This window comes from Terriglobales bacterium, from assembly GCA_035651995.1.
Taxonomy (GTDB): Bacteria; Acidobacteriota; Terriglobia; order Terriglobales; family Acidobacteriaceae; genus DASRER01.
The window spans coordinates 1-115343 of the sequence record DASRER010000022.1 but is presented as its reverse complement, the minus strand read 5'-3'; the positions used below and the strand labels follow the sequence as shown (position 1 = coordinate 115343).

The window sequence follows — 115343 nt, the reverse complement described above, 5'->3', positions numbered from 1 at the left end:
GCACCCAGAGCACGGTCAGCAGCAGGCTGATCCAGCCGGGCAGCGCCTGTCCTTCGTTCAATAAGCCGATGCTGGAGACGCGGAGCCCGTTGAAGAACAGCATTGCGGCGGCAAGCGTCTGCACCGCCAGCTTCAGGTATGGGCCAGCGTCGCGGAAGTCGTCGTACAAGCCAACCGCGAAGACGAGCACGGAGGGAACGGCGATCTTGGCGATGAGGCTGAGCGGCAGTCCGACCTGGTGGTCAACGATTCGCCAGACAATGCCCGAGGTCGCCAGCACGCCCCACATCGCCAGGTAAATGCCGACGCCGCCGAGGCGAGGAATAGGTGTGTTGTGCAGGTGGCGCGCCGAGGGCGCCGAGACTGCCCAGCCGCGGGCAACCGCAACGTGGCGGACAAACCAAGTCAGGATCAGCGACGAAAGCAGCGACGCGACGAATGCGCCCAGGTAGACGAGGGCCAATTACTCTCTCCCGCATCCAGCCAACGTCGCTGGAAAGTGAGCCGGGGCCGCGTTTGCCAAAGCCCCAGCCGGGTACGCCGGCTGGAAAACCTGTGCTCCGCTACAGGAAATCTACGGTTGCGACAGTATGGCATGGTTCTCTGGTTTGTGAAGACACGGTTGTAACCCAAAAGTAACCTAGCCCTTCGCGGGCGGCGCGGCGGCCTGTTCGATGATGTGCACCAGGTCTGGTGCAAGCGTGGAGCGGGAGAAGCGCTGCAATCCATTGGCGGAGCGCGGCGAAGGTGCGCTGCCGGCGGCGCGAAGCACGTGCCGGATTACGCCTTCCACGTCACCATGGCGGTGGGAAGACCAGGCGGCTGCGGGAAGATCCTGCGCGAGATCGGTGAGGTGGCTCTGCGCCGGCCCGACGTAGAGAAACGGCGCGCCCACCGCAATCACGTTGTAGATCTTGCAGGGGTGGACGATGCCGCGGAAGGCGTCGCCCATGACGACAACATGAAGATCGGCGGCCGAGAGCGAGCCGGCCAGTTGCTCGAGCGGCTGATAGGGGAGACAGAGGACGTTCTCCAGTCCCAGCTCCTGCGCGCGGCGGCGCAGCCGGGCGTGCTCGCTGCCGCCACCCACGAAGCAAAAGACGATCTCCGGATGCGAGCGCAGGCGCTCGGCGGCTTCCAGCACGGTGTCGAGCGGATGGCAGGGGCTGTGGTTGCCCGAATACATGACGACGAACCTGCCGCCGAGCCCGTGCTGCTCACGGAAGCGTTGCCGGCCGGCGTCGTCGAAGCGGACTACGTCGTCGTGCGCCCAGGGCGGCACGGTGTGAACGTTCGCCGGCGACACGCCCTTGGCGAGGATGCGCTCGCGCATGAAGCGATCGAGCACAACCACGGCTGCGGCGCGCCGCAGGCTGTAGCGCAGCATGGCAGCCAGTGAGCGCGCCGTGAGCGAGCGCTCGCGCAGCCAGCCGGCGGCGATGGCTTCGTCGGGATTCACGTCCATGGCCCACACGACGAGCCGCTTTGCCTTCATTGGAACGGCGAGCGCGGCGAGGAACGAGATGAGCGGCGGCGAGGTCATGGCGACGATGACGTCCACGCGCGGCAGCATGAGCAACCGCAGCGCGCACGCCGACATGAACCAGGCGAAGCCAACGGCGCGTCGCCAGCGCGACGCTTTCCCGAGTCCCAACGCGCCGAGGCGCACGATGTGTACGCCGCGCCACTGCTCACGCGCCGGGAACCGCAGCTGCGGGTCGTCATAACCGCGGTTGCCGGCGATCACGGTGACCGAGTGCCCGGCCTGGACCAGCGCGACGGCCAGATCGGCGGCGTGCTGCGCGGTGGAAACCACGTCTGGGTAGAACGCCTGATTGAGGATCAGGACCTTCATCGCAAGCGCTTCATCTCCGCGGGGTCACCATGAGAGCGAGAACGGGCCGCCGGTGGTGATGCCCCGCGCCTGGAGCCTGAGCAGTTGCTCGCATCCGGCCAGTTTGGCGGCGAAATCTGCCTTGGGAATGCGGTCGGCATGGACAACGCGCAGCGCCGGGCCGCTGCCGTTGGGCGAGGAAAGCACGGCGTAAGGCCGATTGGCGCGCGCGGCGGCTTCGCGCTCGCCGCGCTCGTCGCTCAATACGAACACCGCGCCGTCGAGGGCTTTGTTCACTTCTGTCTTGTCGCCGGTCAGATAGGTCACGCCGCAGCTTTCCAGCGTCAGGCCGCGCAGGATTTCGTCGAACGCAGCGTCGAGCACTGCGACGGAATCGGCATGCACCGGGCAGCAGAACGGCAGCTCGGCTGAGAGCAAGTAGGCGACGGTCAGCGGCATGAGCAAGTGCTCGCGCGGCGGGCGGCCGCGATACAGCTCGGGCATCCACACCGCCGCCCAAGGGGCTTCGAGAGTCAGTCGGGTTGTATCAGGACTCGCCACGCGTCAGCCGGCTTCCACCATGTAGTTGCCGAGAAAGAGCACATCCATTTTCGTTTTGCGGAAGCAATCGATGGCGTCGGCAGGCGTGCACACGATGGGTTCATCTTCGTTAAATGAGGTGTTCAGCACGACCGGGACGCCGGTGATGCGCTCGAAGTCGCGGATGAGCTGGTGATAACGCGGATTCGTGTCGGCGCTGACGGTTTGCAGGCGCCCGGAGCCATCCACGTGCGTGACCGCGGGAATCTGCGCGCGCTTCTCTTCCCTGACCTGGAAGACCATGAGCATGGTGGGCGCGGGGTGTGTCTGCTCGAAGTATTCGCCGAGTTTTTCTTCCAGGATTGAGGGCGCGAACGGCCGGAACGGCTCGCGCTTCTTGATGCGCGCGTTGAGGATGTCTTTCATTTCGGCGCGGCGCGGGTCGGCGACGATGCTGCGGTTGCCAAGCGCGCGCGGCCCGAACTCCATGCGGCCCTGGAACCAGCCTACGATCTTGCCGTCGGCCACTGCCTGCGCGGCGCGGCGAGTGAGCGCGGCGTCGTCGAGGTGCTGCGCGCGCAGTCCGGAGGCGCGGATGGCGCTCTCGATATCGCCGTTCACGAACTGCGGGCCGGTGTAGGCGTGCTCCATCACGTAGCCGCGCGGGCGCCCGAGCTCGACGTTGTGCAGCCAATAGCAGACGCCAATGGCGGTGCCGGCGTCGCCGGCGGCGGGCTGGATGAAAACTTCCTTGAACGGCGTGGCCAGCGGGATTTTTCCATTCATCACCGAGTTGAAGGCCACGCCGCCGGCCACGCAGAGCCGCGTTCCGCCGCTGATGGTGTGCAGGTGCTTGAGGATGTGGAAGCCGACTTCTTCGAGGCGCTGCTGGAGCGAGGCGGCGATGTCTTCTTCGCGCGACGTGAGCGTGCCGCCTTTTTCGCGCGGCGGGCCGAAGGTCTGGGCAAACTTGTCAGAGAAGATTCGCCCGATGGTGGGCGTGCCCTCGTCCCAGGTCATCTCGACGCCTTCGGAGTGGTGCAGGAAGTAGTCGAGGTTGAGCGCGAAGCGGCCGCCGTCTTCGGTGCGAACGATGTCGCGGAATTCATCCATGAAGCGCGGCTTGCCGTAGGGCGCCAGGCCCATCACCTTGCCTTCGTCACCGTACTTGGGGAAGCCGATGAACTGCGAAGCGGCCGTGTACACGATCCCGACCGAGTGCGGATACTCGATTTGTCCGCTGACCTCGATCCGATTGCCGCAGCCGGTGCCCCACATGGTGCTGATGAAGTCGCCAAAGCCGTCGATGGACAGAATGGCGGCACGCTCCCAGGGCGAAACCAGAAAGCAGCTCGCCATGTGCGCCTTGTGGTGCTCCACGTTGTGGAATTGAGCCTTCACGGCGTCGGGCGCGACGCCGAGCGCGGCGATGAGTTCGTCTTTGAGGTTGCGGACGCGCGCGGCGTTCGCCAGGCGGCTCGAGACCAGCCCGCCGAGCTTGGAGAGGCGCGTCATGGAAAACAGGATTTTCTTGTGCAGGTGGGCGGAAGGATCGCGCGAGATGCCGACGTGGTCGATGTCGGCGGCCGAGATTCCGGCGGTGCGCAGGCAGTACTGGATGGCACGCGCCGGAAATCCAGCGCAGTGCTTCCGCCGGTTGAAACGCTCTTCTTCAGCGGCGGCGATGAGTTCGCCGTCTTTGATGAGCGCGGCGGCGGCATCGCCGTGATAGGCGTTGATTCCCAGAATGTACAAACAGGCTCCTTGATTTCAAGGCCGGGGCCAAAGCCCCTTTCGAAAACCCGGCTATTCACCGGCCCAAGGGCCGGCGCTTCCACCTTACCGGTGCTCCCACTTCAATCGGCCAGGCTCGGCAGCCCGCGGCCGCTCAAACCACACTCATCATTTCCGGCTCACCCGGGACGGAGACGTGACTGGCGTCGCCGGCAGCGCCGGCCGACGGCCCGTTGCGCTCCAGCCAGTGTCCGAGAACGGCGAGCTGCCACACGCGCGAGTGCATCCATGGTTCCTGATTGAATCGCCGCAGCACATCGGCGGGGCGCAGGCGCGGGAGGAAACCGCTGGCTTCCAGCCTGGCCAAGCCATCGTTCACGAAGGCGGCGAGCGGGCCGCGCATCCAGCGCTGCATGGGCAGCACGAAGCCCTGCTTGGGGCGGCCGGTGGTCATGGGCGGCAGCAAACCGCGAACCGCTTCCACCAGCGCCGCTTTGCCGGCGGCTTCGGCGGCATTGCTGGCCACGCAGAATTCGACGAGTTTGTGATCGAGGAACGGGACGCGAAGCTCGAGCGAGTGCGCCATGCTCATCACGTCGCTGTCGCGCAGCAGGGTGGAGCGCATGTAACCCTGGAGTTCGAAGACGCTGGCTCGCGCCGGAATCGGGAAGGCGGGGCCGGCATCATCGGACTCGTAGCTGGCGCGAACGTCGGCGCCCATGGCGCGCAGGTCTCTCTCGCTCCAGTAGGAGCGCAGGGCCTCGTAGCGGGAGTCCAGTCCGGCGCGCGACTGCGCCACCTGTACGGCGCGGTCGCCGCGCATGCGGCGCACCACGTACGCGGGCAGCGCACGCAGCAGCCAGCGCCACTCCTCAACCAGTTGCAGGCGGCGGAAGGTGTCGTACCCGCCAAACAGTTCGTCGCCGCCCAGGCCGCTGAGCACCACCTTGATGCCGGCGCTGGCCACGGCGCGCGAGATCACATAAGTGTTCACGCCGTCGGCGCTGGGCAAGTCGAGCGCGGCAACCGCGGATGGGACCTGCGAGAGAATGTCGTCTTCGCTGAGGAGCACGCGCCAGTGCAGCGTCTGGTATTTTTCGGCGACCACCTTGGCGTAGTTGGACTCGTCGAAGCCGGTCTCGCGGAAGGCAAGGGTGAAGGTGCGCAGCGGAAGGCGCGAGTTGCGCGCCGCCACCGCCGTAACAACGGAGGAATCCACGCCGCCGCTGAGAAATGACGCGACGGGAACGTCGGAGAGCAGGTGCTCGGTAATGGCGCGTTCCAGCTGCTCGCGCAAGTGCCGGATGTTGAGGCGGCGGCGCGCTTTCGGCGAAGGCACCGGACTCCAGTAGCAACCGACGTTGCTTACGCGGCCGCGCTCGATGCGCATCCAGTGCCCGGCGGCGAGCGAACTGACGCCACGGAAGAGCGTGAGCGGTTCGGGCACGGAGCCAAACTTTAGATATCCGGAGAGGCCCATGCGGTCCAGCTGCGGCTTGAGCAATCCGCCGGCGGTGAAGGCGCGCACCTCGGAGGCGAAGGCCACGCCTTCGGCAACCTCGGTGAAGTACACCGGCTTGATCCCGAGCCGATCGCGCGCCAGCAGCAGCGCGCCCTGCGAGGCGTCCCAGATGGCAAGCGCGAACATGCCGCGCAGACGCGGCAAAACATCCATACCCCACACGGCGTAACTGCGCAGGATGGTTTCCGTGTCACTGCCCGAACGCCAGGGCTCGCCGCGCTGTCCCAGTTCGGCGCGCAGGTCGAGGTGGTTGTAGATTTCGCCGTTGAGGACGATCCAGTTTCCCGTCGCGGGATCGCGCATCGGCTGATGGCCGGCGAAGGAAACGTCGAGGATGGCGAGCCGCGTGGCGCCCAGCAAGGCTTCGGCCTCTGAGCGATCGGCGCGCGTGGCGGCGGTCCAGCCGGAATCATCGGGTCCGCGATGGTAGAGCGCGCGCAGCATCGCCTCGATGCGCGGCACCATGGACTCGACATCGCCGGACCGTGCGAGTGACAGCCCGACTATGCCGCACATCGTGCGTTCCCCGGGCGGCGCGCCCGCCGCCAAGCGACGCGCGCCTGCCATTTCGCTGACTGCATGCCGCCATCTTCGCACAGGTTGCGCGCGATGCATCCAGCGGCCTGAACGCGGCCAACGGTAGTAACCGGCCGGGGCCGGCGGCTGTGGGAGAATGGGCGCGTCGTTGTCGTTGTTATCGTCGTCTGCATGCCTGAGACCACGTCATCGCGCAGCCGATCCCGGCCGGAAAACGGACCGGCGCCGGCCGCGACGCCTGGAACGCTGCGCATCCTGCATGTGATCCCTTCGGTAGCGCCGATCAGCGGCGGGCCCGCGCACGCCGTGGTGGGGATGGCGCGCGCGCTCATGCGCCGCGGCGCCGTGGTGAACATCGCCACAACCGACTTGTGGATGCCGGCAGAAGAGCCGGTTCCTCTCGATTCGTTCACCGACTGGCGCGGCGTGCCGACAATTTTCTTCCGGCATCAGACGCCGCCACACCTGACGTTCTCCTGGGGACTCACGCGCTGGCTGGGGCGGCATGTTCGCGACTACGACGCGGTGCACATCCACACCGTGTTCTCCTGGGCGACGACGCCGGCGAGCCACTATGCCTGGCGCGCCGGGGTGCCATACATCATTCGCCCGCTGGGCACGCTCGATCGCTACTCGCTCAGCCGGAGTTGGCTGCGCAAACGAATCTATCTGTGGCTGCTCGATCGGCGCAACCTGCAACACGCCTCGGCGCTGCACTTCACTTCGGAGCTCGAGCAGCGCGAGGTGGCCGAACTCGGCCTGCGAACGCCGGGCACGGTGATCCCGCTCGGCGTTGAGGAGCCGCAGGCGCCGTCGGCGGCTGAGATTGAGGCCTTCCGTCAGCAGCACAACCTGCAAGGGCAGGTGGCGGTGCTCTCGCTGGGACGCATCGATCCGAAGAAAGGAATCGATACGGCGCTTGAAGCGGTGGCGGCGCTCACCAGCCAGGGACTCGGCGTGCGCTACCTGATTGCCGGCTCAGGCCAACCGCAATACGAAGCGCAACTTCGCGAGCTGGCGTCGCGGCCCAGCCTGGCGGGCAGGGTGGAATTCTTGGGCAACGTGGCCGGGAGAGAGAAGGCGCTCGCCCTGGCCGCGGCGGACGTCTTCCTGTTGCCCTCGCTCGATGAAAACTTCGGCGTGGCGGCGGCCGAGGCGCTCGCGGCAGGTGTCCCGCTGGTGATCAGCGGACGCGTGGGCATCGCTTCACTGGTGTCGCGGGCCGACGCCGGCGTGGTGACGGGGTGCGACGTGGTGAGCGTAACCGCCGGCCTGCTGCAGCTGCTGCAGCATCCCGAGCGGCGGCGCCTGATGGGCGAGAACGGCCGCCGCCTGGCGCGCGAGTACTTCGACTGGGACGTGATTGCCGAGCTGCTGGAGAGCCTGTACCGGCGCGTCATGGCGGAAACCGCAGCCAGACGCGGCTTGCGCTAGACTGCGCTGCAATGGCGAGGGACTCCAGGTCGATGGCAAGCGGCAACGGCAGCGGGCGAAGCCGGCGCATTCAGCTCGTGACCTCTGGGCTGGGAACCGGTTACGGCGGCATTGGCGTGGTGAGCGCCTCGGTGATGGCGGGCCTTGCCTGGGACAACGACGTTGCGCTCTGGACGAACCGTACCAGCTGGGTCAGGGCCGTGAGGCGCGCCCTCCTGCTCTCGGAAGCGCTGCTGGGCTGCTGGCGCAACCCGCCGGACTTTGTTTTCTATGAGCACGTACACCTGGCCGCGATGCACGCCGTGCTGCCGCGCCTGCGAAGCATCCCCTATGGCGTCTTCCTCCACGGCACGGAGGTGTGGGAGCCGCTGAGCGGCCGCCGACGCGAGGCGCTGGAGCGCGCCACGATTCTGATCTCGAATTCAGCGAGCACCGTGCGGCGGTCGCGCGAGTTCAATCCGTGGCTCGGGCCGGTGCGGATCACCTGGCTGGGAGTGCGAGTGCCGGCGGCGGCGCCGGACGTGCGCAGCAAAGCGCCGGTGGCGATCATCGTGGGCCGACTGGTCCCCGGTGAGCGCGGCAAGGGACACGACAGCGTGCTCGGCGCCTGGCCGCTCGTGCGCCGCGGCGTGCCCGATGCGCGGCTCGTCATCATCGGCAACGGCGCTGACCTTCCCCGCCTGGAGCGGCGCGTGCGTCGCGAGGAGATTCCCGGCGTGGAGTTCCGTCCCCGGCTGACCGACCTGGAGCGCAATCACGCGTACGAATCGGCGCGGGTTTTCCTCTTTCCTTCGCGACAGGAAGGATTTGGCCTCGCGCCGGTGGAGGCCGCCGGCTGGGGAATTCCCCTGCTGGGCCTGGCCGGCACGGTGATGGAAGAGCTGTTTCCGGCCGGCGAAGGCGCGGTGTTGGTGGACAATCTGGAACCGGCGGCACTGGCCGCTCCGATCATCAAGCTGCTGCGTGATGGTGAGGCGGCAGCCGCGCTGGGACAGGCGGCGCGGCAGCGCGTGCGCAGCGTCTTTCAGGAAGACCAGTTCATCGAACGCCTGCGGGCGGCGCTGCTGCCCGTTCTTCCGTGAACAGAACAAGAAACGAGAAAGTACCGGCCGTCTTTCTGGGACTCCAAGGCCTTCCTGTGCAGGGGCTGCTAGAATCCGGCCCATGGGCCTGGGGAAACTCGTCAGGAGAGTGTTTCCGCGGTTATGGTGGGCTCATCGCGTTCGACACCTCCGGCGCACCCGCGCTGAATACCGCAAGCTCACAGTTGAAGAAGCGTTCTCGAGAATCTACGCGAGCGGGGCCTGGGGCAATGGCTCGGGAGCGGGCTCCGATTCGCAATTCAGTGACGTGTACATCGGGTACATAAGGGAGTTCATTTCCCGGCACGACATTGCACGCATCGTGGACATCGGTTGCGGCGACTTTCGTGTGGGCAGTCGTCTTGCGCAGCTGGCTCCTTACACTGGGATCGACATTGTGCCGGCGCTGATCGAAGGCAACCGCAGCAGGTTTCCGGAAGTAGACTTCAGGACAGGAAATGTCGTCTCAGGCAGCCTTCCCGAGCTGCCGGACTCGTCACGCTCTCTGGCCACGGTCCGTCAGGTATTGCAGCACCTCTCCAACGAGGAGATCGGCGCCGCTCTCGAGAACCTGAAGCGCTACCGATATGTGCTGATTACCGAACACGTCCCCTCGTTCCCGTTTGTTCCCAACCTCGACAAGCCACACGGCCCGGACACGCGAAATGACGATTCCAGCGGCGTTGACATCACCGCACCGCCGTTCCGTGTTCAAGCCGACGTAGTCCTTACAATGCCTCTCGGCGAGCGAGATCAGCTCATGACGTGGCTGGTTCAGATTTAGCTGTTCCGGGGCTATCTGGGCGTGACGATGTTGCCGGCCCTCGATGGGGACGCGACCTGGTTGGTGTTCGGAACAAGTCCGCGACGTATCAAGCCGCTGCGAGCCGGCCCGCGGGAACGACCGACCGCGACCTGGTCTCGCTTTACGAACGACAGCACCGGGAAAAACATCACCATCGTGAGCACGATGGTTTGGATGGTCCCCCCAAAGTAGCCGGCCAACTGAGACTCCACGATGACGAGTGTTGGCACCATCGCCAGGCCCAGGCAGTTGAGGAACTCGCCGGCGTTGGGCGCCAGCAGGACGCGGCGGAACAGATCGAGCGCCGCGCCGATCAGGAACATCACGCCGAAGACACCGAACCATCCGAAATTGATGTAGGACTCGGCGAGCACACCCACAGCGATCGACACGCCTTCCAAGTCACGCTCGGCAGTGAGTCCATACTCCACCTGGTAGAACCGGTTCGCCTCGCTCATGCTGGGCTTGTTCGGCCAGAGCAGGCGCGGCACCAGCGTTACCCACAGGTAGGAATAGAGCTTGCCGTACTGGTAGGGCACGGTGTCGGGCGTCAAGTCGAGAACGTTGGCGGTTTGGCCGAGCAGGTCGAACCGGCGCAAGCTCCGGTAGGCCAGTTCACGTGCCCTGTTCCCACTGGAGTCGGTGAGCGCGTCGTGCCAGGTCACCGCCGATTGCTCTGTCCAGTAGGAGACGCGCTCCAAAGTGGAACTTTCATAACTGCTGTACCAGTACTGGCGGCGGAATTCGTCTTTCGACGCCTGAAAGAACAGCACGAAGAGGCCGAGCGAAAGCAGAGGCAGGGCGCGGAAGCGCCGACCCGCCTGCCAGAGCATGATGAGAATGATCAGCACCAGCGAGGCCGCGGTGGCCAGCCATCCCGAGGAAATTCCAGCAATGCCTCGCGAGAGGCAGTAGATGGCGATAACGATCTTGTCGAGCGGGTGGTGCTCGCCGCGCATGTAGCTGCGAAACAGCATGCAGAAGGCGACGACCGGCACCGTGTTCGAGCCGATGAGGATCGCCTGGCGCATGCCCTCACCGAACACGTATGCCGAGCCGGAGAAGAAGTTCAGTACCGTTCCGAGCGCGACCAGGATGTACAGGTACCAGCGACTGCCTCCCAGTCGCTGTGCCACGAGAGTGGATTTGGGAACATACAGGCTGGCGGTCCCGATGCTCAGGCCCAAGCCGAGCGCGCTGACGCCAAGCACCGCGACCAGCATGGCCAGCGTGCGCGTCTCCTGCGACGGATAGCGCGGTCCGCTGGCTGTCATCAGCATGGGGTCGCCCCAAAAAAGCGGCACGCCGTAGGCGATCCAGTAAGCAGTGCAGATCAGCGGGAAGAGCGGCACCTCGTGGCGCGAGGAGCGGGCCCAGCGGCGGTAGCTCATCCAGGTGATCAGGGCGATCAGAAATGAGAGAACACCCTGTCCCGCGGTTACCGGGTTGGCGCTGGTGCCCCAGAGGATGCCCGTTACCGCCAGCGGCAGCGGCAGGGCCGTGACCAGTTCGCTCAGCGACTCGCGCGAGGTCCTCATCGGCGGGCAGCCTCACCGACGATGCTGGAAACCGCCCGGACCACGCCTTCGACGGCCGGCGCCTGCGAAAACGCGGCCGCCCGGGCTTTGGCCTGGCGTCCCATTTTCTGCAACATGGATTCATCGCCAGCATACCTCTGAATCAGCGCGGCGAGCGCGGAAACGTCGCCAAGCGGGAAAATTTCGCCGGTACGGCCCGGAACGACAAGATCAGGGCCGCACCCTACGCGGTCACTTACCAGCGCCGGGCGCGAGCAGGACATGGCCTCGTTCACTACCAGTCCCCAAGTCTCGCCGCCGTCGGAGGGCAACACCAGAACGTCCGACGCGACGTAGGCCGAGGCCATCTGCGACTGGTTCAGGAAGCCAGTGAAGCGAACGGGAAGGCGATGCTCGGCGACAACGCGCTCGCACTCTGGGCGTAAGGGGCCATCGCCGGCCATCAGAAGTTCAAAGCTGGCCGATGCGGCAGCTTTCTGCACAGCGCGAAGCAAGTCCAGAGGGCGCTTCTTGGGTATGAGTTTTCCGGCGTACAGCAAAACGGTGCCCTGCCCGGCCAGCGACCACTGGCGGCGGAGCTCTCCGCGCCGCCGCTCCAGTTCCGGCACGCGCGCGGCGAACCAGGACTCGGCCACCATGTGCGGCACGATGAAAACACGCTCCGCCGGGACGCCGTAGTGCAGAAAATAGTCGCGCGACCACGTCCCCGCGGCGAGGCAAGCGTTCATACGACCCAAGGCCCAGCGGTACGGCAACTCTTTGGCCGCCTTCTTCCACCATGGCCGGGGCTCGCGCAGGTGCGAATCGCCACGCACCATCACGGGCACGCCGCGACGCCAGCAGGCGCGGATCGCGTCACGGAGCCGCTGCTCCTGCCAGCCGTTCACGAGCACGACATCGAAGGTGGCAAGACGCTGATCGACCGCGCCGTCGTCGAGAAAGGAATGCGCGTAGCCCTCCAGCAGCGGAACGTCCCACTCGAAGTCAACGCCGAAGCCGGCATCGGCCTGCTGCTGCGGCGTGGCGCGCCGGCAGAAAAAAACGTGCAAATCGAGTTCAGGATGTCGCGCGAGCTGCTGATACCAGGGCGCGTGGTACTGGATGGGATGGCTGCTGACGACGGCAAGCCGGTGGCGGGTGCCGCCAGCCGCGGCGGCGCCGTGGGCGCCGGCCGACGCCGTCAATTGCTCAAGCCGAGTAATACGCGACCACCTTCTGGATGATGCCCCGCACGTCGAGCGTGGGGTGATACCCGATCGCCTTGCGGATCTTGCTGATATCGGGCACGCGGCGGCAGGTGTCTTCGAACCCTGCGCCGTAGGCCTGATCATAGGGCACGTGCACGATCGGGGAGCGGCTGCCGGTGATCTGTCTCACCATTTCGGCCAGTTCGTTGATGGTGAGCTCCTGGCTGCTGCCGATATTGAATACCTGTCCAACCGCATCGTCGTGGTCCATCAGGCCGATCACCGCCCCGACCACGTCGCCCACGTAGGTGAAACTGCGCGACTGCGTGCCGTCGCCAAAGACCGTGATCGGTTTCCCTTCCAATGCCTGCCTGACGAAGCTGGGCAGCACCATGCCGTAGCGCCCGGTCTGGCGCGGGCCGACCGTATTGAAAAAGCGCGCCACGATGACCGGCAGCCGCTTCTCGCGCCAGTAGGCCAGAGCGAGAAATTCGTCGATGGCCTTGGAGCAGGCGTAGCTCCAGCGGCCTTTGTCGGGGGGGCCCAGCAGCAGGTCCTGGTCTTCGCGGAAGGGCATGTCTTCGCTCTTGCCGTAAACCTCCGAAGTGGAGGCGATCATGACCTTCTTCCCTTTCTTGCTGGCGTGCTTCAAGACGACCTCGGTGCCGTGCACGTTGGTTTCAATGGTGTTCACCGGGCTCTCGATGATCAGCCGGACGCCAACCGCGGCAGCGAGATGAAACACCATGTCGCAGCGGTCCACCATCTCGGCCACCAGCGAATCGTTGCGGATGGAGCCGATCACGTAGTGGAAGTCGGCGTTGGACTTTAGGTGGTCGATGTTGTCCATGCTGCCGGTGGAGAGGTCGTCGAGTATGTGCACTTCCTCGCCGCGGCGCAGAAGTTCTTCGGCGAGATGCGAACCGATGAATCCGGCGCCTCCGGTGATCAGTGAGCGGCGCTTGGGCAAGCGGGACCCCCTTCCTGTTGGGACTTGGTGGCTTGGACGCCGATTGTATCCGCGGCTTCAATGCCGATGGCGCGATCGAGAACCGCCGCAAGCCGCCCCGTCATGGCGCGGGTCGTGTACGGCTCAAAATCTTCCCAGCGGGTGGGCGGCGCGAAGTCGTGCGGCAGGACCATGAGCTTTTCCAGCGCAGCGAGGATCTCCGCCGCTTTGCCCTCCAACTCCGGCGAGGAGCGAAAGACGATGGGATCGCACGCGCGAGTCTGCCGCAAAATGGCGGTGGCGCTGCTCTCGGCGTGCAGAATGGCGAGCACCGGACGGCGAGCCAGGATGTACGGAAACACCTTCGACGCGGTGTAGTGCGCCTCTTCCGAGCCAACGATGACCAGCGCGTGACAGCGCGTGAGCAGTTGCAGGGCTTCCAGATAGGCGACGCGCTGCGGCCGCTCCTCCACCATGTCTTCTATGCCGGCTTGGCGCGCCCAGGGCAGCACCAGCGGCTTGCTTCCGCCGTAGTTGGTGCCGACGAAGTGAAGGCGCAACTTCCCGAAGAAATCCGGCCGGCGGTCGCGGCCAAGCTTCACAGCAGCAAACAGTGCACGCAGTACCGGCGCCATCGCGACGGTATACGCGCCGATGTATCCGAAGTGCAGCAAGCCGTCGGTGCCCCAGCTGTTCTCGCTTCTCGGATGAGCGCGGGCGTAATCAAAATCGGCGGGCTCGCCGCCGTAGGGAATTTCGGTGGCTTGCTCGCGGCCAAGCCAGCGGTAGCGGCTGACCACAGAATCAGTCGTCCCGAGCGAAACGCCGGTGATCTGCGCCGCGCGACGCAGCGCGATCGGCTCGAGTCGCCGCGCGAGCCAAGCCGACGCCCCCACCTTCGGCAGGCGCCGCTCTCTGGGCACAGTGCGGTAGTAGTCGCTGACCCACGGATCGATATAGTCCACCACATAGGGCAGCCCCAGCCGCGCATGCGCCAGCCGTCCGAGCAGCATGGGATAGTTCGGCGGGACCGGTATGAAGAGCGCGTCCACCCGCTCGCGGCGGCACAACTGCTTCAGCGCGCGCCAGTGTTGGCCCATGGTGCGCAAGCCGAGGTCGCCGATTCCGAAGATACGCGTGAACTTCGGACTGAACGCCTCGGTGCGGATCACTTCCAGCGACGGCGGGAGAAGTTGCAGGTTCTCCTGGTCAATCGTCCACTCGTAGGAGGCCGGCTTGGTGGTGATGATGATGGGACGCCATCCGAACTCGGCCAGGTGCGAAGCGAAGAAACGAACGCGCAACGCCGGCGGATGATTGCTCGGCGCAAAATCGGGTGCGATGATGGCCACCGTTTTCATGAGGCCAGGGCGAGCAGCTCGCTGGCGCCGTCGAACTCGCGCATGGAATACCCTAGGTCACCTAAAAGGCTGCGCACGTCGCGCTGCGCCTGGTCTGAGTGCAATGAGACGATGAGAGCGGGACGGTGCTGTCGCAGGCAGCGCGCCGCTCCGCGCAGTGCCGCACCTTCAGCGCCTTCGATGTCCATCTTGATGACGCCGGGCGGAGGAATTCGGCCCTCGTCGAGGAGCGAATCGAGCGTGTTCACGGCAACGGTGCGGTCGCCGTTTGGCGACAGCGAGCCGGAGCTGCGGCCGGCGTTGCTGCCGAACGTCGCGGTGCCGCAGTAGTCCGCCAAACCGAGCGCGAAGACCTCCACGTTGGCAGCGTTGTTCAGCGCCAGATGACGTCGCAGATACTCGAGGTTGGCAGCGTCCGGCTCGAAGGCGATGACGCGTCCGGCGGCGCCCACGAGCTTCGAGGCGAGCAGCGTGTAGAAGCCGACGTTGGCGCCGGCGTCGTACACGACCATGCCGGTGCGAACCGTGTCGGCAAAAACCTGTTGATGCCGCTTCTCGTAGCTTCCAAGCCAGCAGCCGTGGTTGGCCGAGCCCACCACCCAGCGCTTGCCGCGCAGTCTGCCTTGCAGGATGGGAACGGTGGCCGAAGGCGGCACCAGGCGCAGCAGTCCGCGGAGCGCCTTGCCATGCCAGGTTCGCGCCGAGATGCCGGAAAAGTCGATCACGCCCGCCCTGATGTAAAAGGAGTCGCCCCATCTTAAGCTGGTTTGGGTTTGCCGCTGGAGTGGCAATTCAGCCACAGGCGGTGAGGCAGGTCCTCCGGCCGGCGGTCACGACGAGGCGGCGTCCGAAGCTGGCCCGCCGAGCGTCTTCGCCACCAGATCCAAAAGCGCGCCGCGTTCCAAAGGATGGTCCCAGCGCCAGCGCCGCTGCGCCGCCGCCCACGAAGCTTCCTTCGCCCGGCGCAAGGCCGCGGGATCGCCGGCCCAGCGCTTCAAGTGCGCGGCCAATGCGGCGATATCGCCCGGGGTATACGACACCGCGCCTTCCCCGAGGCTGTCGGCCAAGTCGGCCTGGCCTTCCGTTCGCGTGAAGACCACGGCAAGTCCGGCCAGCATGTAGGTGAATGACTTGTTGGTGCGACAGATGCTGCGGTTGAAGACGTGTCCGTCTTCCACCGCCAGGCCAACGTCGTGCCCGCGCGCCAGGTCAATGGGATCGTCAGGAGCGGGGAGATCGTGCCGCAGCGTTGCGTTGGGCGCCTTCTCGGCGACAAACTCGCGAAACTGCTCCATATACCCGCGTCTCGGCACCCCGCGCACGTGCAACTCGCACCGGATGCCGGCCTGGCCAATGGCAAGGACGGCGTCTTCCAGTCCGCGCCCGGCGCCGAGCGTCTGGCTGAACCAGTAAAGACGCAGGCGGTCACCGTTGCTGGAGAAGTCTGGCGCGCGCGTGGGCAGCGGGAACGTGTTGTTGAGTACCCGCGGCTGTAAACCGTACTTACGCGCATACGCCTCCGCCATGGCCGGGCTTGCGGCGGTGAGGAAGGCTGCGCCGGGAAGGATTTCGAACTCGATGCGCTCGATCAGCCGGTGCGAGAGCCGTGATTGCGGCGAATCGTCCTGTTCGGCGCTGTGGAAGTCCTCCAGGTCGAGCGCGTAGGGAACGCCTTGCCGCCGCGCCGCTTCCGCTCCGGTTGCGAGCGCGAGCCCGGTCCCGGCGTAGATCAGGTCCTGGCGCTCACTCAGGACGGCGCGCAGCAACTCGGAGTGGTGCCGGCCGAAAGCGCGCGCGAGGAGGAACAGCGGAGCGCGTTGTACGCCGCCCAGTTCAACCAGGACGCGGGCAGCGCGATAACGTCCGCCGCTCGCGAAGTGCAAGAGCGGCGCGGTGGAGCGGCCTACGTCCACGCGCTGCCAACGGAAGCCGCCTCTGCGTGTCAGGTCGCCATCAATCTCGTCGGGCCAGTCGTGGTACCGGGCGCTGACGACCCGAACGTCGTATCCCTCCTCGGCCAGCGTCCTCGCCGCCTTCACCATGCGCGGACACATGGCCAGGTGGGCGGCGGTGAGAACGCAAATCCGGAATTGTTGTTTGCCCGCCATTCAGGCCGCCGGTTTCCCGTTTTTTTTTAGCGCATTCACTCCGATTCTAACCCGGATGGCGGCAGGTGCCGTTGCGAATGCGCGGCCGCGATGGCCCGCGGGGAGCCGGAAAACGTGCGCTATAGTGCTGCTCGATGCCGGCGCGGGTCTCGATCTGCATGCCCACCTACAATGCGCGGCCGGACTACCTGCGCCGCGCGCTCGCCAGCGCCCTGGCGCAGAATTACGATTCGTTCGAGATCATCGTCTCGGAGAACCACACCAGCAACGGCGCCGACGCGGTGCTGAATGAATTTTGCGACCCGCGGATGCGCGTGGTGCGCCCGCCGCGGTACCTGGGCATCGCCGACAATTTCAATTTCTGCGTCTCGCACGCGCAGGGCGAGTACATGTGCGTGCTTCCCTCCGACGACATGCTGCATCCCGATTTCTGCGCCAAGCTTTCCGCGGTGCTCGATCGCCATCCCGATGCGGTGTGGGCTTCCTGCGCCTTCGTGGAGATTGACGAGCAGGGGCGCGAGCTGAAAATCGTGAACGAAGTCGCGGAAACTTCAGTATTCAGGCCCGGCAAGGAAGAACTGCGGCGCTACGTCTTCGGCCCGGTGCACAACTTCGTAGCGAGCATGATGCGCACCGCGGCGTATCGTGCGGCGGGCGGCCTCGATCCGAAACTGTGGCGCGCCGGCGACTGGGACATTGACTTGACGATGCTGCGGCAGGGGAGCGTGGCGCATCTGCCCGAACCGCTGTGCTTCTACCGGAACTGGAAGTCGCAAGTTGAGCCCGAGCGCCTCCTGGCCATGCCCGGGCTGACGGCCGACGTGTACGAGAAACACGAGCGCGCCGGCACCTTTTCGTCGCTGCCGCCTGCGATGGTGCGCAAAGCGCGAAAGCGATGGGCAATCGCGATGATGTACCGCTTGAGCGCGCACGAACTCGACTCGGAAGCCCGCCGCGCCGCTGTGCAGGACGCTTTGCGGCTTGACCGCAGCTTCACCGTCCGGCTGCGCGCCTGGCTCATTTCGGCTGGCCTGAAGAAGGTCGTGGTCGGTTGGCGCGACGCCCGGATGACGGCGGGAAGATGGCGCCGGCTGATTTTTTAAACCAGGCTGGTCGAGACCTCCGCCACCATCAAGACGCTGCACGCAAGGTCTCTACGAAGTTTTTCTGAGGAACGCGTTCGGCCAATACGTGACCCGCTGCGTGATGGTCCCTTCGTTAAAAGGAAACGCGGGGTCTTCCAGGCAAAAATCGGCGCGCTCCTTCAGAAAATCCTGCACCGCGCTCTGCGGATTGTTGGTGCCCCAATCGGGCTGGCTGCGGGGCGCGCCGGCCAGGTCGCGCATGATGCCGTCGCACGCCACGATATAGCAGCCGGGCGAGACCATCGGCGCATACGCGCGCAATTCGCCGAGGACGTGCTCACGCGTGTGGTTGGAATCGAGCACCACCATGACCGATTCACCCGGCCCGATCTGTGAGCGCACGCGCTCGATGGTGGCCGCCTCGATCGAGTTTCCCTCTACCAGCGTGATCATTGGCGCCAGGGCGTGTGCCTCGATGGCCTGGCGGTTGTGCGGGCGAATCTCTACGTCCACGCCGATCACGCGGCCCTTGCCCAAGCCCTGGAAAACGTTGGCATAAAAGACCAGCGACCCGCCGTGTGCCACGCCCGTCTCCACCAGCACATCAGGCTTCACCCGGCAGACCACTTCCTGGATGCGGAACATGTCCTCGGGAAGCTGGATGATAGGGCGGCCGAGCCAGGTGAAGCTGTAGACGTACTTGGTGTCCCAGCCCGAGCGCAGCCAGGCGCGCGAGATGAGCGCGAAGGCCTCCGGCGTGCCGATGCCGTACACCTGCCGCCTCCCGTGCTCTTCCCAGACGACCTCGCCCTTCTCCAGGTCAACGCTGAGCATGCGAGCCCTCGGGCCGCCGCAGCGAGGCGATGAGTTCGTCGAGCGCCGGGCCAAGATCCCCGGGCACATACGCGAATTCTTCCGCAATACGCCGCACGGAGACGGGCGGGAACCGGACGGCGGGCGCGCCTTCTTCGGCGGCGAAAGTGCACGGAACGCGCGCGGCGATCATTTCCAGGATCTGGCGGTGCGTCGCGTTTTTTCCCGACGCCAGGTTGTAGATCCGCCGCTTGCCGCCCATCACGATGCGAGGCAGGAGCTGCAGCACGTCGCCGATGGCGATGTAGTCCTTCTCCGAGTCGAGCGCGGTGTGCAGCAGCACGTGGTGGTGCGTCAGCGCCTCGCGCACGATGGCGGGAACAAAGTCGCGCGGGCTGCCGCCGCCGCCGACCACGTTGGAGAGCCGCACCACTCGCACGCGCGGGTTGGGATGATTCAGGCACAGTGCCTCGCCGGCGAGCTTGGAAAGGTTGTAGAGGTCGTCGGGCAACTCAGGATGCACCAGGATAGCGGCTTCCTCCGAGGTGGAGGCCGCGCCCGAGTAAATCCGCGCCGATGAGAGATAGCAGAACGATTCGAACTGCGCCTTCTCGAGCACGTCGGCGGGAAGGGTGACGTGGGCGCGCAGCGTATCGAAGGGCCGCTCGCGGAAGTCGGCGGTGATGCCGGCGGCGAAGATCACGTGACCCAGGCCGCCGCCCGGCAGCGCGTCATTGCGGCGCAGCGCGGTCACGTCGTGCCCCGCGGCCTTGAGACTGCGCACCAGGTGCGATCCGATGAACCCTCCGGCGCCGACGACGGTGAACTTCATCGGTCACGCTCCCGGCTGATCGCGTTGCCAACAGTTGCGAGGGTCATAGTTTCTGCGCGGCGGGCCGCTCCGAATCATACGATTCGCGGCTGCGGGATGGGAACTATAAAGCGGCCTCCCCGGCGGCGATACTCTTCCTGCTGCTGGAGGATTTCGTCGGCAAAGTTCCAGGCGAGCAGCAGCACGTCGTCGGGCCGCGCCTGGAGCAGCTTTTCCGGCGGAAAGATTTCCAGATGCGAGCCCGGCATGAAGCGTCCCTGCTTGTAGGTGCTGCGGTCGACCACGTAATCCACCAGACTGGCGCCTATTTCGAAATAAGTGAGCAGGATGGTGCCCTTGGCGGCGGCGCCGTAGGCGGCAACCCTCCTGCCCTGTGCCTTGGCGTCGAGCAGCAGCTTGCGCAGGTCGCGCTTGAGCTGCTCCACGCGCCGGCCGAAGTCGCGATAGAAGTCGAGCGTCACCGCGCCCCAGCTTTGTTCCTCGGAGCGCAATTCGGCGACGCGCGCGTTCGGCGACGCGGTGCCGGCGCGGCCCACCGTCACGCGCAGCGAACCGCCGTGAATGGGCAGGCGTTCGACGTCGAGGACCGCCATCTTGTGCCGGGCAAAGAGGTTTTCCAGCGCGGTCAGCGAGAAGTAGCACAGGTGCTCGTGGTAAATGGTGTCAAACTCCACCGCGTCGATCAGGTCCTTGATATAGGGCACCTCGATGATGACCACGCCATCGGGCTTGAGCAGCGCGGCCATGCCCTGCACCGCGCCGTTCAGGTCGTTGAGGTGGGCGAAGACGTTGTGGGCGTGGATAACGTCAGCCGCGCCGCGCTCGGCGCGAAGTTGGGCGGCCAGGTCGCGGCCGAAAAACTCGGCCACGGTCGGGATGCCGCGCTCGCGCTCCGCCACGGCGGCGATGTTGCGCGCCGGCTCGATGCCCAGCACCGGGACGCCGCGTTGCTTGTAGTACTGCAGCAGGTAGCCGTCGTTGCTGGCGATCTCGACGACCAGGCTCTTGGCGTTCAGCTTTCGCTCGTCGGTGAGCCGGCTGGCGAGCTGCTCGGCGTGCTTCAGGAGCGTGTCGGAGAACGACGAGAAATAGGAGTACTCGCGAAAGATTTCCTCCGGAGGCACGGTTTCGGTGATCTGCGCCAGTGAGCACGCAGGACAGAAAACGAGATCGAGCGGATAGCGCGGCTCAGGCTCGTCGAGCTGCTCGCGCGTAAGCAGCCGGTTGGCCAGCGGCGTGAGGCCGAGCGAGAGCACCGGCTCGAGGCGGCGTCCACCGCAGGCGCGGCAGGCCTCTTCACGCATCGTGCCGGTCTCCCGAAAGTTGCAGGTGATGCTCAAGACCCCCACTGAAGCAGACAGAAGGCTTCACTGGGGCGCCCAACGCGCTCATCCCCACACCTTCCACGGCGCTTTGCCGCTGGCCCACAGCGACTCCAGGGTGCGCTTGTCGCGCAGCGTGTCCATGCACTGCCAGAAGTCTTCGTGACGATAGGCGGCCAGCTGGCCGGCGCGCGCCAGCGGCTCCAGCGCGTCGCGCTCCAGGCTGGTCGCGTCGCTTTTCAGATAAGGGAAGATTCCCGGTTCCAGCACCAGGAAGCCGCCATTGATCCAGCCCTCGCCGACCTGGGGCTTCTCGGTGAACTCGGCCACCAGGTCGCCGTCGAAGACGATACCGCCGAAGCGTGCCGGCGGACGCACGGCGGTTATGGTGGCCAGCTTTCCCTGCTTGCGATGGAACTCGACCAGCTTCTTCAGATTCACGTTGGAGACGCCGTCGCCGTAGGTGACGAGGAACGTTTCCTTCTCGAGCCATGGCTGGCAGCGCTTGACGCGGCCGCCGGTGTTGGTTTCGCTGCCGGTGTCCATCAGGTGCACGGTCCAGTTCTCCGAGGGCGCGTGGTGGCGCTCCATCTTTCCCGTGCCGAGCGCCACGGTCATGCTGCCGTTCAGGGTGGAGTAGTCGAGGAAAAAGCGCTTCACCACCTCCGATTTGTATCCCAGCGCGACGAAGAACTCGCTGAAGCCGTAGTGGGCATAGTGCTTCATGATGTGCCACAACAGCGGCAGCCCGCCGACTTCGACCATCGGTTTGGGACGGACTTCGGTTTCTTCGGCGAGACGCGTGCCGAGCCCGCCAGCAAGGATGACGACCTTCATTGTGTGCTCCCTTGTGGCTGCATCTGACCGGCGCCGGCGGGTCGGTAGCTGTTGGTCCAGCGCAAGATAGGGCGCACCGCTCCCTCCATCGGCCCGGCAAAGTCGCCCCGGGCTGAGTCGCCGTCGAGCGTATCGACAACATGGAAGGCGACCGCGTCCTGCTCCCAGAAGTGCACTTGCAGCGGATCAAAGGTGCTGAGCGCCACGCTGACCACCAGGGTTCCCTCGGCCAGCAGGTTCCCCGGGATCCACGCCGTACTGCTGTGGCGCCCCGAAGGACGCGGCGTCCGCCGCCACTCTGGACTCAGATCGGTGGCGACGAACACACAAACGCCTTCATCGTTGTAAACGTGAATGTTGGGCACCAGCACAAACTCTTCCAGCACATCGAACTCGATTTCGATTCCCACGGGGCGGCGGATGTCCATGGTGTCGCTGACGCGGCCGTCTTCGCCGCGAACACGGGCGGCAACGAGGCGCGCGATGTTGTTCCCCGGCGCGGTGCGTGGATCATTCCATTCACGCATGGCCGTCGAGCCGAGGCCCGACTCCAGGTAGGCGCCAACCACCTGGTGGGCCGGCCCATCGGCAGCCACTCGGCCGCCATCCAGCAGCAGCGCGCGCGGGCACAGCCGCGTGATCGAGGGCATGTTGTGCGAGACGAAGAACACCGTCCTGCCCTGCTCGCCGACGCTCTGCATCTTGCTCAGGCACTTTTTCTGGAAGCGGGCGTCGCCCACCGCCAGGACTTCGTCCACCAGCAGGATTTCCGGCTCCAGGTGCGCCGCCACCGCGAACGCCAGCCGCATGTACATGCCGCTGGAAAAGCGCTTCACCGGCGTGTCGATGAACTTTTCGACTTCGGCGAAGGCCACGATTTCGTCGAATTTGCGGGCGATTTCAGCGCGCTTCATGCCCAGCACCGCGCCGCTCAGAAAAATGTTTTCACGCCCGGTGAGCTCGGGATGGAAGCCGGTCCCGACCTCGAGCAGCGAGCCGACACGACCATGAATCTCGGCCCGGCCTTCGGTGGGCTCGGTGATGCGCGAAAGGATCTTGAGCAGTGTGCTCTTCCCTGCGCCGTTGCGGCCGATGACGCCGAGCACCTCGCCGTGGTTGACCTTGAAGCCGACGTCCTTGAGCGCCCAGAACCAGTCTTGATCCTGGCGGCGGCGGAACGGGGACCTGGCGGCAGCAATGATGGCGTCGCGCAGCGTGCTGTAGCGCTCGCGCTGCCCGATCTGGTAGCGCTTGCCGATGCCTTCGCACTGGATGGCCAGGTCACTCACAGCTGGCTACACCATGTCCGCAAAACTTGCTTCCATGCGGCGGAAATAGAACAGCCCGCCGGTCAGCAGCAGCAAAACAATCGCCACGGAGACCGCCAGCAGCGGCCCCGGTCCGTGCGACACGCCGAGCAGCGACCAGCGGAAGCCCTCGACCACGCCGGCCATCGGATTCAGGCCAAGCAACGGACGCCATGGCTCAGGCAGCAGCGAACTCGGATACGCGACCGGCGTGGCGAAGAGCCAGAACTGTGTCAGGAACGGCAGCGTGTAGCGCACGTCGCGATATTTCACGTTGAGCGCCGAGAGCCAGATGCCCACCGCCAGCGCCGCCAGCACGGCGAGGAGCGTGAACAGCGGAAAGGTCACGATCGCAGCCGTCGGGCCGATGCCGTACCACCACATCATGGCAACGAGCACCACCAGCGAGACACAGAAGTCCATCAAACCGGCCAGCAGCGCCGAGATCGGTATGACCAGGCGCGGAAAGTACACGCGCGTAATCAGGCGCTCGTTGCCCACCAGGCTATTGCTCGATTCGGTCAGCGCGAAGGCAAACAACTGCCACGGCAGCAGGCCGGCATACGCGAAAACGGGATATGGCAGGCCGTCGCTGGGCACGCGCGCCAGGCGTCCGAAGAAGATGCTGAACACCAGCATGCTGCACACCGGCTGGAGCACCGCCCAGGCAATGCCGAGCGCCGTCTGCTTGTAGCGCACTTTGATGTCGCGCCAGGTGAGGAAGTAGACCAGCTCGCGATAGCGCCAAAGGTCCTGGAGATTCAGCGAGACGCGCTGGGTGGGGCAGATCACCACCGCCGGCACGGCGTGCGCCGGGCTCATCACCGATTGGCCTGAGGACATGGTTCGCAACAATGTACAACGGAACGCGCCGGCAGCGAATGCCGCGCCCGGCACCTGGCTCGGTCGTCTTAGGGGATGACCCGCGGGTGACCAAGGTAATTCTTAAGGCTCCCTGCCCACCGGAATCTCGACAAAACGATGCTAGAATCGCGAAAAAATTTCCGTTGTGGATTCCTATTCCCGCCCCGAGGGGAGAGATGGAACCAGGCAAACTCATTCCCAACCCGAATGCGACGGCCATCCAGGCTGTGACTGACGCCGAACCGATTCGTCCCGGGTACGGCAATTACGGTAATTACACGGAACTCAACGAAGATCAGGGCTGGATTGAGTACTGGTACATCGTCCTCAAGCACAAATGGCTGATCGGCGCCTGCGTGGTGCTGGGCACGGTGATTGCCGCCATCGCGGCGTTCAAGGCAACGCCGATCTACGAAGCCGTGGGCCGGGTGGCGATCAACCGCGAAAACAACGACGCGCTCGGCATCAAGAACCCGAACGATTCGAGTTCCGTTGACGACTGGGACCTCTCGGTGCTGCTCGATACGCATGCCAAGATCCTGGCCAGCGATCCGATCGCGCTGGAAGTCATCCACAAGCTCGGGCTCGGACAAGCGGCGCCGGAAGCCGGTTCCGGCATTCAGGTGAAGAGCCGGCAGGACCAGGACCGCGAGAGCGCGCAACTGGCTTCGTTCAAGAACGGGCTTCAGGTAAAGCCGCTGCCACGCACGCGCATCCTCGAGATCCACTACTTCAGTCCCGATCCACAGCTGGCGGCGCGGGTGGTGAACTCGATCAGCGAGGTCTACGTCGAGCACAACTTCAAGTCCAAGTACGAGTCCACGATGCAGACTTCGGACTGGATCTCGAAGCAGCTCTCTGACCTGCTGGTGAAGGTCGAGGCTTCGCAGGAAGCGCTGGTCAGATACCAGAAAGAGCACGGCATCGTCGGCCTCGACGAGAAGCAGAACATCGTGACCGAGAAGCTCCAGGGCCTGAACAAAGAGCTGACCGAGGCCGAAGCTGATCGCGCCGCGAAGGAGGCGCTGTACCGCATCGCGCAGCAGGGCCGGCCCGACCTGGTGACGACCGGGCCCACCGAAAACAGCACCATCGCGCAGCTGCGCCTGAAGGAAGCCGACCTCAAGCAGAGGGTGGCCGAGCTGAACACGCAGTTCGGCCCGTCGTATCCCAAAGTGATCGAGGCCAACGAGCAGCTGCGACAGGTGCAGGCCAGCATCCGGCAGGAGTCGCAGGACACGGGCAGCCGCGCGCGTAACGCTTATCTGGCCGCGGTGCAGCGTGAAAAGCTGCTGCGGGCTGCGCTGGAGCAGCAGAAGCTGGAAGCGAACAAGCTGAACGAAAGCGCCATCCAGTACAACATCCTCAAGCGCGACGCCGAGAGCAACCGCCAGCTTTACGAAGGCCTGCTGCAGAAGCTGAAAGAAGCGGGCGTGATCGCCGGGCTGAAGTCGAGCAATATCCAGATCGTCGATCCGGCGCGCGTGCCGACCAGTCCGGCGCGTCCGAATATTCCGCGCAATATCACGCTGGCGTTCCTGTTCTCGCTGGCCTTCGGCATCATGCTGTCGTTCGCCGTCGAGGTGCTCGACAACACGCTGCGCACGCCCGACCAGGTGCAGATGGTGGCATCGCTGCCGCCGCTGGCCATCATTCCCGCCGGGCAGCTGGGCGCGGCCAGGAACCGCATGTTGCCGGGTGCGACCACGCGCCGCCTGACGCCGGCCGATCAGGTCGGCCTGGTTTCCTTCGCGCATCCGCGATCGGCGCTGGCGGAGTCCTATCGCGCGCTGCGGACCTCGCTGCTCCTTTCATCCACCGGCGCGCCGCCCAAGGTCATCCTGGTCACCAGCGCCCTGGCGCAGGAGGGTAAGACGACCACGGCGGTCAACAGCGCCATCGTGCTGGCTCAAAAGAACGCCAAGGTGCTGCTGATCGACGCCGACATGCGGCGTCCCAGCATCCATCGCGTCCTGGGCATCAAGCAGGGACCGGGCCTCAGCAACTTCCTCGGCGGCAAAGAGAGCGCGGAAAATGTTGTCCAGAGCTATCCCCAGGTGCCCAACCTCTCGGTGATTCCCGCCGGGCCGGTGGCGGCGCACCCGGCCGAGATGCTGGGATCGGTGACGATGAGCCGCGCGCTGGCGCGCTGGCGCGAGCAGTACGACCACATCATCATTGACACGCCGCCAAGCCTGAACGTGACCGATGCGGTCCTGCTCAGCGTGGAGGCCGACACCGTGATCCTGGTGATCCGCTCGGGCCGCACGACCAAACAGGCGCTGCGGCGCGCGCGCGACCTGCTGCTCCGCGTCAATGCTAAGCTGGCGGGCGTGGTGGTGAACGCCGTGGACCTGAGCGGCGCCGATCACTACTACTATTACGGCTACACCCAACGGAAGCGGTACGGCTACGGGTACGGGTACGGCGACGAAGATTCTGCCGTGTAGCCACACCCGCTTGGCGGCTGAAGTGCCATGACCCTCCCCTGGAAATCGGCGGGACTCCGCTTTGCCGTCCTGTTACCGGCCTGCGCCGCCGTCCTCGCGTACGCCCTCACCTGCGTCCAGGTCTACCGCGCCTCCGACTACGCCGACAACGGCGACGTGGCCGGGCTGCAGCGCGCCACGGAAATTCAGCCCGGCAACGCTGCCTATCATTGTCGCCTGGGCCGCCGGCTCTGGCAGGAGAAACAGGACTTCCACGCTGCGATCGCCGAATTGCAGGCCGGCGTGGCGCTCAATCGCGACGATCCCTACTGCTGGCTGCAGCTCGCCGGGACCGCGCAGAACGCGGGTGACGAGAAGCTGCGCGATACCGCCCTCGCCGAGGCCGTGGCCGCCGATCCCAAAACACCGGCGGTGCTGTGGGAAGCGGCCAACTTCAACTTTGTGCGCGGCGAAACCACCGAAGCGCTGCACCAGCTGCGGCTGGCGATGCAGTACCAGGACACTCTGCTCGAACCCGGCGTTCAGTTGGAATGGCGGGCCACGCGCGATCCCGGCCTCATGCTCCGCGAGGGCATACCGCCGCTGCCAACCGCACACCTCTCACTGCTTGAGCTGCTGATCCGCCAGAACGACGCCGCCGGCGCGGCGCTGGTCTGGCCCGCGCTGTTGAAGCTCGGAAAGCCGTTTGACCCTGTGCGCGGCTACAAGTACATCACGTACCTGCTCGACCACGACTACGATGAGCAGGTGCGTCCCGCGTGGAACCAGTTGGTGGCGACGCTGCCTGCACTGCGCGGCTACGAGGCGCAGCCGGACAATCTGATCGTCAACGCCGGCTTCGAACGCGACGTGCTGAACGGCGGCCTCGACTGGCACTACGACGCGCGCGCCGGCGTTTCCGCCAGTATTGATCCGGACGAGTCGCACAGCGGTGCGCGCTCCCTGGCGCTGGCGTTCGATGGCGCGTTCGATGATGTGGGCGTGACGCAGCGCGTGGCCGTCCGCCCGAACACGGAGTATGTGTTCAGCGCATGGTTCAAGCCGGACCTGGAGAGCGTCTCGGCGCCGCACTTTGTGATATGGAATGGCGCTGGGACCATTCAGCTGCTCAACACTTCGCCCATGATGGGAACGCCGAACTGGCGCGAGCTGCGCGGCCAGTTCACCACCGGCGATACGCACACTGTGTGGCTGCGCATCCGGCGAAACGAGCCGTTGAGCCAGATTCGCGGACATTTGTGGATCGATGACCTAGTGCTGAGACCCAGGTGAGCGATCTGAACGCAGAAGCCGAATTCGTGGTGCTGGAATCGGAGCCGGCGCGTGTCGACCTGGTGGACAGCCGGCCCGCGCAGTGGCTGAACACGGCGCTGTTCTGCGCCTTCTGCGGCCTGCTGTTCTTCCTTCCGCTGGCGCTCGGAGCGGTGGATGACTGGTCCATCCTGGTGCTGGAGGCCGGCGCCGCACTGCTCTTCCTGCTGTGGGCGGCGCGGGAGTTGCTCACCCCCCGTCCGGCGTTTGCCGCTAACCCCGTGCTCGCGCCCGCGCTCGCGTTCGGCGGCGTCGTGCTGCTGCAAGTGCTTTTGCGAATAAGTACTTACGGCTGGATCACCCGCCGCGAGGCCCTGCTGCACGCGGCCTATTTCCTGCTCATGTTCGTGGCTTCGCAGCTGCTCACCGATGACACGATGGTGCGGCGGTTCGCCATCGCTGCGGCCATCTTCGGTTTTGCCGTGGCGGTGTTCGCGCTGGTGCAGGACTTCACTTCCCAAGGCGTGGTGTACTGGGTCATCCAGCCGCAGTTCAAGTCCAATGTCTTCGGCCCGTACGTCAATCGCAATCACTACGCCGGGCTGATGGAAATGCTGGCGCCGCTGGCCCTGTCTGTAGCCGTGCTGGTAAAGCTGACGCCCGGGAAGCGCCTGCTGCTCCTGTTTGGCGCGGTGGTGATGGGCGGCAGCGTGCTGCTCTCGCTCTCGCGCGGCGGCATGCTGGCCTTCGCGGCGCAGATGCTGTTGTTCGTCTTCTGGGTGGTGAGGCGCGCCGACACACGCCGCGCCGCGCTGCCGCTGATCGTCACCGGCGGGCTCATCCTGGCGTTCGCCAGCTGGGTCGGCGCCCGGCAGATGATGCAGCGCGCCACCAGCATCAGCGAGAGCGTGGGCACCAGCAGCGACGTTCGCGCCGCCGTCTCGCGCGACGGATTGCGCATGGCGGCCAGGCGACCGCTGCTGGGCTGGGGACTGGGCAGCTTCCCCAGCTCCTACCCGCGCTTCCGCAGTTTCTATTCGGAGAAGTTCATCAACCAGGCGCACAATGACTGGGTGCAGCTGCTGGCGGAAACCGGCATTCTTGGTTTTGCGGCAGCGATGTGGTTCCTGTTCCGGCTGTACCGCGCTGCCTGGCAAAACTTGCAACAGTTCCCCCGGCACCTGAACGAAGCTATTCGGCTCGGAGGGCTGCTCGGCGTTACGGCTCTCCTGGTGCACGGCTTTGTGGACTTCAACCTGCACATCCCGGCTAATGCGGCCATTTTCTATGTATTATGCGCGGTAGCGGCGGGAAAGCCGACGCCTCCGGCGCCGGCCCGCCGCCGCTCGCCGGCCCAGGCCGACCACCAGCCGGAACAGATTGATTCCGTCGCCGAACCGGAGCCGCTGCCGGACACGTTGTGAAGCCTCCAGCCGAGAAGCCCGCTGTCGCCCCCGATGTCCTCGCGTTTTTGCTGGCATGCGCACGCCTCCAACCTTCAGCCAGTGACATCGCCTGCATGCGAGCAGCTTTTGGCAATGAACAAAACTGGGCTGCCTTGTTGTCTGCCCTGGAATGGCACGGCCTGGTGCCGCTGGCGGCACGTCGTGTTTCCGCCGCGGCCTTCGATGTTCCAGCGTCGGTACGCAGGGCGCTGCGTGCCCGGCGACATGCCATTGCCGGAATAAATCTCTTTCTGGCGCGCGAACTCGAGCGCGTGACGGACGCGCTCGGGGCGGAGCGTGTGAACGCGCTCCCGTTCAAAGGACCGTCGCTGGCCATGGCAGCATTTGGCGATGTATCGCTCCGCCAGTTTTCTGACCTTGACATCATCGTGGCCGAGCGTCAGCTGCCGGCTGCGATCGGCGTCCTCGAAGCCGCAGGCTACGAGCTGAAACCCGGTTTTCGCCTCACCGCGGCTGAAACCCGGCTCTACCTGCGCCAGGGATACCACCTGCCGCTGCGGCATCGCGACCACGGGACGGAGCTGGAGCTGCACTGGCAGGTCGCGGGCGGCGCGTACCGCGTGTTTGTGTCGTTTGAAGAGCTTTGGGAGCGGCGGACGGAGGTAGTGCTCGGCTCGCGCCCCATGCCGGCACTGTGCGCCGAAGACCATCTGCTCCTGCTGGTGATCAACGCCGCCAAGGAGATGTGGGACCGCGTCTCACGGGTCGCCGACTGTGCCGGCCTGCTCAGCCGGTGTTCGGATTTCGACTGGGAGCGCACTACGAAGCGAGCGCGGACGATGGGCGCCGAGCGCATGCTGCTGCTGGGAACGCATCTGGCGGCAACCCACCTTGCAGCGCCGCTTCCGGCCCAGATCAGGAGGCGATGCGAAAACGATCCCGGCGTTGCGAATGTGTCGGCGAGGCTGCCGCGGGTGTGGCACGAGCAGATTTCCTGCGACGATGCCCGCGCCACCAGCCACGCGTTCTATGGCCGGTGTCTGGACTTCTCGTCCCAGCGCTTTTCCTACGCGCTTTTGCTCTTATTGCAGCCGTCGCTAAACGACGTGCGCGCTTTTCGGCTGCCCGCGGCGTGGTATTTTCTGGCCTGGTTTCTGCGCCCGTTCCGGCTTCTGGCACAACCGCTGGGGCCATCCCGGAAAACCGCCCAATCCGGCAAAGTTGCAAAATTCTCGGGTACGTATGCAAACCCCTGCACAGGTACCAACGCAGCTGCTGTGGATACCGGGCCACCGCCCACGAAAGTGGTGTCAGCCGATCCGTAACACCTTCATAGGAAATGTACCTAGCAGTAGAACCTGTATCTGCTGTAACCATCTGTGGAGAGCAACTCTGGAACGCGAATTGCTTATGTCAGGGTGGGTTAAGTTCTGCGGAGGAAGACGAATTATGGCTGTGCTCAAAAAGATCGGGCCGGCGCTCATCGCAGTAGCACTCATGCTTTCAGCGGTTTCGGCCCGCGCCGACCTGCAAGTATTCAACGACGCGGCGTCGTGGAGTGCGCGCTCTATCGTGAACGGTACTGTGAATTTTAACGGTATTGCGCCTACCGGCAGCTACGTGAACCTCGGCAAGGACTTCACCATCGGCGGCATCGTGTTCCACGCCGACACGTACGGAACGTACGTGGTTGATTCGGCGTTCAATCCGAGCCTCTACACCAACTGGGGCACGGGCGGCGGCATCTTGCAGGTGGGGGCGAACTCGACGCTGACCATGACGATTCCGTCCTCCAGCGCCTTCAGCCTTCAGCTGATGACGTTCGAGCCGTTCGGCGCCACCTTCACGATCTCGGTCTACAACGGCAACACGCTTCTGGCCACCTATCAGGTGTTCTCGGCGAATTACCCGGCGCCGACCTTCTTCGGCATCGGCTCGCCGGATGAACAGATGTTCAACAAGATCGTGATCACGAGCACCGGCGCGTACCAGCTGTTCGACAACATCGCGTACGGCATTGACCCGCCGCCCACGAACGAGACACTGGTTCCTGAGCCGGCGTCGTTCCTGCTGCTGGGTACCGGCCTAACCGGGCTGGGCTACCTGGCGCGCAAGCGGGTTCGCCAGTAAAGCCTGACACTCCGCCTAAGGGCAGCCTTCGGGCTGCCCTTTTTGCTTTGCTGCGCGTTTGCCTTGCCGCTTGACGCCCGCTTCAACGTAGAATCAAGCCGAGATGCTGCTGCGATTCCTTCGCCGACCCTGGATTGAGCAACGCCTGCTCCTCCGGGCGCTTGCCTGGACGCTGCTTTACGCCATCTGGATCCGGATTGCCTCGGGGCGTCGTGTGGCCATGGCGCTCCGCGAAAGCAGCCCTGGGCGCGCTTCTGCTTCTCGAATACGCCCGGCGATCGCCCAGATCACCTGGGCAGTTACCGGCGTCGCTGCGCACGTTCCCGCAGCCAACTGCTTCGTCCAGTCACTGGTAGGCCGCCGCATGTTGCTCAAGGCGGGCTACCCGGCCGAGTTGCGCCTGGGTGTGCGCAACCACCGCGACTTTGAGGCGCACGCCTGGATCGAATCAAACGGGAAGACGCTGTTGCCCATCCCTCATCCAGAGTCGGACTATGCTGAGCTTCCGCTGCGCCGGACTGTCCGGGAGCGCGTCTAGGCTGGTTGCGCAACAAGGTCTGGCGCAACGGAGGCTGCCTGAGGCCGTTCGCCCCGAAAGTAGACCCGGAGCCAGATCTCCAGTGCAAGCAGGTTCATGACTTCCCGCGGAGCGCAAATGTCGTTGCGATCGTTGATGAGGCGGAGCATGCGCGGCAGATCGCGCCGGAGGGCCCCCAGCTCTACCATGCCCATTTCGACCACAGCCATATTCCTTCCGAACTCGAACGTCTGCAGCTCTTTCCTCGCCGCATTCCGGACCGCCGGCAGGAAGTCCGCCTTGGAGCGGCGCAGCCGTATTGGTTCGGGAAGGATGCCGCGCATCGCCTCACGGAACAAACCGCGGAACACGCCTCCCACGCTCACCTGGTCACCGGGGAGCGCCATCAGGAGCTGCAGCAGGTCGGGATCAGTGAACGGATGCCCAAGTTCGATTCCAAATTCAGCAGCGCGCTTGAGCGCCGTCTCCCAGAGGTGCAAATAGTAACGCTGGTGCGACATTCGGTAGAGGTCCACCGCGTGATGCGAGTTGGCTGCGATCCGCGGTGATGGCTGCGAGCAGGCGCGCTCCTGCGCGAGGCGGCGGAGCCGGCTGGAATACCACTTCGGAGAGTCGTCGGCATCGGCCATGTGCCGTATCCGCCTTGCCACGGGCAGCAGGAATTCAGGTATCAAGAGCCGCTGCAGACTCGGTTGGAGAGGATCGATCCAGTCTTTGAGCGTTGTATCGTCCTGCCAGAGCGGCTGCTCCCTCATATCGCGCAACAGGCGCTTCCACCTGAAGCTGAAGAGGAGATCGAGCCAGTACGCGTGATTTCCTACCGCCTGGTCCCCAAAACCACCGTCGAGCAGCGCATCGCAACCGTCTTCGGCGGCGGCGCGTAGCAGCCGGTATTCCGAGTTCAGTTGAGCGAATAAAACGGGCGCCTCCGACGACCACGTTGCCAGGCTCGCCGATTCTAGCCAGCCGGGATGCGCGGTGATTCGGCGAATCGTGTTGCCGCCCTCCTCCAAGAGACGCAGGTAGGCCATCTCGTCGGCGAGGTGGTCGCCGGGAAAATGGAAGGTGTAGCCGCGAAGTTGTGCGCCGGCCAGCCCCCGTTGCCGCAGGTCCCTTACTCCACAGTAGATGGCGGAAGAATCCAGGCCACCGCTGACAGAGACCGCCACGGCGGAAGCCCGCGCAATCGTTCTTCGGACGGCCTCAAGAACCGCGTCACGCAACAGCTCAGCCGCCTCGTAATCGTCGTTGCAACGAATCGTTCGGAACCGATCCACATCTTGCGCGGCGTGAACACTAACGCCTGCGGCGGTGAATTCGACCATCCTCCCAGGAGGCACGGCCAGAATCCCGTCGAAAAAAGTCTGCTCCGGTGAACTTGTGCTTCCCCAGAGGAGGAGGTCGGCAATCGCTTCCTCGTTCGGACGCAGGAACGGAACTACGGTCAGCAACGGGCGAATGTAGGAGGAAAAGTAAACGGCTCCGCCGACGATCGCGTAGTAGATCGGGCGGTGTCCGAACCAATCGCGCGCCAGCAGGAGCGTGTGTCTGGATCGGTCATGTACTGCCGCTGTGAAGCTGCCTCGAACGCCCCTTAGAAACTCGTCGGCAAACGAGCGGTATCGGTCCAGAATTATTTGCGCGTCACTTTCGTCCTTGCGTAAAAGCGCTCCGCGGCCCTCACCGGCCGCATAGACAGCACCACAGACTGCTGCGACGCAATCGTCGTCGTTCGCTCTCGAGCTCGCGCCGACGCCGGCTACGGCAAATGGGCCGTCGTCCCAGCTCCATGTCGAACCCCTGGTGTTGCGTGGGCAGGCGGCCAGCATCCGCTCCAAGTCGGCGCTGGGTGCGGGGCCGCCGTCGCGTCGCCAGACGCCAACAATGGCGCTCACGCGCGAGCCTCAGCCGACGCAGACTTGGAAACCGGCGCCGCCGGCACTGAAAGGCTGCGCATATGCGCGACAAGATTTGCCGCGATCTCCGGAAGCGCATCCAGCGACCTGGGGTAGGCAAGCGAGAAGACCGGCACGCTTGCCGCAACGCGCTCGCAGAATTCAAATTGCGGCCGGAGGCGTTCGCTGCGTGTCACTTCGTCGTTGAACAGGTTGCGCAGAAGCCCGACGAAGGCTTTGGCCGGTGGCAGCGGTTTGATCTCAAGCCCACCCGATGCTGTCTCATCCAGCTCGTACAGGACACGCAGCGGCACCAGCTCTTCGCCGGGCGCTTCACCGGCAATCAGCGAGTAGACCTTCTTTTGCGTGTGCCGGTTCAGCTGTACTCCGTTCAGGGCCGGCAGAAATCGCTCTGCCACCTGAGGAAACAGCTTGATATGGGCTCCCGACCGGTAAGAACAGCAGGTTTGGCCCTGCCACTCCAGGACCAGCAGATCGTCGGTCAGCAAGGGAAAGCCGGCACTGAGCAGGGCCGCCGCCAGCGTTGACTTCCCGTATCCGTTGTTCCCAAGGATGCCGATAGCGGTTCCATCCACTACCACCCCAGTGGCGTGCAACGATTCGACGCCGCGATCGAGCAGCACAAACGAAAGAGGACCGGCCAGCAGGTAGCTGCGCAGCGCTTCCGGCGGACAGTCCGCCGCATGTGAATAGCGGATCGCCTTGCGGTCAGGGCCAACGCGGAACCTGCAGGTTTCCGAGAGTTGGATCACATCCCAGCCGTCACGCTGGCAGTGATTCCAGAAGTCGCCGTCTGCGTTGTGCAGTTTCGCCTCCGTCACGACGCAGGGCTCGTCGGGCCACACCAGGACAGTGGGCGGCCCGGAGGAACGACATTCAGGATAGGGCAGGAGAAGCGGCGTGGTTATGTCGAGGCCGTACAGATGATAGTTGCGCAATGCTCCCCACTCAGCCAGGACAGCCATAGGTCCTGAAACACCAAACGAACAGACCGGGGGCGACAGTCCAATGCGACAATCCGCAGCGACAATCGTCGGACTCGGTGTTAGTTGCCGAGGTAGTGACGTTGCGCGCGCCGCACACCACCGTCCAAGACGGGGCGCAAAACTCCCTTTACCCATGCCGACCTGCGAGCGATAGCAGCAACCGGCCGGCCAAAGGTGCGATACGCCGCCACTACAACCGCCCCGAGGCGAGTCTGCAAGTACGGGCCAACCAGCCAGGCGCGCAGAAGATGCGTGCGCAGATCATCCCGGCCGTAAACCGCCTCCGCTACCCAGCACATCATCGTGTTGGGACCGGCGACGTCGGCGCCCCTCCTGCCGCCGCCGCGCGTCAGGTCCTGGAGCTTGCCGTACGCCACGAGCCGCGGGGGAGCGTATTTCTCCTTTTTTTTCTGGCCGGAATCCGCATTGCTGCGAGCAGGCGCCACAGTAATCCTCTCCAAAATGCTGCTCCGCCGTGCCGGGGAAAACAGGCTTTTTGATAGTTGCGTCTGCGCTAGTATAGCTCACGGATCCACGCGAAGGAATCAGCGAATTCAGCGTTTCTATGGCCCTTTCCAGCCTTTATCGCCGGTCTCTTGAGGACCAGACGGCGCAGCCGGCCTTTGCCCGTGCCATTACCAGCTTGGTTCGCCCGGGGGACATTGTCCTCGACGTCGGCACCGGAACCGGTATCCACGCCCTGCTGGCTTGTCGTGCCGGGGCGGCGCGCGTCTATGCGGTGGAGCGCGAAAACGTGATCGAGTTGGCCCGCCAGACCTGCGCCCGCAACGGCTGCGGAGACCGCGTGTGCTTCGTGCGCGGATCGATCTTCGAAGTCGAATTGCCGGAGAGGGTGGATGTGGCCGTCTGCAACATGGGCCTGAAGGAGCTGGCGCAGGTGATGCCTTCCGTGGCGGCGTCTTTCCTGAAACCGGGCGGAAAACTCATCCCCTTCCGCGCCGATGTGCTGTGCGCGCCGGTGGAAAGCGCAGAGCGGGCCGCCGAGATTGCGTCGTGGGGCAGCCGGCCCTTGGACTTCGACTTTTCCATATTCCTGGCTGCCACGGCAAATAGCGTTCTGGAGCAAGCGCTGCAAGACACGGAGCTGCTCTCTCCGGGGCAGAATTTCGCTGCGCTGGACTTTGCGCGCGACCCGGGCGAAATGGCCGCGGCGTTGTCATTCCGGGTGGCGCGCCACGGCACGATGAACGGAATTGGCGTTTGGCACGTGCAGCATTTCGCCGACGGAATCAGCACCACGATCGGTCCGCCAACCAGGCTTTCCCAGGTGTGGGGAAACCAGCTTTTGCCACTGGAGCAGTCTTTCCCGGTCGAAGCCGGCGACGAGGTTTCCATCTGGCTGCAAACTGGCACGGGCGGTTGGGGCGCAACGTGGAACTGGAAGGTCACGGTGCGTGATGGCGGCGGGAACGTCAGGGCCCGCACCGCCCAATCCACGCTCTTCGGCGACCTGCATTCCAAGCGCGCCCTGGCGCGGACCGCGCCTGATTTTGTGCCGCAGCTTTCCAGTTCCGGAGAGGCGGCACGGCTCGTGCTCGAAGGCTGCGCGGCCGGCCTGGCCATCGCTGCGATCCAGCGCCGGCTCTGCGCGCGTTTCCCTCGCCTGTTTCCGGGCGGCGAGACCGCGGCCGCGTTCGTGGCGGAAATCCTGGAAAAGTACGCGCCCTAGAATTCATCGCCGGGAACCGAGTCCGGCATCGCCAATCCGGAATCCTATGGTGTAGGTTTTCTACAATGCCTGCCGCCACGGATCGGAAGCTGTTGACCGCGCGCCTGCTGCGCTCGGTTGACCTGCACCAGGAAACCAAGCACCTGGAATTCGAGGTCGCCGAGACGCGCAACTTCGAATTCACTGCCGGCCAGTTCATCTCCATGCGCGCGGAAAAGGACGGCCGCGAAGTCACGCGCGCCTACTCCATCGCGTCGGCTCCGCGTGGGAACAACCGCTTCGATCTCTGCCTGAACCGCGTCGAGATGGGTTTCTTCTCCAACTATCTGTGCGACATGAGCGAGGGCGCCGAGGTGAAGTTTCACGGGCCTCATGGCTACTTCGTGCTGAGGAACCCGTTGCGCGATTCCCTCTTTATCGCCACCGGTACCGGTATCGCGCCCATGCGCGGCTTCCTGCAGTGGCTCTTCGCTGATTCCGCGCGCCACGCTGGACGGCAACTGTGGCTGATGTTTGGCGCGCGCTACCGCAACGCGCTCTACTATGACGAGGAATTCCGCGCCTGGGAGCTGCAGTTCCCCAACTTCCACTACACTCCCACCCTCAGCCGCGAAGGTCCCGACTGGCAGGGCGCCCGCGGCTACGTGCAGGAGCACGTGCGCCAGCTGGCCCAGGGCCGCACCGATATGGACGCCTACATCTGCGGCCTCAAAGACATGGTGATCACCAATCGCAAGTTGCTCATCGACGAACTGGCCTGGGAGAAGAAGTCGGTGATGTTCGAACGCTTCGACTAGGCTGGCGCCCAGCATCAGCTCATCGCATTCAGCCCCTGAATGACGCCGCCCGGGAAACGATCGTTTGCCGGGCGGAAGTGTTTTCGGGGGCTGAATGCTATATGCGAGGCGGTCTAATTCGCGTTGGCGGCCTGTGCTCCGTTCGGCGCTTGCCGCGTCGCCGGTGCATACTCGGCATGGAATTCAGCCAGCTCGCGCAGGTGAACGATCACGCGCTCGCTGATCAGCGAAATCAATCCTGCCAGGAAGATGAACCCTCCTGCCAGCAGCAGCGCCTTCTGGTTGTTGGTGGTGGGCATGCTCATGGTGCGTCCCCATCCGTACTCGAACAGGATGGCGCCCAGCGGCGTGCCGATGCGCGCCAGCAAGTGAAACACGACGCCGAAGTGGTCGGCGGGCGGATGCTCCATGTTGCGGAAAATGCGCCACGCGCACAGCGCCGCCAATCCGGCCAGCACGGCGAACGAGCAGAAGATCCCGATCTTCAGTCCCTCGGAATCGAGAACGCGCGTGCGAAGGAAGTTCTGCACATCGATCGCCAGCAGAACCGATCCGCCGCTGACGAACGCGAATCCCAGCACTTGCCACAAACGCGCTTCCCGCGGTTCAGTCATTTCGCCTCCCAACAACCGACGCGGAGTTTAGCGCCGAAGCAGGAGCGAAGCAACGTTACGGCCGTCACCGGCACAAAACCCCCAAGAACCGCGCGGGTGAGGGCTTTTGCCTGGCTCTCGCTACGCCAGCAATCGGTCCCGAGGTGAGGCAATCGGCCAGGCGCTCCTGTCGCCAGCACATAGCGATGTCGCCGGTCCGGTAACGTTCTGCAACGGACCAATATCGAAGCACATCTATAACCTTGACAGTAACGTACTCAAGTCATATCATCGCTATGCTGTAAGCCTGAGCATATGGCGTAAACATTGCAATAATAAAGGTTTAGGAGGAACGGCCCATGCCCAAGATCATAGGAATCGACCTCGGGACGACAAATTCCGTGGTCGCAGTCATGGAGGGTGGCGAGCCCAAGGTGATTGCCAACGAGGAAGGAGGGCGAACCACGCCTTCCGTAGTCGCATTCACCAAGACGGGAGAACGCCTGGTCGGCCAGGTGGCCAAGCGCCAAGCCATCACCAACCCGGAGAACACCATTTACTCCATCAAGCGCTTCATGGGGCGCCGCTACGACGAAGTCAGCGAAGAAATGAAGATGGTGCCCTACAAGGTGGAGCGCGAGGGCGACCACGTGGTGGTCATGGCGCAGGGCAAGAAGTACACCCCGCCGGAGATCTCCGCCATGATCCTTCAGAAGCTGAAGAAGGCGGCGGAAGACTACCTGGGCGAGAAAGTGACCGACGCGGTCATCACCGTCCCGGCGTACTTCAACGATGCGCAGCGCCAGGCAACCAAGGATGCCGGCCGCATCGCCGGGCTCGACGTGAAGCGCATCGTGAACGAGCCCACCGCCGCCGCGCTGGCCTACGGACTGGACAAGAAGAAGGACGAAACCATCGCCGTGTACGACTTCGGCGGCGGCACCTTCGATATCTCCATTCTTGAAGTCGGCGAAGGCGTGATCGAGGTCAAGGCGACCAACGGTGACACCCACCTGGGCGGCGACAACATTGACCAGCGCATTGTGGACTGGCTGATTGACGAGTTCCGCAAGAAGGAAGGGCTGAACCTGCGTGACCGCGGCAACGAGATGGCTCTCCAGCGCCTGCGCGACGCCGCCGAGCGCGCCAAGATCGAGCTCTCCACCACCATGGAGACCGAGATCAACCTGCCGTTCATCACCGCCGACGCCTCCGGGCCTAAGCACCTGGTGGAGAAGCTCACCCGGGGCAAGCTGGAGAGCATGGTGGAAGACATCATCAACCGCTCGGTCGGCCCATGCCGCCAGGCGCTGAAAGACGCCGGCGTGGACGCCAGTAAGATTGACGAAGTCGTGCTCGTCGGCGGCCAGACGCGCATGCCGCGCATCCAGGTCCTGGTGAAGGAGCTGTTCGGCAAGGAACCGCACAAGGGCGTCAATCCAGACGAAGTCGTTGCGGTCGGCGCGGCCATCCAGGGCGGCGTGCTCCGGGGCGATGTCAAAGACCTGCTGCTGCTCGACGTGACGCCGCTGACTCTGGCCATCGAGACGCTGGGCGGCGTGGCGACGCCGATGATTCCGCGCAACACCACCATCCCCACGCGGAAGACGGAGACGTTTTCCACCGCGGCCGACAGTCAAACGTCGGTCGAGGTGCACGTCCTGCAGGGCGAGCGGCCCATGGCGCGCGACAATCGCACGCTGGGCAAGTTCCACCTGACCGGCATCCCCCCGGCTCCGCGCGGCGTGCCGCAGATCGAGGTGACGTTCGACATCGATGCCAACGGCATCCTGAACGTCACCGCCAAGGACAACGCCACCGGCAAGGACCAGAAGATCACGATTACGTCTTCTTCGGGCCTGTCGAAGGAGGAAGTGGAGCGCATGGCAAGAGACGCCGACGCTCACGCCGCGGAAGACAAGCAACGGCGCGAGGAGATCGAGGTCCGCAACCAGCTCGACACGCTGGTCTACAGCGTGGAAAAGATGCTGCGCGAGCAGGGCGACAAGATCTCGCAGAGCGAACGCGGCGACGTGGAAGCGGCCCTGGCCGACGCCAAGAAGGCGCTCGAGACTGGCGGCAAGGACGCCATGAACTCAGCCCGCGAGAAGCTGACGGCGGCCTCGCACAAGCTGGCCGAAGCCATGTACCGCGCGACCGGCGCACAAGCCGGCAGCGCACAGCCCGGCCAGCAGGCCGCCGGTCCGCCTCCGCGTGGCGACGGCGAGGCCAAGAAAGATGAAGGCGTGATCGACGCCGAGTACGTTGACGTGGAGGACAAGAAATAACTGCTGATGGCGCCCCACGTTCGCGCCATGATTTCGGCGCCAATGTGGGGAGGCCATCCGCGGTAGGAAGTTGGGCCTGATTGAACAAACAATATCTCGTAGTCAAAGTCGCCAAAGATCTGAAGTCGGCAGCGCTCGAATTCATGCCCTTCGCCGGGCTGTTCACGCGCGAAGCCGCCGAGCAGGCGCTGCGCGCCCTGAACGAGACGGACCCGGAGGGAATGTTTCTGATTCAGGAAGTGGGCGTGGCGTAACAACTGGTCTCACCACGGATGAACACGGATTTCACCGATCACAAACCTATTCAGCTCCGTGTCATCCGTGTTCAGCCGTGGTGAGTAGGAGAAACTGGGGGCGCGCGCTGCGCCCCGTCTTTTCCAATAGCGAGGAGAAGAATGTCGCGAGTCTCGTCCCGGCTGTTGCCCTTCCTGCTCGTGCTGGCGCTCTCCGGATCGCCGGCAGCAGCGCTTGCCGATGCCGCGCAAGCGCCCGCCGCGCCCGAACTGACCAGGCTGCTGCGCCAGTTTCTGCACGCCGCGTCGGTGAACGACCGCGCGGTTTTCCAGCGCTTCTTCGCCGACGACGTGCTCTACACGCGCTCGGCCGGCGTGACCATCACCAAGGCCGACATAATGCGTAGTTTCGATGAGCCGCGTGCCGCCGAACGCGCCGCGACTGCGTACGATGCCGACGACATCACCGTGCGCCAGTGGGGCGATACCGCCGTGGTCAACTTCCGTCTGATCGCCAAGACGAACATCGCCGGGCGCGAGGAAACCGCGTATTACCGCAACACCGGCACGTTCCTCCGCCGCAACGAACAGTGGCAGGCGGTGGCGTGGCAGGCGACGAAGGCGCCGGAAAAAGAGCAGAAGTAGAGACCGGAGTCGAAACGTTCAGATCAGCGCCACCTTTGTTGAGTCATCCTGAGCGGGGGATCCCACGCCAGTGCGCACGACGACGCCGATCAAGAGAATTCGCACCGGGTACTGCACCGGGTGGGTTTACATCATGGCAAGCTTGCCCGAGCAGCATCGTTGGAAACTTTGCGCCGCGTCGCCGTGCAGAACTCGCCGGGTCCTTCGGCCGCACAAAACGCGCCCTGAGGATGACTCGACCGTGGGGATTTGGAGCACGTGAAGTTGTTGACGTAACCAACAATGGCCACCACCGCCCAAAAAGACTATTACGGCGCGCTCGGCGTCAAAAAGTCCGCCAGCACGGAGGACATCCGCAAGGCGTTTCGCAAGCTGGCGCGCAAGTATCACCCCGACGTCAATCCCGGCGACAAGACCGCGGAAGAAAAGTTCAAGCAGATCTCGGAAGCGCACGACGTCCTCAGCGATCCCAAGAAGCGCAGGATTTACGATCAGCTCGGCTTCTACAGCGACAACATTGATCCGGCAACGGCCGAAGCGTACGCGCGCGGTGGCGGACAGCCCGGCGGCCCCGGTCCGGGCGGGTTTGGCGGCGGCTACACCGGAGGCGCGCGCGCTGGCGGCGCTCAGGGCGGCGGTTTCGACTTCAGCGGTTTCGACTTCTCCGACCTGTTCGAGGGTGGAGGCGGACGCGCTCGCACGCGCACTACGGGCGGCGGGGCGGGCGGGTTCCGCGACATCTTCTCCAGCATCTTCAATCGTGGCGGCGTGCAGCCCGAAGGCCCGGAGCCGGGCAGCGACCTCGAATACCAGGTCACTGTGGACTTCTGGCAGGCGATCCGCGGCGCCGTGCTGCGCCTCAGCATCACGCGCCAGGACACATGTTCGAACTGCCACGGCGTCGGATTTCTCGAACAACCGGGGCCGTGTCCGCAGTGCAACGGCGCCGGCCAGGTCACGCAGCAGGGCGGACGCATGAAGTTCAACGTGACGTGCCCGCGCTGCGGCGGCACGGGTAAGAACCGGACCGTTTGTCCGGTGTGCCGCGGCGAAGGCGTGGTGAACCGCACCGAACCGCTGGAAGTCCGAATCAAGGCGGGCACGCGCGACGGGCAGCGCATCCGGCTCGCCGGCAAGGGCAATGCAGGACGTCACGGCGGCCCGCCCGGCGACCTCTACATCATTGTGCGCGCCGGCGAGCATCCCGTTTTCCGCCGCGAGGGCGACGACATTCGCATCACCGTGCCGGTGAGCGCTACGGAAGCCGGCCTCGGCGCGAAGATTGAAGTGCCGACCATCGACGGCCGCGCGCTGCTCAAGATTCCGCCCGGCACGCAGTCCGGACAGAAGCTGCGCCTGCGCGAAAAGGGCGTACCCTCGGCGACGCGTGATGGCGTACGCGGCGACGAGATCGTGGAAGTTAAGATCATCGTCCCCGCCCCGCGCGACGAGAAGACAAAAGAGCTGCTGCGCGAGCTGGCAAAGCTGAACCCGGACGATCCAAGGGCCGAACTGTGGAAGCAGGTGTAACAACGGTCGAACCGCGGAGACACCGAGTCCGTAGGCGAGATTCGGTTGCATTGCGCCGAATGAACCGACTTGCGGCCGCGACCGCAGCCCGCAGCGGGTTGGGAAAAGAAATGAAGTCTTTGCGTCCTCCGCGTACTCTGCGGTTTGAAGTTGAACTATGACGAAGCGCAAATCCAAAGGCGCGTACATGATCTCGGCGGTAGCCGAAATGTACGGCATCCATCCGCAGACGCTGCGCCTGTACGAGCGCGAGGGTCTGCTGAAGCCGTCGCGCTCGGAGGGCAACACGCGCTACTACACCGAAGAAGACCTGGCGCGGCTGGAATTCATTCTGTCGCTGGCGCGCGACCTGGGCGTGAACATTTCGGGGATTGCGATCATCCTCCAAATGCGCGAGCGCATGGAAGAGATGCAGCGCCAGATTCAGGATTTTGTGGGATACATCCAGCAGGAAGTCATCGCGCGCGCCGGGCAGCATCCCGACGCAGCCCGTGGCGCACTGGTTCCCGTCCGGCGGACCACGGCCATTGCACCCCCGCCGGCCTCGTCCAAGGAAAAGCGCAACCGGTAGCGATTTCCAACCGCACCCGCTAGATTCATCCGATCGCAAGGTCGTCCGATTGGGCCTCACGCGATGTTCCGCTGGCGCAGCTCCGCTTCGCTCAGATCGCGACCGTGCACGGAAACGATCGGCTTGCGCTCGGTCGTGGACCGCACCGATGTGTTGCGCTGCGCTTCGCCAGCGTTTTCCGGCGCCGATTTTTTCGGACGAATGCGCATCTTGCGGCGCAGCACGCGTTCGGTTTCGTCCCAGGTGGCGCGCACCCGCTCTCTGCCACGGCGCGCCGCCTGCCTGCTCTTTTCCTCGGCCTCCCGCAGCGCGTTCATGATCCCCATGAAGTCTCCCGAACCGGTGAGATGCGAAGGACGAGAAGTCGGAAACTGCTGCTCGTGCCGTTGTTCGTTTCCCGTTGCCTGTTTCCCAAAGCTCCCATCGTCGCCCTTCGACCGCTCACAGCCGCAAGGGCGCGGAGCTTGAAACGGGAAACTGGAAACGCGAAACTGTTCTCGTGCTTCCCTTCAAGCTCGTCTACGGCGACGGATACTTCCTGCCCATCGGCGCGCATGTCTTCCCTGCCGCCAAGTACCGGCTGATTCAGCGGCGGCTCCTGGCAGCCAAAGTCGCAGCCGCCGGAGACTTCATCGAGCCGCAGCCCGCGAGCGACGAAGACATCCTTCGCGTGCACACGCCGGAGTACGTCCACAAGCTGAGGACGGGAACTCTCTCCCCGATGGAGGAGATGCAACTGGAGGTCCCCTACTCGCCCGAGCTGGTGCAGGCGTTCTGGCTGGCAGCGGGCGGCTCCATTCGCGCCGCCGAGCTGGCGCTCCAAAACGGAGTGGCGGTGAACGTCGGCGGCGGATTCCATCACGCCTTTCCCAACCACGGCGAGGGCTTTTGCATGATTCACGATGTTGCGGTCGCCATCCGCCGCATGCAGCACGACGGCAAGATCAAACGCGCCATGACGGTGGACTGCGATGTCCATCACGGCAACGGCACGGCCGCAATTTTTTCGGCGCGCGCCGGCAGCGCCGCGCCGTTGCTTTCGTGGTCAGCGGGTGCGCTGGGCACGCTGGCGCGCGGCGAGATGAAGGCCGCCACGCCGGACCAGATCGGCGACGTCTTCACCATCTCACTGCACCAGCAGAACAACTATCCGGAGTGGAAACCCGCCTCTTCGATCGACGTGAACCTGCCCGACGGCATTGGCGACTCCGATTATCTCGCCTGGCTCGACAACGCGCTCGGCTCCGCCTTCCGCCAGTTCACGCCGGATTTGATCTGCTACATCGCCGGCGCTGATCCCTATCGCGAAGACCAGCTCGGCGGACTTGGCCTGACCATCGAAGGATTAAAGCGCCGTGACGAGCTGGTGTTCCGCGCCGCGAAAGCGCGCGGCGTGCCCGTGATGGTCACCTACGCGGGCGGCTACGCGCGGCGGGTGGAGGACACTGTGACTATCCACTGCAACACGGTTGTGGCCGCGCGCGAGGTATTCGCGGCAGCGTAGCCGCCTTCTCGCCCTTATACTTGTCCGCCGAAAGCCGCGCGGAGCGCAGGTTGTGCGCCGCCCGCGCGGACGCGAGACGTTGCAAGCAACCTCTCTGCACGAGGAACACGGATGAGTTCACGCCTGCTCTTGCTCGGATTTGTTCTGCTGTTCGCGGTCGTTGCCGAAGCGCAGCGCACGAACGGCGTTTCGTTCGTGGTCACGCTCGACGCGCCGCGCGCAACGGCGCCGCTCGATGGCCGCCTGCTGCTGCTGCTCTCCACCGATCCGGCCGACGAACCTCGCTTCCAGATCAACGACAGCCCGAAAACGCAGATCGTGTTCGGACTCGACGTGGAGAACTGGAAGCCGGGCGAGGCGCGCACAGTCACGGCCGACAGCACCGGCGTATTCGGCTATCCGATTCGCTCATTCCGCGACATCAAGCCCGGCGAGTACACCGTGCAGGCGCTGCTCGATAAATACGAGACGTTCCATCGCGCCGACGGGCACGTCCTAAAGCTGCCGACCGATCGCGGCGAGGGACGCCAATGGAACCGCGCGCCCGGGAACCTGTTCAGCAAGCCGCAGAAGGCGCGCGTGGAGGCCAACGGGCGCATTGCGCTCCAGCTCTCTGAAGAGATTCCTCCGATCCCGCAGCCGGCCGACACCAAGTACGTGAAGCACATCCGCATCCAGAGCGAGCGGCTGACCAAGTTCTGGGGCAAGCCGGTTTATCTTGGGGCGCACGTGCTGCTGCCGGAAGGTTTCGACGACCATCCTGACGCGCGCTATCCGCTCATGGTGTTTCACGGCCACTTCCCCGCCGACATCAGCAACTTCCGCACCGAGCCGCCCGATCCGAACCTCAAGCCGGACTACAGCGAGCGCTTCCGCATCTCCGGCTACAACCGCATCCAGCAGGAGGAGGCGTACCGCTTCTACCAGACGTGGACGAGCAAGGACTTTCCGCGCTTTCTCGTCGTTGAGATCCAGCACGCAAACCAGTTCTATGACGACTCGTACGCGGTGAACTCGGCGAACCTGGGTCCGTATGGCGACGCGATCAATTACGAGCTGGTTCCCGAGATCGAACGGCGCTTCCGCGGCATCGGGCAGGGCTGGGCGCGGTTTCTGTACGGCGGCTCGACCGGCGGATGGGAGGCGCTGGCGTCGAAGGTGTTCTATCCCGACATGTACAACGCCGCGTTTGCGGCGTGTCCCGACCCGATTGATTTCCGCGCGTTCACGGTGGTGAACATCTACGAAGACAAGAACGCGTACTACCTGGAGGGCACGCACAAGCGTGTTCCGCTGCCCGGACACCGCGACTATCGCGACATCCCGAACGCGACCATGCAGGACATGAACTATTACGAGCTGGCGCTGGGGACCAAATCACGCAGCGGGCAGCAGTGGGACATCTGGGAAGCGGTGTTCTCGCCCGTCGGTACGGACGGTTATCCCAAGCGCATCTTCGACAAAGTGACGGGTGACATTGATCCCAGCGTTGCCGAGTACTGGCGAGACAACTTCGACCTGCGCTCCATCATGCAGCGCGACTGGGCCAGGCTCGGGCCCAGGCTGAGCGGGAAGATCCACCTGTATTGCGGCACGCTCGACAACTACTACCTCGATCACGCGGTGAAGCTGACCGAGGACTTCCTGAAGAGCACGGCGAATCCGCCGGCGAACGCCGAGGTGAAGTACGGCATCGGCGCCGAGCACTGCTGGAACGGCGATCCGACGCAGCCGAACCACATCTCGCGGCTGCGCTACAACACCATGTATGTGCCGATGATCCTGAAGCACATCGAGGAGTCGGCGCCGCCCGGAGCGGACCTGACGAGCTGGCGATATTAGAGGCTGTACCGAGGACCGCGCGGCCCAGTACCGAGCGCGACTGCGGCCTTCGGCCGCAAATAGCGTGGCCCGCGAGACAAACTCATCGCGGGCCACCGGTAGCCTGTTGGGATTGGCCTGAGGCGCTCACTCGGCCGCGATCGCGGCATTCCGCGCGTAGTGCGGAAGCGCGTTCTCAGCGGTGGGCCCCAGCGAACGATTCCAACACGGTTCGCTACGACAAAGAGCGAGCGGCTCTAAGCCTCAGACACCTCACTCCTGCATCTACTGTCTGAAATCATCTGCTGGATCCCCTCCTTTCCGAGTGTAGGGCCACAATAATTGCTGATAACCATCAAGTCAATGGCCGGGAACCCGCTGCTACAATTGTCTCTTCCGGTCGGGTTCGCGCTGCATCTGAGGACTGGGAACCGGCAACTGGCAACCCATGTTTGAGAATCTCTCAGAAAAACTTCAGAAGGCGTTCAGGAACCTTCGCGGACAGGGCACGCTCACCGAGGAGAACATCGGCGAGTCGCTGAAGGAAATCCGCCTCGCGTTGCTGGAGGCCGACGTCAATTTCAAAGTTGTCAAAGAGCTGATCGAGCGCATCCGCGCCAAGGCCCTCGGCCAGGAGGTGATGGCTTCGCTCTCGCCCGCCGAGCAGGTCGTGAAAGTCGTGCGCGACGAGATGGTCGCGCTGCTCGGGCAGGACACCGCCAAGCTCAAGTTCGCCTCGCAGCCGCCGACGGTGATGCTGATGGCGGGCCTGCAAGGCTCGGGCAAGACAACCACGTCAGGCAAGCTGGCGCACTGGCTCAAGAACGGCGGACATCGCCCGCTGCTGGTTTCCGTGGACGTGTATCGTCCCGCGGCGCGCGAGCAGCTGAAGATCGTGGCGCAGGCCATTAAGGCGCATCTGTACGAAGGCCAGGTTGACCAGGCCAACACCGCGACCGTCGAGCGGCTGGCGAAGGAAGCGCGCCGCGAAGCCGTCAACACCGGTTGCGACGTGCTCATCGTCGACACCGCGGGCCGAATGCACATTGACGACCAGCTGATGGACGAGATGCAGTCGCTCAAGAAGCTGCTAGCGCCCGCGGAAATCCTGTTCGTGGCCGACTCGATGACCGGGCAGGACGCGGTGAACTCGGCCCGCGAATTTCACGAGAAGCTCTCGCTCACCGGCGTGGTGCTCACCAAGATGGACGGCGACGCGCGCGGCGGCGCGGCGCTCTCCATCCGGCAGGTCACCGGGCAGCCGATCAAGTTCATCGGCGTGGGCGAAAAGTACGAGGCGCTGGAGCCGTTCCATCCCGACCGCATCGTTTCACGCATCCTCGGCATGGGCGACATCCTCTCGCTCATCGAGCAGGCCGAGCAGAAGCTCGACAAGAAAAAAGCTCAGCAGTTCGCGGCCAAGGCGCTCTCCGGGGACGGCTTCTCGCTTGAAGATTTCCGCGACCAGCTTCGCCAGGTGAAGAAGCTGGGGTCGCTGTCCAACATCATGGGCATGCTGCCGCGCGTGGGCGCGTTCGCCAACATGCAGCAGGTGGCCGACAAGGTGGGCGAGAAAGAACTCGTCCGGGTGGAGGCGATCATCAACTCCATGACGCCCTACGAGCGCGACCACCACGAGGTGATCAACGGCAACCGGCGGCGGCGCATCGCGCGCGGCTCGGGCACGAGCGTGCAGGAGGTCAATCAGCTCCTGCGCCAGTACGCCCAGATGCGCAAGATGTTCAAGCAGGCCGGCCGCGGCGGCTTCAACCCGCGCGCGCTGGCGGGCATGATGCGCGGACGGTGAGACAGTTGCCAGTTGGCAGTTGCCAGATGGCAGTTGGTCCTCGGTCCTCAGTTCTCGGACCTCAGTTCACGACGGCTGGTTTCCGGCTGTCAGCTCCCGGCTGTCGACGGTTGAGTCTCGCCTCCGCTCCGTTCTGAATCTGGAACGCTGTTACGTTTCGGTCCGCATGAGCGACAGCTTGCGGTACTCTGTTGCGCCATGCCGAAGCTGGTACTGGGGCGAGTCACGGGCCCGCGACTTGCGGTCACCGCAGGTCTTCTTCTTCTCGTCGCCTGCGGCGGGCGGCCGCTGCCGTAAGCGTCGAGGCTTGGCGCGTAGCGGCGGCGCAGCACGACACGGAGCTGGCGGAACTACTGAAGAGCCGCCTGCAGTAGCGTTGTTAGGCGCCCCCCTTGGCTTCCAGTGTTTTCAATCGCTTGCCGGCCTGTTTCCCGGTAAAACGCAGAGCTGGGCGGACTTAAGACCGAGGTCTTAAGCCGTTTGTTTTCGCGACCTGGTTTTCAAAGCGCAAGCCCCGAGCGGCGGCCGCCATTCGCCGGCCTTACTTTCAGCGTAGCAAATCGGCGCAGGCAAATGGGAAGGCGGCGCGAGTTTTTATTTGGCGTGTTTCCAGGTGTTTGGCCGAGACCGGCAGCGGCCGGGGGCTTGACACGATTTTGGGGCAAGCGCTCCTGCAAGCGAGCGGCGGCGCAGAACACGGCAACGCACAAAAAGCCGCGGCTCGCGCCGCGGCCCTTTGCCGTGAGTGGAAAAACTGTTACCGGGTTGGGGGCGGGGCCGGACTGGGCAGCCGCTTGCGGAGCGGAGGCGCCGATTGCGCGGCTGCGTCGCCCTGCGGCGCGCCGGTTGCGGACTGCTGCATCGCCGTCAGCTCGGCCTGCTTGTACTTGGGCTCGCTGATGTAGCCGTGCACGTGGTTCTTGGTCACGCTGTTCAGCACCAGTTCGACCGGCTGCCCGCTCTCGCCGGCATAGAAGACGACCGGCTGATACAGGTTGACGTGCTTCTGGGTAAGCTGGGCATCGTCAACGATCATCTTCAGATCAGCGTATTTGTCCTTGGTGCTGGCCTTGCGGAGGCTCAGGCCGAACGGGCCGGCCTGCTGGAAGTTCTTCGACTTGTCGAGATCGAACTCGTAGTAGTTGCGCTCGCCCCGCCGCTGCAACACGACCAGCTCGTCATGAGTGCGGGCGATGGAATTGCCCAGCTCGGTCTTGGCGCCGTTCAGCGCGTTGGTCAGGTCGGCGCGGGTGGACTCCAGCGCTTTGCCTTGCTCGTCGAGCTTGGCCTGCATCTGCTTCCAGCGCGAGTCGTCGACGCGGCGGCGCTGCACGGTCACGTGGCGCGCCTGCTGACGGGCGGCAGCGAGGTCCTGCTGGGCCTTCTGCTGCGCCGCGGTGATCTGGTCGAGCCGCGCGGTCACGCTGTCAACCTGCGAGCGGGTGTCTTTGAGCGCGGCGACGAGTTCCTGGTTCTGGGCCGCCATGCGGCTGGCCTGGTTGCGCTCACGCAGCGCGAAAACGCCGAGGCCGGCCAGGGAAAGCACGGCCACCAGCACGACCGCCAACGCCGCTTTGGAACCTGAAGTCTGGGGGAGGGGTCCGTTCTCGTACATGGCACACTCCTGCAACGCCGGAGGTGAGAGCAACGCTCATGCCAACGACGACGATCACGTAAGTGGCTTGAAAATCAACCGATTGGGCTGATAGCCTTGCAGCGCGGAAGCGGCTGAATCCGGTACTTTCTGCGAGGCGAGTTGCCGTTTTTACAGCCGGAGACGCGTACGCGGGAGCACCAACCCAATGCGCTGGCCGCGCCGCTGGGCAGCACCACCGATTCCTTCAGCGCCATCTACAACAGTCCGTTCTCAACGCGCTGGTTCGTGATCACGTTCGGAACGGATACTTCGCTGGCTACGGGCCCCGGCTGGGACAACGTGACCGGCGTGGGCACACCCAACGCGCTGAACTTCGTAAACGCGATCTCGCAATAGGCCCGCCTGAGCAGAAAAGCGGCGCCCGGATGAAACCGGGCGCCGCCTCAATTTCTGACCTGCCGATGAACGCCGCCTACTTGCTCGCCGGCTGGGGCTGCGCGGGCGGCGGCGGCTGGAACCTGGCTTCGTCAACGGTGACGTTGTTCTTCACCTCGTTGTACTTCTCGGTGTATCCCTGGCGATCGTCTTCCAGGAAAGTGTGTTTGACGGTGAACGGCACTTTCACTCCGCCGACGTCGCGATAGTCGGAGTAGTCGATCTGCTCGGGGAACGGCCCGACGGGCGTGGGCGAGTAGACGATGCGACGCACCAGCAGCCCCGACTGCGCGTCGAAGAAGTAGCGGGCGCGGCGGCCATCGAGCCACGGTCCGCCGACGACGTAGGCGTCTTTGGAATCCACCGCTTCTCTGCCCACCACGCGGAGGCGGGCGGCGCGCTCTTTCAGCGCGAGTGCAGCCTGAAGGTTGCCATTGGCGGCAATCGTGGCGGTCTGTTGCGCGTTCATCGGACGCGGTCCGCGGGGCGTGTTCACCCAGGCGTTGCTGCCGTCGTACACCTGGCTGACGCCGCCGCTGTAGGCGATCTTGTTGGCGACTTGCGCGACTTCGAACGGGTCGGAGGCGCCGCGATTGATCACCTTCTGCGTTCCGCCTGTGTTCTCAAACCTGGCGTGCAGCAGCACTCCGCGGGAAACGCGGCTGTGCAATCCCTGGATCGCCGAAGCGCCGCCCAGCGCGGCGATGTACTTGTCGAGCAGTTCGGCGACGGCGGGCAGGCCCTGCGCCGCATGGTCGTGCTCGTCCGCGCCTTCGGTGCTGGGGATCATGCCGAAAGACGCGACGGCGACCGGGTCATGGCTGCCGCGATGGCAGGTGTTGCAGGTGACCTCGGTGCGTCCGCCAAAATTGTTCTTGTTGATGTCGAAGACCATGCGCATCATGTCGCGCGCGACCTGCTTGGGCTTCTTGTCGTCGGCCTCGAACTTGCGCTCGGGCGCGGTGACGTGGCAGTGGTCGCAGCCTACGCCGAGCGACGCGCTCACCACCGTCATCACGGGAATGAGCTCCGATGCGGGCAGGTCTTTCAGCACCTGGATGTTCTTGAACTGCTTTTCGGCCGTGGGCTCCTGAGGCGGAACGGCGGGTGCAGTCGCGGGCGGTCGGGGCGGAGGCGGCGGCGTGACGCTTTGACCCGGCGTAACCCCGCCAACCTGCGAAAGCGCCGCGCCGAACAGCGCCAGTACGGCGGCCAACATCAACACGAATCGGTGGAACTTCATCGCGAGGGCCTCTCCTGAAGAATTGAAGGGATACGTTTCTAGCTGAATACACGGCCGGAGGGCAAGAGTTGCGTGCCGGAAGGCGGAAGTGCGGTTGCCAGCTGCCGGTTGGCGGTTGCCAGTTGCGGGATGGGCCCGGCGATACGCGGCGATCGGAGGCGGGCGTTGGAGCGCGGCTGCCGCAGGTTAGCGCCGCACAAACCTCGGCGCGAACGTGGTGGGGGCGGATTGCGCAACTCCCGTCGCCGGGGCGGGTTGTCAGCTACAGGTTTTTTCCAAATCAGGAGGAGAGATGTTGCAGCATCGGGTTACGAAGATCGGAGCAGCATTCCTTGCTGTTCTTTTGTTGATGGGCAGCGCTTCGCCGGCGTTCGCTCGCGCACGCCGCAAAAACTGTGAAGAGAAGATTCGCCGCGACGAGGCGCACCTGCGCGAAGCAGTGCGGAAGCATGGCGAGCACAGCCGCCAGGCGGAGAAATGGCGCCAGCAACTGGAGCGGGCGCGCGCCAACTGCAACCGCTAGAGAATGGAAACCGGGATCTGGGACGTCCTCTCAGATCCCGAGCTTTTTCACTTCCTCGGTGTAGTACTTGCGGTAGAGGATGTCCCACTCCTGGGAGCCCTCCATGATGGTGCGGCGCTGCGACTCGATCTTGGCGCGCGCGGCGGCATCAATGCGCGCTTCCTGCGCCAGCAGCTCCTCCAGCAGGCGGCGCACTTCCAGGCGAATGCTGTTGCGGTCCTCGATGAACTCGACGGCGTCCATTTCGGCGAGCGCGTCGCTCACCGCGTGCGCCAGCTTGTTCACCTTGTCGCGCGATAAACGCACTTAGAGCACCGCCTTGTATTTCCGGACCAGCTCGTTCTTGATCTTCTTGAACATTTCCTGGTAATTGGCGCCGGAACGCGCCATTTCTTCCGAGTATTGCTCGAGGATTTTGCGCACGTCGTCGTTGATGCGGTCTTCGACGGTGAGCTCTTCCATCAGCGCGGCGTTGACGCGCTCGGTCGCCGCCGGGACGTCCGAGGTCTCGATGAACTCACCGGCAATCAGCTTTTTTGTGATCTCGCGGGCCAGGTAGCCCACATATTCCCTGGAGAAGAGCATGCGCGCCGTCGTGGAACCTTCGAGTTTAGCACAGCTGAAAAACGCTGCCGGTTTCCGGCCGCTTGCTGCTGGCCAAACCCTCTTCGCCGTGGCCAGCAGCGAGCAGGCGGCAGGGCCTTCGCTTCAGCGCAGGGCGCGGTCGAGCGCCGCCTGAACGATGGGCGTCATGGCGCGGAAACCGGCGGCGTTGGGATGCAGCCCGTCGTCGGAGAACTCGCGGCGCAACTGGCCGCCGGGCGCGACCATCGCGCTGTAGCAGTCGGCGTATTCAATTCCCTGCTTCGCGGCGAAGTCACGGAGCCAGCGGTTCAGCTCGGCAATGCGGTCGTTCGAGCGCCAGGGGAGGCCTTTGGCGTCGGGAAAAGTGGGCAGCACAGAGACGACCACCAGCTTTACGCTCTGTGCGCGCGCCAGCTCGGCCAGGGACTGGAAGTTGCCGCGCGTGACGGCTTCGGGCAACGCCGTTCCGGCCGCCAGGTCGTTGCTGCCGGCCAGTACGACGATGGCGCGCGGATGCAGCTCGAGGGCGTCACTGCGGAAGCGCGCCAGCACCTGCGAGGTGTTCTGGCTGGAAAGACCGCGGTTCAACGCGCGCTGTCGCGGGAAGCTCTGATCCAATTGCCAGCGCTCGGCGATGGAGTCGCCGATCAGCACGAATCCGCCCTGCCCTGCCGCATCGCGTCGATTGACTTCGGCATAGACAGTTACGCCGGCCCAGTCGCGGCTGAGCGCGCGCAAACGCTCGTGCCGGCGCCACAGGACAAACAGCGCCGCGCCCAGCAGCAGCGCCAGGGCGGTCATCGCGATCGCCACGGCCCGCCAGCCGCGGCTCACGGAAGCTGTCCTTCAACCGGCATAGGTTGCGCCGCGGCGACGGCTGCGGCGGCGCGGGGGCGTGGCGGAAGCCGCGCTTCAATCCTGCTGCGCAGCCGAAGGAACGGCTGTTCGACCACGAAATACGAGACCTCCGCCGCCAGCACCGCCGGCAGCAGGATGCCGAGCGGCCCGTGGAGCGCGAACCAGCCGTCAGGCCGGGCAAACGGCTGCTGCCACAGGTAGAGGCTGTAAGAGATCAGCCCCAGATGCACCAGCGGACGCGCGTTGAGCACGCGTCCCGCCGCGCTCCGCCATTCGCTCACGCACCAGGCCAGCAGCAGCGTGGCGCAAAGCGCCTGCAGCGAGAATCCCGCCGCCAGTGTGTAGCGGCCGGCCAAAGCAATCGTCAGCGCCGGGGAGGCCAGCAGGAGCGCAAGCAGCGCCAGCCAAAGCAGGGCCGGACGGAAGAGCCGCGGCCGCACGCGCGCGAACCCATCCGAATCCCACACCAGGGCCAGCGCGCAACCGAACATCAGGCTGTCCACGCGCGTGTGCAGCATCATGCCGATATGTCCGCGCCAGGCGGGAGCCAGAAAGTAGGTCGCCACGCGGACAAAGGGCGCCAGCACGATCAGGGCCGTTGAGATTTTCAACGCGTGTCGCCGCCCGGCAAGCAGCAGCGTGACCGGCCACAGCAGGTAAAACTGCTCCTCCACGCTCAGCGACCAGGTGTGCGCCAGGTTCCATCCGCCGCCGCCCGGCCAGTAGTTCCACAGAAAAGTGGACGCCGCCAGCAGGTCGCGCCGGGAAACCAGCATCCAGCCGACGCTGGCCGCGGCCGCCGTCGCGCCGAGAAACACGTAGTAAGCGGGAAAGATTCTGAAGACGCGGCGCAGGTAAAAGCGCGGCAGGCTGAAGCGCCGGTAGCGGTCTTCTTCCTGGAGCAGCAGGTAGGTGATCAGGAATCCCGAGATGATGAAGAAGACCGAGACGCCGAGCGCGCCCATCCACTCCAGCAGCCGCAGGCCGATGCGGTTTGCGCCCGCCAGGGGCAGCGCGGCGTGCGAGACGAGCACGAAGGCGATGGAGAGGCCGCGCAGTCCGTCGAGACTCGGCAGTCGCGCGCCCGTTTGCGATGCCTCTCGTGATGGCGCGCCGGCGGCCACTCGGGCGTAGCGTAGTGCATGTTGCCGGGCGCACGCAATCGGCACGCGGGAGTATGATGACCACATGCACGACGACCTCACCGGCCTCAAAGAAGACATGACCGCCTTCATCGAAGGCCACGGCATGCGCCGCTACTCCGGGTTCGTGAACTCGGAGGAGGTCCCCTGCGTGCCTTTCGACGCGGGCGACAATCCCGACAGCTGGAAAGACTTCGTCGAGCTCGCCAAGGCCAGCGGCTCCCCGTTCCTCACCATGAATTCGTTCACGCTCTCGCGTGAAGACCTGGACTACGTGATCGACACGCTGCGCAACTCGCACTTCGCCGACGACGACGAAGTGGACGAGGCCAAGTGGCTGCGCACCCACGTCGGCAAGACAGGCTTCGTGCAGCTCGGCTGGTCGCACCAGGGACTGGTCTTTGTGTTCGAATCGTCCACCGAATGGTACGAGCGCTATCAGCGCCTGATGGAAATGGCCGAAGAGTTCGGCGGCATGGTGAGCGACGAGACCGACCAGGACGACGAGAGACCTTATTGAGCCATGACCGGCCCGCGCTTGCCCACCCCAACCAGCCGCATCAGCGCCGCATTGGCGAGAATTGAAACCAGTGAGGCGGTGAGCGTGGCGTGATACACGGCGTCGTCCACGAGCCCGGCGCGCCGCGAAACGCTGATCAGGACGTAGGAGAACTCGCCGATCTGCGTGAGTCCGATGCCCACGCGAACGGCCGTCGCCAGGGGAGAGCGAAACAGGCGAACGACCGCCGTCCAGATCACGAATTTGCCGGGAACGATCATCAGCAGGAGAGTGGCGAGCAGCGCGGGATGGGACAGCAGCACACCTGGGTTGACAAGCGCCCCGATGGTGACGAAGAAGAGCGCCACGAACACGTCGCGAATCGGAAGCAGGTCGGCGAGAGTGCGATGCGCGTACTCCGAACCGCTGATCACCAGGCCGGCGAGGAACGCGCCCAGAGCGAGCGACAGTCCGAGCGCCTGCGTCACGGCGGCCGTGGCGAAGCCGAGCGCCACCGATACAAGCACGAACAGTTCCTTCGAGCCGGTTGCGGCCACGCGCGCCAGCAGCGGCGGCGCCACCCGTGCGGCCACGAATGCCAGCGGCACGATCAGGGCCAGAGCAAGCCCAATGCTGCGCATCAGCGCCGGGAGCTGGTTTCCGCCCGGCGCATTCATGGCCGGCAGCAGCACGGTCAGCATGACCACGGCCACGTCTTCCATCAGCGTGATTCCGATCATCACGCGGCCGTGCTGGCTGCGCAGCTCACCGCGGTCAATCAGCAGGCGCGACAGGACCATGGTGCTGGCCACGCTGACCACGGCCCCGATGGCGACGCTTGGCAGCGTGCTCCAGCCGGCGATGCGTCCCACGGCGAGCCCGATCCCGATCGACAGCGCGATCCCCAGGGGCGCGCCCAGCAGCGCTACCCACTTCACCTCCAGCAGATCGCGAAACGAGAACTCGATGCCGATCGAGTACATCAGCAGGATGACGCCGATCTCGGCCAGCAGCTCGAGGGCGTGAAGGTCGCCGACGGTCGGCCCGGGCGTGAACGGGCCGATCAGGATGCCGGCGAGCACGTAGCCAAGAATGAGCGGCTGGCGCAACGCGCGGGCCGCCAGCCCGCCGCACACGGCGGCAACGAAAACGTAGGCTAGATCGCGGTAGAGGACTTGCGGCGTCGGCATGACGGAAGCGGCGCCTCACGATGATATCGCGCCCCGATTGCGCGCGGCTCGTCGCGCGGCGGCAAGTTGAGCTAATCTGGCACACATGCGCTGGGACCTGCGAGCTGCCGACGATGGCGCCGTGGCGTCGTTGACCGCCGTCGGCATTCCGCCGGTGCTGGCGCGCTTGCTTGCGATTCGCGGGATGGTGACGGCGGAAGCCGCCGACGAATTCCTGCACCCTGCCCTCGACCGCCTGCATTCACCGTTTCTCATGACCGGAATGCGCGCGGCGGTGTCGCGCCTGCTGGCCGCCATCGCGCGCCAGGAAAAAATCCTGATCTACGGCGACTACGACGTGGACGGCACCACCGCGATCGTCATTCTGAAAGCGGCGATCGAGTTGTGCGGCGGCGCGGCTGAGTTCCACGTGCCGCACCGCATCCGCGAAGGCTACGGCATGCGCGAAGACGTGATTGAGCGCGCCGCGGCCGAGGGCGTTCGGCTCATCATCAGCGTGGATACGGGCATTCGCGCCATGTCGGCGGCCGAAGCGGCGGCGCGGCTGGGCGTGGACCTGATCGTGACCGATCATCACCTGCCGGAGGAGGGTGAGGCGCCGCGCGCGCTTGCCGTGCTGAACCCCAACCAGAGCGGCTGCGAGTATCCGTGCAAGGCGCTGTGCGGCGCGGGCGTGGCATTCAAGCTGGCGCAGGCGCTGCTTACTTCGCCCGACGCCATACTCACGCGCGCCGTGCAGATCGACGCGCTGCTGAAGTCGTTCCTGAAGATGGTGGCGATCGCCACCGTGGCCGACGCGGTGCCGCTCACCGGCGAGAACCGCGTCATCGCCGCGCTCGGGCTGGATGGCTTGCGCTCGCCGGTGAATGCCGGGCTGAAGGCGCTGATCGAAGTTGCGACGGTGGACGTTTCGCGACGGCTGACCTCCGCCGACATCGCTTTCCGCCTGGGGCCGCGGCTCAATGCAGCCGGGCGCATGGATGTGGCCCGCGACGTGGTCGAGCTGTTCAGCACGCGCGACGCGGCCCGCGCGCGCGAGCTGGCGGAGAAGCTCAACCAGCTCAACGGTGAGCGCCAGCAGGAAGAGGCGCGCATCATCGAGGAGATCGAGAAGCTGCTGGCCGAACCCGGCGCGCGCGAGCCCTACTGCCTGGTGGTGGACGGCGACGGCTGGCATCGTGGCGTGATCGGCATCGCCGCCACGCGCGTGGTGGAGCGGTACGGGCGTCCGGCACTGGTCATCGCCCGCGACGATACCGGCGAAGCGCACGGCTCGGGCCGGTCCATTTCTCGTTTTCATCTGCTGGAAGCGCTGGAATCGTGCCGCACGCTGTTTACGCGCTTCGGCGGACACGCGCATGCAGTCGGGTTCTCATTGCCGAGCGAACGTATCGGCGAGCTGCGATCTGCGCTCGACAAGCACGCGCGGGCGCGGCTCACGCCGGCGGACTTTGAGCCCCGGGTCGCGATTGACGCCGAACTGCCGATTCACGCCGTGACGCCGGAGTTCTACGAGCTTCTTCGGCAGATGGAGCCGTTCGGCATCGGCAACCCGCAGCCCACGTTCGCGGCGCGCGGCGCGCGCCTGGTTCTGCCTCCGCGCGTGCTCAAGGAGAAACATTTGAAGCTGCGCCTGCAGCAGCCCACGGCGGGCGATCGCAAGACGCATCGCAGCTTCGATGCCGTGGGCTGGCGCATGGCAGAGTTGTTCCACGAATCGCCGTTGCTCACCGGCGACACGCTCGACATTGCGTTTCGCGTGGAGAAAAACGTCAGCCAGGAATTCGGCGGCGGACTGCAGCTGGAACTGGTGGATGCGCAGCGAGCAGTCGCACCCGCTGCGCCGCAAATCCTGCAAATCGCCGCCAGCGCGGGCGAATAAGAGCAAAGGCGTTTCACACAACGGACGCAGAGGGCACACAAAGCAGCTTCGGTGAGCGGCCTTGGTGAGACGTTCGTGTCCTTCGTGTGAAATGCCTTCTGTCCATCATCTATACTTTTCTGTTCTGGCCAGCCATATGCCGCTGACAACCATGATCGTGGACGACGAGCAGCCGGCGCGCGACGAGCTCGCCTATCTGCTCAAGTCGGTGGACGACCTGCAGGTTGTCGCCACGGGCAAGAACGGCCTCGAGGCCGTGAGCCTGATCCGCGAGCATGCGCCCGACCTTGTTTTTCTGGACGTGCAGATGCCGGGGCTCGACGGCTTCGGCGTCATCAAGAAGCTCATCGAGAAGAAGACGCCGCTGCCGCAGTTCGTATTCGCCACCGCTTTCGATCAGTACGCGGTGAAGGCGTTCGAGGTGAACGCGGTTGACTACCTGCTCAAGCCCTTCGACAAGAAGCGCGTGCTGCAGGCGGTACAAAAGGCGCGGCGCAACCTGCACAACGAAGCGCCCTCGAGCGAGCGCCTGGACGCCCTCGTGCACATGCTGGAAGCGCAGCAATCGCAGCAGGCGAGGTCGAGCAAGATCGTGCTGCGCGCCGGCGGCCGGCTGTTCCTGGCGGACCAGAAAGACATCTGCTACGCCTCCATCGAAGACGGCGTGATCACGGTGGTGACCGCCAGCGGCATGGAGGGCCAGTCGAACTGCCGGACGCTGGAGGAGCTGCTTACCTCGCTCGACCAGAAACTGTTCTGGCGCGCGCACCGCTCGTACCTGGTGAACGTGAACCGCATTAAAGAAGTGGTGCCGTGGTTCAAGTCGAGCTACCAGCTGCGCATGGACGACAAGAAGCAGACGGAAGTGCCGGTGAGCCGCGCGCAGACCCGGCGGCTTCGCGAGCTGTTCGGGCTGTAAGACCCTACCGCGGATCAACGCGGATGAACGCGGATTACTCAGGAGCGAATGAAAGCTTACGTTTACGTTTCGCTGAAAAAGTCGGTGCTCGACCCGCAGGGGAAAACCATCCAGGGCGCGCTCAAGAAGATGGGTTACCGGTCGGTGAGCGATGTCCGCCAGGGCAAGTTCTTCGAGATCGCCCTCGGCGAAAGCGTGGACCGCGCCCAGGCGCAGGCGCAGGTGGAGAAGATCGCGCGCGACGTGCTTACCAACCCCGTCATCGAGGAGTTCAGCTACCGGATCGAGGAGTGAGGCGCAGCTTGGCTGCCCGGCGGTTGGCAGTTAGCACTTGGCATTTGGCCGTGCAGGCCCGGTGCTGAGTTGGGTAAGAGCGGTTCACACGAAGGACACGAAAGGCACATGAAGGGTGACGCGAGCAGCAGCGGTTGCGCCAGCCATCATTACCCCACGATAGCGCCGCACGCAAGCCGACGCGAACGTGGGGCGCTTCGTGGTTACCTTCCTGTCCACTCCCGGTAACGTCGGTAACCGGGCTTGCGCCTGTCAATCTGGCCGTGGTTGGCCCATAATGAAGCTGGACATGTATGAAGCTGCGTTTGGGCGGCTCTCACCTAATCGTCAGGCCCGCTTTTTCAGCGACTTAGCATTCGCGCCCTCACGCGGCACGGGAGTGTTTTTATGTGCGGCATAGTGGGATACGTCGGTAAGAAGCGCGTGGTGCCGGTCATCGTGGACGGGCTGCGACGGCTGGAGTATCGCGGGTACGACTCGGCAGGCATCGCGGTCGCCGGCAACGGCGAAGGGCTCCAGGTGCGCCGAGCCGAAGGCAAGCTGCGCAACCTGGAAGAGGCCATCCGCCTCAAGCCGCTCGACGGCACCTACGGCATTGGACACACGCGCTGGGCCACCCACGGACGTCCCACGGAAGAGAACGCCCACCCGCACCGCGACTGTACCGGCCGCGTGGTGGTGGTGCACAACGGCATCGTCGAAAACTACCTCTCGCTGAAGCGCAAGCTGGCCGAGCAGGGACACAAGTTCGTCACCGAGACCGATACGGAAGTGATCGCGCACCTGGTGGAGAAGCACCTGGCCTCCAGCGGCGGCAACGGCCACGGGCACATGGCGCTGGAAGAAGCGGTGCGCCGCACGGTGCGCGAGCTGACCGGCGTCTTCGCGCTGGCGGTCATCACAGTAGACGAGCCGAACAAAATTGTGGCGGCGCGCAACGGGCCGCCGGCCGTCATCGGCCTGGGAAAAGACGAATACTTCGTGGCCAGCGACGTTCCGGCCATCCTGTATCACACGCGCGACCTGTTCTTCCTCGCCGACGGCGACCTGGCGGTCATCACGGCCACCGGCGTGCAGCTCACCGACTTCAACGGCCAGCCGATTTCGCGCCAGGTGCAACACGTCACCTGGGACCCGATCATGGCGGAAAAGGGCGGCTTCAAGCACTTCATGCTCAAGGAAATTTTTGAGCAGCCGCGCGCCGTGCGCGACACCATGATCAGCCGCGTCTCGCCGGATTCAGGCACCGTTTACCTGGAGGAAATGGAGATCACCGAGGCCGAGTTCCGCGCCACGCAGAAGATCAACATCGCCGCCTGCGGAACCAGCTGGCACGCGGGCCTGGCGGGCAAGTTCATGATCGAGCGCCTGGCGCGGGTCCCCACCGAAGTGGACTACGCCAGCGAGTGGCGCTACCGCGACCCGATCATCGATCCGAAGGACATCACGCTGCTGATCACGCAGTCGGGCGAAACAGCCGACACGATCGCGGCGCAACGCGAGGCCAAGGCCAAGGGCTCGAAGACGCTGGGCGTCTGCAACGTGGTGGGCTCCATGATTGCGCGCGAAGCCAGCGGCACGATCTATACCCACGCCGGACCGGAGATCGGCGTGGCCTCGACGAAAGCATTCACGGCGCAGCTCACGGCGCTGTACCTGTTCGCGGTTTACCTGGCGGAGTTGCGCGGCACGCTGAAGACCGATGAAGCGCGCCGCCTGCTGAACGAATTGCGGCTCGTTCCGGGAAAACTGGAGTCGCTGCTCACCCACGCCGAGGTCTGCGAGGACCTCGCGCGCGAGTACGGCAAGGCGCACGACTTCCTCTTCCTCGGCCGCGGAATTCACTACCCCATCGCGCTGGAGGGCGCGCTCAAGCTGAAGGAAATTTCCTACATCCACGCCGAAGGCTATCCCGCCGGCGAGATGAAGCACGGTCCCAACGCGCTCATCGACGAAAACCTGCCGGTCGTCATCCTGGCCACCTGCGACAAGAACGACCGCGGCTCGGTGACGCGCTATGAGAAGACGCTTTCCAACCTGAAGGAAGTGAAGGCGCGCTCAGGACGCGTGATCGCCATTGCCACCGAAGGCGACGAAGAGATCAAGGAAGCCGCCGACAACGTGGTGTTCGTGCCGCCGGCGCCGGAGCTGCTGCTGCCGATTTTGGAAGTGGCGCCGCTGCAGCTGCTGGCGTACTACATCGCGGTCAAGCGCGGCTGCGATGTGGACCAGCCGCGCAATTTGGCGAAGTCGGTGACCGTGGAGTAGCAGCACTCAGCAGTCAGCGTTCAGCCCACGGACGTTCGTGCTGGCGCAGACGAAGATCAACGGCCCGACACGAAGGGCACAACGAAAGAGCCGGGCGGCGAGCCCGGCTTTTGTTTCTTTGGAACAACCGCGACCCTGCACCGGCTGGATTGAGGGCTGACTGCTGATTGCTAAACCAGCTCGACCAATCCTTTTTCCCGCAGACGCTCCACAAATTCCCGCAGGTCGCGCTCGCAGACGTCGGCGGTGACGTCGTACTGCTCGGTGATGCGCTGGGCCACCAACTGCAGCGAGCCATTCTCTTCCAGCAGATGCCACATGCGGGTGCCCATCGGATCGAGGCCGAAGTAGGTGCCGGTCTTGAGGTCGAGCAGCACGGCCTCGTCTTCCAGGTCACGGTAGATCACGTCAGGCGCAATGCGCACCGAGGACGTCAGCGCTATCTCAGGCGAAGCCACCACCATCTCCTAGGTGTTCTCTGCCGCAGCGGCGGCAACGGGCGCACCTTCCTGCTTCTCCACCTCGCGCAGGCGGGCAGCTTTGCCGCGCAGGTTGCGCAGGTAGTAGAGCTTGGCGCGGCGCACGCGCGAGGAGCGCACCACGTCAATCCTGTCGATCACCTTGGAGTTGAGCGGGAAGATGCGCTCCACGCCCTGTCCGAAGCTGATCTTGCGGACGGTGAAGCTGGCCTGCGGGCCCGCGGTGCGCGAGATCACGATGCCTTCGAACGCCTGCGTGCGCTCCTTATCGCCTTCCTTGATGCGCACGTGCACGCGGATGGTGTCGCCGGCGCGGAACGCGGGAATATCGGTGCGCTGCACCTTGGCGAGCAGCCGTTGAATGATGGGTGATGTCGACATTGTCTTTTCCTCTGGCGCTTAACGCCTTCAAATTCGCAATTGGCACTCAGCAGCTGGCATTTGGCCGTCGAGGCCTGTGCTCAGTGCCAGCGGCCTTCCATGCGCCGCAATGGTTCACTGCTTCTCTCCGCCCGGCTCGGCAATCACGCGGGCCACGAATTCCCTGTCTTCTTCGGCGAGCTCGCTCTGCCGGAGCAGCTCCGGCCGGTTGCGCAGCGTTTTCTCCAGCGCTCTCTGCCGGCGCCAGCGGCGGATCTGGTCGTGGTTTCCGCCCAGCAGCACCTCGGGGACCTTCATCCCGCGAAAGTCTGCCGGCCGCGTGTAATGCGGATAGTCCAGCAGCCCGCCGGAACCGCAGGTGGAATCGGGCGCGGCGCCCGTCTCCAGTCCAGTATATCCGCCAGCGCCGGAGGTGAAGCTCTCCTGCCGCGCCGAGGCTTCGTTCCCCAGGGCGCCGGGCAACAGGCGGGTGACGGCGTCCACCACGATCGCCGCCGCCAGCTCGCCGCCGCTCAGCACGTAGTCGCCGACTGACAGCTCGCGGTCGGCCAGGTGCTCGCTCACGCGCTCGTCTACGCCTTCGTAGCGGCCGCAGATGAGCACAATCCGCTCCAGCTGCGCCAGCTCCCGCGCCACTTCCTGGCGAAACAGCCGCCCTTGCGCCGAGAGCACGATCACCGCTTCCCGCCGGCGCTCGCCGCGCGGCGCCAGGCCGAGCGACTCGACGCACTCGAACAGCGGTTCGGGCTTGAGCACCATGCCCTCGCCGCCGCCGAAGGGCCTGTCATCCACCGTGCGATGACGATCGCGAGTAAAGGCCCGCAGGTCGTGCACGGCAACGTCCACCAGTCCCGCCTCCTGCGCCCGCCGCACAATGCCGTGATCGAGCGGGCCGCGGAAGAAGCCGGGGAAAATCGTCAGTAAATCAAACTTCATTGCCATCAAGGCAAAAGGAAAAAGTAGAAGGCAAAAGCAGGAAACTTCTCCCCTCAAGCGCTTTAACTTTTTCCTTTTTCCTTTTTCCTTTTGCCTTTCGTTTCTGCGCCCCGGTGCTGCTCCTGCTTCTCTGCCGCGCTCAGAGGCGCGTCGAGTGCGAGCAGGCCTTCCGGCAGCGCAACCTCGATCCGCCGCCCGCCAACGTCCATCTTCCGCAGGAACTCTTCCGCGAACGGGACCAGCAATTCCCTGCTGCCGCTCTTTACCACCAGCAGCGGCGCTTCGCCGGCGCCGGCGAGAACATCGTCAATCACGCCCAACTGGCGGGGCGTCTCTCGGCCAACTTCGACGACCGCGCATCCCACCAGGTCGCCGGCGTAGGCTGCGTTGCCTTCCAGCGGCGCGCGCTGGCCTCGCTCGATCTGCACTTCGGCGCCGGCCAGCTTTTCCGCGTCGGAGATCGAATCCACGCCGCGGAACTTCAAAATCATGCGGCCTTTGTGGGGCCAAAAGTCTTCAATCTCAAACCCGCTGAGCTGCCCGCGCCACTGGCCGCTCTTCAACAGCAGGTGAACATGCTTGCGTTCAGCAAACCGCCCGGGAAAATCGGTGAGCAGTTCGGCGGCAACTTCGCCGCGCCTTCCCTGCGGTTTGATGATCCGCGCGATGCTCACCAGGTCGCGGCCCGGCTGATCGCGCTCGTCCTTCGTGCGGCCGGCTATTCGATGATCTCCAGCGTGTAGCGCTTGTGCAGCTTCATGCTCGCGGCCGCCAGGATGGTGCGCAGCGAGCGCGCCGTGCGCCCCTGCTTGCCGATCACCTTGCCGAGGTCGCTCTCGGCGACGCGCAACTCCAGGACGGTTTCGCCACCCTCGTCCACCGCCTCGACCGACACCTGGCTCGGATCGTCCACCAGCACCTTGGCGATTTCCTCCACTAGGGCGCGCATGTCCCCGCTCTCTCCTGTCATAAGCGGCCTCTCTTTCTGCCGTTGGGACGTGGTATGGCGGCGCTGCTTAACGCGGCTAGGCCGCGGTGGGCGCCGGCGCGGGCTTCTGCAGCAGCTTGTTCACGGTTTCCGACGGCTGCGCGCCCTTCGAGAGCCAGTAATCAACGCGCTCGCGGTCCAGGTCCACGGTCGCCGGGTTGGTGCGCGGGTTGTACGTGCCCACCACCTCCACCGAGCGTCCATTGCGCGCGCGCTGCTTGTCAATCACCACCACGCGATAGTAGGGCTGTTTGCGCGCACCAACGCGCGAAAGACGAATCATTAACACTGGAAAATGTTGTCCTTTCTTGTGCTTACCGGGAAACCGGTTCTGACTCCGGGAGGGCGCACCTCAGGCGCAGCCGCAGCGGGCAGAGCCTCATATTATGGCGTAAACAGCGCGGAATTAGCAACTCGCGAGCGCGCGCAGGGCTGGTTATTCCGAATCCCAACGAACCGTTGCTCCGCGCAACAGACGCCCGGCCGCCTGCTCGGCGATTGCCTTCGCTTTTTCGATATCGGGCCACACGCCGCCGGCGGTTACGTTGCTTTTCTCGGGACCGAGATAGGCGATGGACAGGCTGAAACCGCCGAATGCGAACGGCTCGATGGTGAAGTCGAGCACTTCGGCTCGGTTGGCAGCGCGGCCATGGACCTTCCTCGGCGGCCTCATCACCCGATGCTCAACTCTGACCAGCCGCCCGGAGGACGTCCGCCGGTTCCGCTCGGTCCTTGAAGTCGGGGCTGGCATAGGCAAACCGGACCGTGCGGACGCGGGCGACCTCGCCCGCGTCCTTACCGGCGATCACGAACGTTGCCGCCAGCGGCAGCTCCCAGCTCGGATCGCCGTTCGAGTTCGGCAGATTGATGAAGATGCCGCGGTAGTGGCGCTCAAGGTAATCGGGCACGCGGTACGCCAGCCCGAACTGGCGCGCGACCGCGTTGCCTGTGTCGCTCAGGACGGGGAACGTCAGCTTGTGCTGCTCGGCGGTGAAGCTGGTGTGGAGCGGCTTCTGCGGCGAGATGGCGACCAGCGAGGCGCCTGCGGCTTGAACCTGCGGCAAACGCGCCTGCCAGGCTTCGAGGGTAGCGACGCAGTACGGGCACCAGCGCCCGCGGAAGAACACGACGATCAGCGGCCCGCGGACGAGCAGGTCCGCCGAGCGGACCACTTGCCCGCGCTGGTCGACTAGTTCGAAATCGGGCGCCGTCGCGCCGACGCGAAGGATGCGCTCGGTTATCCCTGAAGCCCGCAGGTCGTCAATGGCGCGCTCAGGTGGCTCGAGTTTTTCCGGCGGGACGAGTGAGCTGACGCGGCCGGTGATTTCAGCCAGCGTGAGCCGAAGTGGTTTTTCCGCGCTGACAGGTCCGGTTTCCTCGTTGCTGGCGCCGCGCCACATGCCAGTCATTGTCTCATCCGGAGTGCTTGGGACGGTCCGGCGTGGGACCTACGCGGGGCGACGAGTGAGTTCGCGCAGGTTGAGGACGGGGACCAGCACGTCGCCGGCGGTGAGGGCCGCCCCCATGTAGATCTTCATGCTGCCCAAGGCGGTGCTCAGCGGCAGCACGCGCACTTCGTCCTGGCGCAAGACCTCGTCGACGACTACGGCCAGGTCCTCACCCACCAGCACACGGGCGGTGCGCGTTGCAACCGGCCGCAATCCCAGCAGCGCATCCAAACGCGAGGCAGCACTTCCATCCGGGTCGCGAACCTGTTTCACCTGATCTATGGGAACGGCGAAGCGCTGCCCGCCGGCTGAGACGAACAGCACCGCCATGGCGCCGAAGGCGCCGGGCGCGATCTGGGCGCGCGCCTCCAGCTCCACGCGCAACCCGTGGATGGCGTCGGCCAGTCGTGTCAGGTCGCGGTCCATTTCGCGGATCTGCTCCTCGAGCTTCGACGCCGCGGCCATCAGCGCAGGTTCCAGCCGCGCGGCGGAGAACTGCGCGCGCACGCGATCGAGTTCCGCCAGCCGCGCTTCCAGGCGCAGCCGCTGATCCATCAGCCCGGCGAGCGCCCGGTCGAGCGCGACGCTCGGCTCAGGGGCAGGCTGCCGGTCGAAGAGGTCGAGCACGTTGTCCATCACATGCCTCCGGCGACGGCCAGGTTGCGGCTGATGCCCGCGGGCTTCTGCAACACGATTTCGCCCTCGCGCTCCACCGCGGCGAAGCGCCCGTACGACTGCATCGTGGCCGCCTCTCCGGGCGCGAGCAGCAGGTAGCCGCCCGGCTCCAGGTGCTCGTGGAAGCGCTCCAGCAGATGCGCGCGGCGGGGCCGCGCCAGCCAGCCGAGCACATCGAGGCAGAAGATGCAGTCGAAGCGCCCCATGTATTCGCCCTCGAGCAGGTTGGCGCATGCAAACTTCACCATTCCGCGCAGACGCGGCTTGACCATGAGCATTTCTCCGGCGCGCGCGAAGTAGTTCTCGATCTGCTCGGGCGGCATGGAGTTGAAGGCGCTGCGCGGGTAAACGCCGCGCTCGGCCGTCTGGATGGCGTGCCGCCTCAGATCGCAGCCCAGCAGCTCGATGTTCCAGGCGTCGAGCGACGCGAGCGTCTCCAGAACGCTGATGGCGATGGAATACGCCTCCTCGCCCGCTCCGCACCCGGCGCTCCACACGCGCAGCGCGCGCGGCCGGTCCCAGAATTTCTTCATGTGCATCTCGGGCAGGACGCGGCGCTCGAAGACGTCGAAGATGGCCGCGTAACGGCGAAACTTTCCTTCCGACGCGAGCACGCGATCGAGCAGGCCCTCGTACTCGGCGGCTGACGCGCCAACCGCGCGCAACAGGTCCGCCGGCGCGACGCGGCGGGAGCGCGCGTAGTCTTCCGCCTGGGCGGCCAGCCATGCGCGGCGCTCACCTTCGAAAACCAGGCCGGAGCGCCCCTCCAGGCGCCTGACCAGGTCCTCGATCTGGGCGTCGTCGAGTTTGGCCTTGCGCTCGCTCATCGTGTTACGCGTTGTTGCCGGCGGCCGACTTGGCTGCGTCACTCAGGAGGGCGGTTTCCAGCGGTGAGGCGCGCAGCCCGGCCAGCGCCGCCGCGAGCTGCTGCGCCAGCTTCTCCGCCTGCTCGGCGTTGAGTGTGCCGCGCCGCGCGTGCTGGCCGGCGAGGCGGAGCAGGTCGGTGGCCGATTGCAGCGCCGCGCTCACCGTGCGCGCCGCGTCGGCCTGGCGAGCGCAGGCAACAGTGATCACTTCCGCGCGCGCGCTCGCCTCCTGCACTGCCGCGAGCGCGCCTTCCAGCGCCTGTGCCGCCTGCCCCGAGTTCTGCGACGACGCCTCGGCCGCACGCCGCTCGCTTTCCAGAGCGCGCTTCAGCGCCGCGCTCTCTTCGCTCATCCCGGAGATCAATTGCGCGATGCCGCGGCTGATGCTGGCGGCGTCTTCGGCCAGCTCGCGGAAACGCTCGGCGGCCAGCGGCGACGTGCGCCCGGCCGCGCCGGCGCGCGCCGACTCGATGGCCGCGTTCAGTGCGAGCAGGGTTGCGTTTTCCGTCACCTGCGCCAGCGGATGCAGCATCTGCAGCGCCGAATCGGAGGACTGCTGCAGCTTCTCCACCGCCTGCCGCGCCGACTCCAGCGCCGCGCCCATGCGGTCCAGGTCGCCGCGCGTGCCGGTGATCTGCTTGTGCGCCTGCTGCACCGCGCCGGCGGCCTGCTGTGAAGCCCGCAGCACCGCGTCGAAGTTGTCGCTCACCTGCTTGATGGAGGGCGGCAGCGCCGCGAAGGCTTCGGTGGCGTTGGCCACCTCGCGCTCCTGCTCACCGACGGTGCGCCCCGAGTGTTGCGACAGGGTGAGCGCATCCGCCGCATTGCCGGCGAGCTGCTGCGCCAGCTTGCGGCCCGACTGCAACACCACGCCCGCCGCTTCCAGGGTGCGATTGAAGTTGGCAATGGCGCGGCCCAGGTCGTCATCGCCGCCGACGCCGCGGGCGCTGAGGTCGCCGCTCGCCGCCTGCGATGCGGCCACAGAGAATTCGCTGATCCGCTGCCGCAGCGAGGCCAGTTCCTGCTGATCGGCGGTGGCGGCAGCCATGCGCCGGGCAAGCTCGGTTATGCGGTCCGCAAGAAAAGCGAAATCATCGTCGCTGGAAACCGGCCGCGTGCCGGAATCCTCGCGCCACTCCATCGTCTCCGCGTAGGTGGTCAGCTCGTTCAGCGGCTTCAGGATGCGCGTCGCCAGCCACAGCAGCGAGAACAGAACCATCACTGCCACGAGCGCCGCAATCCATAAGCGCAGACCGGCAGCAAATGGCAGCGCGCCGAAGTCGACGAGCGACAAGCCGCCGCTGCGCGCGCCCGCGCTGTAGGCCAGCGCAAATACCGCCAACAACGCCGCCAGGTTAATTCCGATCGTCCGCCAAAGGACCGAACTCAGCCGCCCTTTCACTTTTTCCTCCCGCCCCCGCACAACCACTCACAGTTCAGCCAGCATTCCCTTTGTGTCGACGACTTCCGCCGGCGGCGTTTCCTGCTCCACCAGCCGGGGCCCGCATGCCGCAATCGCGAACCTCGCCCTGGACCGGCCCGCGATCAGGACATGCGTGAATTCCGGGGAATCTCCATCGCCCGCCTGGACTGCGATCACCGGCACCGCTTCATCGCCCAGCGCAAACAAACCCAGCACGCGGCCAGGCGCGAGCGGCAAACAGGCCACCGCCGGCCAGGCGCGGATCTCATGAACCTGCTCCGCGGGAAGACACAGCTCTCTCCCGGCGCGAAAAACACACCAGCGACCTCGTGGCTCGTTCATGTCAGCCTGTGCAGTGGAAAAAAGCATGCCGACACTAGTCCTTGGCCGTGCAGAATGCAATCAGCACTCCAACCGAGTAACCCGGCAGGCAATGGCGCGGAAGCGCTAAGTTACAGATTTGGCGAAGAAAACTTAGGCGCTGTGGCGAAGGCGCCGCGACCGCCGTTCCTCGGGTGGAAAGCGCGTCTCAGACTGAGACGGGGCGGTGGCGAAGCGCATTTCCGACGCGAGCGACGCGAGCCGCCGCATGATCTCGTGCATGCGCATCGTCATGCTGTGGATGATCTCGACCTGGGCGCGGACCTCTGGCGCCAACGCCTCGCCCATCAGCAGGAGTTCGGCATTCCCGAGCACCGACGTAAGCGCGTTGTTCACGTTGTGACGCATCTCCAGCACGTAGCGCCCCACCGTGGCATGACCGAGCGACGCCGCGGCGGCCTCTTCGGCCCGGCGCGCCATCTCCGCCAGCCGCTGTCGGCGAAGAATTTCCCGGCCAAGAACGACGGCCGTATCGATCCAGTCTTCATGCTGCTGGAGCACAATGGTTGGCGCGCCGTATTCGCGCGTCTGGGCTGACTCCGCGAAGCACACGACAGAAAGTTTTGCGATGCGCGAGAGGGCTTGCAGCAGAAGATCGAGGCGCTCGCCGGCAAGGCCGGCGACCACGGCGAGGTCGCACTTCACGGCCTGCGCTGCGGCCCGCGAAGCGCTGGCGACAACGAACTGCGGCGCGGCGGCATCGCTGCTCCAGCGGCCCTGCAGCGCCAGCGCCTGGCTCTCATCGCCGGCCACGATCAGCACGATCTGCGCTTTGTTGTCGCTTTCCTGCATTCGAAGAAGCCGCTGCTCAATGTTTACGAATCGGCAGGCTGTCGGCGCTATCGAGCACGCGCGCCGCAACCGCCGTCTTGCCGTTGTGGTAGCGCGTTGCCACCACGGTGACTGTAACGTCCAGCGACCCGTCTTTGTTGATCACGCGCAGGTTGTCCCCGCTCTCAAACGGCAGCGCCGAGGTGAAAATCATCTCGGTGGGCGTGCCCAGTTCGATGCGCGTCTGCTCGTTGAAAGCGCGGCCGCAGCGGTCCGTGCCGCTGATCGAAACGCTGGTACGCATCGGCACCGCCCGCGGAAAGAAGCGGGCCAGCGCCGGAATTGAGGAGTTGTCGCGGAGAATCGTCGCCCTGTGACGCAGCACTCTCGGCCTCCCAGGCCGCTCAAACCTGCGCTTCGCAGGTCCGGCCAGGTACAAGTCTGATTTATGGTGTTGCGGGCTTTGCCAGAACAACGGCAATAGTGCACGGCGACGGCCAAATAAACGAGGAGTGCGCAACGTCTACAAGTTATTGATTTATCGTGGGGAGCAGCTTTCGCCCGGGCGTAAGTTCAGGCCGGCTGTCTCAACTTGAAACGGCTCCGGCTCAGCCCTAGTTGCCCGCGCCGGCTTCCATCGCCGAGCGCAGGATGTTGTAGCGCTTCAGCTTCCGGTAAAGCGTGGCGCGGCTGATACCCAGCATTTTGCCCGCCAGGGTCTTGTCGCCGCCCACCTGCTCGAAGACGCGACGAATGGTGACCCGCTCCAGTTCTTCCAGGTCGGTCGCGCCGTTTCCAGGGACGGCTTCGCCGGGCGCGGCTTCTGCGGCTGGTGTGTAGAGCGGCGCGGGCAGGTCGGCAAGGTCGATCTGCGACTGATTGCCGAGCGCCAGCGCGCGCTCGATGCAGTTCTGCAACTCGCGGACGTTGCCCGGCCACTCGTAGTCCATGAAGCAGCGCATGGCCGCGGGCGTGATCTGCACGCGCCGGCCGGGCGCGTGCCGCTCCAGGAACCAGTGCACCAGCGCCGGGATGTCGCTCTTGCGCTCGCGCAGCGCAGGCAGATGCACGGTCACCACATTCAGCCTGAAGTAGAGGTCCTTGCGAAACGTTCCCTGCCGATACGCGGCTTCCAGGTCGCGATTGGTGGCCGCGATCACGCGCACGTCCACCGGCACGCGCTGATTGCTGCCCACCGGGCGCACTTCTTTCTCCTGCAGCACGCGCAGCAGCTTCGCCTGCATCTCCGGGGGCAGCTCGCCGATCTCGTCAAGGAAGATCGTTCCTCCGTTCGCCGCCTGGAACAGTCCTTCCTTCGATCGCAGGGCGCCGGTGAAGGCGCCTTTTTCGTATCCGAACAACTCTGACTCGATCAGCGTGGGCACCAGCGAGCCGCAATCCACCGCCACGAACGGCCGCTTGGCAAAGCTGCCGTGGAAGTGGATGGCGCGCGCCACCAGCTCTTTTCCGGTGCCGCTTTCGCCGCTGATGAGAACCGGGGTGCGGGTGTCCTTCAGGCGCGCCACCATGCGCAGCACGTCCTGGATGTTGGGCGATGAGCCGACGATGCCGTGCAGCGCGATGTCGGAATCCAATCGCGCCTGCAGGAATTCGTTCTCCGCCACGAGGCGCACTTTTTCCGCCATGCGCGCCAGCACCAGCTTGAGTTCCTCCACGCGGAAGGGCTTGGTGATGTAGTCGTACGCGCCCAGCTTCATGGCGGTGACCGCGCTCTCAATGGAGCCGTAGCCGGTCATGATGGCGACTTCGGTGCGCGGCAGGACCTTCTTCACCTTCTCCAGGAATTCCAGCCCGGTCATGTTGTCCATGCGCAGGTCGGCGAGGATGATCTCGGGCGAGTTGTTCTGGATGTGGGCCAGCGCCGCCTCGGCGCTCTCCGCCTCAGCGCACTCGAAGCCCAGCGACGCGCCGATGGTGGTGCACAGCTTGCGGATGGTGACCTGATCGTCCACGATCAGGAACTGGAGCTTCAGGTCGTGCATCTACGCGCTCCTCCCGAAGGTTTCTTCCACCGCGGCAATGAGCTGTTGGACGCGAAACGGCTTCTCGATGCAGGGCGCGCCGGTGCTCTGCAGCAGTTGCAGCGTCTCTTCGTTCACCGTGTCGCCGGTGATGAACACAACGCGCCCGAGCAGATCGTGCCGGTGCGAAGTGATCCAGGCATAGACGTCGGCGCCGGTCACGCCTCCCGGCGTGCGCATGTCGGAAATGATGCCGAGATAGTCATCGCCGCCGTCGCGCAGCAACTCGAGCGCCTCGGCGCCGCTGGCCACCGGCTTCACGTGATAACCGCTGCGCTCCAGGGCCGCCTGGATGAAGGCGATCACCGACGGCTCGTCTTCAATCACCAGGACCGGCGGGCGCCCCGCTTTGGCCGCCTGCGTCATGGCCCGGCTTCCCCTGGGCTGCGGCGCGCGGCGAGCGGCAGGCGGACGGTGAACGTTGCGCCTTTGCCGCCGGGATTGTTGGCCGCCAGAATTTCGCCGCCGTGCTCACGCACGATGCCGTAGCAGATGCTCAGGCCCAGCCCGGTCCCCTTGCCCACTTCCTTGGTGGTGAAGAAGGGATCGAAGATGCGCTCCGGCTGCGCGATGCCGTTGCCGTTGTCGCAGAACACAACCTCGACGTGGCTTTCCGTCGGCGCCGTGCGCACGTCGATCAGTCCCTGGCGGCCGCTCTCGCGGACCGCGTCGTAGGCGTTGTTCAGAATGTTGAGGAACACCTGCTGCAACTGGTGCGAATCGCCCATCACGCTGGCCAGCGGTTCGGTGAACTGCTCGCGCACCTGCACGCCGTGATTCGCCAAGTCGTAGGAGCGCAACTGGATCGTCCGCCGCAGCAATGGATTCAAATGCACCGGCTCGCGCCGCGGCGGCACCTGCCGCGCAAAGCTCAGCAGGTTCTGCACGATTGTTTTCGTGCGATGCGCCTCCTGCACCACGATGCGCAGGTCGCGCTTGGCGCTCTCCGGCACATCGGGCTTTTCCAGCAGCAGGTCGGAGAAGCCGAGAATCGCGGTGAGCGGGTTGTTCACCTCGTGCGCCACGCCGGAGACGAGCTGGCCCACGGCAGCCATCTTCTCGGTGTGCATCAGCTTCGCTTGGAGAATGGCGGCGTCGGTGATGTCGGTCATCACGATGACGATGCTGGTGACCGCGCCCTGCTCGTCGCGCATCGGGCTGAGGTTGACGGAGAAGTGCCCGTGGCCGCCGCTCCCGCGCACCAGTTGCAGCTCCAGGTTGTCGCCCTGGTGGCCGCCGACGGCGGCGCTGAACGCCTGCTCGAACACTTGGCGCCGCGACGGCGCCACCAGCTCGGCCAGCCTGCGCCCCAACAGTTGCGCCTCGGTGTACCCGCCCGCCTCGAAGCAGCGGCGGTTCGCGTAGGTAATGAGCCCGGCCGTATCCACCACCAGGATCATGCTGAGCGTGTTGTTCAGGATCTTTAAATTGAAGTCGCGCTCGCGCTGGAGCTGCGACTGGAAGTTCTTCAGCTCGGTGATGTCGAGCATCAGCCCGCGATACTGCGCCGGCTTGCCCTGCGGGTCGCGCACCGCGAAGGTGTTCTGCAGCGTGTGGACCAGAGTGCCGTCTTTGCGGCGCATGGCGAGTTCGTAGTTGCGCACCACGCCCTGCGCGTCGAGCGCCTGCCGCAGCTTCGCGCTCTCCTCGGGCGAGACGTAGATCTGGGTGTTGGGATCGGTTTGCAGCAGCTCCTCGCGGCTGTCGTAGCCGAGCATGCGCACCAGCGCGTCGTTCACCTCGATGAAGCGGCCGTCGGGCACGGAGAAGAACAGGCCTTCCTGGATGTTGTCGAACAGCTCGCGATAGCGGCGTTCCGCCTCGCGCCGGTCGCTGATGTCTTTCAGCACGTGGATGGTCTGGCGTCCCTCGTGCAGCGGCCCGTGAATGCGCGAGGTCGAAACCAGGTAGGTCCGGTCGAGGACGTGATGGATGTACTCGTCATCCTCGTCCTGTCCGGCGCGGCAGAACGGACACGGCTGCGCGCCCGGCTCGATCGCCATCGCGATGAGCGCGCGCATGCCCACGCCGATCAGCTCATTCGGCCGCACGCCGATGAAGTCGGCCAGCGAGCGGTTCACGCGCAGCACCTTGTGGCCTTCGTCGTGGACCACGATGTAGTCAGTGATGGCGTCGAAGATCTCGGCCCACTGCTTGTTCGACTGCGCGATGCGCGAGAACAGCCGCGCGTTCTCCATCGCCACCGACGCGTGCCCGCCGAGCGCCTGCAGGAGATTTCGGTCCGTGGCGGTGGGCGACTTGCCGCGGTCCACCAGGCAGAGCATGCCGATCAGCTCGTGGTCGGCTCCCGTCAGGCGGGCGAGCGTCACGTCCATCCAGCCGAGCGCCTCCGCCAATCCGGGTCCGAAGATTTCATCGGCCATTCCGTGGATCAATTCTTCGCTGCGATTGGCGGCCAGCTCGCTCAGCGCCAGGTTCAGGCGGCGCGTGACCTGTTTGTCGGCGGGATGCGCCTCGTCGTGGAAAAAGACGGTTTCCAGCGCGGCGCGCTGGGCCAGCGCCAGGGCGGCGGCGCGGGCGCCGAGCATGTCAGCCGCGCGCAGCGTGAAGCTGCGAACGAAGTCGGGCAGGCGAAGCGATGAATTCAGCTCCAGCGCCAGGCTCATCAGGTTTTCCGCGCGCCGGCGATGCTCTTCGGAAAGGTGCAGGTTGCGCGTGCTCTCCAGCACCACCGCGACTTCCGCCGCCAGCGCCTGCGCGCGACGCACGTCTTCGGCGCTGATCGGGCTGCCCACGCGCTTGTCGAGCACGCCGAAAAGTCCCAGCGCCTCCCCGTTCGACCCCAGCAGCGGAACCGCCAGGTACTGCCTGACATCGAGCTCGTGCACCGCCGCGATGTCCATGTCGGGCTCGGCGGCAGGATTGTCTGTCCAGTAAGGCTTTTTCTGCAGCAGAACGCGGTCGGTGATGCGTCCGGTGAGCTTGCGCTCCTGGCGCCGCGCTTCGCCATCGGCTGCCGCCCAGCGGACGTAACAACCGTCGCCTTCGCAAAGAGCGATGAACGACCGCTTGAAGTTCAGGAACTCGGCGCCGCGCACCACGAACTGCTGCAGGAACCGCTCGAGCTCGCTGGTTCCGCTCAACTCCGCTGATATCTGGAGCAACTGCTGCAGCTCGCGCGACTGCGCGCTGGCGCGCGCATAGAGCTCCGAATTGGCCAGCGCCATGGCGCCGAAGTCGCCGAGCACGCCGAGCAGCGCGGTCTCGGGAATGCCGAACGTCTTCTCGCCCGCGCAGACGATCACCGCCCCGCGAATCTCGCCGCTCGCCAGCGGCGCCGAGATCGCCTCCGAGGAGCCTGTGAACTGCGCCAGGTGTTGATATGGGCCGCGCAAGGCGCTCCACTGCGGACCTTCGGATTCGGCGACGGCAATGAGGCCGTCGCGCAACCAAGCGGGTATGTCACCGCGAACGGCTTGCACCAGCTCCGCCGGTCCGCCGGCCACCTCGAGGCTCGCCACGCGTCCTTCCTGCACGACGGCGGCGGTGGCAAGCCTTCCCTGGAACAGCTCCAGGCTTCCTTCGGCCAGGGCGTGCAACACCTGCTGGCGGTCGAGGCTGGAGTGCAGCGCGCGCGTGCAGCGCACCAGCACCTGCGACCGCCGGCGCTCTTCCTGGCTGGCCTGCGCCATGCGCGAGGCTTCCACCAGCGTGGCCATGACCGCGCCGAGGATCGTCGCCTTGGCGGCCAGGTCTTCATTAAAGAAGGTGGGGTCGGCAGTGTGAATCAGGACAAAGGCGCCGATCGCTTCACCGCTCACGATCAGCGGGGCCGCCATGACGGCGCGCGAGTTGTACTCGGCCGCCATCGGATAAAGCGCGGCGTCGGGATCGTTGACGTAAACCGCTTTCCGCTCCTGGACGGCGCGCGTCACCACCGACGCATCGCTCAGGCGCAGGTGGCTGCCCACGAACCGCGCCGCCATGTGTCCCTCGGCGGCCACGCCTTGCAGCGATCCATCGGGCTGAAGCTTCCAGTAGTAGGCGCCGTGCACCTGAAAGAACTGGCGGGTGTAAGCGCACAGCAACTGCACGAGCGAAGTGAAATCGCCGCCTTCGGCCGCCACGGCCGAAAGCCGCAGCAACAGCTGCTGAAACGCGTCTTCAGGACGCGCAGCACCGGCCGCGAGCGCAGCCAGTCTTTTTTCAGTGCCGGTTGAGGCCATGCCTCGCCTTCAGCGAAACAGGAGCTGGAGATCCTCAGGGGAGAGTGAGTACACGGACACTACTGCGCAATCTCATTTTGAGTCAAGCAATTTACCTTAACTCCGCTCCTACTTTGCAAAGCGGGGAATTCGTCTCATTGTGAGACGAATCCAGTCATCCAGCAACGAACAGCTTCCGAGAGGAAACGTGGTTCATGAATAACATATTACACATCAAATACTTACAAACCATTTATCAGGCTTGTCCCGATCCGGAAGCTGGCAGTTTGTTTGCAATTGTCACCCCCGGCCCATTGCGTCTTTTGATTAGCGCATGCTTCGTCACCGCAATTTTCGACGACTTCACCGCGTCCTGGCGCTGGCTTTGCTGGCTGCTGGTCTGGCGGCTGGGAGCGCATCCGCGCAGGAAGGGTCCGGCGCGCGGCGTGTCAGGGTGCAGGTGCAGCCCGGCTATCCCGACATCGCCCGCCAATTGCGTCTGGCTGGGACGGTGCGCGTGGTGGTAGTAATTGCGCCGTCCGGGGTGGTGCGAAGCACCAAGGTCGTGGGCGGACATCCGGTGCTGGTGCAGTCGGCACTCGACGCGCTCAAGAAGTGGCGCTTTGAAAGCGCCGGCGGCGAAACCGTGCAGACTGTGGTCTTCAACTTCAGTCCCGGATAGTACAGGTTTACGGGCGCGCTGTAACGCGTCGGGATGGTGGAGGGTTGGCAAAGTGACGATTGCCAGAAAGGTCTACCTCGGGTTTGGCGCGATCCTGTTCATGCTGGTGTTTCTGTTCGCGCTGAACATCATCGTGCTGCGGCGCGAGCACCGCGCCAAGGCGGAAGCCGGCGCGGCCATCGAGGCGGTGCAGGCGGTCGCCTCGGTCCGCTACCAGATGATGCAGAACCGTCTCTACCTGCGCAATTACCTGCTGAGCGGCGACACGCGCGAGGTCGACAACCTCACGAGCGGCATGAAGCAGCTCGAAAACGCTCTGCAGCACGCCGCCTCAGTGGCTGAACCGCAGCGCCGCGCGCTGATGCGCGTGGGCGAGATGGAGAACGACTGGTTCAAGAACTTCGCCAGCGTCCTGATTGAAAAGCGCCGCCAGGTGGACGACGGCAAGCTCACCGTCGCCGAACTCCAGATCAACTATCTGCAATTGAATCCGGCGAGCTGGGTATCGCGCTCCACCGGACAGCTCGATGAAGTCGGGCACTCGATCACGCAGATGGCGGAGGAGTCGCGCAAGTCCGACGAAGCAGCGGCCTCCGTCGCCTCCATCGTTGCCTACATGGGCATGCTGTTCGCGTTGCTGCTGGGGGGCGTGATCGCCTATACCACGTCGCGCTCCATCACCGAGCCGCTCAGCCGTGTGATCACGGTCACGCGCGAGATCGGCTCCAGCGGCGACCTTGACCAGAAGGTGGAAGTGGAAGCGCAGGGCGAAATCGGCGAACTGGCGCGCAGCTTCAACAACATGGTGACGTACCTGAAGGAAATGGCCGCCGTTTCGGAAGCCATCGCCGGCGGCGACCTGACCGTTCAGGTCGAACCGCGCTCTCGCCGCGACACGCTCGCTCTCGCCTTCATGAAGATGACCGAGGGTCTGCGCTCGCTCGTGCGCAGCGTGCGCGACAGCGCCGCGCAGGTGGCCGGCGGCTCCAACCAGGTGGCCGAGGCGTCGGAAGAATCGGCCAAGATCAGCAACCAGGCATCATCGGCGATCGATGAGGTCACCAGCACCATGCACGAGATGAGCGTGAACGTGCAGAACATGGTGCGCACCACGCAGGCGCAGGCCTCCAACGTCAGCGAGACCTCCGCCTCCATCGACCAGATGGTCACTTCGATTCAGCGCGTGGCGGAGACCGCCAGAGTGCTGCTGGAAATCTCCAACCGTTCGCGCACCGAGGTCAAGGAAGGCATGGGCACAATGGCGAAGGCCACCGACGGCCTGAACCGCATTCACGGCGCCATCCAGTCCTCGGCGGCGATCATCAGCGCGCTCGATCAGCGCGCCGACGACATCGGCAAGATCGTGGAAGTCATCGACGACCTGGCCGAGCAGACCAACCTGCTGGCGCTCAACGCCGCCATCGAAGCGGCGCGGGCCGGCGAACACGGCCTCGGCTTCGCCGTCGTGGCCGACGAAGTCCGCAAGCTGGCGGAAAAATCGGCGCACTCAACCAAGGAAATTTCCGAGCTGGTGCAGAGCATTCAGCGCGAAGCGCGCCAGGCGGTGAGCAACATGGAACAGAGCACAGCCATGGTGCAGGAAGGCCTTTCGCGCGGCGGCGAACTCAGCACCGCGCTCACCAAGATCTCCCACGTCGTGAGCGAGGTGAACAAGTTCGCCCAGGAAATCGGCGCGGCCACCACCGAGCAGTCGCACGGCTCGGCGCAGATCGCCAAGACGACCACTCGCCTGAACGAAATTACGCACGAGATCAACTCCGCGGTGGAAGAGCAGGCAGCGGGCGCGCAGGCCGTGGTCCGCGCCATGGAAAAGATGCGCGAGTTGATGCAGCAATCCACCTCCGGCTCCGCCGAACTGGCGGCGTCGGCCGAGCAGATGTCGAAGATGGCGCGCGCTCTGCTCGACGCCATGGACCGCTTCGCGCTCGAGGCATCGCCGCTGGTGGGCCGCAGCGCGCGCACTGCGGCGGCGGCATCGAGCGGGCCCGCGCGCCTCGCCGCCGTTCCCCGGCAGGGTTTCTGACATGAGCGCGGACATGCAGATGGTCGGCTTCCAGGTGGGCCGCGAAACGTTCGCCGTGCCCATCGCGCAGGTGCACGAAATCCTGCGTGTCCCCGACATCGCGCCCGTTCCCGAAGCTCCCGCGCACGTGGAAGGCGTGATGAACCTGCGCGGAAAAATCATTTCCGTTGTCGACCTGCGCAAGCGCTTCGGCGAACGCAACCTCGAGCGCGGCAGGCGCAGCCGCGTCATGGTGGTCGAGGTGGATCAGCGCAAGGTGGGCCTCATCGTCGACTCGGCATCGGAGGTCTTCAGGCTCGCGCCCTCGCAGGTGGAGCCGCCGCCGCATGCGGTGAGCGAAGGCGAAGGCGGCGCCGGCTACGTGATCGGCGTGGGCAAGCTCAACGGACGCATCGTTCTGCTGGTTGACCTGGCGCGCGTTCTGCGCCGCGCCGAAGCGCCGCCGCGCGCATCGGCTGCCTCCTGATGCCGAGAGAACAAACGCCATGTCCGCCTCGCCGGTGCGCCTGAACGAATCCGAAGAAAAGCTGCTGCAGGCGCTGGTGTATCGCGAGTGCGGCATGGTGTTCGACGAGCGCCGCTCGCACTTCCTGCGCGACCGGCTCCAGCGCCGGCTCCGCGCCTGCGCGCTCGACTCCTTCTACAGCTACTACCGCCTGCTGACCAGCGACGCCGGCAAGCAGGAATTGGCCATCCTGCTGGAGAACCTCACCGTCAACGAGACCAGCTTTTTCCGCAACAAGCCGCAGCTGGACCTCTTTCAGAAGGTGGCGCTCGAGCAGGCGCTGGAGCGCAAGTGCAAGCGCCAGGACTGGTCGTTGCGCGTGTGGAGCGCCGGCTGCTCCACCGGCCAGGAGCCGTACACGCTGGCCATGCTGATTTGCGAGACGCTCGGCTTCTTCAACGTGCGCCATTCGCTGCCCGTGGCCGCGGCCGCCGCGCCCCTCGAGCCGCGGCCGCTGGCGCCGCCGCCGTGGCGGGTGGAGATTCTCGCGTCTGACATCAGCTACTCGGTGCTGCGCGCCGCCGCGGAAGGCCTCTACACGCAATCGCAGATGGAGGCAGTGGACTACAGCTATCGCCTGCGCTTCTTCGACCGCGTGGGAGAAAAGTCGGCGGTCAAGGATGCGCTGAAGAAGATCGTGCACTTCGACTTCCACAACCTGAAGGCCGGGTTCCTGCCGCAGCGTCACGACTTCATCTTCTGCCGCAACGTCATGATCTACTTCGACGCGGCCGAGCAGAAACGCCTGACGGAAAAATTCCACCGCTGCCTCGCGCCCGGCGGCTACCTGTTCATCGGCCACGCGGAAACGCTGCTGCCGCTCACCGAGAAGTTCCGCATCGTCCACCAGTGCGGCGGAACTGCTTATCAGCGCATGGAGCCGCCGGAATGAAGCGCGACGAGCAGCGCATGGCCGAGCTTCGCCAGGTGTTCTTCGAGAGCGCCCAGGAAATCCTGCATTCGCTCAGCGAAGACGCGCTGGCGCTCGAGGCCAAAGGCGCGCATCCCGAACTCATTCGCAGCATCCGCCGCGCCGTGCACACGCTCAAGGGCGATTCGGCCGTGTGCGGCTTCCGTGAAGTCACCGAATTGGCGCACGAGCTGGAAGACGCGCTCGATCCCGAAGCGCTGCCCGCCAAGAGCGAAGTCATCGAGCTCGTCCTGGCCAGCACCGACGCGTTTGAGTGCATGCTCGCGGCCTACCGCAGCGGGGCGCAGCCGGCCCCCGCAACCGCCTTGCGCGGGCGTGTGGCGCAATTGCGCAGCTCCGCGGCGAAGCCGCAGCGTCGTACGGAGAGCGAGCCCGCTCCGGCCGCCGCCGGCGCGCCGCAATGGACCGAATACGAACGGCTCACCTTCGGCAACGCGCAGTCCGCGGGCAAACGCGTGGTTGCCCTTACCTTGCACCTCGATCCCCAATGCGCGCTGCCTGCCGCCGCGTTCGAGCTCGGCCGGCGCGCGCTGCAGTCGCTGGGGCTGGTGCTGGCGGTTCGTCCGCATGAGGGTGACGACATCGCCGGCATCAATGCTCTCCACGCGGTCGTCGCCACCGATCGCGACGCACACGCCATCGCGCGGCAGTGCCGCGTGCCCGCCTTGATTTCGCAAGTAGACGTCGAGCCCTGGCAGGCAGCCGATCACGCTGCCGCCGCTTCGGTTGCGGCGGCGAAGGCCGAACCCGAAGCCGCCGAGCCGGCGCCTGCATCGCTCTCGCCGCTGCTGAGGGTGGAGGCCGAACGCATCGACTCGGTCATGAACCTGCTCGGCGAGCTGATCATCGCCCGCTCGGTGCTGCAGCAGGCCGTGCACGAAGCCGGCGAACACATCGACCGCCGCCATCCCCTGCGCGGGCGGCTGGCCGACGCCATGGCCTTTCACAGCCGCGTGCTGAACCAGTTGCAGAAATCGGTCATGAAGATCCGCATGGTCGAGCTGCGCCAGCTCTTCCGCCGGGTGCCGCGCATCGTGCGCGACACCGCGCGGTTCTGCGGCAAAGACGTGGCTTTGGAGATGGGCGGCGAACGCACCGAGCTCGACAAAACCATTCTCGACGCGCTTCCCGAGCCGGTGATGCACGTGGTGCGCAACGCCGTGGACCACGGCATCGAGACCCCCCAGGAGCGCGCCGCTGCCGGCAAGCCGCCCCAGGGCAAAGTGCGCATGAACGCGTTTCATCAGGCCGGCTTTGTGGTTATCGAGATCAGCGACGACGGACGCGGCCTCGACCCTGCGCGCCTGCGCGCCCGCGCGGTCGAAAAGAAGCTGCTCTCCGCCGCTGCCGCCGGGCGCTTGAGTGACAGCGAGGCGCTCGATCTCATCTTCCAGCCCGGCTTCAGCACCGCTTCCCAGATCAGTGAAGTTTCCGGGCGCGGCGTCGGCATGGACGTGGTGCGCAGCGTAGTCCACTCGCTCAAAGGAACGGTCTCGCTGGAAAGCGAGCCCGGACGCGGCACCACGGTCCGCGTGCGGGTGCCGCTGACGCTGGCCATCATCAAGGCGCTGCTGTTTCGCTCAGGCGAGCGCCTCTATGCCGTGCCGCTGTCGTCGGTTGTCGAAATCACGCGCGCCGGCGAAGCCGACATTCATCGCGTGGAACAGCATGAAGTGCTCCACCTCCGCGAACAGGTGATCACCCTCATCCGGATGGACCGCCTGGCCGCGTCAGCCAATGTCGCGCGCCGCCGCTTCTTCGTGGTGGTGGTCGCTCTCGGCGACCGCAAGATCGGCCTCGTGGTAGACGGCATGCACGGCGAAGAAGAGCTGGTGGTGAAGAGTTTCGACGACAAGCTCGTGGCCACCGACCTGGTCAGCGGCGCATCTGTGCTCGGCGACGGCCGCGTGGTGCTCATCCTGAACCTCGCCGCGGTGGCGCAACGCCTGGCGCACTTCTCGGTCGCAGCGGAGCAAGGCGAGGCACGCAAATCCGCGTCGTCCGGCGACCTGGGGGTGCGCCCATGACCGGCGGCATTCGAACAACGTCGCGCCCCGTTCGCGTCCTCGTAGTTGACGACTCGGCGCTCATGCGCAAGTTCATTCCCGAGCTGCTCGCGGGCGATCCGGCGATCGAGGTCGCCGGCACCGCGATGGACGGCGCTTTCGCCCTGAGGAAGATCGAAGAGCTCAAGCCCGACGTGGTCACGCTCGACCTGGAAATGCCGCGGATGAGCGGGATCGAAACGCTCCGCGAGATCATGCGCCGGCGGCGCCTGCCGGTCATCGTGGTGAGCGCGCACAGCACCGAGGGCGCCACGGCCACGCTGAACGCGCTCGCGCTGGGCGCAGTCGATTTCATCGCCAAGCCGGAGAACGTCACCGCCGGCATGGGCGAAATCGCCGCCGACCTCGTGCGTAAGATCAAGGCCGCCGCCCAGATCGAATCGCCTCCCGCGCTGCGCCTGCCCGACGCTGTTCGCGCCGCGTCGCCGCGCCGCCCGCGCCCGGATGCGAGCCGCCGGCCCGACAGGGTGGTTGCCATCGCCGCGTCCACCGGCGGCCCGAACGCGCTTCAGTTCGTGCTGGCGCAGCTTCCGGCGGACTTACCCGCCGCGCTTCTGGTCGTGCAGCACATGCCCGAGGGCTTTACCGAGATGTTTGCCCGCCGGCTCAACGAAACCTGCGCGCTGGAAGTAAAGGAGGCGCAATCCGGCGACCTGCTGCTCGCCGGCCGTGTGCTCGTGTGCCCCGGCAATCGGCACCTGCGCGTCCGCCGCATGTCGCTGGGCGACGTGGTCGCGCTGGGCGACGATTTGAAGATCGGCGGCCACCGTCCTTCAGCGAACGCCCTGTTTCAGAGTGTGGCCGAGACATTCGGCCCGCGCGCCATGGCCGTGTTGCTCACCGGCATGGGCGAGGACGGCGCCGAGGGCATGGGCGCGGTGAAGACCGCGGGCGGGCTGACCATCGCCCAGGACGAAAAATCTTGCGTGGTGTATGGCATGCCGAAGGCAGCCATCGAGCGCGGTTTTGCCGCGCGCGTAGTGCCGCTCGAGGCGATGGCCAACGCCATCATCGCGCAGTGTTTGCCGGTGGCACGCGCGGCCAACGAATGAAGCGGTTTCGAGTTTCAAGTTTTAAGGGGTGCTGGGGCGGGAAGGCACGAACCCGGCAAGCAACGGGTTGGCGGCTGGTTTTACTGGAAACTTGAAACTGGAAACTGGAGACTGCTTTTGGGGGTTTTTATGGAGTACGCGCCTCTGCAATCCAATGACGGACACCCGGTGCGCTGCCTGGTGGTGGATGACTCCATCTTCGCGCGCAAGAACCTGGCCAAGATGCTGAACTCGTTCGGCGTCGAAGTGGTGGGCGAAGCCGGCGACGGCGCCGCCGCCCTGGCCGAATATCGGCGCTGCACGCCCGACGTCGTGCTGATGGACATCACCATGCCCAAGGTCGAGGGACTGGAGGCGCTGCAGCGCATCATCGACTTCGATCCCAGGGCGCGCGTGGTCATGGTGTCATCGGTCGGCTACCAGGAAAACATCGTGACCGCGCTGCAGAAGGGCGCGCGCCACTTCGTGCAGAAGCCGGTCAACCCTTCCATCCTTTATGAAGTGCTGAAGTACGTGATCAACGATACGGCCGCCCAGACCGCCGCGGTGAGCGTGCGCTCATGAGAATGGAACTCATTCAGCCCTTCATCAACGCAGCCGACGCCGTGCTCGCCCAGACCATGCAGGCGCCGCCGCAGGTCGGTGACGTCAGCATGGACGAAGAGACGTATCGCCGCAAAGGTCTCGCCGCCATCGTCGAGATCACCGGCGAGATCGAGGGCCGCGTGATCGTCGACATGGAACCGCCCGTCGCTTCGCGGGTACTGCAGCAGCTCGGCAGCGACGCCGAGCCCACCGACGAGATGCTGCCCGAGGCCGTCTGCGAACTGGCGAACCTGGTCATCGGCAACGCCGTCACCGCGCTCAACGATCAGGGTTTTCGCTTCAAGGTGCATCCACCCGCCCGGCACGCGCAGGAAGCCGGACTCGCCGGCTCGGAGGACACCGAGGCGCTGGTCATGTGTTTCACCACGGACCACGGCGCTGTGTACGTAAACGTGGCCATGCGCTACCACCGCCGGCGCAAGTCCGAGCGCTCGTCCGAATGACCCGCGCCGACGCCGGTGAGAGTAAACGGGTAAAAACTTCCATTCCGGCGCCGCTCCGCAATTCCAAAGGCGGCAACTCTGCTTTTTCCATTTTCCCGGAGTGAGCTGCTACTGGATTCACCTTACCAGCCCTAAGTCGTTCATCCTACGGGCGCGGTTTGTTCTCCCCGCTGGCAAGGGGCGTGCACCACGAAGGGTGAGTAATCTGCGCGCCACCGCGTTCCCCTCGTCCGGCGGTGGAGCCCAGAGGGCCGAACCATGGTGCTGTCTCTCTGGACGACTTCCTCAGTCTTCGCCGCTTCCGGCCTTATTTCGCTCCACGAAGAGCGTGGTCGTTATCGCTCCTGCCCGCCAGGGTCTCGCCTGGCCCTGGTCATCTGTTCAACAACGAGCGGCCTACGGATTCGGTCAGCCGGTCTAACCCGCCGGCGGCCCTCCATGGCCGCTGCTACCACGAGGCTGCCGGTCGCGCGGTTCGCCGCCCGCCCGCTCCTCCCGGAGGACAACCAATGAAAGGTAAGCCGTACGCAATATCAATTGTGCTGATCACAATGTTGTTGTGTGTTGCTGCCTGGTCACAACAGATAGCCGGCACCCTGCGCGGCACGGTGTTGGACCAGACCGGCGCAGTCGTGCCCAGCGCAGACGTGACAGCCACCAACCAGCAGACGGGTGTTGCCACTACGACCAAGACGACGTCGGCGGGCATCTTTGTTTTCTCGAACGTCCTGCCGGGCATGTACACCGTGACCGTCAGCGCGCCCAACTTTGCCAAGTTTGAGCGCAAAGACGTGCAAGTGCTGCCCAACCAGCCCACGACGGCCGACGCCAGAATGCAGCTCGCCTCGGCGACCACGACCGTGGAGGTCACGGCTGGCGCGCCCGTCGTGCAGACCAATACCTACCAGCTCAGCAACGACTTCAGCTCCAAGGCCGTCGCTGATCTACCCAGCCCGGGACTCGGCGGGGGTCCGCTCAACCTGGCGCTGCTGGCGCCCAATACTACGTCCCAGGGCGCCGGCGTTCTGGGTGAAGGCGGCTCGATCGGCGGCGCCCGTCCGCGTCTCAACAGCTTCAATATCGACGGCGTTGACGACAACCGCATCGACGTGACCGGACACACGACCGACGTGATTCCCGAGGCGGTGAACGACTTTCAACTGGTCACCAACGCCTTCACCGCCGAGCAGAGCCATTCCGCCGGTGGACAGTTCAACGTCATCACGAAGTCGGGCACGAACAACTGGCACGGCGCCGCATTCGGCTTCAACAACAACCGTAACTTCAACGCCATGGACAACCTTGAAAAAGGAGTCGGACTCACCGAGCCACGGCGCGTCGACCGCAACCGCGCGGGCGGCCTGATCGGCGGTCCGATCGTCAAGAACAAGATCTTCATTTTCGGCGCCTATCAGTTCACCGGCATCGGCCTGTCGTCGGCGGCGGTCGCGCAGCTTTCGCCCACCCCGGCGGGACTGGCTGCGTTGACCTCCATGGCCGCCAGCCCGCAGGTGCGCGACATACTGGCCCAGTTCCCCACCGCGCCGGTGGCGAACGGCAGTGAGGTGGTCAATGGCGTCGCCATTCCCATCGGCCCCATCCAGCCGGCAGCGCCTAACTTCTCCAACGATCACACCTTCAACATCAACGGAGACGTGAACCTGGGGAAGCACGCGATCCGCGCGCGCTTCTTGTGGGACCGGGCTCGTACGCCCAACGTGAACCCGGATACGCCCCAAGCGCAGTTCACCGGCGATATCGCGGCTGACACCCGCAAGGCCATCCTGACCGATGCCTTTTCCATTACGCCTCATGTCGTCAACGATATTCGCTTCTCGTACTCACGCTTTGTGCAGGCGTTCACTGTCCCGACCCCATTTGCCAACTTCCCCAACGCTGAGATCGACACCCTTGGTCTCAACATCGGGCCGGAAGGCAATTCGCCGCAGAGCTACACCCAGAACAACTACCAGGCGCTGAACATCACCACCATCGTGAAGGGGAACCATACCTTCAAGTTCGGACCGGAGTATCGGCGTTACATCGCTCCGTCTGATTTTTTGCCCCGCTCGCGCGGTGAATGGGACTACGCCAATCTGAGCGAGCTGGTGAACGACGTGGTGCCTACCGGCTTCAATGGCGCGCTGCGCGGCGCCGGCACCGGCCTGTTCGACGGCAACCAGTACGCGCTGTATGGATTCCTGCAGGATGACTGGAAGGTCACGCCCCGTCTGACCCTGAATCTGGGCGCGCGCTACGAGTGGTACAGCAATCCCAACGGCGTGAAGACCCAAACCCTGAACAGCATCTCTTCGCTGCCCGGGGTCCCGTTCCTGCCGTCCCTCCAGAACCTGCCAACACAAATGATCTTCCGCGAACCGCACACCGACACCAACAACGTGATGCCGCGCGTCGGCTTTGCCTGGGACCTGTTCGGTGACGGCAGGACCTCATTGCGCGGCGGCTTCGGACTCTCCTATGACGTGACGCCGCAGAACTTCCCGCTGCTGTCGCTTCCACCGCAGTTGCAGACCCAGCAGGACCCGGACGTTACCTGCGGTCTGCCTGGTGCTCCGCCCTGGTGCGCCAACTTCCTTGCGGGAGGGCCGGGCACCGGGTTCCTCGGCGGTGGCGGACTATTACAGGTGAACGTCCCGCCGGCGACCGCCGCAGACGCACGACTCGCCACGCAGGGCCTCATCCTCGATACTGTGGAGCCCAAGGTGGCAACCTGGACCCTGAGCCTGCAGCGTGAACTCGTGAAAGACACCCTGCTGGAACTCCGCTATCTCGGAACCCGCAGCCTCGAACTGCCCGTCCAGGCCCGACTCAACACTCTTACCGCATTCGATGCCGGCATTGCCCCCCTGCCGACGTTCTTCTCGGCATCGCAGGTGCCGGCCGTCATCACCGGCGGCTCGCGGCTGTCGGATTTCGAAGCCTTCTCCCCCACCCAGCTCCCGGAATTCAACAGCACGGCCACCTCGTTTCCCGCTCTGGGCAACAGCATTTACCACTCCGGGGCGATTGACGTGCAACACCGGTTCTCCAAAGGCTTCTTCCTCCGCGGCGACTACACTTACGCGCACAATATTGACGACGCGACCAACGAGCTGTTCAGCAGCCGCGTGAACCCGCGCCGTCCCCTGGATTGGCGTAATCTCGCGCTCGACCGCGGAAACTCCACCCTCGACGTCCGCCACAAGTTCGCCCTCTCCTGGGTTTGGGACCTGCCCAGGGCCCCCATCGGGAACGGCTTCTTCAACCACGTGGTGAACGGATGGGAGTGGACCGGCAATTACCTGGTGCAGAGTGGTCAGCCGATATCCATCCTTACGGATACCGACGCGAACGGCAACGGCGACGCCGCCGGTGACCGGGCCATCTTCAATCCCAACGGCGTCGGCAACACCGGCACCACCACCAGCAGTGTGGTGTGCGTAGGCGCAGGCGGCGTTACCTCGGTAGTCCCGATGGCTAACTGCGCCAGCGCCGCCGTAGCCGGCTACGTGGCCGACAATCCCAATGCCAGGTTCGCTGAAGCCCAGCTCGGCGCGCAAACCAACGTCGGGCGTAACACGTTCCGGTCACCCGGCTTCAACATCTGGAACATGGGAACCGTCAAGGCCTTCCGCATAACGGAAAACTCGAACATCCAGTTCCGCGTGTCAGTGCAGAACATCTTCAACCACCGCAACTTCGCACTGGCACAGCCCACCGTCTTCCAGACCGGCGTGCTGATCGGCACGGTGAACAATGCGCTGAGTACGACGTACTCCAACGTCACCTCGCCGCTGTTCCTCAACCAGAAACAGTTCACCGGCGGCAACCGCGTGATGGAGCTGGGACTGAAGTTTGAGTTCTGATGAGCAGTGGGCCGTCGGAGCACTGCGCTCTCGCACGGGGCCGGGCAACCGGCCCCGTTTTTCGATTGCGCCCCGGCACAACCAGCCGGGCGGGTGGCATGCTCTTTCCGCGATCTTTCTAAAGTCCACTGCGATTTGGTCGCCGGCCGGATGAATTCTCGAAACTGGAAACTCGAAACTTGAAACAGTTTCTACGGCTGGAGCGTCACCCACACCGGCCGCGGCGACGAGGAAGGAATGGTCGCGACGACAGTGTCGTCCGACGTGCGGATGTCGGAAATGGTGTTGGAGTCGCGGTTGGCCACGATGACCTTGCTGGCATCGGGGGTGGACACGATCGATACGGGCGCGTTGCCTACCGTGATCGTCCGCAGGATCGTGTTGTTCAGCGCGTTGATCACGCTGACCGTGTTGCTGCCCGAGTTGGCCACGTAGGCGCGGCTGCCGTCGGCCAGCGCCGTCACCGAAACCGGCGCGCTGCCCACCGGAACGTTGGCCAGCACCACCGGCGGCGTAACGTCCGCTTTAAGAATGGTCACGCTGTTCGATCCGCGATTGGTCACGTAGAGCCGCTTCAGCGATTTGTCGAACAGCGCGAACGTCGGCGAGGTGCCCACCGGCACCGTGCCCACCACGATGTCGGTCGTGGTATCGATCACCGAAACGGTGCCGCTGCCCTGGTTCACCACGTACACCACGTTCCCGTCCGTGGACGAGACCGCCCATGCCGGCGAACTGCCCACCGGCAGCGTCGTCTTGATGCTGAAGTCCCGCGTCTGCACAACGCTCACCGTGCCGTCGGTGCGGTTGGCGACGTAAATCTTGCTCGCATCGGCGTTGGCGGCGATCGACGAAGGATTGCGGCCCACCGGGACCACGCGCGTCACCACGTTCAACCCGTTATCGATGGCTGAAATCGAGCTCAGCCCGGAGTTGGCCACGTAGGTGGTCACGCCGGTCGTGCCAAGCACAAAACCGGGAGCGGCGCCGGGCGGCAGTACAACGGTCGTCGTATCGTCTCCCGCCGTGGTCACAACGGTGAACACAGAGACTGTGTCGTCGGCCTGGTTGGCGGTATAGATCTGCACGCCGCCGGCCAGCCACGCGCCGTGGACCGGTCCCTTGCCGACCGGATTCACCGCGGTCACCGTGTCGCCCGCGCTGTTGATGCGCTGCGCCGTGCCCGTTCCGCCGTTGTTGTTGTTGATGACGACCGCTTCCTTGGAAGGCTGCGGGTCGCCGGGATTCTGCGGAATGGGCGATGCTACGGGACGGAACACGTCGCCGCAGCCGCTCCACAGCAGCAATCCCAGGATAGTGGCCGCCAGGGCGGCCCTGCGACGCAGACTCATCTAGCTCGTGTTCCCGCTCAGGTGAAGAAAATCAATTGTAACAAAGAGGAGAACGCGGAATCGGGCGGGACTTGCTCTCACTCTGAAATCCCGAGAGCAGCGAGGGACCAGTCGCTCACCACGTGCCCTCGGGTTAAGCAGGGATCCCTCGCTTCGCTCGGGATGTAAGGCTGAAAGGCTAACCCCGCCTGCGGCTCGCCGGACGCCGCACATGGTGCGTGGCCGAACCGGCCTGCGCCGCCGCAACGCGCTGCGGACCTTTCTTCTCCATCTGCTCCAGGCTCTGCTTCAGGGCCGACATAAGGTCCACCACCGGCGCGGGCTTCGGGACCTTGGGCGTGGGCGCCATTTCCTTCCCTTCGAGCTTCGCCTTGATGAGCTGCTTCACGTTCTCTTCAAACGTGTCTTTATATTTTTCCGGCTCGAACGGCCCCGCCAGCGCCTCGATGAGCTGGTTGGCGACCTTCACCTCGGCGTCTTTCAGCTCTACGTCCGGACGCCCGAACGCTTCGACCTCCTTCACCTCGTCCTTGTAGTACATGGTGTGCAGCATCAGCCCGCCCTTGTGCGGGCGCAGGATCACCGTGTACTCGCGGTTGTGCATGGTGAGCTTGGCGATGGCCAGATAGCCGGTGTCTTCCATCGCCTTGGAGAGCAGCGCATACGGACGCCGTCCCGCTTCTTCGGGCATGAGGTAATACGAAGACTCGAAGTAAACCGGATCAATCTCCTCTTCCTTCACGAATTCCAGGATCTCCATCGCCTTGGCGGTCTTGGGCTCGATCTTCTTGATCTCGTCCGGCTCGATCACCACGTACTCGCCCTTGGCGTACTCGTAGCCCTTCACCACCTCGCTGCGGTCGATCGGCTTGTCCTCTTCCGAGCACACCAGCTGCTGCTTCACCCGCGCGCGATCGTCGCGATGCAGCATGTGGAAAGAGACGCGGGCGCCGCGCGCGCCGCTGAACAGGCGCACCGGCATCGAGATAAGTCCGAAGGTCAGGTAACCGGTCCAAACTGACGATGGCATGCGTTCATCTCCCCTTGCTCATCTGGCGGCGGGCGTCTCGCCCGCCGGCGCGCAATTACGGACTTCCGTCAACAGACTCGGCCCGCGCCGCGAAAACTTTCCTGCTACGCCTCTTTTGCTAGGATGCCCCGCATCCGGCGCCAGGCAGCCACAAAATAGAAGACTGGGAGCGCACCTCTGTGACGCCCGCGACTGAGCATTCGGCAACGAATCGCCGGCCAACTTCGGCAACGGCAGACGCGGTTGCCGTCGCGCTGGCGCTCGCTGTTGTCGCCGCCTTTGTGGCGCACGAGTGCACCACAAGTGAGGCAGCGTGCGACATTGTACGACGCCGGTCTCTCTTCGCCATTCCGGCGACGGTTGCATTCGCAGGTGCTGCCACATTCCTTAGGGGTGTCACACCGGGAGGCGCTATAGCTGGTTGGGCATTTGCACTGGTTTTGTGGCAGTCCGCCGGATCGGGCGCCTTTCTGGCCCTGATTTCGGTGTTCGGCCTCACCTGGCTGGCTACGCGCTTCGGCGCCGCGCGCAAGGCGGCCGCCGGCCTGGCCGAGGCGCGACGCGGCCGCTCGGCAGCGCAGGTGGCCGCCAACGTCGGCGTGGCGGCCATAGCGGTGGCGTTCGGTGGAGTTCTGGGCGTGATTGCCGGCGTCGCCGCGCTCGCCGAAGCCGCCGCCGACACGGCGTCCAGTGAAGTCGGCCAGGCAGCCGCCGACCGCGCGCGGCTGCTGCCCACATTCGCCGTCGTGCCCGCCGGAACCGACGGCGCCGTAAGCCTGCCGGGAACGGTGGCGGGAATTGCGGCGGCGGCCGGCGTTGCCGGCGTCGCCCTGGCGGCGGCATTGATGAGCGCGCGTGTCGCAGCTTATGCGGCCATCGCCGGCGTTTTGGGCATGCTGTTCGACAGCCTCCTCGGCGCCACGCTCGAGCGACGCCGCTGGCTGAACAACAACGCCGTGAACACGCTCAGCACCGCCTTCGCCGCAGGGATCGCGGTCACCGCAACTCTGTGGGCGCCGTAGCTTCGACCTCAAGTCTCTCACCGGGTCCCCCTCGCGCTCCTTGCCCGCGCGGATTACACTTTCCCGCTCGACTTCGAGGAACCGACCTGTGATCAAGCGACTCATTCCCGCAGTCTTCCTTCTCGGTACCGCCGTCTTCGCGCAACAGTACGACGTCCTTATCCGCAACGGTCGCATCGTAGACGGCACCGGCAACCCATGGTTCTACGGCGACGTCGGCATCCGCGGCGACAAGGTCGCCTTCGTCGGCCGCGCGCCTGAGGGCGCAACCGCGCCGCGCGTTATCGAGGCGCGCGGCCTCATCGTCGCGCCGGGCTTCATTGACATGCTCGGCCAGTCGGAGGCCAACCTGCTCATTGACCACCGCGCCGTGAGCAAGCTCACGCAGGGCATTACGACCGAGATCACCGGCGAAGGCGACTCGATCGCGCCGCTGAACGACGCGCTCATCAAAGACCAGAAGGATTTCCTCGAACACTTCAAGCTGAACGCCGACTGGCGGAGCCTCGACGAATACTTCCGCCGCCTCGAAAAAGAAAAGCCCGGCATCAACCTGGGAACGTACGTCGGCGCGGCGCAGGTGCGCGCCTACGTGATGGGACGCGCCAATCGCGCGCCCACGGCCGACGAGCTCGCCCGTATGCAGTCGCTCGTGGCCGACGCCATGCGCCAGGGCGCCATGGGTCTCTCCACGGCGCTCATTTATGCGCCTGGCGCGTATGCCAAGACCGACGAACTCATCGCGCTGGCGAAAGTTGCCGCGCAGTACGGCGGCATCTACGCCAGCCACATACGCCACGAGGGCGACGTTGAGATGACCGCGCTCGCCGAGGCGTTCCGCATCGCCGACGAAGCGAAGATTCCGGTGGAGATCTTCCACCTGAAAGTTTCCGGACAGCGGAACTGGGGACGCATGCCGCAGGTGCTCGAAGCCATCGAACAGGCGCGGCAGCGCGGGCTCGACGTTACTGCCGACCAGTATCCCTACGTCGCCTCGGCCACATCGCTCGGCGCAAGCATTCCTGCGTCGTATCACGCCGGCGGCACCGACGCCTTCCTCGCCCGCCTCAAAGACCCCGCCCAGCGCGCCGAGATCCGCAAGCGACTGACCGTGGCGGCGAGCGATTCCACTGAAAACATGTGGCGCGGCGTGGGCGGGCCTGAGGGTGTGCTGGTGGTCAGCGTGCTGAATCCGGACCTGAAGAAGTACGAAGGCAAGAAAATTTCCGAGATCGCCCGCCTGGAAAACAAAGATCCGCTCGACACGTTGATGGACATCGTCATCGCCGACCACGACAACACCGGCGCCGTCTACTTCAGCATGAGCGAACCCGACGTCCGTCTGGCGATGAAGCAGCCGTGGGTCAGCGTCGGCACCGACTACGGCGCCATTGCTCCCGACGGGCCACTCGGCGAGTCCAAGTCGCATCCGCGCGCCTACGGCAGCTTCGCGCGCATTCTCGGCAAATACGTGCGCGAGGAAAAAATGCTGGGGCTCGAGGAAGCGATCCGCAAGTTCACGTCGCTGGCGGCGCAAAAAGTGAAGCTCGACCGCCGCGGCCTGCTGCGGCCCGATTACTTCGCCGACATCACCATCTTCGATCCGCAGAAGGTCATCGACGTGGCCACGTTCGAGGACCCCAACCGGCCGTCAACCGGCATCGAGTATGTCTTCGTCAACGGCGTGCTCTCGCTGGAGCACGGAAAGCTGACCGGGCAGCAGGGCGGCCGCGGCCTTCGCGGCCCGGGCTACAAGCAGTAGCGAGGGTGCCCCGCGTTGGCGCTGCCGGTCGGCTTCACCACTTACGCGGCCAGCAGGCAGGCTACAAGCAGTAGCGAGGGTGCCCCGCGTTGGCGCCGCGTTCTCTGCGGCGCGAACGCGGGGTAACGGCGGCGCGCGCCGAGGGCGTCGACTTGAAGTGTGGATTCCGCAGAAGCGACCCGCTCCCGATCACATCGCATCCAACTTTCTTGAGGAGCCGTTACCTGCTCCTCCCTCGTCCACAACGCGCCGGCGAAAATCGGGTTATATTGTTTGCAACATTCCCTGCAACCCGCGGGTTTTTGAATCGTCTGCTGTAATATGCGGTTGAAGACTTTCATCCTGGCCTGCGCCCTGATCGCGGCCCTATTGCTCTTTGCGCAACGCCGCGCCGCGGCGCCCAAGGCTCCCGAATTCGCCAGCGTGGTTGACCTCACCCACTCCTTCGGCGACAAAACGCCCAGCTATGAGGTGGAATCCGGCTACAAGGCGACCACGGTCAAAGAAATCGCAAGAGACGGTTACTACCTGCGGAACATCTGCCTGCCCGAGCACTTCGGCACGCACATCGATGCGCCGGCACACTTTGCCGCCGGCCGCTGGACGGTGGACCAGATTCCGCCCGCCCGCCTCATCGGGCCACTGGTGGTCATTGACGTGAGCGCGCAGGCGCGGCTGAATGCCGACTACCAGGTCTCGCTCGATGATGTCTCCATTTGGGAGAAGGCCAACGGCGCCATTCCGCCGGGCGCGATCGTGATGGCGCGCACCGGGTGGTCGGAAAAGTGGAACACGCCCGCCGCATACCGCAACCCCGACGCGCGCGGCACGCTCCACTTTCCCGGCTTCGCCGAAGACACGGCGCGCTTCCTGGTGGACGCGCGCGGCGTCGTCGCGCTCGGCATCGACACCCTCAGCGTGGACTACGGGCCATCCAGGGACTACCCCGTCCACCACTACACGTCGTCCCGCAGCGTTTACCACTTAGAAAATGTCGCTGATCTCGATCGCGTGCCGGAATCCGGCGCTATTGTGCTAGTCGGACCGGCCAAGCTGGAGGGCGGTTCCGGCGGTCCGGTGCGCATTTTGGCACTTCTGCGCTAACTACTTTCCAGTCAATGGAGTAGAAGCTTTCCAGAGCGCGATACGGGCGTGGCTTTTCGCTTCCCGCGTTACAGATTCACGGATTATTCCTCTGAAATTCAGAAACCGCTGCTCCCGAAAACTGTACCCACCTGTGCGTTCCGCGATGCAAGCTGCGCATTCACAATCGGATAGCCATCCAGGTCTTTTGGCCGCGAAACTGCAAATTCATTTTTTGCAGTAAAACCGCTATCGGGAGAGCACGCTGTTCCCTCAGAGGGAACAGCAGGCGGCGCCCATTACTGATTGGTAAATGGTAGGGGAGGAAGCATGAACGGACAACTGAGCCTGGCCCGGCGGATGGCCGCGTTGCTGGCGGTCGCGTTGCTGAGTTCTCTGGCACTGGCGCAGTCAACCGCCAGGTTGCAGGGTACGGTGTCGGACCAAAGCGGCGCGGTACTTCCCGGCGCCAGAGTAAAGGCGATCAACGTCGGCACGAACGTTGAGCGCACAACCGAAACCGACAGCAGCGGCTTCTATTCGCTGCCTTCGCTGCCCATCGGCACCTACCGCGTGGAAGTCGAAGCGCGAGGGATGGGCAAGCAGACGATTACCGGCCTGGTGCTGGAAGTCGGCCGCATTGTCTCGCAGGACTTCACCGTGAAACCTGCGACGCTGGAGCAATCGGTCACCATCAACGCCGAGGCGCCGGTGGTGGACACCACCACCATCACGGTCGGGCAGGTTGTGGACGGCAACACGGTGCAACAGATTCCGCTCAATGGCCGGCACATCGTGGAGCTGACCGGCCTGGTGGCCGGCACGGTGGTACCCCCGGTCAACGGCTTCCTCACGGCGCCGTTGCGGGGGCAGGGATCGTTCGGGGTGAACACCGCCGGCGGGCGTGAAGACACCACGAATTTCATGATCAACGGCATCAACCTGAACGACATGGCGAACGGCCAGGTGACGTTCCAGCCGTCGATCAACACGGTGGCCGAGTTCAAGATGGACAACTCGACCAACAGCGCTGAATTCGGACGCAACTCCGGTTCGCAGATGATGGTGGCCACGCGCTCGGGCAGCAACGTGTGGCACGGCGAGGCGTTCGAGTTCCTCCGTAACCACGATCTGGACGCGCGCAACTTCTTCAACAAGAGCGGCACCGATCAGTCCACCTTCAAACGGAACAACTTCGGCGGCGCGTTGGGCGGGCCGGTCTGGAAAGACCACACGTTCTTCTTCTTCAGCTACGAGGGCCTGCGCCAGCGCCAGGGAATCACGGTTTCATCGAACGTGCTGACGGCGGCGCAGCGGCAGCAGATCGTAGCCAACAACAATGCCACGATGCAGAAGCTGCTGCCGCTGATTCCTGTGGCCAACGATTCGACCGGCTCAAAGTTCCTGGGGTCGCTGGTGGCGCCGGTCAACATTGACCAGTGGACCGGCGACGTGAGCCACAACATTGGCCAGAACGACCGCCTGCACGGCTACTACGCCATCCAGCGCGACTTCCGCGGAGAGCCGACGCTGCAGGGCGGCACGGTGCCGGGAGCCGGGGACCATCGCCGGGCACGCCGCCAGATTGGGACCTTCAACGAGACGCACGTTTTCACCGCAAACACGGTGAACGACTTCCGTTTCGGCTTCAACCGCATCTTCATCACGTTCCAGCCTGAAAACGACCTGGATCCGTCCCAGCTGGGTATCAACAATGGCGTTTCGGGCCCGGTCGGCGCGCCGCAGATCACCGTCAGCGGTCTCGGCCTTCAGTTCGGCGGCATCAACAATTTCCCGCAGGGACGCGGCGACTACACCGCCGTGCTGGCCGACACGGTCAGCCATGTCCGCGGCCGTCATTCATTGAAGTTTGGCGGTGAACTGCGGCGCTTCAACGGCAACGCCTTCACCTCAAGCCCCGGTACGCTGGGCTTCGCCAACGTCACCGACTTCATCAATGCGGCGCCGAATGCGTTCACCATCACAACGGGCAATCGCCCGGCCCGCGTCTATGCAACCGCGCTGGGCTTGTTCGCCCTCGACAGCTTCAAGATCCGCCCGTACCTGACGCTCGAGTACGGCCTGCGCTGGGAGTGGAACGGCACGCCGACCGAGGCGCAGAACCGGTCCTCGTTGTTTGTTCCAGCCAAGGACTGGCTGGTGCAGGTAGGCACCAACGGCCGCGACAACGCCTACAACCAGAACAACAAACTCTTCCAGCCGCGCCTGGGCTTTGCCTGGGACCTGTTCCACAACGGCAAGACCGTGCTGCGCAGCGGCTACGCGATCCTGTACGACATGCCGTTGCCCGGGCCCTTCGTCTTCAGCGGCAACTTCCCGTTCGCCAACCCGGTGTCGTTCACGCCCACGACCGCCAAGCCGAAGACCACTTTTGGCACGCTCCTGGCTGACGCGGCGGGCGGCGGTCTGACGCTGGGCAATGTCGATCCGAACTACAAGAACGATTACATCCAGTCCTACAACCTGAACCTGCAGCAGCAGATCACTCCCACCCTGGGGGTGATGATCGGCTACTTCGGGAACAAGGGAACGCACCTGGATACGGTCGTTAACCTTAACCAGCAGATCCAGGACCCAACCAAGGCGCCTGGCAACTACGTGCGGCCGTTCGTGCGGCTTGCAGCCGACAGCCCCATTGCTGCCAACAGCCTGCTGGGTTCGATCAACACCCGCGCCAGCATCGGCACGTCGAACTACAACGCCCTGTGGATCACCGCCAACAAGCGGCTGTCGCACGGGCTGGAGTTCTCCGGCAACTACACCTGGTCGAAATCGCTGGATGAGACGTCGCGCGCCGGCCTCATCGTGGCCGACAGCACGCGTCCCTTCCTCGACTACGGGCCTTCGGACTTCGATGCGCGGCACCACTTCACCCTGAGCGGGCTCTACACACTGCCGTTCAACAGCAACCGCCTGGTCAAGGGATGGCGCGTGAGCGGCGTGGTCACGCTGCAAAGCGGAAACCCGCTGAACATCACCGCCGGGAACCCGGCGACAGGTCTGACGCCGGGCGGCTTCACGAGCGGCGGAATCCGAGTTGACCAGACCGGCGCGATGCCGTCGGTGGGCAAAACCATCATCACCACCGGCTCGCAGGCGGGAAACGTGCAATGGTTCGCGCCGGCGACCACTTTGCTCTGCGATCCCACCAGCCCGGCAAGCTGCACCGGCAGCCAGCCGTTTACGCTGCCGATCGTGGTGCAGGGCGGCTTGAACGTCTACCACTACGGCAACATTGGCCGGAACTCGATCCCTGGACCGGATTTCAAGAACGTGGATTTGGCGCTCGCCAAGACGACGAAGATTACCGAGCGCATCAGCCACGAATTCCGATTTGAGGCCTTCGACGTGTTCAACCACCCGAACTTCGCCAACCCGGGCACGGCAGCGCAGCTCAACAGCACTACGTTTGGCGTGATTCGCGCCACGCGCGGACCCGGCGGCGACGCAGGGTCGGCGCGCCAGCTGCAGTTCGCCATGAAGATCATCTTCTAGGCGGACGCCCCAAGTGGGGTCAGGCCGGAACCGCAGCGCGGGCGAAAGCTCACGCGGCGGTTTCCGGCCTGCTTCGTTTGAAACTCAGCAGTCAGCACTCAGCATTCAGCCCTTGCCTATCCCGGCAAAAGCCGCGCTTGTTCACAGAAGCCGTTCGTGGCTGAATGCTGATTGCTGAATGCTGAGTGCTACGTAATGTGCATGCGCCACAGCATGTAGCTCACCGCCTCGCGCGCCACCAGTTGCGCCGCCTGCCAGCCTGATGCCGCCCTCGACTCCGGACGCGGCGATCCATACACGCCCACGCCCTCGCTCTCCAGCAGCGCCTTGATGCGGAACATGTGGTAGCGGTCGCTGACCGCGATGCAGCTGTGCAAGCCGTTCACGCGCATGATGGTCGCCACGCGCCCGGCTTCGCGGCTGGTGTTGCTGCTCTGCGTCTCGGCGATCAGGTTGTGCTCGGGAATGCCGCGGCTGATCAGGTAGTCGCGCCCCACGCCGCCCTCGCTGAATCGCGGATCGTCCCCCGACCCGCCGGTCACGATCACGATCGGCGCAAGGTTCCGCCGGAAGAGCGCATAGGCGTGGTCCAGCCGGGCCTTGAACACCGGCGACGGCCGCCCGGCATACTCGGCGGCGCCGAACACTACGATGACGTCGGCCGGCTGCGCTTCGTCGCGTCCCGACTGCTGCACGATCTGCCGCGACGCAACCAGGAAGAAGGTGGCAAGCGCCAGCACCGCCAGCGCGGCGACCCAGCGGATCCATCTTCGGCGCCGTCGGGGGCGCGGTCGGGCCGGGGCAGCGCGGTTCATCAGGAGAGGGCCGCTAGGGGCCAAGGACCTCGGAAATCTCGCTGCGCGGGATGGCGCCCTCGCGCAGCACGCGCCAGTGCCCGGCGTCGTCGGTCACGTCAACGATGGTGGAAGCCACGCTGCGCGGCGAAGGGCCGCCGTCCACGATCAGTGCAATGGAGGCTCCCAGTTGCTCCTTCACGCCCTGCGCCGTGGTGCACTCCGCTTCCCCACTCACGTTGGCCGAAGTCGCCGTCACGGGAATGCCCGCCGCCTTGATGACGGCCAGCGGAATGGCTGCGGACGGCACGCGCAGCGCCACGTTTCCGGTGTTCGCCGTCACCTTCAGCGGAAGGCGCGATGCCGCGCGCACAATGATGGTCAGCGGTCCCGGCCAGAACTTGCGCGCCAGCAGATAGAACTGGCTCGGCAGCGGGCGCGAAAGTTCCTCGGCCTGGTCCACCGATTCGATCAGCAGTGACAGCGGCTTGTGGCGCGAACGCGACTTGATCTCGTACACGCGGTCGACCGCGCGCAGGTTGAACGGATCGGCAGCCAGCCCGTAAAAGGTGTCCGTGGGCATGCCGAGCACTTTGCCGGACCGGATCTGCTCGGCCACGTAGGTGACGAGAGGCCCCTCTGGACGTTCGCTGTTAATGCGGACGATTTCAGTTCGCACTCGGCGGCCCTCGCAAGCGGCTGAAAAGGCGAACCGTAACACATCCCCGGATGCCGCCGCAACGCCGCCGAACCAGCGCCGCTCCGGGCCAGCGACGCGCTCGCGTATCATCCTCTGGTGCCGAACCATGCCACACACCGTGCGGGCGAGGCCCTGGGCCGCCTGCGGCCGGTCGCCAGCCGCCAGCATCCGCTGGTGAAGGAACTGCGCCGCGCCTTCGCTGAGGGCGCCGCCACCAGCGATGGCCATTGCGCCGTTGAAGGCGCGCACCTGGTGGAGGAGGCGATCCGCTCCGGGCTGCGGCTCAAGGCGGCGTTTTTCAGCGACTCCGCGCGGGAGCGCGCCACGAAACTCATTCCCCAGCTCTCGGCCCACACCGAGGCCCTGCTCCTGCCCGACGACGTCTTCTCCAGCGCCGTGCTGACCGGCGCGCCTCAGGGCGTGGCCGCGCTGGCCAAGACGAAGAATTTCTCGCTCGACGACGTGCTGCGCCCGCCCGAGCCGCTGGTCGTCATCGCCGGCGGCATTCAGGACCCGGGAAATCTCGGCACCATGATCCGAACCGCCGAGGCATTCGGCGGCTCCGGCCTCATCGCGACGGAAAACACCGTCAACCACTTCAATCCCAAGGTGGTCCGCGCGTCCGCCGGCTCTGTTTTTCGCCTTCCCATCATCCAACTCGCGCTGGACGCCGCCCTCTCGGAATTGCGACGGCGAGGCCTGCGCCTGGTGGCCACGTCGTCGCACAAGGGCGATTCGCTGCCGGACGCCGCGCTCATCGCGCCGCTGGGGCTGCTCATCGGCAACGAAGGCGCCGGCCTTCCCAAGACTGCCCTGGCGGCGGTGGACGCCGTCGTGCGCATCCCACATTCGGAGCGCGTGGACTCGCTCAACGCCGGTGTTGCCGCGGCAGTCGTGCTATACGAGGTCGCCCGGCAACGATCAACTTCCACCACAGAGACACAGAACCACAGAGAAAAACATGGCTGAAAGCGACCCCGGAACAGAGCCGATCATAGCCGCCGCGACCGAAGTCCGCCGATGCCTGGGGCCTGGGCTACGGCTAAGCCGCGGCATCATTCGGCGGGTTTTATGAAATGTTTCGATCTTTCTGTGCCTTTGTGTCTCTGTGGCAGGTGTTCATGAGCCTCTTCCAGCCCATTCCCGAGCGCGACACCTTCCGCGACCGCACTCGTCCGCTCGCCGATCGCATGCGGCCGCGCTCGCTGGAAGAGTTCATCGGCCAGGAGCACCTGCTCGGCCCGGGCAAGCCCTTGCGCGTGCAGATCGAGCGGGACGACACCGGCTCGATGATCTTCTGGGGGCCGCCGGGCGTGGGCAAGACCACGCTCGCCAAGATCATCGCCAGCGTCACCCGCGCCGAGTTCATCGAGTTTTCGGCGGTGCTCGCCGGCATCAAGGAAATCAAGCAGGTGATGAGCGACGCCGAGCGCGCCCGCCAGTACGGCACGCGCACCATCGTCTTCATCGACGAAATCCATCGCTTCAACAAGGCGCAGCAGGACGCGTTTCTGCCGCACGTCGAGAAGGGCAACATCCGGCTGATCGGCGCGACCACCGAGAACCCGTCTTTCGAAGTGATCTCCGCGCTGCTCTCGCGCACCCGCGTCTACGTGCTGAAGCCGCTGGAAGAAGCGCAGATTGTTTCGCTGCTCCGCCGCGCGCTCACGGACAACGACCGTGGCCTTGGCGAGATGAAACTCAGCGCCGCCGACGAAGCGCTCGCGCTCATCGCCGCCTACGCCTCCGGCGACGCGCGCTCCGCCTACAACGTTGTCGAGCTCGCCGCCTCGCTGGCCAAGCAGGCCAACACGGCAGACATCGCGCCCGAGCTGGTCCGCGAAGCGCTGCAAAAGCGCGTGCTGCTCTACGACAAGGCGGGTGAAGAGCACTACAACCTGATCTCCGCGCTGCACAAGTCGGTGCGCAACAGCGACGCCGACGCATCCTTATATTGGTTGGCGCGCATGCTCGAGGCCGGCGAAGACCCGCTCTATATCGCCCGCCGCGTGGTGCGGATGGCCGCCGAAGATATCGGCCTTGCTGACCCGCTGGCGCTCGGCGTCACTCTGGCCGCGCGCGACGCCGTGGACTTCCTCGGCATGCCCGAGGGCAATCTCGCACTGGCGCAGGCGGTCGTTTATCTCGCGCTCGCTCCCAAGTCGAACGCGCTGCTCACCGCCTACGGCGCCGTGCAGCAGGACGTGGAACAAACCGCGGCGCAGCCTGTCCCGCTTCATCTCCGCAATGCTCCCACCGGCCTTATGAAGGGCCTCGGCTACGGCGAGGGCTACCAGTACGCTCACAATTTCGAGGGCAAAGTAGCTGACATGGAGTGTCTGCCCGAGAACCTTCGCGATCGCCGCTACTACCATCCCACTGCCGAAGGTTGGGAACGCAAGCTGCGCGAGCAGATGGAGGAGATCCGCAAAAAGCGCTCAACAGCTCACAAACCCGGCGCCGGAAAAGCCGGCCACCGCGAATCGTCCACAAAAAAGACCGAATCCTAACCGGCGCCTGGCACATCCCATACCCACAGTGGACGGTCTGCCAAAATGTCTGCCTCTCCGAGCCCAAGCAACTTTCGCGTGCCTGCTCACAGGCGCGTTCGCGGCGGCACCGTTCAGGGGCTGCTGAAGCTTCAGCGCGCCTCGCAGCGCATCGCTTCCACCCTCGATCTCGACCAGCTCATCGACAAGACCGTCGGCGACGTTGCCCGCTGGTTCGGCTGCAACGAAGCCAACATTTATCTTCACGACGAAGGCGAGGGCGAAATGGTGCTGGCCGCCGTCCACGGCTGCCGCCTGCACAGCAAGGGCCATCGCCTGTATTTGGACCAGCTCGGCATGTCGGGATGGGTCGCACAAACCGGCCAGATGCGCTACGCGCCCGACGTCCGCCTCGATCCTTATTATGTGGCGTGCGAGCCGCTCACCCGCTCCGAGGTAGACATTCCGCTCAAGATCAACGGCCGCGTGATCGGCGTTTTCAGTGTGGAGCACCACGAGCTGAACGCCTTCACGCCGGAAGATCTGCGACTGCTGCGCGCGCTGGGTGACCATATTGCCGTGGCCATCAACAACGCGCGCCGTTTCCGCGTTGAGCAGGTACGCAGCCAGCGCATGAGCCAGGACGCGGACGAAGCGCGGCTCATCCAGCAGGCGCTGCTGCCCAAGGCGTCACCCTACGCTCCGGGATTTGAAGTTACTGGCCTCTCGGCGCCGGCCCGCGCCGTTGGCGGCGACTGGTACGATTACCTGCCGCTGCCCGAAGGCCGCCACGGACTGGTGCTGGCCGATGTCTCCGGCAAAGGAACCGCGGCGGCGCTGCTGATGAGCGCCACCCGCGCCATGATGCGCTCACTCGCCGAGCATCACACGTGCCCGGGCGAGATGCTCGGCCGGCTCAACGATGCCGTGCTCAACGACTTCCCGACAGGCCGCTTTGTGACGATGCTTTACGGAATTCTCGACCCGGCGGCGCGCACCCTGCACTTCGCCAGCGCAGGACATCCCATGCCACTCATCACCCATGGCGATGGCGAAGTGCATCTGCAGGCCGAAAGCGGTCTGCCGCTCGGCGTCGCAGGCAACGTCTACCCGGTGAACACCATTCACCTGCCGCGCGGCTCGCGCGTGCTGCTCTACAGCGACGGAATGACGGAGATGCTGAATGCCGCGGGCGAAGAATTTGGCCGCGAGCGGCTTCGCGACCAATTGCTCGAGCCGGGCGCAACGGCCGACGGCATCCTGGCGGGGGTGCAGCACTTCGCCGGCGCACGCGCCCCGGCCGACGACGCCACGCTGATCCTGATCAAGGCTTAACTGTTGACGGCGCCCCACTCAATCCCTCTGTTGGGCTGAGCGAGTTTGTTCCGCTTACTCCGACTTCACTGCGTTCGACTGCGAAACATCCATCACGCTCCAGCTCTTCGCGCCGGAGTCGTACTCGTACACCATGTCCGACGGCAGGAACATGCCGGAGGCGTCGTCGAAGGCGAGCCAGTACCGGCCGTTGGCGCAGCGATAGTGGAAATCGCGCTCGCCCGAAGGCCGCTGCACCTTGGGCACGCTCGCGATGAACTCCGGCGTAAGCTCGTCGAGCGACTTGGGACATCCGCTGCGCGCCTGGCGGTAGCGATCGAGGCCGGTCAGCAGCGGCGCCGCGCGCTCTTTAGTTTGCCGGGCATGCTCGGCGCCCCGGCGCTGCGCCATCACCATCAGGCCCACGCACGATCCGACAATCAGCAGGAAGAAGACGGCGAGAATCCCGCCCATCCACAGCATGACTTTCGCCGCGGCGCCGCGCCTGGCGGGTTGGGCGGTTGCGTCGGTCATGGGATCGCTCCAGTTAGCCTTGTCGTTTGCGATGTTCCTTCAGGATGCACCGGTCCATGATCACGAATAGCCCCGCGCGGCGCGCCTTTTCAGCGGCTTCCTCGTGGACCACGGTTTCCTGCATCCACACCGCCGGCAGCTGGAGCGCGATCGCCTCTTCCACAATTGGCGGAACGTTCTCCGAGCGGCGGAAGATGTCCACAATGTCAATCTTTTCCGGCACGGCGCCCAGCGAGGCGTAGGCCTTCTCACCGAGCGCGCCCTTGATGTTCGGGTTCACCGGAATGATGCGGTAGCCGTGGCTCTGCAGGTACGCCGCCACGCCATAGCTGGGGCGCAGCGGGCTCGACGACAAACCCACCACAGCGATGTTCTTCGCGGACTTCAGCAGTTCGCTGATGCGTTCGGCTTCGTTGTCAGGCACGTTGGTTTCGTCCGGCTCACAGCGTAAACGCTCGCCACCGTTCACGCAAAGGCTTCTCCGGCTACTGCCCCAAAATCACCGGCAACCCGTTCTTTCCACTCCCGATCACCACCACCTTGGCATTCGAACTCTTGGCCAGGTTCTCGGTCGCCTCAATTCCCTTCCACTCCAGCAGCGCCGGGCTGATGCCCTGCGCCACGATCTGCTGGAAGTCGCGAATACCCTGCGCCTCGATGCGCTTGCGCTCGGCTTCCTGCCGCTCCCGCTGCAGGCGGAAGTTCATGGCCAGCGCCTCCTGCTCGGCCTGCTGTTTCTGCTCGATGGAAGCCTTCAACGACGAGGGCAGCTGGATGTCGCGCAGCAGGATGCTCTCCACCTCCACGCCGCGTTTGCTCAGCTCCGCCGTGAGCTGCACCTTGATCTGCTGCGCCACCTGCTCGCGTTCACCGGTGTAAAGCGCGTTGGCGCTGTGCGAGGCCGTGGCCTCGCGGATGGCCGCCCGCAGCATCGGCTCGACGATGACCTCCACGTAGGTCGGGCCTAGTTTCTGATAGACGTCGGCCGCGCGATCACCCTGCAGGTGAAACAAAAGAGACGTGTCCAGAGACATCACCAGCCCCTCGCTGGAGGGCACACTCGCCGATTCCTTGATCTCCTGCGTGCGAATGGTCATCTCGTGCGCGGCCTTGAAAGGATTGATGAGGTGAATGCCCTCGGGCAAGGCCTCACCGGTCACGCGCCCGAACAGCGTCAGCACGGCAACGTGCCCCGACGAGACGCGCGTCACCGACGACAGCAACAGAACAAAGATGAAGAACGCCAGCACGACCGCGCCGATCATGCGGATCACGCCGCCACTTCCGCCGGCATCGACCACTCTTCCCTTGCCAAAACCGTAGGTTTCCATTGGGCTCCTCCTGCCGGGGATTGTAGCCGCTTGCCGGCGGCGCCCGCGTTAGCGCCGCGCTCCTTGCGGCGCCGGCCTGGGAAACGTGGCTCACTCGCCTTTCTTGCCGCTCGTCTTCTCCCGGAACATCTTCAGCGCCACTTTGCGGATGGTGTCGGCCACGTTCTTATTCATCGAAAGCCCCTTCAGGTCGTTGGCGAGCAGGTGCGGCACCAGCGAGAGAGAAAGATCGAGCGGCGCGCGGGGATTGTTCACCAGGCTGCGGACCACGCCGTAGTTCTTCATGAACTTGCGCTTGCGCGCGATGCCGCGCAGCACGTCTTCCTGCACATTCTTCATGGCGGCGAACGTCTCCACTTCGGCGTCGCTCAGCTTGGGCGACTCCAGCACCGCCAGTGACACGACCTTGGCGCCGTCGCGGATCAGTACGAAGCGCTCGTCCTTCGTGCCCTTCATCGCCAGCTGCACGCGTTCGCCCACCCGCAGTTTCGAAATTTTCTGAATCGTGGACTCGCGCTCGGACTCTTCGCCCTTCGCTGGCTTGGCCCCCGTTCCGCTCCCGGCGCTCACCGCCAGCTCGCCCACGCCGGCGTTCGGCGCCGGCGGGACCGCGTCCTCGATGCCGAGCACATCGGACGCGCTGGTCATCGTGAACGGCTTGCCTTCCTCGGCGGCAATCTCATGCGCGTGATCACGCTGGTAGGCCTCCAGCAGCGCCACGAACTCCGGGTCTTCCTGCTCCTCGGCTGCGGCCGTCTCCGGCGCTTCCTCCCCGAGTGCCGCAAGCGCAGCCGTGGTCCGCGCCAGCTCAGCGTCGGTCAGCAAAGGGTTCGCGCTCAGCGCGTAAAGAACATTCGACGACTTGCGCGCCCGCGGGTTCTCCACCATCCGCGCCAGCAGCTCGCGCGAATTCGAACTGGCCCACTCGACCAACGTTTCCTCCGGCACCGCAGAATTGTCGAGAAGCGCGGAAATTAGCGCCGGGCGCAGGTTTTGCGGCGCCGCGAAGTACTTCAGCACCTCAGGCGGCGACGTTGGATCGGCCGCCACGGCCACCGCCGACTGCTCGTCCCAGCCAGCCAGCGTCATCCGCGCCTGCTCGCCGAAGACGGGGTGTCCGGCCAGGTACACCAGGATCTCGATCATTTCGGCGGCAGGAAGGGCCAGCGCGCCGCGCGCGGCCGAACGCATGAGGTTGGCCGGAACGGCCGATTGCCGGATCAGTTCGATCATGCGCGCCATGGGACGCGCACATCATAATTCAGCTTTCAGCCGGAACCGCTACTGGGTTTTCGGACCCTGGTCTCCGCGCCGCATGAGCAGGTACGCCCTGATGAACGGATTGATGTCGCCGTCCAGCACGCGGTCCACGTCTCCGATTTCCAGCTTGGTGCGGTGGTCCTTGACCATCCGGTACGGTTGCAGCACGTACGAGCGGATCTGCGAGCCGAAGTCGATGTCGAGCTTGGCGTCCTCGACCTTCTTCGTCTGCTCGCGCTTCTTCTCCAGCTCATACTCGTAGAGTTTGGAGCGCAGAATCTTCATCGCGCGCTCGCGGTTCTTGTGCTGCGAGCGCTCGTTCTGGCAACTCACCACGATCCCCGTCGGGATGTGAATGATGCGTACCGCCGAGTCGGTGGTGTTCACGTGCTGCCCGCCGCGCCCGCCGGAGCGGTACGTGTCGATGCGCAGGTCGTCGGGCTTGATGTTGATCTCAATGCTCTCGTCGATCTCCGGCGACACGAACACGCTGGCGAACGAGGTGTGCCGCCGCTTGGCCTGGTCGAAGGGCGAAATCCGCACCAGGCGGTGCACGCCGATCTCGCTCGTCAGCAGCCCGTAGGCGTACTGACCGCTCACCGTGAACGTGGCCGACTTGATCCCCGCCTCTTCCGCCGGCTGGTGGTCGTTCAGCACCGTCTCGAACCCCTGGCGCTCGGCCCAGCGCAGGTACATGCGCAGGAGCATGTCCGCCCAGTCCTGCGACTCAGTGCCGCCGGCCCCGGGATGGATGGTGACGATCGCGCTGAGTGCATCCTGCTCGCCCGAGAGCAGCGTCTCGGTTTCGAGCTTCTCGGCGACCGCGCGCAGCGAATCAATTTCGCGGCGCAGGTCGCCGCCAACCTCTTCGCCTTCGCGCGCCAGTTCGAAGTAGGCGGCGATGTCGGCCAAGCGCCGCTCCAGGTCGGTGTCGGTCGCCAGCGCCGCTTCCAGGCGCTTGCGCTCGCGCATCACTTTCTGGGATTGCTCAGGGTTCGACCACAGGCCCGGATCGGCAACCTGCTTTTCGATGTCGGCTAGTTGGCTGCGCAGGCGCGCGGCGTCAAAGAAAACTCCGCAGGTCGCGGACTTTGTCCTGAACGGTGGCGTATTCGCGTTCTAGTTCTTCGACCATATGACTTGACTCTTGAAGCGGGCGCGTACCAAGAGGCCCGCCAAAGCGATTATCGCACACGTCCACGCGAACCAGTCGCCGTGCGCGGTGTAGAACGTTACTTCGCTGATCAGCGCGTACGGCGCCTGCAGCGTCAGGCGCTCGCCGCGCGGAGCGCGCGCCACCACGCGTCCGTACGGATCGATCGACGCCGTGATGCCCGTGTTCGTATCGCGCAACAGCCAGCGCTGGTTTTCGATCGCGCGCATCCGCGCCATGTTCAGGTGTTGGCCCGGAGCGCCGCTCTCGCCGAACCAGCCGTCGTTGGAAATGTTCACCAGCAACCGCGCGCCGTTCTTCGTGAACTGGCGGACTTCGTCGGGAAAGACCGATTCGTAGCAGATGAACGCGCCCACTTTGCGCCCGCCAAGGTCGAGGACGCGCCGCTCGCTCCCCCGGCTGAAGTCACCCACTTCCTTCGTCAGTTTCTCCGCGAAGGCGAACAGCGGCCGGAACGGCACGTACTCGCCGAATGGCACCAGGTGCACTTTGTCGTACCGCGCAACCCACTCGCCGTTCGGCCCCACCAGCGCCGCCGAGTTCAGCACCCGGGTTGAGCTCACCGGCACGGGATTGCCGCCGGCTGCGCCCTGCTGGCCGTGCTGTGTCATGGTGCGCACGCCCACGCTGCCCACGAGCACGTACGCGTTGGCGCGTCGCGCCAGCCCACTCACCGCGTCGCGAAAACGCGGATCGGTGTCGTAAAACGGCGCCGGCGTTTCCGGCCACACGATCAGTCCCGGTCCGGACTGCGCCTCCTGGTTCGTCTTCGCCGCGGGCAGGCTCAGGCGGACCAGCTCGACGATGGTGCGGTCGAAGTACTCGGCCGTCCACTCGCCCGGCTCGAGGATCGGAATGTCCGACTGCACCAGCGTCGCGACGCGATCGCGCGGCGCCGGACGCAGGGCCACCAGGGCGCCGGCTTGCAGCAGGAGCGCCGCTGCCAGCGCCGAACCCAGCATCGCGCCCCGCGCGCGCAGAGGAATCACGAACGCCGCCGCAAACGCGGCATTGATGAGCGCGATCTCGAACGAGATCCCGTAAACGCCCGTGAAGGTCGCGATGCGCGTGAGCGGCAGGTTGTTCACCTGCGCGGTGCCCAGCAGGTCCCATGGGAAACCGGTGATGCGCGCGCGCGCCAGCTCGACGGCGACCCACAGAAAAGGCGCCAGCAGCAACGCACGCCGGATGCCGTGCTTCCCGCGACGCGCCGCCCTGGCCAGCAGCCATCCGAAAAGGCCGTGGTAGAGCCCGAGATAGAGACAGAACAGCACCACGATGCCCGCCGACGCCGCCGCTCCCACGCCGCCGTACACGTGCATCACGTGGTAAATCCAGTAGCAGCTGCCCGCGTACCAGATCACGCCGCTCGAATATCCGAGCAGAAAGCCCGCAGCGGCCCCGGGGCGGACTTCCCTGCCCGCGACATCGAGCAGTTCAGTATTGCGTGGACGGTAAAGGCCGAGGATGGCAACGATCAGCGGCGCGAGGGCAACCCAGCACAACCAGTACAGGCCCGGCGAAGGAAAGATGAGCACCTGCAACGCTCCAGAGAGGATGGCCAGGCCCCAGGCGCTCGCGGGAATTTGCCGCACCCCAGCAGTGTAGCAAAGCCGCGCCGCGCGCCCGGTCCCCGCCAAACACCGGCGATGCGCGCAATGTGGGACGAAGCACTCGCTTTGTTTACAATTGCTGCGTATGCTCTTCCATTTGTTCCAGGCCTTTGTGAAGGTGGTGGAAGCGCTGTTTTTGATCGGACTCATCGGCTCTGCCCTGGTACTGGTGCTCACCACGGTCGAGGACTTCGAAGTGCTGATCGCGCGCGACGCTCCGGCCGGCGAAGCCGGTCTGAGCGCGGAAGTATGACGAGCCCGTTGCCGCCCCAGCCTGATCGCTGCTGATGCCTTCCCCGTCACAACCCGCGCAGCAGAGCAACCGCGTTCGCATCGTAGTTGCGACGTCGGTGATGCTCACCTTCATCTCTTTCTGGCGCGCCGCCGCCATCGTGCTCAACGACCTGGGCTCGTCGGCCTTTTACGCCGGCGGCATCGCCGAGCAGGCCATCGGCAAGTCGGCGCCGTGGTTCATTCTCGGCGTCATGCTCTTCAGCTTTACCGTGCGCGCGGTGTACGTGGAGAGCTGCTCCATGTTCGTGCGCGGCGGCGTGTATCGCGTCGTCAAAGAGGCGCTGGGCGGCACACTGGCCAAACTGAGCGTTTCGGCGCTCATGTTCGATTACATCCTCACCGGCCCGATTTCCGGCGTGTCGGCCGGGCAGTACATCGCCGGACTCATCAACGAACTGCTCTTCACCGGATTCCGCCACGGCTTCCTGCCCGTAAAAATTGCGCTGCCGGAAAACTGGGTGGCCGTTGTCTTCGCGCTGGGCGTCACCCTTTATTACTGGTGGGAAAACACCAAGGGCATCGAGGAGTCGAGCGACAAGGCCCTCCGCGTCATGCAGATCACCACCGTGATGGTGGTCGTGCTGCTCGGCTGGTCCGCAGTCACTCTCATCGCGCGCGGTGCGCACCTGCCGCCCTGGCCGCTGCCGGAGAACCTGCGGTTTTCCGCCGAGGCGCTGGGCTTCCTGCATAACCGGGGCGACCTGGTGAAGATGTTCGGGCTGTTCGGCATCCTCATCGCGTTCGGCCACTCCGTGCTGGCCATGAGCGGCGAGGAATCGCTGGCGCAGGTCAATCGCGAAATCGCGCACCCCAAGCTGAAGAACCTGAAGCGCGCGGCGCTGGTCATCGCCATCTACAGCTTCGTCTTCACCGGCGGCGCCACCATGCTCGGCGTCATGCTCATTCCCGACGACGTGCGCATCGCCGTCTACAAGGACAACCTGATCGCCGGCATCGCCATGTATCAGGCGGGGCCGCTGGCGCTGCGCATCCTGTTCCGGATCTTCGTCGTCGTCGTCGGCTTCCTCATGCTTTCCGGTGCGGTGAACACCGCGATCATCGGCTCCAACGGCGTGCTCAACCGGGTGTCGGAAGACGGCGTGCTCACCGACTGGTTCCGCCGGCCGCATCGCAAGTACGGCACCAGCTACCGCATCATCAATCTTGTCGTCGGACTCCAGCTCTTCACCATCCTGGTCAGCCGCGGCGACGTCTACCTCCTGGGCGAGGCCTACGCCTTCGGCGTCATCTGGAGCTTCACCTTCAACAGCCTCGCCATGCTGGTGCTGCGCTTCAAGTACAAGGGCCCGCGCGGCTGGAAGGTGCCGCCCAACCTCACCATCGGCCACGTTGAAGTTCCGGTTGGACTCGGATCTGTATTTCTCGTGCTGCTGGCCACGGCCCTGGTCAACCTGCTGACCAAGTCGGTGGCGACCATCTCGGGAATCATCTTCTCTGCGGTGTTCTTCGCCATCTTCCTGGCCTCGGAAAAGATCAATCGCCGAAAACACGCGCACGCCGAGCAGCAGATGCAGGAGCACTTCCAGCTGCAGCACGCCGAAACGGTCGAGCGCGAGTCGGTCGGCATTCGCCCCGGCAACGTGCTGGTCACGGTGCGCGACTACAACGCGCTCCACAACCTGCGCTGGGCGCTGGAGCACACCAATACCACCGATCAGGACGTGGTGGTCATGGTGGCCCGCCTGCTGGGCACCGGCTCGGGCGAGTACGACCTCTCGATGGAGCAGATCTTCAGCGACTACGAGCAAACCCTGTTCACGCGCGCCGTATCGGTGGCCGAGAGCTACGGGAAACACGTCTCGCTGCTGGTGGTGCCGGCGCGCGACGTGTGGTCCGCCATCGTGCAGACGGCGAACGCGCTGCAGTCGGCCGCCGTCGTCGCCGGCCAATCCACCAAGATGTCGGCCGAGGAGCAGGCCTTCTATTTGGGACGCGCCTGGGAGGCGATGTCACCGCCCAAGCGCCAGTTCGTCTTCCACGTGGTCAGCCCCGATGGCAGCGTAAAGACCTACCGCATCGGACCGCACACGCCCACCATGAAGTCGGAAGACGTGCACCTGGTCCACCGCCTGTGGCTCGACCTCACCCGCCTGCGCGGGCTGGAAAAGATGCACCACTCCGACATCGTCACCCTGGCGCTCACGCGCTTCGCGCGCGACTATGCCGGACGCGATCGCGACGAGATCCTGCGCACACTGCAGATGGAAGAAGACCGCCGCCGCGGACTGGCGCCCGCCGCCGCCCTGCCGGACGGTATTTCACCGCCCCCGCCGACCAGCCCTCGTCCGCCGGCCGGCGATGAAGACAAGTCCCCCAAACCCGCCGACGCCGAACCGCCCAGCCCGCCACTGACGGGACCGTGATACTTGGCCGTGATATTTGTGAAATTTTCTCTCCGGAGAAACTTGGTGGGTGAGAGGATTGGAATGCGCCGGTAGTGCTCCAATTCAGTGAGTCCCCTCACTACCAACGCGCCTCCACCAACCCCGGCTATCCAGCCAACAGCCCACGACTACCAACAGGCCAATCTGCGCCTGGTCAAAACCCACAGCTAAATCTGGGTTGAGTCTCGTTCCCATGGGAAATAACATCGATCCTTCCGACCCGGTCGGCTCGTCGACCGAGTCGGCGAAGGCCACCAGGTCATCTTTCAGTCCCCTCTTCATCGGGGAAGGGTCTTCAGGAAGTCGGAAGCGGCGCAGCGCAAAGCGAATCCGAATTGCTTTCAGTCCCCTCTTCATCGGGGAAGGGTCTTCAGGCATCCCGCTCGATCTGGTCATCTCTGCCGAGAGCGACTTTCAGTCCCCTCTTCATCGGGGAAGGGTCTTCAGGTTCGCGTGCGTGGAGTTCTGCCAGCTTAAGAGAGCTTTCAGTCCCCTCTTCATCGGGGAAGGGTCTTCAGGTCCCGTCGGCGTAACAAAGCGGACAGTCGCCGCGACCTTTCAGTCCCCTCTTCATCGGGGAAGGGTCTTCAGGGCTACCAGGTGCCGCTGCAGGCTTCCGAGCAGGTGAAGCTTTCAGTCCCCTCTTCATCGGGGAAGGGGCTTCAGGATCGGCGCGATCGCCGGTCTGTTCGGCGGGTTGTTCTTTCAGTCCCCTCTTCATCGGGGAAGGGTCTTCAGGCCTGTGCCCATGAATTGCTGCGGGTGTCGGTTACGCCTTTCAGTCCCCTCTTCATCGGGGAAGGGTCTTCAGGCATCATCGAGTATCGCGAGTACGCGCCGACGTACTACCCTTTCAGTCCCCTCTTCATCGGGGAAGGGTCTTCAGGCTGAGCCGATGACGCCCTCTCTCGCAATTGTGAATCCTTTCAGTCCCCTCTTCATCGGGGAAGGGTCTTCAGGTCCAGCTCAGCGCGTCGAACGCCTGGCGGGTGTAGCCTTTCAGTCCCCTCTTCATCGGGGAAGGGTCTTCAGGGTCGGCGGCCGTGTACTTGCCCTTCGCGCCGTAATCGCCTTTCAGTCCCCTCTTCATCGGGGAAGGGTCTTCAGGGCGATGAGCGCCGCCGCGGCGCCGCTCACCGGGCATCCTTTCAGTCCCCTCTTCATCGGGGAAGGGTCTTCAGGCTTCCCGCCGGACTGAAGCAGGTCATTCAACTGACCTTTCAGTCCCCTCTTCATCGGGGAAGGGTCTTCAGGAGGGACAAGTGGCCTACCGGCCGAAACCAAATTCTCCTTTCAGTCCCCTCTTCATCGGGGAAGGGTCTTCAGGGATCGGCGCGGGCGGCGCTTTCCTGTTGCTGATGGGGACTTTCAGTCCCCTCTTCATCGGGGAAGGGTCTTCAGGGCGACGAGCGAATCACGGCGCGCAAAGGCGGCAAGGCCTTTCAGTCCCCTCTTCATCGGGGAAGGGTCTTCAGGGCCGGCGGAAGCGCCAGCCGGGAAGAAGTGAAGCCACTTTCAGTCCCCTCTTCATCGGGGAAGGGTCTTCAGGTGGGCATTGCCGCGGCCTCACAGAGTCCTACGGCGCTCTTTCAGTCCCCTCTTCATCGGGGAAGGGTCTTCAGGCGACCTTGCGAGCGCGAGCACCGCGCGCACCAACCTCTTTCAGTCCCCTCTTCATCGGGGAAGGGTCTTCAGGTCACCTTCGCGTCGAGGTCAATCCACTTCGCAATGATCCTTTCAGTCCCCTCTTCATCGGGGAAGGGTCTTCAGGTCGGCCGATCCTGCGCTATCACGGTGGCAAGTGGATGCCTTTCAGTCCCCTCTTCATCGGGGAAGGGTCTTCAGGGACGTCTGTGATTCCGCTCCCGTTGGTTTGCACAATCTTTCAGTCCCCTCTTCATCGGGGAAGGGTCTTCAGGGCCCGGGCTGCCAGCGTCGTTCGCCAGCGGAACCACCCTTTCAGTCCCCTCTTCATCGGGGAAGGGTCTTCAGGCACCATTCCGGCGACCCGGTATTGAGCTGGATGGTCTTTCAGTCCCCTCTTCATCGGGGAAGGGTCTTCAGGCGCGCGCATTTCTTCGCCACCGACGAGCGGCTGACGTACTTTCAGTCCCCTCTTCATCGGGGAAGGGTCTTCAGGAAGTGCTCGAGATCGGCGATGGTCTCTTCGTGCACGTCTTTCAGTCCCCTCTTCATCGGGGAAGGGTCTTCAGGGCTGCGACTGGTGTCCACGGCAGTTCCTGCGCCCGGTCTTTCAGTCCCCTCTTCATCGGGGAAGGGTCTTCAGGAGCAGATGCGCACGCGCGAGCGCATGCTGATACACACTTTCAGTCCCCTCTTCATCGGGGAAGGGTCTTCAGGGAGTTGGCGCCGTGCGCTGTGTCTGTGATTACCCACTCTTTCAGTCCCCTCTTCATCGGGGAAGGGTCTTCAGGAACCAAACTGCAATTTGTGAAACAGTAACCGGGCCCTTTCAGTCCCCTCTTCATCGGGGAAGGGTCTTCAGGTGACCGCCACCCCGTTCGGGGCGCGTCTGCTGAACATCCTTTCAGTCCCCTCTTCATCGGGGAAGGGTCTTCAGGGCCGTCATTTGGTTTGCCGGTTGCACTCTTGCCTGTAACTTTCAGTCCCCTCTTCATCGGGGAAGGGTCTTCAGGTGCCCGGAACTGTGGAAGCCTGAGCAACACGCGTCTGCCTTTCAGTCCCCTCTTCATCGGGGAAGGGTCTTCAGGCGTATCCGAACCTTTGCGCAAGTGCGGCTCATCGTCTCTTTCAGTCCCCTCTTCATCGGGGAAGGGTCTTCAGGTCGCAACACGTTCCGAGTCAAAGCGGCGACCAACAACTTTCAGTCCCCTCTTCATCGGGGAAGGGTCTTCAGGATCGAGTAGCATCACGCCCGGCGCGATCACTTTGAACCTTTCAGTCCCCTCTTCATCGGGGAAGGGTCTTCAGGGATTGCCATCGCGTCCTTGTGGCCCTGAAACTCATCGCTTTCAGTCCCCTCTTCATCGGGGAAGGGTCTTCAGGCGCTCGCGATTTCCTGCATTATCAATGACTTGCAAACGCAGAATACGGCAATCTTGCGAAAGAACCCAGTTTACACAAAAACCCCCTCGTTTTGCGAAAAGTTTGTCTTCGGGCATCAGAAAATATCTCCGCAATAATTCCGAAACTCACACTCCTCACACCGGCTTCGGGCCGGAGTTGGCGGCGGCAAAATCCCCTCTTGGATCATAGCGCGGATTTGCTGCAGTCGATCTAACGTTTGCTGCTTCAATTGCCGCGTCAGCGCAAGTGCAACGACCTTCTGAATGGGGGCCAAATAAATAAAGCCGGTGCGAACTTCCGTTCCAAACGCCTCTTCAACCAGCAATCCATAACCGGCGAGTTGGAAGATATGATTGCGGTGAGGTCGGCCGCGAGTGTATTTGAAATCGACCGGGAAATAGCCCTTCGAGGAAACAAGCAGCAGGTCAAGTTTACCGCTCAAACCCAGCTTGGCGGACTCCAGCCCTACATGGAATCGCCGTTCCCCAGAACTCAGGTCATAACGTTTAAGGCTGCGTCGATTTTCCAGCGCATCGAGCCTGATCTCCTCCTGCTTCCCGCGCTCCATCTTGACCGTGATTTTCCTGTC

Annotated in this window: 101 protein-coding genes, 1 pseudogene and 1 CRISPR repeat array (1 of these 103 running past the window's edge); of the genes and pseudogenes, 46 read left to right on the top strand and 56 right to left on the bottom strand. The window is 64.8% G+C overall.

What is annotated here, in order from left to right:
• From VFA60_08535 to asnB, 5 genes are all read right to left on the bottom strand, one after another.
• Nucleotides 1–463 carry the 5' portion of an MraY family glycosyltransferase gene (locus tag VFA60_08535; protein HZQ91822.1) on the bottom strand. The gene continues 1046 nt to the left of window position 1, outside the view, so 463 of the gene's 1509 nt are visible here — the first part of the coding sequence; its start codon is at nucleotides 461–463; its stop codon lies beyond the left edge, outside the window.
• Between the two features lie 177 nt (nucleotides 464–640).
• Nucleotides 641–1855: a glycosyltransferase family 4 protein gene (locus VFA60_08530; protein HZQ91821.1), complete on the bottom strand. Its 1215-nt coding sequence runs from the start codon at nucleotides 1853–1855 to the stop codon at nucleotides 641–643.
• Between the two features lie 24 nt (nucleotides 1856–1879).
• Nucleotides 1880–2338 (bottom strand): hypothetical protein, encoded by a 459-nt coding sequence (locus VFA60_08525; GenBank protein ID HZQ91820.1) that lies wholly within the window; start codon nucleotides 2336–2338, stop codon nucleotides 1880–1882.
• Between the two features lie 60 nt (nucleotides 2339–2398).
• Nucleotides 2399–4129, bottom strand: coding sequence for a carbamoyltransferase C-terminal domain-containing protein (locus VFA60_08520; protein HZQ91819.1), 1731 nt, complete (start codon nucleotides 4127–4129; stop codon nucleotides 2399–2401).
• 133 nt (nucleotides 4130–4262) lie between these two features.
• Complete coding sequence (gene asnB / locus VFA60_08515) at nucleotides 4263–6146, bottom strand: asparagine synthase (glutamine-hydrolyzing) (protein HZQ91818.1); 1884 nt, start codon at nucleotides 6144–6146, stop codon at nucleotides 4263–4265.
• Between the two features lie 192 nt (nucleotides 6147–6338).
• On the opposite strand from asnB, the gene VFA60_08510 reads away from it, so the two are divergent.
• From VFA60_08510 to VFA60_08500, 3 genes are all read left to right on the top strand, one after another.
• The gene (locus VFA60_08510) at nucleotides 6339–7601 is read left to right on the top strand and encodes a glycosyltransferase (GenBank protein HZQ91817.1); all 1263 of its coding nucleotides are present in this window, start codon (nucleotides 6339–6341) and stop codon (nucleotides 7599–7601) included.
• Nucleotides 7602–7612: 11 nt separating this feature from the next.
• Entirely contained in the window at nucleotides 7613–8683 is a 1071-nt protein-coding gene (locus tag VFA60_08505) for a glycosyltransferase family 4 protein (protein HZQ91816.1), read from the top strand.
• A gap of 82 nt (nucleotides 8684–8765) precedes the next feature.
• The gene (locus VFA60_08500; protein ID HZQ91815.1) at nucleotides 8766–9467 is read left to right on the top strand and encodes a class I SAM-dependent methyltransferase; all 702 of its coding nucleotides are present in this window, start codon (nucleotides 8766–8768) and stop codon (nucleotides 9465–9467) included.
• A gap of 11 nt (nucleotides 9468–9478) precedes the next feature.
• On the opposite strand, the gene VFA60_08495 is transcribed toward VFA60_08500, so the two are convergent.
• From VFA60_08495 to VFA60_08470, 6 genes are all read right to left on the bottom strand, one after another.
• Entirely contained in the window at nucleotides 9479–11026 is a 1548-nt protein-coding gene (locus tag VFA60_08495; GenBank protein HZQ91814.1) for a hypothetical protein, read from the bottom strand.
• Nucleotides 11023–12210, bottom strand: a complete 1188-nt coding sequence (locus VFA60_08490; GenBank protein HZQ91813.1) for a glycosyltransferase family 4 protein — start codon at nucleotides 12208–12210, stop codon at nucleotides 11023–11025. The genes VFA60_08495 and VFA60_08490 overlap by 4 nt, the downstream gene beginning before the upstream one ends.
• 4 nt (nucleotides 12211–12214) lie before the next feature.
• Entirely contained in the window at nucleotides 12215–13183 is a 969-nt protein-coding gene (locus tag VFA60_08485; GenBank protein HZQ91812.1) for a GDP-mannose 4,6-dehydratase, read from the bottom strand.
• A complete protein-coding gene (locus VFA60_08480) occupies nucleotides 13162–14523 on the bottom strand; it encodes a glycosyltransferase (GenBank protein HZQ91811.1) in 1362 nt (453 codons plus the stop codon). The genes VFA60_08485 and VFA60_08480 overlap by 22 nt, the downstream gene beginning before the upstream one ends.
• The gene (locus tag VFA60_08475; protein ID HZQ91810.1) at nucleotides 14520–15248 is read right to left on the bottom strand and encodes an FkbM family methyltransferase; all 729 of its coding nucleotides are present in this window, start codon (nucleotides 15246–15248) and stop codon (nucleotides 14520–14522) included. The genes VFA60_08480 and VFA60_08475 overlap by 4 nt, the downstream gene beginning before the upstream one ends.
• Before the next feature lie 105 nt (nucleotides 15249–15353).
• On the bottom strand, nucleotides 15354–16631 hold the full coding sequence (locus VFA60_08470; GenBank protein ID HZQ91809.1) for a glycosyltransferase: 1278 nt from the start codon (nucleotides 16629–16631) through the stop codon (nucleotides 15354–15356).
• A gap of 134 nt (nucleotides 16632–16765) precedes the next feature.
• Here VFA60_08470 and VFA60_08465 point away from each other — a divergent pair, with 134 nt between their 5' ends.
• The gene (locus VFA60_08465; GenBank protein ID HZQ91808.1) at nucleotides 16766–17734 is read left to right on the top strand and encodes a glycosyltransferase; all 969 of its coding nucleotides are present in this window, start codon (nucleotides 16766–16768) and stop codon (nucleotides 17732–17734) included.
• 51 nt (nucleotides 17735–17785) lie between these two features.
• On the opposite strand, the gene VFA60_08460 is transcribed toward VFA60_08465, so the two are convergent.
• The 6 genes from VFA60_08460 to VFA60_08435 all read right to left on the bottom strand — a co-directional run bounded on the left by VFA60_08460 (nucleotide 17786) and on the right by VFA60_08435 (nucleotide 23670).
• Nucleotides 17786–18550: a CmcI family methyltransferase gene (locus VFA60_08460; GenBank protein HZQ91807.1), complete on the bottom strand. Its 765-nt coding sequence runs from the start codon at nucleotides 18548–18550 to the stop codon at nucleotides 17786–17788.
• Nucleotides 18537–19361: an SDR family oxidoreductase gene (locus tag VFA60_08455; protein HZQ91806.1), complete on the bottom strand. Its 825-nt coding sequence runs from the start codon at nucleotides 19359–19361 to the stop codon at nucleotides 18537–18539. Before VFA60_08455 ends, VFA60_08460 begins: the two co-directional genes overlap by 14 nt.
• A 74-nt stretch (nucleotides 19362–19435) precedes the next feature.
• On the bottom strand, nucleotides 19436–20665 hold the full coding sequence (locus tag VFA60_08450; GenBank protein ID HZQ91805.1) for a class I SAM-dependent methyltransferase: 1230 nt from the start codon (nucleotides 20663–20665) through the stop codon (nucleotides 19436–19438).
• A gap of 84 nt (nucleotides 20666–20749) precedes the next feature.
• On the bottom strand, nucleotides 20750–21520 hold the full coding sequence (gene rfbF, locus VFA60_08445) for a glucose-1-phosphate cytidylyltransferase (protein ID HZQ91804.1): 771 nt from the start codon (nucleotides 21518–21520) through the stop codon (nucleotides 20750–20752).
• Nucleotides 21517–22809, bottom strand: a complete 1293-nt coding sequence (locus tag VFA60_08440) for an ABC transporter ATP-binding protein (protein ID HZQ91803.1) — start codon at nucleotides 22807–22809, stop codon at nucleotides 21517–21519. The genes rfbF and VFA60_08440 overlap by 4 nt, the downstream gene beginning before the upstream one ends.
• Before the next feature lie 6 nt (nucleotides 22810–22815).
• A complete protein-coding gene (locus VFA60_08435; GenBank protein HZQ91802.1) occupies nucleotides 22816–23670 on the bottom strand; it encodes an ABC transporter permease in 855 nt (284 codons plus the stop codon).
• Between the two features lie 197 nt (nucleotides 23671–23867).
• Between VFA60_08435 and VFA60_08430 the strand changes: the two genes are divergently transcribed.
• From VFA60_08430 to VFA60_08405, 6 genes are all read left to right on the top strand, one after another.
• On the top strand, nucleotides 23868–26141 hold the full coding sequence (locus VFA60_08430) for a polysaccharide biosynthesis tyrosine autokinase (GenBank protein HZQ91801.1): 2274 nt from the start codon (nucleotides 23868–23870) through the stop codon (nucleotides 26139–26141).
• 27 nt (nucleotides 26142–26168) lie between these two features.
• Nucleotides 26169–27413, top strand: a complete 1245-nt coding sequence (locus VFA60_08425) for a carbohydrate binding domain-containing protein (protein HZQ91800.1) — start codon at nucleotides 26169–26171, stop codon at nucleotides 27411–27413.
• Nucleotides 27410–28816 (top strand): O-antigen ligase family protein, encoded by a 1407-nt coding sequence (locus VFA60_08420; GenBank protein HZQ91799.1) that lies wholly within the window; start codon nucleotides 27410–27412, stop codon nucleotides 28814–28816. The genes VFA60_08425 and VFA60_08420 overlap by 4 nt, the downstream gene beginning before the upstream one ends.
• Nucleotides 28813–30123 (top strand): nucleotidyltransferase family protein, encoded by a 1311-nt coding sequence (locus VFA60_08415; GenBank protein ID HZQ91798.1) that lies wholly within the window; start codon nucleotides 28813–28815, stop codon nucleotides 30121–30123. The genes VFA60_08420 and VFA60_08415 overlap by 4 nt, the downstream gene beginning before the upstream one ends.
• A gap of 124 nt (nucleotides 30124–30247) precedes the next feature.
• A complete protein-coding gene (locus tag VFA60_08410; GenBank protein ID HZQ91797.1) occupies nucleotides 30248–30928 on the top strand; it encodes a PEP-CTERM sorting domain-containing protein in 681 nt (226 codons plus the stop codon).
• 103 nt (nucleotides 30929–31031) lie between these two features.
• The gene (locus VFA60_08405; GenBank protein HZQ91796.1) at nucleotides 31032–31466 is read left to right on the top strand and encodes a lasso peptide biosynthesis B2 protein; all 435 of its coding nucleotides are present in this window, start codon (nucleotides 31032–31034) and stop codon (nucleotides 31464–31466) included.
• On the opposite strand, the gene VFA60_08400 is transcribed toward VFA60_08405, so the two are convergent.
• The 3 genes from VFA60_08400 to VFA60_08390 form a co-directional block, all read right to left on the bottom strand.
• Complete coding sequence (locus tag VFA60_08400; GenBank protein ID HZQ91795.1) at nucleotides 31463–33361, bottom strand: asparagine synthase-related protein; 1899 nt, start codon at nucleotides 33359–33361, stop codon at nucleotides 31463–31465. The genes VFA60_08405 and VFA60_08400 overlap by 4 nt on opposite strands.
• Nucleotides 33358–34347 carry a hypothetical protein gene (locus VFA60_08395; GenBank protein HZQ91794.1) on the bottom strand — a complete coding sequence of 330 codons (990 nt, stop codon included), beginning with the start codon at nucleotides 34345–34347 and terminating at the stop codon, nucleotides 33358–33360. Before VFA60_08395 ends, VFA60_08400 begins: the two co-directional genes overlap by 4 nt.
• Before the next feature lie 80 nt (nucleotides 34348–34427).
• Nucleotides 34428–34814, bottom strand: coding sequence for a lasso RiPP family leader peptide-containing protein (locus VFA60_08390; GenBank protein ID HZQ91793.1), 387 nt, complete (start codon nucleotides 34812–34814; stop codon nucleotides 34428–34430).
• A gap of 119 nt (nucleotides 34815–34933) precedes the next feature.
• Between VFA60_08390 and VFA60_08385 the strand changes: the two genes are divergently transcribed.
• Nucleotides 34934–36058 (top strand): 50S ribosomal protein L11 methyltransferase, encoded by a 1125-nt coding sequence (locus tag VFA60_08385; protein HZQ91792.1) that lies wholly within the window; start codon nucleotides 34934–34936, stop codon nucleotides 36056–36058.
• A gap of 65 nt (nucleotides 36059–36123) precedes the next feature.
• On the top strand, nucleotides 36124–36855 hold the full coding sequence (locus tag VFA60_08380; protein ID HZQ91791.1) for an FAD-dependent oxidoreductase: 732 nt from the start codon (nucleotides 36124–36126) through the stop codon (nucleotides 36853–36855).
• A 113-nt stretch (nucleotides 36856–36968) separates the two neighbouring features.
• On the opposite strand, the gene VFA60_08375 is transcribed toward VFA60_08380, so the two are convergent.
• Nucleotides 36969–37469: a hypothetical protein gene (locus VFA60_08375; protein HZQ91790.1), complete on the bottom strand. Its 501-nt coding sequence runs from the start codon at nucleotides 37467–37469 to the stop codon at nucleotides 36969–36971.
• A gap of 338 nt (nucleotides 37470–37807) precedes the next feature.
• On the opposite strand from VFA60_08375, the gene dnaK reads away from it, so the two are divergent.
• The 5 genes from dnaK to VFA60_08350 all read left to right on the top strand — a co-directional run bounded on the left by dnaK (nucleotide 37808) and on the right by VFA60_08350 (nucleotide 42715).
• Nucleotides 37808–39736, top strand: a complete 1929-nt coding sequence (gene dnaK, locus VFA60_08370; protein HZQ91789.1) for a molecular chaperone DnaK — start codon at nucleotides 37808–37810, stop codon at nucleotides 39734–39736.
• 80 nt (nucleotides 39737–39816) lie between these two features.
• Complete coding sequence (locus VFA60_08365; protein HZQ91788.1) at nucleotides 39817–39990, top strand: hypothetical protein; 174 nt, start codon at nucleotides 39817–39819, stop codon at nucleotides 39988–39990.
• A 141-nt stretch (nucleotides 39991–40131) separates the two neighbouring features.
• Nucleotides 40132–40614 (top strand): nuclear transport factor 2 family protein, encoded by a 483-nt coding sequence (locus VFA60_08360; protein HZQ91787.1) that lies wholly within the window; start codon nucleotides 40132–40134, stop codon nucleotides 40612–40614.
• Nucleotides 40615–40896: 282 nt separating this feature from the next.
• Nucleotides 40897–42144: a J domain-containing protein gene (locus VFA60_08355; protein HZQ91786.1), complete on the top strand. Its 1248-nt coding sequence runs from the start codon at nucleotides 40897–40899 to the stop codon at nucleotides 42142–42144.
• Nucleotides 42145–42301: 157 nt separating this feature from the next.
• Nucleotides 42302–42715, top strand: coding sequence for a helix-turn-helix transcriptional regulator (locus VFA60_08350; GenBank protein HZQ91785.1), 414 nt, complete (start codon nucleotides 42302–42304; stop codon nucleotides 42713–42715).
• 56 nt (nucleotides 42716–42771) lie between these two features.
• Here VFA60_08350 and VFA60_08345 read toward each other — a convergent pair whose 3' ends face one another.
• The gene (locus VFA60_08345) at nucleotides 42772–43041 is read right to left on the bottom strand and encodes a hypothetical protein (protein ID HZQ91784.1); all 270 of its coding nucleotides are present in this window, start codon (nucleotides 43039–43041) and stop codon (nucleotides 42772–42774) included.
• A gap of 173 nt (nucleotides 43042–43214) precedes the next feature.
• Here VFA60_08345 and VFA60_08340 point away from each other — a divergent pair, with 173 nt between their 5' ends.
• The 3 genes from VFA60_08340 (at nucleotide 43215) to ffh (ending at nucleotide 47847) form a co-directional block, all read left to right on the top strand.
• Complete coding sequence (locus VFA60_08340) at nucleotides 43215–44219, top strand: histone deacetylase (protein ID HZQ91783.1); 1005 nt, start codon at nucleotides 43215–43217, stop codon at nucleotides 44217–44219.
• A 111-nt stretch (nucleotides 44220–44330) separates the two neighbouring features.
• Complete coding sequence (locus VFA60_08335) at nucleotides 44331–46061, top strand: carboxypeptidase-like regulatory domain-containing protein (protein HZQ91782.1); 1731 nt, start codon at nucleotides 44331–44333, stop codon at nucleotides 46059–46061.
• 427 nt (nucleotides 46062–46488) lie between these two features.
• The gene (gene ffh / locus VFA60_08330) at nucleotides 46489–47847 is read left to right on the top strand and encodes a signal recognition particle protein (protein ID HZQ91781.1); all 1359 of its coding nucleotides are present in this window, start codon (nucleotides 46489–46491) and stop codon (nucleotides 47845–47847) included.
• Nucleotides 47848–48604: 757 nt separating this feature from the next.
• On the opposite strand, the gene VFA60_08325 is transcribed toward ffh, so the two are convergent.
• On the bottom strand, nucleotides 48605–49462 hold the full coding sequence (locus tag VFA60_08325) for a hypothetical protein (protein HZQ91780.1): 858 nt from the start codon (nucleotides 49460–49462) through the stop codon (nucleotides 48605–48607).
• A 141-nt stretch (nucleotides 49463–49603) separates the two neighbouring features.
• On the opposite strand from VFA60_08325, the gene VFA60_08320 reads away from it, so the two are divergent.
• Nucleotides 49604–49840 carry a hypothetical protein gene (locus tag VFA60_08320; GenBank protein ID HZQ91779.1) on the top strand — a complete coding sequence of 79 codons (237 nt, stop codon included), beginning with the start codon at nucleotides 49604–49606 and terminating at the stop codon, nucleotides 49838–49840.
• A gap of 76 nt (nucleotides 49841–49916) precedes the next feature.
• On the opposite strand, the gene VFA60_08315 is transcribed toward VFA60_08320, so the two are convergent.
• The gene (locus tag VFA60_08315) at nucleotides 49917–51122 is read right to left on the bottom strand and encodes a c-type cytochrome (GenBank protein HZQ91778.1); all 1206 of its coding nucleotides are present in this window, start codon (nucleotides 51120–51122) and stop codon (nucleotides 49917–49919) included.
• Between the two features lie 217 nt (nucleotides 51123–51339).
• Between VFA60_08315 and VFA60_08310 the strand changes: the two genes are divergently transcribed.
• Nucleotides 51340–51645: a hypothetical protein gene (locus VFA60_08310; protein ID HZQ91777.1), complete on the top strand. Its 306-nt coding sequence runs from the start codon at nucleotides 51340–51342 to the stop codon at nucleotides 51643–51645.
• A gap of 30 nt (nucleotides 51646–51675) precedes the next feature.
• On the opposite strand, the pseudogene VFA60_08305 reads toward VFA60_08310, so the two are convergent.
• From VFA60_08305 to VFA60_08295, 3 genes and pseudogenes are all read right to left on the bottom strand, one after another.
• Nucleotides 51676–52230, bottom strand: a pseudogene (locus VFA60_08305) (DUF507 family protein).
• A gap of 123 nt (nucleotides 52231–52353) precedes the next feature.
• Nucleotides 52354–53064 carry a GDSL-type esterase/lipase family protein gene (locus tag VFA60_08300; protein HZQ91776.1) on the bottom strand — a complete coding sequence of 237 codons (711 nt, stop codon included), beginning with the start codon at nucleotides 53062–53064 and terminating at the stop codon, nucleotides 52354–52356.
• Nucleotides 53061–54212, bottom strand: coding sequence for an acyltransferase (locus VFA60_08295; protein ID HZQ91775.1), 1152 nt, complete (start codon nucleotides 54210–54212; stop codon nucleotides 53061–53063). The genes VFA60_08300 and VFA60_08295 overlap by 4 nt, the downstream gene beginning before the upstream one ends.
• A gap of 64 nt (nucleotides 54213–54276) precedes the next feature.
• Here VFA60_08295 and VFA60_08290 point away from each other — a divergent pair, with 64 nt between their 5' ends.
• Nucleotides 54277–54750 carry a hypothetical protein gene (locus tag VFA60_08290; protein HZQ91774.1) on the top strand — a complete coding sequence of 158 codons (474 nt, stop codon included), beginning with the start codon at nucleotides 54277–54279 and terminating at the stop codon, nucleotides 54748–54750.
• Here the strand turns inward: VFA60_08290 and VFA60_08285 are convergent.
• On the bottom strand, nucleotides 54744–55919 hold the full coding sequence (locus VFA60_08285; protein HZQ91773.1) for a cation:proton antiporter: 1176 nt from the start codon (nucleotides 55917–55919) through the stop codon (nucleotides 54744–54746). The genes VFA60_08290 and VFA60_08285 overlap by 7 nt on opposite strands.
• Before the next feature lie 85 nt (nucleotides 55920–56004).
• On the opposite strand from VFA60_08285, the gene recJ reads away from it, so the two are divergent.
• From recJ to glmS, 4 genes are all read left to right on the top strand, one after another.
• Nucleotides 56005–57801 carry a single-stranded-DNA-specific exonuclease RecJ gene (recJ, locus tag VFA60_08280; protein HZQ91772.1) on the top strand — a complete coding sequence of 599 codons (1797 nt, stop codon included), beginning with the start codon at nucleotides 56005–56007 and terminating at the stop codon, nucleotides 57799–57801.
• A 136-nt stretch (nucleotides 57802–57937) separates the two neighbouring features.
• Nucleotides 57938–58720 carry a LytTR family DNA-binding domain-containing protein gene (locus tag VFA60_08275; protein HZQ91771.1) on the top strand — a complete coding sequence of 261 codons (783 nt, stop codon included), beginning with the start codon at nucleotides 57938–57940 and terminating at the stop codon, nucleotides 58718–58720.
• Nucleotides 58721–58768: 48 nt separating this feature from the next.
• The gene (purS, locus tag VFA60_08270) at nucleotides 58769–59014 is read left to right on the top strand and encodes a phosphoribosylformylglycinamidine synthase subunit PurS (GenBank protein ID HZQ91770.1); all 246 of its coding nucleotides are present in this window, start codon (nucleotides 58769–58771) and stop codon (nucleotides 59012–59014) included.
• A gap of 387 nt (nucleotides 59015–59401) precedes the next feature.
• Nucleotides 59402–61282, top strand: a complete 1881-nt coding sequence (gene glmS / locus VFA60_08265; GenBank protein ID HZQ91769.1) for a glutamine--fructose-6-phosphate transaminase (isomerizing) — start codon at nucleotides 59402–59404, stop codon at nucleotides 61280–61282.
• Nucleotides 61283–61452: 170 nt separating this feature from the next.
• Here glmS and VFA60_08260 read toward each other — a convergent pair whose 3' ends face one another.
• The 4 genes from VFA60_08260 to rimM all read right to left on the bottom strand — a co-directional run bounded on the left by VFA60_08260 (nucleotide 61453) and on the right by rimM (nucleotide 63695).
• Nucleotides 61453–61740 (bottom strand): PqqD family protein, encoded by a 288-nt coding sequence (locus VFA60_08260; protein ID HZQ91768.1) that lies wholly within the window; start codon nucleotides 61738–61740, stop codon nucleotides 61453–61455.
• A gap of 9 nt (nucleotides 61741–61749) precedes the next feature.
• The gene (gene rplS, locus VFA60_08255) at nucleotides 61750–62142 is read right to left on the bottom strand and encodes a 50S ribosomal protein L19 (GenBank protein HZQ91767.1); all 393 of its coding nucleotides are present in this window, start codon (nucleotides 62140–62142) and stop codon (nucleotides 61750–61752) included.
• A 114-nt stretch (nucleotides 62143–62256) separates the two neighbouring features.
• Nucleotides 62257–63078, bottom strand: coding sequence for a tRNA (guanosine(37)-N1)-methyltransferase TrmD (gene trmD, locus VFA60_08250; GenBank protein HZQ91766.1), 822 nt, complete (start codon nucleotides 63076–63078; stop codon nucleotides 62257–62259).
• Between the two features lie 62 nt (nucleotides 63079–63140).
• On the bottom strand, nucleotides 63141–63695 hold the full coding sequence (gene rimM, locus VFA60_08245; GenBank protein HZQ91765.1) for a ribosome maturation factor RimM: 555 nt from the start codon (nucleotides 63693–63695) through the stop codon (nucleotides 63141–63143).
• On the opposite strand from rimM, the gene VFA60_08240 reads away from it, so the two are divergent.
• Nucleotides 63579–63821, top strand: a complete 243-nt coding sequence (locus VFA60_08240) for a hypothetical protein (protein HZQ91764.1) — start codon at nucleotides 63579–63581, stop codon at nucleotides 63819–63821. The genes rimM and VFA60_08240 overlap by 117 nt on opposite strands.
• On the opposite strand, the gene VFA60_08235 is transcribed toward VFA60_08240, so the two are convergent.
• The 13 genes from VFA60_08235 to VFA60_08175 form a co-directional block, all read right to left on the bottom strand.
• On the bottom strand, nucleotides 63797–64027 hold the full coding sequence (locus tag VFA60_08235) for a KH domain-containing protein (GenBank protein HZQ91763.1): 231 nt from the start codon (nucleotides 64025–64027) through the stop codon (nucleotides 63797–63799). The genes VFA60_08240 and VFA60_08235 overlap by 25 nt on opposite strands.
• Nucleotides 64028–64103: 76 nt before the next feature.
• Nucleotides 64104–64349 (bottom strand): 30S ribosomal protein S16, encoded by a 246-nt coding sequence (rpsP, locus tag VFA60_08230; GenBank protein HZQ91762.1) that lies wholly within the window; start codon nucleotides 64347–64349, stop codon nucleotides 64104–64106.
• Nucleotides 64350–64502: 153 nt separating this feature from the next.
• A complete protein-coding gene (locus VFA60_08225) occupies nucleotides 64503–64691 on the bottom strand; it encodes a hypothetical protein (GenBank protein HZQ91761.1) in 189 nt (62 codons plus the stop codon).
• 58 nt (nucleotides 64692–64749) lie between these two features.
• Nucleotides 64750–65475 carry a peroxiredoxin-like family protein gene (locus tag VFA60_08220; GenBank protein ID HZQ91760.1) on the bottom strand — a complete coding sequence of 242 codons (726 nt, stop codon included), beginning with the start codon at nucleotides 65473–65475 and terminating at the stop codon, nucleotides 64750–64752.
• Between the two features lie 39 nt (nucleotides 65476–65514).
• Nucleotides 65515–66150 carry a chemotaxis protein CheW gene (locus VFA60_08215; protein HZQ91759.1) on the bottom strand — a complete coding sequence of 212 codons (636 nt, stop codon included), beginning with the start codon at nucleotides 66148–66150 and terminating at the stop codon, nucleotides 65515–65517.
• Complete coding sequence (locus VFA60_08210; GenBank protein ID HZQ91758.1) at nucleotides 66150–67016, bottom strand: protein-glutamate O-methyltransferase CheR; 867 nt, start codon at nucleotides 67014–67016, stop codon at nucleotides 66150–66152. Before VFA60_08210 ends, VFA60_08215 begins: the two co-directional genes overlap by 1 nt.
• 4 nt (nucleotides 67017–67020) lie before the next feature.
• The gene (locus VFA60_08205; protein ID HZQ91757.1) at nucleotides 67021–68457 is read right to left on the bottom strand and encodes a methyl-accepting chemotaxis protein; all 1437 of its coding nucleotides are present in this window, start codon (nucleotides 68455–68457) and stop codon (nucleotides 67021–67023) included.
• A gap of 27 nt (nucleotides 68458–68484) precedes the next feature.
• Entirely contained in the window at nucleotides 68485–68847 is a 363-nt protein-coding gene (locus VFA60_08200) for a chemotaxis protein CheW (GenBank protein HZQ91756.1), read from the bottom strand.
• A 105-nt stretch (nucleotides 68848–68952) separates the two neighbouring features.
• Nucleotides 68953–69651: a histidine kinase dimerization/phospho-acceptor domain-containing protein gene (locus VFA60_08195; GenBank protein ID HZQ91755.1), complete on the bottom strand. Its 699-nt coding sequence runs from the start codon at nucleotides 69649–69651 to the stop codon at nucleotides 68953–68955.
• A 16-nt stretch (nucleotides 69652–69667) separates the two neighbouring features.
• On the bottom strand, nucleotides 69668–70015 hold the full coding sequence (locus VFA60_08190) for a hypothetical protein (GenBank protein HZQ91754.1): 348 nt from the start codon (nucleotides 70013–70015) through the stop codon (nucleotides 69668–69670).
• Nucleotides 70016–70244: 229 nt separating this feature from the next.
• The gene (locus VFA60_08185; GenBank protein ID HZQ91753.1) at nucleotides 70245–71633 is read right to left on the bottom strand and encodes a sigma-54 dependent transcriptional regulator; all 1389 of its coding nucleotides are present in this window, start codon (nucleotides 71631–71633) and stop codon (nucleotides 70245–70247) included.
• Entirely contained in the window at nucleotides 71634–72038 is a 405-nt protein-coding gene (locus VFA60_08180) for a response regulator (GenBank protein ID HZQ91752.1), read from the bottom strand.
• A complete protein-coding gene (locus VFA60_08175; GenBank protein ID HZQ91751.1) occupies nucleotides 72035–75859 on the bottom strand; it encodes a PAS domain S-box protein in 3825 nt (1274 codons plus the stop codon). The genes VFA60_08180 and VFA60_08175 overlap by 4 nt, the downstream gene beginning before the upstream one ends.
• A gap of 313 nt (nucleotides 75860–76172) precedes the next feature.
• On the opposite strand from VFA60_08175, the gene VFA60_08170 reads away from it, so the two are divergent.
• The 9 genes from VFA60_08170 (at nucleotide 76173) to VFA60_08130 (ending at nucleotide 88033) form a co-directional block, all read left to right on the top strand.
• Entirely contained in the window at nucleotides 76173–76520 is a 348-nt protein-coding gene (locus VFA60_08170; protein HZQ91750.1) for an energy transducer TonB, read from the top strand.
• A 52-nt stretch (nucleotides 76521–76572) separates the two neighbouring features.
• Complete coding sequence (locus VFA60_08165) at nucleotides 76573–78564, top strand: methyl-accepting chemotaxis protein (protein ID HZQ91749.1); 1992 nt, start codon at nucleotides 76573–76575, stop codon at nucleotides 78562–78564.
• Nucleotide 78565: 1 nt separating this feature from the next.
• On the top strand, nucleotides 78566–79030 hold the full coding sequence (locus tag VFA60_08160) for a chemotaxis protein CheW (protein ID HZQ91748.1): 465 nt from the start codon (nucleotides 78566–78568) through the stop codon (nucleotides 79028–79030).
• Between the two features lie 19 nt (nucleotides 79031–79049).
• Nucleotides 79050–79961: a protein-glutamate O-methyltransferase CheR gene (locus VFA60_08155; GenBank protein HZQ91747.1), complete on the top strand. Its 912-nt coding sequence runs from the start codon at nucleotides 79050–79052 to the stop codon at nucleotides 79959–79961.
• Nucleotides 79958–82027 carry a chemotaxis protein CheA gene (locus VFA60_08150; protein HZQ91746.1) on the top strand — a complete coding sequence of 690 codons (2070 nt, stop codon included), beginning with the start codon at nucleotides 79958–79960 and terminating at the stop codon, nucleotides 82025–82027. Before VFA60_08155 ends, VFA60_08150 begins: the two co-directional genes overlap by 4 nt.
• Nucleotides 82024–83118 carry a chemotaxis response regulator protein-glutamate methylesterase gene (locus VFA60_08145; GenBank protein ID HZQ91745.1) on the top strand — a complete coding sequence of 365 codons (1095 nt, stop codon included), beginning with the start codon at nucleotides 82024–82026 and terminating at the stop codon, nucleotides 83116–83118. The genes VFA60_08150 and VFA60_08145 overlap by 4 nt, the downstream gene beginning before the upstream one ends.
• 129 nt (nucleotides 83119–83247) lie before the next feature.
• Nucleotides 83248–83682 carry a response regulator gene (locus tag VFA60_08140; GenBank protein HZQ91744.1) on the top strand — a complete coding sequence of 145 codons (435 nt, stop codon included), beginning with the start codon at nucleotides 83248–83250 and terminating at the stop codon, nucleotides 83680–83682.
• Entirely contained in the window at nucleotides 83679–84167 is a 489-nt protein-coding gene (locus tag VFA60_08135; protein HZQ91743.1) for a chemotaxis protein CheX, read from the top strand. The genes VFA60_08140 and VFA60_08135 overlap by 4 nt, the downstream gene beginning before the upstream one ends.
• A 509-nt stretch (nucleotides 84168–84676) precedes the next feature.
• The gene (locus VFA60_08130) at nucleotides 84677–88033 is read left to right on the top strand and encodes a TonB-dependent receptor (protein ID HZQ91742.1); all 3357 of its coding nucleotides are present in this window, start codon (nucleotides 84677–84679) and stop codon (nucleotides 88031–88033) included.
• Nucleotides 88034–88224: 191 nt separating this feature from the next.
• Here the strand turns inward: VFA60_08130 and VFA60_08125 are convergent, their stop codons facing one another.
• Nucleotides 88225–89385, bottom strand: a complete 1161-nt coding sequence (locus VFA60_08125) for a YncE family protein (GenBank protein ID HZQ91741.1) — start codon at nucleotides 89383–89385, stop codon at nucleotides 88225–88227.
• Between the two features lie 178 nt (nucleotides 89386–89563).
• Nucleotides 89564–90415 (bottom strand): Ku protein, encoded by an 852-nt coding sequence (locus tag VFA60_08120; GenBank protein ID HZQ91740.1) that lies wholly within the window; start codon nucleotides 90413–90415, stop codon nucleotides 89564–89566.
• 179 nt (nucleotides 90416–90594) lie between these two features.
• Between VFA60_08120 and VFA60_08115 the strand changes: the two genes are divergently transcribed.
• The 4 genes from VFA60_08115 to VFA60_08100 all read left to right on the top strand — a co-directional run bounded on the left by VFA60_08115 (nucleotide 90595) and on the right by VFA60_08100 (nucleotide 97798).
• Nucleotides 90595–91437 (top strand): DUF92 domain-containing protein, encoded by an 843-nt coding sequence (locus VFA60_08115; protein ID HZQ91739.1) that lies wholly within the window; start codon nucleotides 90595–90597, stop codon nucleotides 91435–91437.
• Between the two features lie 88 nt (nucleotides 91438–91525).
• On the top strand, nucleotides 91526–93199 hold the full coding sequence (locus VFA60_08110; protein ID HZQ91738.1) for a D-aminoacylase: 1674 nt from the start codon (nucleotides 91526–91528) through the stop codon (nucleotides 93197–93199).
• A gap of 327 nt (nucleotides 93200–93526) precedes the next feature.
• Nucleotides 93527–94303, top strand: a complete 777-nt coding sequence (locus VFA60_08105) for a cyclase family protein (protein HZQ91737.1) — start codon at nucleotides 93527–93529, stop codon at nucleotides 94301–94303.
• 309 nt (nucleotides 94304–94612) lie between these two features.
• Nucleotides 94613–97798, top strand: a complete 3186-nt coding sequence (locus tag VFA60_08100; GenBank protein HZQ91736.1) for a carboxypeptidase regulatory-like domain-containing protein — start codon at nucleotides 94613–94615, stop codon at nucleotides 97796–97798.
• A gap of 188 nt (nucleotides 97799–97986) precedes the next feature.
• On the opposite strand, the gene VFA60_08095 is transcribed toward VFA60_08100, so the two are convergent.
• Both VFA60_08095 and VFA60_08090 read right to left on the bottom strand, forming a co-directional pair.
• Nucleotides 97987–98613: a YdcF family protein gene (locus VFA60_08095; GenBank protein ID HZQ91735.1), complete on the bottom strand. Its 627-nt coding sequence runs from the start codon at nucleotides 98611–98613 to the stop codon at nucleotides 97987–97989.
• Nucleotides 98614–98626: 13 nt separating this feature from the next.
• A complete protein-coding gene (locus VFA60_08090; protein HZQ91734.1) occupies nucleotides 98627–99271 on the bottom strand; it encodes an L-threonylcarbamoyladenylate synthase in 645 nt (214 codons plus the stop codon).
• Between the two features lie 117 nt (nucleotides 99272–99388).
• On the opposite strand from VFA60_08090, the gene VFA60_08085 reads away from it, so the two are divergent.
• The 3 genes from VFA60_08085 (at nucleotide 99389) to VFA60_08075 (ending at nucleotide 103116) form a co-directional block, all read left to right on the top strand.
• Entirely contained in the window at nucleotides 99389–100261 is an 873-nt protein-coding gene (locus VFA60_08085) for an RNA methyltransferase (protein HZQ91733.1), read from the top strand.
• A 152-nt stretch (nucleotides 100262–100413) separates the two neighbouring features.
• Nucleotides 100414–101802, top strand: a complete 1389-nt coding sequence (locus VFA60_08080) for a replication-associated recombination protein A (GenBank protein ID HZQ91732.1) — start codon at nucleotides 100414–100416, stop codon at nucleotides 101800–101802.
• Between the two features lie 78 nt (nucleotides 101803–101880).
• A complete protein-coding gene (locus VFA60_08075; protein ID HZQ91731.1) occupies nucleotides 101881–103116 on the top strand; it encodes a GAF domain-containing SpoIIE family protein phosphatase in 1236 nt (411 codons plus the stop codon).
• A gap of 54 nt (nucleotides 103117–103170) precedes the next feature.
• Here the strand turns inward: VFA60_08075 and VFA60_08070 are convergent, their stop codons facing one another.
• The 6 genes from VFA60_08070 to lnt form a co-directional block, all read right to left on the bottom strand.
• Nucleotides 103171–103629: a hypothetical protein gene (locus tag VFA60_08070; GenBank protein HZQ91730.1), complete on the bottom strand. Its 459-nt coding sequence runs from the start codon at nucleotides 103627–103629 to the stop codon at nucleotides 103171–103173.
• Between the two features lie 13 nt (nucleotides 103630–103642).
• On the bottom strand, nucleotides 103643–104053 hold the full coding sequence (locus VFA60_08065) for a CoA-binding protein (protein ID HZQ91729.1): 411 nt from the start codon (nucleotides 104051–104053) through the stop codon (nucleotides 103643–103645).
• A 61-nt stretch (nucleotides 104054–104114) separates the two neighbouring features.
• Nucleotides 104115–104960 carry a prohibitin family protein gene (locus VFA60_08060; GenBank protein HZQ91728.1) on the bottom strand — a complete coding sequence of 282 codons (846 nt, stop codon included), beginning with the start codon at nucleotides 104958–104960 and terminating at the stop codon, nucleotides 104115–104117.
• Between the two features lie 90 nt (nucleotides 104961–105050).
• Nucleotides 105051–106202, bottom strand: coding sequence for a hypothetical protein (locus VFA60_08055; GenBank protein ID HZQ91727.1), 1152 nt, complete (start codon nucleotides 106200–106202; stop codon nucleotides 105051–105053).
• Between the two features lie 39 nt (nucleotides 106203–106241).
• Nucleotides 106242–107355, bottom strand: a protein-coding gene (prfB, locus tag VFA60_08050; GenBank protein HZQ91726.1) for a peptide chain release factor 2 whose coding sequence is annotated in 2 segments (ribosomal slippage) — nucleotides 106242–107285 and nucleotides 107287–107355 — 1113 coding nt in all. Because the reading frame shifts where the segments join, the coding sequence is not laid out codon by codon here.
• Complete coding sequence (gene lnt / locus VFA60_08045) at nucleotides 107340–108989, bottom strand: apolipoprotein N-acyltransferase (protein ID HZQ91725.1); 1650 nt, start codon at nucleotides 108987–108989, stop codon at nucleotides 107340–107342. Before lnt ends, prfB begins: the two co-directional genes overlap by 16 nt.
• Nucleotides 108990–109092: 103 nt before the next feature.
• Between lnt and VFA60_08040 the strand changes: the two genes are divergently transcribed.
• Together VFA60_08040 and VFA60_08035 are read left to right on the top strand one after the other, a co-directional pair.
• Nucleotides 109093–109260, top strand: a complete 168-nt coding sequence (locus tag VFA60_08040; GenBank protein ID HZQ91724.1) for a hypothetical protein — start codon at nucleotides 109093–109095, stop codon at nucleotides 109258–109260.
• A 34-nt stretch (nucleotides 109261–109294) separates the two neighbouring features.
• Nucleotides 109295–111685 (top strand): APC family permease, encoded by a 2391-nt coding sequence (locus VFA60_08035; GenBank protein ID HZQ91723.1) that lies wholly within the window; start codon nucleotides 109295–109297, stop codon nucleotides 111683–111685.
• Between the two features lie 284 nt (nucleotides 111686–111969).
• A CRISPR array of direct repeats spans nucleotides 111970–114733; the repeat unit is 37 nt; unit sequence CTTTCAGTCCCCTCTTCATCGGGGAAGGGTCTTCAGG.
• Nucleotides 114734–114848: 115 nt separating this feature from the next.
• Here the strand turns inward: VFA60_08035 and cas4 are convergent.
• A partial coding sequence (gene cas4 / locus VFA60_08030) for a CRISPR-associated protein Cas4 (GenBank protein HZQ91722.1) occupies nucleotides 114849–115343 on the bottom strand: 495 nt, incomplete at its 5' end.

Bases quoted from the DNA above. Each gene is read 5' to 3' on its own strand.
- glmS (HZQ91769.1), top strand. From the start codon at position 59,402: ATGTGCGGCATAGTGGGATACGTCGGTAAGAAGCGCGTGGTGCCGGTC.
- VFA60_08175 (HZQ91751.1), bottom strand. From the start codon at position 75,859: ATGGCCTCAACCGGCACTGAAAAAAGACTGGCTGCGCTCGCGGCCGGT.
- VFA60_08495 (HZQ91814.1), bottom strand. From the start codon at position 11,026: ATGAGGACCTCGCGCGAGTCGCTGAGCGAACTGGTCACGGCCCTGCCG.
- VFA60_08185 (HZQ91753.1), bottom strand. From the start codon at position 71,633: ATGCACGACCTGAAGCTCCAGTTCCTGATCGTGGACGATCAGGTCACC.
- VFA60_08170 (HZQ91750.1), top strand. From the start codon at position 76,173: ATGCTTCGTCACCGCAATTTTCGACGACTTCACCGCGTCCTGGCGCTG.
- VFA60_08145 (HZQ91745.1), top strand. From the start codon at position 82,024: ATGACCGGCGGCATTCGAACAACGTCGCGCCCCGTTCGCGTCCTCGTA.
- VFA60_08135 (HZQ91743.1), top strand. From the start codon at position 83,679: ATGAGAATGGAACTCATTCAGCCCTTCATCAACGCAGCCGACGCCGTG.
- VFA60_08070 (HZQ91730.1), bottom strand. From the start codon at position 103,629: ATGACCGACGCAACCGCCCAACCCGCCAGGCGCGGCGCCGCGGCGAAA.
- VFA60_08080 (HZQ91732.1), top strand. From the start codon at position 100,414: ATGAGCCTCTTCCAGCCCATTCCCGAGCGCGACACCTTCCGCGACCGC.
- VFA60_08150 (HZQ91746.1), top strand. From the start codon at position 79,958: ATGAAGCGCGACGAGCAGCGCATGGCCGAGCTTCGCCAGGTGTTCTTC.
- VFA60_08505 (HZQ91816.1), top strand. From the start codon at position 7,613: ATGGCGAGGGACTCCAGGTCGATGGCAAGCGGCAACGGCAGCGGGCGA.
- VFA60_08100 (HZQ91736.1), top strand. From the start codon at position 94,613: ATGAACGGACAACTGAGCCTGGCCCGGCGGATGGCCGCGTTGCTGGCG.
- VFA60_08510 (HZQ91817.1), top strand. From the start codon at position 6,339: ATGCCTGAGACCACGTCATCGCGCAGCCGATCCCGGCCGGAAAACGGA.
- VFA60_08525 (HZQ91820.1), bottom strand. From the start codon at position 2,338: ATGCCCGAGCTGTATCGCGGCCGCCCGCCGCGCGAGCACTTGCTCATG.
- VFA60_08140 (HZQ91744.1), top strand. From the start codon at position 83,248: ATGGAGTACGCGCCTCTGCAATCCAATGACGGACACCCGGTGCGCTGC.
- VFA60_08235 (HZQ91763.1), bottom strand. From the start codon at position 64,027: ATGCGCGCCCTAGTGGAGGAAATCGCCAAGGTGCTGGTGGACGATCCG.
- VFA60_08180 (HZQ91752.1), bottom strand. From the start codon at position 72,038: ATGACGCAGGCGGCCAAAGCGGGGCGCCCGCCGGTCCTGGTGATTGAA.
- VFA60_08455 (HZQ91806.1), bottom strand. From the start codon at position 19,361: ATGAAGTTCACCGTCGTCGGCGCCGGAGGGTTCATCGGATCGCACCTG.
- VFA60_08125 (HZQ91741.1), bottom strand. From the start codon at position 89,385: ATGAGTCTGCGTCGCAGGGCCGCCCTGGCGGCCACTATCCTGGGATTG.
- VFA60_08160 (HZQ91748.1), top strand. From the start codon at position 78,566: ATGAGCGCGGACATGCAGATGGTCGGCTTCCAGGTGGGCCGCGAAACG.
- VFA60_08500 (HZQ91815.1), top strand. From the start codon at position 8,766: ATGGGCCTGGGGAAACTCGTCAGGAGAGTGTTTCCGCGGTTATGGTGG.
- VFA60_08350 (HZQ91785.1), top strand. From the start codon at position 42,302: ATGACGAAGCGCAAATCCAAAGGCGCGTACATGATCTCGGCGGTAGCC.
- VFA60_08405 (HZQ91796.1), top strand. From the start codon at position 31,032: ATGCTGCTGCGATTCCTTCGCCGACCCTGGATTGAGCAACGCCTGCTC.
- VFA60_08130 (HZQ91742.1), top strand. From the start codon at position 84,677: ATGAAAGGTAAGCCGTACGCAATATCAATTGTGCTGATCACAATGTTG.
- VFA60_08120 (HZQ91740.1), bottom strand. From the start codon at position 90,415: ATGCCATCGTCAGTTTGGACCGGTTACCTGACCTTCGGACTTATCTCG.
- VFA60_08285 (HZQ91773.1), bottom strand. From the start codon at position 55,919: ATGCCGACGCCGCAAGTCCTCTACCGCGATCTAGCCTACGTTTTCGTT.
- VFA60_08095 (HZQ91735.1), bottom strand. From the start codon at position 98,613: ATGAACCGCGCTGCCCCGGCCCGACCGCGCCCCCGACGGCGCCGAAGA.
- VFA60_08275 (HZQ91771.1), top strand. From the start codon at position 57,938: ATGCCGCTGACAACCATGATCGTGGACGACGAGCAGCCGGCGCGCGAC.
- VFA60_08530 (HZQ91821.1), bottom strand. From the start codon at position 1,855: ATGAAGGTCCTGATCCTCAATCAGGCGTTCTACCCAGACGTGGTTTCC.
- VFA60_08055 (HZQ91727.1), bottom strand. From the start codon at position 106,202: ATGGCGCGCATGATCGAACTGATCCGGCAATCGGCCGTTCCGGCCAAC.
- VFA60_08385 (HZQ91792.1), top strand. From the start codon at position 34,934: ATGGCCCTTTCCAGCCTTTATCGCCGGTCTCTTGAGGACCAGACGGCG.
- VFA60_08220 (HZQ91760.1), bottom strand. From the start codon at position 65,475: ATGACTGGCATGTGGCGCGGCGCCAGCAACGAGGAAACCGGACCTGTC.
- VFA60_08355 (HZQ91786.1), top strand. From the start codon at position 40,897: ATGGCCACCACCGCCCAAAAAGACTATTACGGCGCGCTCGGCGTCAAA.
- VFA60_08435 (HZQ91802.1), bottom strand. From the start codon at position 23,670: ATGTCCTCAGGCCAATCGGTGATGAGCCCGGCGCACGCCGTGCCGGCG.
- VFA60_08195 (HZQ91755.1), bottom strand. From the start codon at position 69,651: ATGCAGGAAAGCGACAACAAAGCGCAGATCGTGCTGATCGTGGCCGGC.
- dnaK (HZQ91789.1), top strand. From the start codon at position 37,808: ATGCCCAAGATCATAGGAATCGACCTCGGGACGACAAATTCCGTGGTC.
- VFA60_08155 (HZQ91747.1), top strand. From the start codon at position 79,050: ATGTCCGCCTCGCCGGTGCGCCTGAACGAATCCGAAGAAAAGCTGCTG.
- VFA60_08470 (HZQ91809.1), bottom strand. From the start codon at position 16,631: ATGGCGGGCAAACAACAATTCCGGATTTGCGTTCTCACCGCCGCCCAC.
- VFA60_08290 (HZQ91774.1), top strand. From the start codon at position 54,277: ATGCACGACGACCTCACCGGCCTCAAAGAAGACATGACCGCCTTCATC.
- VFA60_08335 (HZQ91782.1), top strand. From the start codon at position 44,331: ATGAGTTCACGCCTGCTCTTGCTCGGATTTGTTCTGCTGTTCGCGGTC.
- VFA60_08345 (HZQ91784.1), bottom strand. From the start codon at position 43,041: ATGGGGATCATGAACGCGCTGCGGGAGGCCGAGGAAAAGAGCAGGCAG.
- VFA60_08200 (HZQ91756.1), bottom strand. From the start codon at position 68,847: ATGCTTTTTTCCACTGCACAGGCTGACATGAACGAGCCACGAGGTCGC.
- VFA60_08380 (HZQ91791.1), top strand. From the start codon at position 36,124: ATGCCTGCCGCCACGGATCGGAAGCTGTTGACCGCGCGCCTGCTGCGC.
- asnB (HZQ91818.1), bottom strand. From the start codon at position 6,146: ATGTGCGGCATAGTCGGGCTGTCACTCGCACGGTCCGGCGATGTCGAG.
- VFA60_08460 (HZQ91807.1), bottom strand. From the start codon at position 18,550: ATGCTCAGCGTTGACCTGGAGAAGGGCGAGGTCGTCTGGGAAGAGCAC.
- trmD (HZQ91766.1), bottom strand. From the start codon at position 63,078: ATGAAGTTTGATTTACTGACGATTTTCCCCGGCTTCTTCCGCGGCCCG.
- VFA60_08430 (HZQ91801.1), top strand. From the start codon at position 23,868: ATGGAACCAGGCAAACTCATTCCCAACCCGAATGCGACGGCCATCCAG.
- rpsP (HZQ91762.1), bottom strand. From the start codon at position 64,349: ATGATTCGTCTTTCGCGCGTTGGTGCGCGCAAACAGCCCTACTATCGC.
- VFA60_08425 (HZQ91800.1), top strand. From the start codon at position 26,169: ATGACCCTCCCCTGGAAATCGGCGGGACTCCGCTTTGCCGTCCTGTTA.
- VFA60_08410 (HZQ91797.1), top strand. From the start codon at position 30,248: ATGGCTGTGCTCAAAAAGATCGGGCCGGCGCTCATCGCAGTAGCACTC.
- VFA60_08060 (HZQ91728.1), bottom strand. From the start codon at position 104,960: ATGGAAACCTACGGTTTTGGCAAGGGAAGAGTGGTCGATGCCGGCGGA.
- recJ (HZQ91772.1), top strand. From the start codon at position 56,005: ATGCGCTGGGACCTGCGAGCTGCCGACGATGGCGCCGTGGCGTCGTTG.
- VFA60_08395 (HZQ91794.1), bottom strand. From the start codon at position 34,347: ATGGCTGTCCTGGCTGAGTGGGGAGCATTGCGCAACTATCATCTGTAC.
- VFA60_08480 (HZQ91811.1), bottom strand. From the start codon at position 14,523: ATGAAAACGGTGGCCATCATCGCACCCGATTTTGCGCCGAGCAATCAT.
- VFA60_08315 (HZQ91778.1), bottom strand. From the start codon at position 51,122: ATGAAGTTCCACCGATTCGTGTTGATGTTGGCCGCCGTACTGGCGCTG.
- VFA60_08040 (HZQ91724.1), top strand. From the start codon at position 109,093: ATGCTCTTCCATTTGTTCCAGGCCTTTGTGAAGGTGGTGGAAGCGCTG.
- VFA60_08450 (HZQ91805.1), bottom strand. From the start codon at position 20,665: ATGCGTGAAGAGGCCTGCCGCGCCTGCGGTGGACGCCGCCTCGAGCCG.
- VFA60_08035 (HZQ91723.1), top strand. From the start codon at position 109,295: ATGCCTTCCCCGTCACAACCCGCGCAGCAGAGCAACCGCGTTCGCATC.
- ffh (HZQ91781.1), top strand. From the start codon at position 46,489: ATGTTTGAGAATCTCTCAGAAAAACTTCAGAAGGCGTTCAGGAACCTT.
- rfbF (HZQ91804.1), bottom strand. From the start codon at position 21,520: ATGAAGGTCGTCATCCTTGCTGGCGGGCTCGGCACGCGTCTCGCCGAA.
- VFA60_08465 (HZQ91808.1), top strand. From the start codon at position 16,766: ATGCCGGCGCGGGTCTCGATCTGCATGCCCACCTACAATGCGCGGCCG.
- VFA60_08215 (HZQ91759.1), bottom strand. From the start codon at position 66,150: ATGGACAACGTGCTCGACCTCTTCGACCGGCAGCCTGCCCCTGAGCCG.
- VFA60_08375 (HZQ91790.1), bottom strand. From the start codon at position 37,469: ATGACTGAACCGCGGGAAGCGCGTTTGTGGCAAGTGCTGGGATTCGCG.
- VFA60_08325 (HZQ91780.1), bottom strand. From the start codon at position 49,462: ATGTACGAGAACGGACCCCTCCCCCAGACTTCAGGTTCCAAAGCGGCG.
- rplS (HZQ91767.1), bottom strand. From the start codon at position 62,142: ATGTCGACATCACCCATCATTCAACGGCTGCTCGCCAAGGTGCAGCGC.
- purS (HZQ91770.1), top strand. From the start codon at position 58,769: ATGAAAGCTTACGTTTACGTTTCGCTGAAAAAGTCGGTGCTCGACCCG.
- VFA60_08210 (HZQ91758.1), bottom strand. From the start codon at position 67,016: ATGAGCGAGCGCAAGGCCAAACTCGACGACGCCCAGATCGAGGACCTG.
- VFA60_08360 (HZQ91787.1), top strand. From the start codon at position 40,132: ATGTCGCGAGTCTCGTCCCGGCTGTTGCCCTTCCTGCTCGTGCTGGCG.